An 85,154-nucleotide genomic window follows, 5' to 3' on the forward strand; every position below is an offset into this window, starting at 1 on the left:
GAGCGACCTCAACACGTCGCCAATTGCATCCAACAGCATGTCCGAGTTCTCGCGGGAGAAGACGAGGGGTGGCCGGATTTTTAGAACATTGGCATTGGGGCCGGAGGCGCTGATGAGGATGCGGCGCTCTCGCAGACCATTGACGATCCGGGTCGTCAGCGCGGCATCGGGGCTCTTGGCGGCAGGATCGGCGACGATCTCGACGCCGATGAAGAGACCGGAACCGCGCACGTCCCCGATGGCGTTGTAGCGATCGGAAAGGTTCTTGAGGCCGTCCATCAGGTAACAACCGACCTCCAGCGCATTTTGCTGCAGGCCTTCAATGCGGATCGTGTCGAGCACTGCCTTGCCGGCCGCGGCGGCGACCGGATTGCCGCCGAACGTGTTGAAATAGCGCGCCTTTGGGCCGAACTCGGCGATCACCTCGGGGCGCAGCACAATGCCCGCCATCGGATAGCCGTTGCCCATAGGCTTGCCGATCGTCACCATGTCGGGTGCAACGCCGTGGCGCTCGAAACCCCACATGGTGTCGCCCGTGCGGCCGAAGCCGGGCTGCACCTCGTCGGCGACGAAGAGGCCGCCAGCCTCGTGGATCGCGTCCACCGCCGGCTTGAGAAAACCTTTCGGGCCTTCGAAGATGCCGTCGCTGGAAAAGATGGTATCGGTGATCAGCATGGCCGGCTTGATGCCGTGACGCTTGAGATCGGCGATTGCGGCGCGCACGTCGCGGCCGAATTTTTCCATTATCTCGTCGGGCGAGTGACGGTAGCTGTCCGGCGCCGGCACAGTGCGCACATGCGGGCCGAGCGCCACGGTTTCGCCGAGCGAGGGCGAGAATTCGGCAACCGCGCTCGTCAGGCCGTGATAGGCAAGGTCCGTCGCGATGATGCCTGTGCCCCCAGTGACGAAGCGGGCAATGCGCACGGCGAGATCGTTCGCCTCGCTGCCAGTGCAGGTGAACATGGCTTGGCTGAGCGCCTCAGGGAAGGTGGCCGTCAGCGTTTCGGCATAGTCGACGATGCCTTCGTGCAGGTAGCGTGTGTGGGTGTTGAGCACGGCCGTCTGCTTCGTGATCGCCTCCACCACGCGCGGATGGCAATGGCCGAGCGAGGCGACGTTGTTGTAGGCGTCGAGGTAGCGCTCGCCGGTCGCGTCGTAGAGAAAAACGCCTTCGCCGCGCACAAGATGCAGCGGCTTTTCGTAAAACAGGCGGTAGGCGGGACCGAGCACTTTTTCTCGGCGGGCGATAAGCGCCCGTTCGCTCTCGCCGAGCCGCTCGAAATCTGCATGCGAAAAAGCATTCACCATCGACATGATCAAGCCTCGGAAAGGTTGGGCGCGAGCCGTTTCAGCCCGGCCGGAGTGAGATCGACTATGTTCTGCAGGCCGCGGCATGCAGTAGCGTGGTTGCGCATGATATAGGTCCGGTTCTCAGGAAAACGTGCGGAACGCCACTCCGCGATGATGATGGACATGGCGAGGCGGGAACGGGCGAGAAGCGGTAGCAGCTCGATTTCGGCCGGCTCCAGCGCGCGCGCCGACAGGAAGCCTTCGAGGAAGGCACCGGTGCGGGCGGCCCAGTTGTCGGTCGCAAGGTGATAGGAGAGGGCGACGGCAAGGTCATTGATCAACGGCGCATGCACCATGTCGCCGAAGTCGATGATGCCAACGACCTTCGTCGGCTCTGCCGGATCGAGCAGGATGTTGTGCGGGTTGAAATCGTTATGGATGATCTGCCGGCGCTTGATCGTGGCGATCGCCGGCAGCGACCGCTCGAACTCGGCGAGAATGGCTTCCACCTGCGCTCGGCGCTCCATGCCGACATGTTTGACTAAGGCGACCAGATCGAGCGTATGGGAAATGTCCCACATCAACTTCCCGGCGGGCGGCCGGCCATCGTAGTCCTCGAGACCTAGTCCAAGTTCCGCGAGCGCCCGGCCGACGTTGCGGCTCTGCGTCTCTGAGGCCGAGGTGCGGTATTGCAGTTCGCCGCCGAGGAAGGTGAGCAGGCGCATGATGCGCGGGCCGTCGGCGCTGGAAAGCGTGTGGTTCGGCTCGCCGCCGAGCGTCCGAACGACTCGCGGGACGGGCACGGCGGGAGCGGTGGCTTCGAGATGTAGCAGGGCTCCGTCCTGGAATTTGAGCGCTGCCGGATCTTCGGCGGGGTTGGCGATCTTGAGGATGAATTGCGCACCGTCAGTGCGCGTAAAGAGAAAGGTCTCGTCGCGCTCGCTGGAAAGACGCTTCACCGCGCCGGCGAAACCATAGACGACCGCGACGGCGGACTCGGCTTCATCGGGCGACGTCACGCTCCACGTCGCCGACATGGAGTCCGGTTTCTCGGCGGCGGGCGACTGCTCCGTCATACTTGCTCCGTTGGCGCGGTTTTCCGCATTTCCTTCGATTGTCGTTGCCGCTTGCTGACCACGGCACCGACTGCATGCCCGGCAAGCCGTTTGGCGAATGATGCCCGAGACACGTCATACTTGAAACACAGTGAAAAAGATGCATCAAGTATCTTATTATTCCATTTTGCGGACCAGTTCCATGCCTCAATTCTCGTCACTGGATCATGAGAACCTCAGCAGCGCCGTTTACAGTGCGTTGTGCGATGCCCTTATCCAGGGACGGTTCCAGCCCGGCGACCGGCTGAAGATCCGTGATCTGGCGGAACAATTCGGCACGAGCGTCACACCGATCCGCGACGCCATCCTTCGGCTTGCTAATGACGAGGCGATCACCTTCCGCTCGCCGCGCGACATCCGCATCCCGGGTTTGAGCGAAAACCGCTACCGCGAGATCCGCGCGATACGGGTGCGCCTGGAGGGACTGGCGGCGGAAACTGCCGCCCAAGTGGCGACGAGCGCGGATATCGAGGCGCTGGAACGGATCTTGCGCGAAAACGAACAAGCAATCGAGGCTGGCGACCGGCTGAGGGGCACCCAACTCAACCAGGCCTTCCACTTCCTGCTGCCGCAGATCGCCGGGCTCCCGGTGCTGAACGGTATCCTGCGGCGGCTCTGGCTGCAGATGGGACCGCACATTTCCGATGCTTATATAGAGGGCGGACGTGCGATGATCGACCATCACTACCCGGTTGTCGAAGCCCTGAAACGGCACGATTCCGCCGCCGCCTCGATGGCGATCGTCGACGACATCCTGCTCGGTGGCAAGCCGATCCTCGAGCGCATCGAACGGGGCAGTGAGCGGGAGGCGCGCCCGGCCTGACACCGCTTGGAAGAGGAGGCTTGCAATTCATGGGCGGCCCATTACGATGTATCAAGCATCAAGAGGGAACGCTCGCATGACCGAAGAATGCCGCTACATGTTGTTGACGGGAGCGAGCCGCGGGATCGGGCATGCGACGGTCAAGCTCTTCCAATCGAAGGGCTGGCGCATTCTCACCGTATCCCGCCAGTCCTTTTCCGAGGAATGCGCCTGGCCGTCCGCCCGCGAGAGCCATATCCAGGCGGACCTTGCGGATCTCACGCAGATTGACCGCCTGGCAGCGACCGTGCGCGAGCGCCTGCCGAACGGTCGGCTTCACGCGCTCGTCAACAATGCCGGCATTTCTCCGAAGGGGCCGGGCAAGAGCCGCCTCGGTGTGCTGGATACGGATGCCGATGTCTGGACGCAGGTGCTTAACGTCAATCTTGTCTCGACCGCTTTGATCGCCCGCGCGCTCATGCCGGAACTGGAAGCGGCGAAGGGCTCGATCGTCAATGTTACGTCCATCGCCGGCTCTCGCGTTCACCCTTTCGCAGGCGTTGCCTATGCGGCGTCCAAGGCGGCGCTTGCCTCACTGACCCGCGAAATGGCGCACGAATTCGGCCAACGCGGCGTCAGGGCGAATGCCATCGCGCCGGGCGAGATCGAAACGTCGATCCTGTCGCCCGGAACGGATGAACTGGTGGCAGCGGAAGTGCCTATGCGAAGACTGGGCGAACCGCGCGAAGTTGCGGAGACCATCTATTTCCTCTGCACCGAGCCATCGTCCTACATCAACGGCGCGGAAATCCACATCAACGGAGGGCAGCACGTCTGACAACGGTCAAAACCGGGAGAACCCCGTTGACCGGCAATGACCAGAATGCATCCATCGGTCGAAACGCCCAGGGGAGAAAGGGCGCGAAGGCCGGTGAGGCCGCAGCCACCGCCGCAAACAGGCGGGGTCAACGGTCTGCATGGGATCGTCAACGGAGCCGCACAGGCTCGTTCATAAACGAAGAAAAGGGGAATGCCATGAAGACAATCTTTAGGTCAGGTGTCCTGGCGGCGGCGGCCGTCGTTCTGTCGGCGGGTCTTGTTGCGCCGGTTTTCGCGCGAGATCTGACAGTCGTTTCATGGGGCGGAAACTATCAGGATGCCCAGCGCAACATCTACTTCAAACCGTTTTCCGAAAAGATCGGCAAGCCGGTACTCGACGAAGCCTGGGACGGCGGGATCGGCGTCATCCAGTCGAAGGTGAAGGCCGGCGCACCGAATTGGGATGCCGTACAGGTGGAGGCCGAAGAACTGGCGCTCGGCTGTGCTGACGGCCTCTATGAAAAGATCGACTGGGACAAGATGGGCGGGAAGGACAAATACCTAGATTCCGCCGTTAATGACTGCGGTGTCGGCGCCATTGTCTGGTCCACGGCCATCGCCTATGACGGCGATAAGCTGAAGGAAGGCCCGACTTCCTGGGCGGACTTCTGGAACGTCGAAAAGTTCCCCGGCAAGCGCTCGCTGCGCAAAGGCCCAAAATACACGCTGGAATTCGCGCTGCTCGCCGATGGCGTCTCCAAGGATGAGATCTATGACGTTCTCGGCACGGAGGAGGGGGTTGCCCGCGCCTTCAAGAAGCTCGACGAATTGAAGCCGAACATCGTCTGGTGGGAATCCGGCGCACAGCCGTTGCAGTTTCTCGCATCGGGTGAAGTCGCCATGACTTCGGCCTATAACGGCCGCATCACCGGCATCAATCGGTCGGAAGGCAAGAACTTCAAGGTTGTCTTCCCCGGCAGCATTTATGCCGTCGATAGTTGGGTCGTGTTGAAGGATGCGGAGAACAAGGATGCTGCGCAGGACTTCATCGCTTTTGCGAGCCTGCCCGAAAACCAGGCGAAGCTGCCAGAATTCGTGGCATACGGTCTGCCGAACAAGGAGGCTGCGTCCAAAGTGCCGGCGGAATTCTCCAAGGACCTGCCAACCGATCCTGCCAACATGACGGATGCCATCCCGCTCAATGTTGACTTCTGGATCGACAATGCCGAAACGCTGACGCAGCGTTTCAACGCCTGGCTCGCCCAGTAAGAACATCCGTGGTGAGGGGCGCTCCGGCGGGGCGCCCTTTCCTGCATGGCCGGGTGCGTTTCTTAAGGACGCATCCTTCGCCTTTAGCGATGGAGTCTTCCGTGGCCGAATTCATTCGATTTGACCGCATCACGAAATTCTACGGCCCGCTCTGCGTGGTCGAAAATCTCGATCTCGGCATCGAGAAGGGTGAGTTCGTCAGCCTGCTCGGCCCGTCCGGCTCGGGCAAGACGACGCTTCTGATGATGCTCGCTGGCTTCGAGCAGCCTACCGCGGGCGAAATCCTGCTCGACGGAACTGCCATCAATGCGGTGCCCACCTACAAGCGGGACATGGGTGTTGTCTTCCAGAGCTATGCGCTCTTCCCGCATATGTCAGTCGGCGACAACATCGCTTTTCCCCTCCAGATGCGGGGCATTGGCAAGGCGGGGATCGACGAGCGCGTCAAGCGCGCACTCGACATGGTGCAGCTTTCGACCCTTTCCGACCGACGGCCCTCGCAGCTCTCGGGTGGTCAGCAGCAGCGCGTGGCGCTTGCCCGGGCGCTCGTCTTCGAACCGCGTGTCGTGCTGATGGACGAGCCTCTCGGCGCGCTTGACAAGCAGCTGCGCGAGCAGATGCAGCTGGACATTCGCGATCTGCACCGCCGCCTCGGCCTAACAATCGTTTTCGTTACGCATGACCAGTCCGAAGCGCTTACGATGTCGGATCGCGTCGCCGTCTTCAACAAGGGCAAGATTGAACAGATCGGTACACCACGCCAGGTCTACGACGAACCGGCGACGCGCTTCGTCGCCGAATTCATCGGCGAGACCAATCTTGTCGAAGGTGTCGTGGAAACCGTGCAAGGCGCGGAAGCAACTGTACGTCTTCCTTCCGGGGCGCAAATCGTGTCGGCGGTTTCCGGCAGCATCGCTTCCGGCCAATCCGTCTTTCTCTCCATCCGTCCGGAACGGGTTGATCTCAGCGAGACGCGGAGTGAGGGGCGAAACGTCTTGGAAACGGAAGTTACGGATTCCGTTTATCAGGGCGATCATTTGCGCGTGCAGTTGCAGAACGCTACACACCCACTGATCGCCAAACTCGGCAGAAGGTCGCGCGAGTTTCCGCCGGGCACCAAAGTCTTTGCGGCGTTTTCGGCCGGTGATTGCCGGGTCATTGCGCCATGAGTGGAGTCTTCTCTCGCACTGGACGATCGCTGCTTCTTCTGGCGCCGTTGCTTTTCTTCCTCATCGGCTTCTTCGTCTGGCCGCTCTTCAGCATGATGGCGCAGTCCGTATCGGACCCGGCCGTGCTGCGGCTGCTGCCACGCAGCTCGGAAGTTCTGTCCGATTGGGACCGTAAGTCTCCACCCACCATACCCATGCAGATGGCGCTGATGGAGGACCTGAAAGCCGTCAACGACGATCAGGCACTTGGTGACATGGTGCGGCGCCTCAACAGCGCCCGCTCGGGTTTTCGCACGCTGATGGGGAAGACGACGAGTGCATTGAAGGAAACGGCCAACCCGCCCGTCGACCTCGTTTCCATCGACAAACGCTGGGAAAAGCCGGAATTCTGGCTGACAATCGCAGATGCACTCTCGCCCTATACCGACCGCAACCTGCTCGCCGCCGTCGATCTGGGCCGCAATGCGGCTGGTGATATCGAGCATCTGCCGCCCGACCAATCCGTCAACGGCGTGATCCTCATGCGCACCTTCTGGATCGCCGCGCTCGTCACCTTCGCCTGCGTTTGTATAGGCTTTCCCTATGCCCTCATCGCCGCCTCGCTCGACGGTTGGAAGCGTGATTTGATGCTTGGCGCCGTACTTTTGCCGCTGTGGACGTCGCTTCTGGTGCGCACCGCGGCCTGGTTCATCCTGTTGCAGGAGCAGGGTCTCATCAACGATCTATTGCGCGCCATCGGCCTCATCGATGCGCCGCTGGCGCTGATCTTCAACCGCACCGGCGTCATCATCGCCATGACCCATGTGCTATTGCCTTTCATGGTGCTGCCGATCTATTCCGTGCTCATCACCATACCGAATAACCTTATGCCGGCCGCCGCCTCACTCGGCGCGCACCCGCTGCGCGCTTTCCTGCGTGTGCTGCTGCCGCTGAGCCTCAGGGGTGTGGCATCCGGCGCTCTGCTGGTCTTCATCTCTGCGATCGGCTACTACATAACGCCGGCGCTGATCGGCGGACCGGGCGACCAGATGATATCCTCGATCATCGCCTTTTACGCTACGGGCTCGGCAAATTGGGGCATGGCTGGTGCGCTAGGGGTCGTACTGCTGATCGCAACACTACTGCTCTACAGCGTCTACGCGCGCCTCTCCAGCGACGAAGTTGGGGGGCGCTGACCATGCCGATGAAAGTAGCCAAAGCCACCTTCGCCACGCTGACGATCCTCTTCCTCGTCGCGCCGCTCATTGCCATCCTGCCGCTCGCCTTCACCTCGAGCGTGATCCTCACCTATCCAATCCCGTCGTGGTCCCTGCGCTGGTTCGAGGAACTCTTCTTCGCGGACGCCTGGCGACGGGCGATTTTCAACAGCCTGATCATCGGCACGGGCACGACGTTGCTCGCAACCGCGCTTGGCACGGCCGCGTCGCTGGGCCTGCGCAACCGCCTCCTTTTCTTTCGCGGCTCAATGCGCACACTCTTCCTGCTGCCCATGGTGGTGCCGGCCGTCGTGCTGGGTGTCGGCATGCAAGTGCTGCTGGCGGGCTTTGGCCTCACCAACAGTTACATCGGCGTGATCATCGCCCACACAGTCGTGGCGGTGCCCTTTGTGGTGGTGAGCGTCACCGGTGCGCTGGCCGGCATCGACGAACGCGTCGAGCTTGCGGCCCAGAGTCTCGGAGCTTCGCCGACCACGGTATTCCGTCGTGTCACCCTGCCGCTCGCCATGCCGGGCGTACTCTCTGGCGCTGTGCTCGCCTTTGCGACGTCGTTGGACGAAGTCGTCCTCACGCTGTTCGTCGCAGGCCCGAACCAACGGACGTTGGCGCGGCAGATGTTTTCCAGCATCCGTGAAAACATCAGCCCAGCGATCGCGGCAGCGGCCTTTCTCTTCATCGCAGGGACGGCCTTGATCGGCCTCGTTGTCGTTGTGTCGCGCTTGATGATTGCGAAGCGGCGCTAAGCGACGGGGAGCACAGCGCCGGCGGCTCCTAACATCACGCCGCAGCCGGCGGCGAACATCTGCAGGATTGCCGCTGCTGCAAGTGAGATCATTGATCCTGTCGTGAAGCCACAATTAAACTTACCCCTCAAGCATCCCACTAACTTGCCCGCAACACGTAAAACGCGCCGTTGGCGCCGCGCACCAGCGACCACAAGCTGTCTGGACCGTTCGCGAAAGTCGATCGGATGACTGCCAGGAACACCTTTGCGATCCTAGTGACCTCAGCGCGCGCGCATGATCACGTTGCCAATGACCAACTCGATCATCGCTTCCCCAGTAGGTCGCGACTACTCGCAAGGCGCCACAACTTGCGACAAGATCGATGCGTCCCTGGCTTCCTCGTACTCTGTTTTCATTGTTCTTATCTCACCGCTCTTCGCGGTGGAGGGTCTGATGTCCAACAATGAATTTTTTGCGCTGCAACTCATCGAAAATATACCAAGTCACGTTTGGTCGACGGATCCCGGCGGTCGCTTCACCTATGTGAATCCGAGTATGCAGGTTCGGATTAGCGATCCTGAGTGTGCTCAGGGGCACCTGAACTCGAGCGCGGCTCATATGTCAGGTGAGGTTTCGCCTGCGGAGCGCGGATGGCATGTCGTTCTCGGTCCGATCCGTCCGTGGGCTGCAGCATCTTGCGAAATTCATCCCGTTTCTCGTGAATGGATGCAATCACCACGCCCATCGGGATGCCGATGCCAACGAGTACTGCCTGTGAGAGCTGGAGGCTGGCTTCGATGGTCTCCGGCACTGCGTCGGTGACTTTCAGCTCGTACAATTCCGTTGCATGCACTGCGTCGCGCGCGCGGGCGACAATGGTAAGATCCGACCGCTCCGATCGCGCCGCGCGGACGATAGATTCAACCGCGTCGGGTTTGTCCAAGGTCACCACAAGCGCGCGGGCGCTCTGGATGCCACAACGTCGAAGCAACTCGATCCGGGTGGCATCGCCATAGTAGACTGTGGGACCGCGGGCTCGCTCATTGGCGACTAGCACGGGATCGGCATCGATTGCCAGGAACCTAAGCTCGTGCCGTGAAAGCATCTCGGCAACCAATTGTCCGACACGCCCGTATCCGACAACGATCACGCGCTCCAGACCGTCGTCATGTTGGGGTGTCAATCCTGCGAACGCAGCTTCATCGATATCGGCATTCCCTCTGGCACCGCCCAGTAGCCGGATCAGAAGGGGGATACCAACCATCGTCAACGTCGCCGCGACCGTGGCAGTGGCGCTGGCTTCGTCAGGGACGACGTTGCCCGCCACAGCTGCGCCGATGAGGATCAATGCGAACTCGCCGCCGGGGCCCAGTACAACTGCCAACTCGCCCGCCCCCCGGTTCGGCAGGCCCATTTGGCGCGCGATGGGGAACATGATCACTGCCTTTAGGGCGAATAGACCGATCGCGACGCCCACTGTAACGAACGGGTTGGCAATGATCTCCGACAGATCAAGACGGGCTCCAACCGAAACGAAGAAGAGGCCGAGAAGCAGACCCTGGAAGGGCTGGATCGTGACCTCGATCTGTCGGCGATACTCGGTTTCAGCCAGCAGGAGCCCGGCGACGAAGGCGCCCAGAGCCATGGACTGACCACTGAGCTCGGTGACAAGACCAGCGCCAATGACCACCAATAAGCAGGCAGCGACGAACAATTCGCTACTCTTTGTTGTGGCGACCAGCTTGAAAAGGGGCCTAAGAATTAGGCGACCCAGCCCGGCCATCGCAAACAACACAACTGCGGCAGGCGCTAGCGCATACAACAAGCCGGCGCCGAGTCCCGTTCCTTCACGTGCACCCAACACCGTTACCATGAACAGCAGAGGCGCCACCGCAAGGTCCTGGAAGAGCAACACGGCGAAACTTGCTCGTCCAACCGTGGTGTTAAGCAGTTTGCGTTCGACAAGCGACGGCAGAATGATAGCCGTCGATGACATCGCGAGCGCGCTTCCAAGCACCACCGCTGAAGCTGGAGTTTGACCTAGCAAGCCAGCGACGGCCGCAAGGACAGCTGTCGAGGCGAGAACCTGCAAGCCGCCTAGGCCGAAGACGAGTTTGCGCATCAGCAGAAGGCGATTCCACGACAGCTCGAGCGCAATCATGAAGAGAAGGAATGCCACGCCGAATTCAGCCAGATACGCGATCTGCCCAACATCTGTTATGGAGATTGCGGAGAGCCACGGCAAATCTCGCGCGAGAGCTCCGAGACCGAAGGGGCCAAGCATCATGCCGGCGGCGAGGAATCCAAAGACCGGACTCAATTTCAAGCGCCCAAACAGAGGCACAATTATGCCGGCCGTCGCCAGAAACAGTAGAAGCTCCTTATAGTTTTCTGGTCCTGGCGTCATTGACAACTCCGACCGGAGCGCAAAACGCGCGCCGGGTTGCTACTCCGAACCGATGCCGTCCCCTCTCACGGACTACTCCCATTTCAGATGATAGTGTCTCCGGTGAGATAACATCAAGGACGAGGAGTCTCGACCTGCTGGCTCTGGCCGACCCGTTCAAGGCGACTCGGTCCGCCTGGCGTTGGGAAGTCCCATCTCGCGATTGCGCTTGGAAGAGAGGTCCGTCAAAACTACACGGTGTTGTTCACAACGGCGCAGGCATTGGTCGCAACGCTCGTGAGAGCACATGGCGAAGGACGCTTGGAAGAACGACTTGGGTTTCTCGCCAAGACCAAGCTGCTCATCATCGACGTGCTTGGCTATCTTCCGCCTGAGCCCAATGCAGCCAATTTATTTTTCCAGCTCGTATCGAGGCGCTATGAGCGGGGTGCAATGCTCGTCACCTCCAACCGCAATGTCGGAGAATGGGGAACAGTGTTCGGCGACTCCGTCGTGGCAACTGCTATCTTTGATCGGTTGCTGCACCACAGCCACGTCATCACAATCCGTGGCGGCAGCTACAGGCTACGAGAAAAGCGCCGTAGCGGGCTTCTACAGAAGTCCACTACGGCAGCCGGTATGGAGAGTAACTAACACCCTTGGCGGACCAGCGTGTCGCCCAAGGACCAGTTCACGATGACGCTTGATAAGATCATTCGGAACACCGAACGCGCAAGCCATTCTCCGTTCGGAAATCCGAACATTGTCCAACGGCTCGGCAAACCGGAACGTTTGACTTCAATGACTTAGCGGCACGGCTCGGGCCTGCTCGAGTTGGCACGCGTGTTGCTCTCTTCAGGTGACACTCGCTCGGCAGCGGGTGGATGGAGAGGAGTAAAACGCCCGATGACTGTTGCCTTAAGCCGTACAGAGCATGACCTGCTCGGGAACCGTGAGGTTCCCACGGACGCCTACTATGGCGTTCACACCCTGCGTGCCGTCGAGAACTTTGCGGTGACCGGCATTCCGATTTCACACTATCCGGATCTGATCCGCGCGCTCGCGCAGATCAAGATGGCGGCGGCGCGGGCGAACATGGAGCTGGGACAGCTCGATGCCGAGAGGGCCGAGGCGATTGTTGCCGCCTGCCGCGAAATCGAGGCCGGTGCGCTCAACGATCAGTTCGTGGTGGACGTGATCCAGGGAGGAGCCGGTACGTCCACCAACATGAATGCCAACGAGGTCATCGCCAACCGGGCGCTCGAGGTCCTGGGCCACGCCCGCGGCGACTACCGGCGACTGCACCCGAACGAACATGTCAATCTCGGCCAGTCAACCAACGACGTCTATCCGACGGCGCTGAAGCTTGCGACCTACAGCGGGATCTTCCGCCTGATCGATGCAATGGCCTATCTCCGCGCAGCCTTCGAACGCAAGGCAGACGAATTCCACGACATCCTAAAGATGGGGCGGACCCAACTGCAGGATGCAGTGCCGATGACGCTGGGGCAGGAGTTCTCCACCTATGCGGTGATGCTGGGCGAGGACGAGCAGCGGCTGCGCGAGGCCGCACTGCTGATCCGCGAGATCAATCTCGGCGCGACTGCCATCGGCACGGGCATCACTGCCCATCCCGATTATGCGGCTCTGGTTTGCCAGTTGCTCGCGGAGGATAGCGGCGTGCCCGTGATCACTGCGCCCAATCTCATCGAAGCCACGCAGGATTGCGGTAGCTTCGTTCAGCTTTCGGGCGTCTTGAAGCGCGCCGCGGTCAAGCTTTCCAAAGTCTGCAACGATCTTCGCCTGCTCTCCAGCGGACCGCGGGCGGGCTTCGGGGAGATCAACCTGCCGCCGCGCCAGGCTGGCTCCTCAATCATGCCCGGCAAGGTCAATCCGGTCATCCCTGAACTCGTCAACCAGATCGCCTACGAGGTGATCGGCAACGACCTGACGGTGACCTTTGCGGCCGAGGCAGGCCAGCTCCAGCTTAACGCCTTCGAGCCAATCATCGCCCACAGCCTGTTCAAGAGCATCGGCCACCTCAGTCGGGGATGCCTGATCCTCGCCGACAAGTGCGTCGACGGCATCACCGCGAACCGCGAGCGCCTGGAGGCGAGCGTGCTGGGTTCGATCGGCATCGTCACCGCGCTCAACCCCATCATCGGCTACGCCAATGCGACCGAAGTCGCGGCGGAGGCGCACCGAACCGGAAAGGGCGTCGCCGAACTCGTGGAGGCGCGCGGGCTGATGACCGCCGAAGCGCTCGCCGAAGTCCTGCGCCCCGAGGCGCTGACCCAACCGCGCCCGATCACGGCGTGCAGCTGAACCATCCATCTGTTGACTGAAAAACCGTCCGGATGAACCGGGCGGGGGAGGAAGGAGATTATCATGAAGATAAACAAGCAGACGACCTGGATCGTCATCGCAATGATACTGGGCGTTTTCGTCGGCTACGGCTGCAACGTGCTTTCGGGCAGCCCGGCCGTGGCAAAGGATATCGCCGGCTATTTCGCGATGGTGACCGACATTTTCTTGCGGCTGATCAAGATGATCATAGCGCCGCTGATTTTCACGACCCTCGTCGCCGGCATGGCTGGCATGGGCGATGCCCGGACCGTCGGCCGTATCGGCGGCAAGGCGCTCGGCTGGTTCCTGATGGCGTCGCTCGCGTCGCTGGCAATCGGCCTCGTCTTCGCCAATCTTTTCCAGCCCGGCGCCAATGTTGGCGTGCCGTTGCCCGATGTCTCGGCCTCGGCCGATCTGAAGACTTCCTCGCTCAATCTCAAGGACTTCATCACCCACGTCTTTCCCCGCAATATCTTCGAGGCGATGGCGAATAACGAGATCCTACAGATTCTCGTCTTCTCGGTATTCTTCGGTCTCGCCCTCGGCAGTTTGAAGGACACGAAGGCTCGCGCCCTGATCGAGGTCATCGAAGGCGCCGTCCCGGTCATGCTGAAGGTGACGGATTATGTGATGCGTTTCGCACCGGTCGGCGTCTTTGCCGCCGTCGCCAACGTGGTCACCGTCCAGGGCCTCGGCATCCTGATGGTCTACGGCAAGTTCGTCGGCAGCTTCTACGCAACGCTCGTCGTGCTTTGGGCCGTGCTGATCGGCGCAGGCTTCCTGGTGCTCGGCGCAAACGTGTTCCGACTAGTCAGGGAAGTGCGCCAGCCGATGCTTGTCGGTTTTTCCACCGCTTCCAGCGAAGCGGCCTACCCGCGCGTTATGGAGAAGCTGGAAGACTTCGGCGTGAAGGAGCGTGTCATCGGCTTCGTTCTGCCGCTTGGCTATTCGTTCAACCTTGACGGCTCGATGATCTATACGGCCTTTGCCGCTCTGTTCATTTCGCAGGCCTACGGCCTGCCGCTCACCATGGAGCAGCAGATCGTCATGCTGCTGGTCCTCATGGTTTCGAGCAAGGGCATCGCCGGTGTGCCGCGCTCCGCGCTGGTTGTTGTCGCCGCCGTTCTACCGATGTTCAACCTGCCGGAGGCGGGCGTGCTGTTGATCATGGGTATCGACCATTTCCTCGACATGGGGCGCACCGCCACCAACGTGCTCGGAAATGCGATTGCCACCACGGTCGTCGCCAAGTGGGAAAACGCGCTCGACATTCCTGAAGACGCGAAAGAGCGCACACGCGAAAGACTGGTCGCGGCTGAATAGGCGGATGCCCGAAAACAAACTGCCCGCTTTCACTTAAGAAGGCGGGCAGTTTCCCGCCCGCCCGCTCGCTCGGTCTCATCGGATGTGGTAGGGAGCCGGATCAACAACACTACGGCGTGCGCATCCGTTTCCATTCGTTCCCATGTCGATCGCCTCTTTCATTCGCAAATACGGTTTGTTGCTGCCCGGCCTTGTCGCTGTAGCGCTCGCCGCCGGCATTGCCGGCTTTCGCGTCAGCGAGAACCTGGGGCTCGCTGAGTTGCAAAGAACGGGAACCCAACGCCTCGAAGTCTACGCCACCAGCCTGAACAGGCAGATCGACAAATACGCCTACTTCCCGGCGACGCTTGGCCTGGAGCGGGACGTAATCGACCTGGTCGCGCGCGGAAAACCGCTCACCGACACTGTCAACCGCTACCTCGAGCAGCTCAACCACCGGGCGGGCACGCTGTCTATCTATCTGCTCGACCGGCAAGGGCATGTGGTAGCTGCCAGCAACTGGAACCGATCTGACAGCTTTATCGGAGAGGACCTGTCCTACCGCTCCTACTTCACAGATGGCATGCGGGGCCGGCCCGGCCGGCTCTTTGGCATCGGCATCACCCGCGGCGAGCCGGGCTACTATCTCTCTTCGCCTTTGCTCGCGAATGGCGAGGTTGTAGGCGTTGCCGTGGTCAAAGTCAGTCTTGAACAATTGGAGCAGTCCTGGGCGACCGTCGAAGTGCCCGTCATCGTCACTGATCAGAACGGTGTTGTCATCCTCGCGTCCGTGTCATCCTGGAAATTCACGACGCTGCGCCCGTTGCCGGATCAAGAAAGGCGGCGGCTGGAGCGCAGCCTGCAATATAACGCCCGCCCGCTTCCCTCGCTCGGCCTGACGCGTGAGGAGGCTTTCGATGAAAATGCTGTCCTCGTGCGCCTTGCTCCGCCGGCGGACGTCGACGGCGGCTCCAAGTTGTCCGGCAATTTTCTGGCGCAGACTGCTCCCATGGGCGACACTGGCTGGTCGCTGACCGTGCTCTCGCCCGCCGGCGAGGTCAGGGCTATCGCCTGGACGCGCGCCGCGCTGGCGGCGATCGCCAGTGCCTTCGTCGGCATCGTGCTGGTGCTGCTCGACCAGCGGCGCCGGCATCTGCGCGACCGGCTACGGGCGCGAGAGGCGTTGCAGCGCGCCCATGACGAACTGGAGCGCAAGGTGGAGGAGCGGACACGGACGTTGCGCGCGGCGCAGGACGAGCTTGTCCATGCTGCCAAGCTGGCAACGATCGGCCAGATTTCCGCAGGCCTTGCCCATGAAATAAATCAGCCTCTCGCAGCGTTGCGCACGCTTTCCGGCAATGCGGTCAAGTTCCTCCGTCGCGGCGACCTAGCGACCGCCGAGCACAATCTGGACCGGATCGGCAGCATCGTCGATGGTATGGGCACGCTGACCAACCAGCTCAAGTCCTTCGCCCGCAAATCCTCCGGCATGCCGGGCCCGGTCGACGTCCGACGCGCCGTCGACAACGCGCTGTTCCTGCTCGACCAGCGCTGGCGCCGCGCAAACGTGACCGTAACCACCGAGATGGGGGCGGACGAAATGACGGCGCTCTGCGACGCCAACCGCCTGGAGCAGGTCATGGTCAACCTGATTGCCAATGCGCTGGATGCGATCGAGGGCATTGCGACACCCATGCTGCGCCTTCGCGGCCGGCGCGAAGCGACGCGCGTGATCGTGGAGGTCCATGACAATGGGCCGGGTCTGCCGGAAGACGTGCGCGAGCACCTCTTCGAGCCATTCTTCACGACCAAGGAAAGCAACAGGGGATTGGGGCTCGGCTTGGCCATTTCATTGGAAATCGTGCACCATTTCAGTGGAACGCTGTCGGGGGCGAACCATCCCGAGGGCGGCGCGGTTTTCACCGTCGCTCTTCCCGCAGCCGATATCGGAGAAACGCCATGGGCGACAACCTCAAGGTCCTGATCGTCGAGGACGAACCGAACGTCCGGCTCGGGTGCCAGCAGACGCTGGAGCTCGAAGGCATGGAGGTCGAGGCGGTCGAAAGCGCCGAAAAGGCACGGCAGCTCGTTGCTGCGGATTTTCCGGGTGTCGTCGTTACCGACATCCGCCTGCCGGGCGATGACGGCATGGCCCTGATGCATGACCTGCTACGGCAGGATCGCGACCTGCCGGTGGTCCTGATGACTGGTCATGGTGATGTTTCTCTGGCGGTCCAGGCAATGAAGGACGGAGCGCACGACTTCATTGAGAAGCCGTTCTCGCCCGATTATTTCGTCGAGATCGTGCGGCGGGCGCTGGAAAAACGCACGCTGACGCTGGAGGTGCGCGAACTGCGCGCGCGACTTGAGAACAGGCAATCGACCGCCAGCCGCATCATCGGGGATTCTGCTGCCATCGAGCGCGTACGCCATCTCATCGGCGAGCTTGGAAATAGCGCAGCCGACGTGCTGATTCAGGGCGAGACCGGGACCGGAAAGGAGCTCGTCGCGCGCTGCCTACATGATGCGAGCCCAAGGCGTAGCGGCAATTTCGTCGCCATCAATTGCGGCGGCGTGCCTGAGAACCTGTTCGACAGCGAAATCTTCGGCCATGAGCCTGGAGCCTTCACCGGCGCCGCCAAGCGCCGGATCGGCAAGATCGAGCACGCCAATGGCGGCACGCTGTTTCTCGACGAGATCGAAAGCATGCCAATGGCCATGCAGGTCAAGCTGCTCAGGGTGCTGCAGGAGCGCACGCTCGAGCGCCTCGGGTCAAACACCCCGATCCTCGTCAACTGCCGTGTCATCGCGGCGACCAAAGTCGATCTGGCAGTGCTTGCCGAAAAAGGTGAATTCCGTGCTGATCTCTATTATCGCCTGAACGTCGCGACACTGCCCCTGCCGCCCCTGCGCGAAAGGCGCGAGGACGTCGGTCTCCTGTTCGAGCATTTTGCTCTACAGGCTGCATCACGCCACGAGCGCCCCGTGCTCGCGCCTGACGCCGAACGCACGCGACGTCTGCTCGCTTACAACTGGCCCGGCAACGTGCGCGAGTTGCGCAATGTCGCCGAGCGCTGCGTGCTGGGGATCGCAGCCGGCTTCCCGCCCTTTGGTGGGGCTACAGGCACCGCTCCTCGGCCGCTGGCGCGAACCGTCGAAGCCTTTGAGCGTGCCCTCATCGCCGAAGCCCTCTCCCGTAACAGCAACAGCCTGGCCCGCGTCAGCGAGGAATTGCTGGTGCCGAAGGCGACCCTGCACGACAAGATCCGTAAATATGGCTTGTCGTGATGCTGGTCCATCGGTGTTGGGTTTCGGTGTGGCTATATCGTTCTCGCTTCAAATAGACTCCGCCGGCATGCCGCCGGGAGGTGCTGCGTCTTGACTACGGCGATGCGGAAGATCGCGTTTGCCGCGCCATAGCCGCGGTAGCTGTCGCGATGCACGATTTCGAAGAAGAAGCCTTCGCCCCGCAGGGGGCGACGCCGATATTATCCCCTTGCCCTACGCGGAGAGCGACTCGGATGCTTCCGTTCTGGCTAAAAAAAGCGAAACGTTCGGTCCGCGCCGCTGCTTTACGGCTTCAACAGCGCGCACACCACCGAGGTCTAGATATTGTCGATCCGGTACTCGGGCAGGGCACCCAACTCGAACCTTTGGGCCTGATGAGCTTACCCACTTGGGGGATGGACTATTCGCCGGTACTCGTCCGAGAGAAAGAGCGCCTGATGCGGTCGGCGAAAGGTCTGTCAGTCATTGCTGCCTTGCGCCAGAAATTGTACGAGCGCCGAAACAAGGGCTTCTGCGCTGTAGTAATCCAAAGGGACTTCGATGTTCGCGCCCGTGAATGAGGTCAGTTCAAGTGTCCCAAGAAGCGGCTCCCGTGAGACGATACTGATTTCGAAACCCTGAAACTCCGCGGTTATTGTGGTTCGATCGTCTTCCATCTCTATCCCCTCCAGGCAAATACGCTGGCAATAGAGCGCTGAAAGGTTGGCACATCTCACCGCACTCCCTCGTATATAAGCTATACGTAATATAACTCACCTTCAAGGCCGACGAAAGCCGTCCCCCCCCAGGCCAGAAGAGCCGCGTCTCATTAAAGGCGGAGATTGCGGGTGCGATTGTGGGGGTCGACGTCCGTTCTGACGATCTCAAGACGCTGGTTCTGGACGAAAACCTGTCAGGCAGCCGATCGCCGCTCGCCTATGCGCAGCCGATGACGTTGGCCCCACAACGGCAGCGGGACTAACGGGTGCGCCCTTGACCCGTTGGGAACTCACAACCTGGCAGCGGCGATTTCCCAACCTTCCAGATTGGCAACTGCACGATTTTCGCCGGACCGGACAGGCTTTTTCAATGAAGCGAGGCTACGATTCTTCGGCGGTTCAGTCCTGCAGGCAAACCATGCATTCAAATGGCTATTGTCGCGCTGGTTTCGCCGTTTAGCAGTCGCCTCAGGTGGAAGCTCGCAAGCCGATCATCGGAGTTTCGACCAACGAGGGCTGCAAATGACGCGATCGCATGGGGATTACCCGCCTCCAACTCTTCGAAAGCTTGCAAATACGCCTGCGTGTCTGGACTGGCGTATTGCGCCGGCTCAAGCGGCTCGAAAGCGTGGATCGGCTCGATTCTGCCTCGAAGTAACAAGTTGCCAACCGGGCGACCACAGAACGCCTGCACCCGTGCAGCCAGGCTGCTGCTGACGCAGATACGTGTGCCGATCGTTTTGTTGGCCGCCTCCAATCGCGCGGCGACATTGATGGTGTCGCCATAAGCACTATAGTCGAAAAACCGCCCTCCGCCGAAGTTGCCGACGACAGCGGTGCCCGCGTGTGCACCGATCCGAGTATAACCAAGCGCTATTCCCTTTCTGCGCCATTGCTCGCGGAAGGACGACGCGAACACATCGAGATCGAGACAACAGGCGACGGCGCGACCGGCGTGGTCCGGCTGATCGGCCGGCGCTCCGAAAAGCACGTGCAACGCATCGCCGATGATCTTGGCTACCGTACCGTCGTGGGCGAACACGATGTCGGTCATACCGACGATGTAGTCGTTGAGTAGTTGTCCCAGCACGTCCGGCTCGATTGTTTCCACCAGCGCTGTGAAGCCGGTTAGGTCGGTAAAGAGCGAAGCGACCTCTCGACGTGCGCCGCCGAGGTCAAGTGTCTCAGAGCAGTTTGCGAGGCGCTCGGCGAGGTTGGGCGAGAAGTAGCGGGAAAGCGACGCATGCGCCCGTTCGGCCGCGCTCTGCCGACGCTGTGCTTCGCGCAGCGTTTCCACATGGTGGATCGTCTTGCCAATCGTCGCCTCCAGATCGGCAAAATCGATCGGCTTCGTTACGAAGTCGTAGGCGCCGCGGTTCATCGCGGTGCGGATATTGGCCATGTCGCTGTAGGCGGAAACGATTATCGTCGATAGATCCTCGTCCCTCTGCTGAAGCTTCGCCAGCAGCGACAGGCCATCCATACGCGGCATGTTGATGTCGCTCAGCACAATATCCACGTCGTGGTTGGCAGCAAGTACGGCCAAGGCTTCAACTCCGTCGTGGGCGAACAGGAAACGCAGTGACCCGTCACGGATCTGCTTCCTGAATTTCTGGACAAGAAGCATCTCCAGGTCCGGCTCGTCGTCCACAACGAGTATGCTTGTATTCATGTGGCGCGCCCAACTCGACTGTTGATTTCTTCTCGCAACGCGATGAAGTCGATCGGCTTGGTCAGCAACGCTTCTGCGCCACATTCCATGGCTCTTCGCCTCGTGTCCGGATCGCCATAGGCAGTGACCACTATCACCGGCACGTCGGGCCTCATGCTCCTCGCCTTTGGCACCAGTTCAAGCCCGCTCATCCCCGGCATGTTGACGTCGGACAGGATGAGAATGAGCGTAACGTCGCCTGCATCGGCGATCCGCTTGAGTGCGGCTGAAGCTGATCGCGCGAACTCCATGCCGAAGCGGCCAGCGCGCAGGTCATGGCGGAACTGTTGTTTGAAAAGCAACTCGACATCGGGCTCGTCATCGACCACCAGAATGAGGAGGCTCATGATCTGCCCTCCGGCGCTGACATCGCCGGGGTGTTCCGCGGCAGTCGGATGCGAAACTCGGTGTAACGACCAGGTTCTGTATCAACCTCGATGGAACCTGCATGCTGCTTGACGATGATGTCATGGCTGAGCGACAGGCCGAGGCCAGTCCCCTCGCCAGCAGGCTTGGTTGTGAAGAAAGGATTGAACATCTTCTCCCGCACCTCTGGCGGGATTCCGACGCCATTATCGCGGATAGTGATCTCAACGCTGTCTCCGAGGTTCCTGGTCACCGCCGCGAGCGTCGGCTCATAACTGTCGCCGGGCCCTGATGCCGTGCGTTTACTCGTCGCATAGAAGCCGTTCGAGATAAGGTTGAGAAGCGCGCGTGTGATCTCCTGCGGGTACAGGTCGACCTCTCCGGCCAGCGGGTCGAACGATTTCTCCAGCGTGATCGTGAACCCTTGCTTCTCGGCCCGAGCTCCATGATATGCGAGATTCAGGCTCTCCTCGACGATGACGTTGATATTGGTTCGCCTGCGCTCGCCCGCCCCCTGACGCGAATGCATAAGCATGTTCTTGACGATTGAATCGGCGCGTTTGCCATGCTGTATGATCTTTTCAAGATTACCCTTTATCGTCTCGGCGAGCGTGTCGATTTCGCAGCGCCTTGCACCGTCGGCTACCGCGCCGTCGAGCGCCTCCTGTAGTTCTTCGAGCAACTCGACCGACAGCGCCGAGAAATTATTCACGAAGTTCAACGGGTTCTTGATCTCGTGCGCAATTCCGGCAGTCAGTTGTCCGAGCGAGGCAAGCTTTTCCGTCTGGATCAATCGGTCCTGCGTAGCCTTTAGTTCTTCGAGGGAGTGCGACAGTTCCTCGGTTCTTGCTCGCACTTCCTGAAAAAGACGCACATTCTCGATGGCAATCACGGCCTGGTCGGCAAAGGTAGATGCCAACTCGATCTGCTTGTCCGTGAATGGCCGCACCGTGGAACGTGTCAATGCGAGCACGCCGATCGGGCTTCCCTCGCGCAGGAGCGGCACGCCAAGTACGGTACGAAACCCTCCAAGTCTTTGCGCTTCCGGCATGGCGTAATCGGGATCGTCGAGGACGTCGGCCACCTGAACCGGCCGGATCTCAAGCAGGGTTCGCCCGACTATGCTTCCGCGCCCCGGCTCCAGCGGGAGCGCTCGGAAGTATTGGTCGAATTCCTGCGAGAAGCCATAGCTGGAGACTGGATAATGCGCGTCACCCATTGGCCGGGTCATCGTCGCCATGTCCGCCTCGCAAAGACGGGTAGCGGAGGCCACCAGAGTATCCAAAACCGATTGCAGGTCGAACGCGGAGCGGCTGATGACCTTCAGGACGTTAGCCGTCGCGGTTTGCTGTTCTAGCGCCTCGGCCAGTTCGGCCGTCCGCGCCTTCACCTCGTCGAAAAGCCGCACGTTCTCAATCGCTATGACCGCTTGGTCGGCAAAGGTCTGGAGAAGGTCGATCTGCTTTTCGGAAAATGGCTTGACTTCAGCTCGGCGTATGACGAGCCCACCAATAGCTTCCTGCTGTCGCAACAAGGGCGCGGCTAAAATCGTGCGATGCCCCATCCGCACCGCCATGCTCTGGCCTTCCGGGTATTCATCGGCGTCAGCCGTCAGGTCAGGCACGTGAACAGGTTTTCTGTCAACGACGGCCCGTCCGGTCACCCAGCCCCGTGACACTGGCCAGCCGACGAAATCGATCGGAATTGGCCCGTGATGCGCCCTCAAGTAGAGAGTGTCTCCATCCTTTAGGAAGATGGCCGCATCATAGGCCTCGCAAAGCCGCACGGCCGATTCGACAAGCGTATCAAGTACCGTCTGGAGATCGAAGGCGGACCGACTGATGACCTTCAGAACATCGGCTGTCGCAGTTTGTTGCTGCAGCGCCTCCTTGAGGTCGAGATTCCGTTCTTCCAAATCGGAAAACAGTCGAACATTCTCGATTGCTATTCCGGCCTGATCGGCGAAGGTCTTGAGAACTTCGACCTGGCGATCAGGGAACAATCCTGGTTCGCTTCGTGCCACAACAATGGTTCCGATCGGCACGCCGCTGCGTATTATGGGCACCGCCACCAGGCTTCTGTAGTTCGAGGATTGACTGCCGATGACGGTGTAGGCCGTGTATTCCGGATCAGCGCGCCAATCTTCTATCTGCTCTACTGATCGGCTGAGGATCGAACGGCCGGCCGCACTGCCTCGACCGGGCGGGGCTGGAAGCACCGCACCTTCGGGTTCCAGCCGGTGGCGCGCCACGAAATGCAACAGTTCGCCATCATAGCGAAACACGTGGCAGAACTGCGCACCGCAAAGACTGGCTGCGCGCTGCGCGATCGTGTCGAACACGGGCTGCGCGTCGGTAGGTGAGGTCGAAATGACGCGAAGTATTTCACTTGTCGCCGTCTGCTGTTGGAGCGCCTCGCCAATCTCTCGGTTGTGCGCTTGCGCCTCCTCGAAAAGACGAACGTTCTCGATGGCGATCACTGCCTGATCAGCGAATGTTCGCAGCAGCTCAACCTGTCGCTCTGGAAAGAAACCGATCGCACGCCGAGTGACGGCGATCGATCCAATCGGACGCCCCTTTCTTAATAGCGGCACGCCCATGGCGCTACGGTACGACACAATCTTCGCCAGCTGTAGCATCTGATAATCTGGGTCGGAAAAGACGTCGGGGATCTGCTCGATGACACCGCTGATAAAAGCTCTGCCCGTGACGTTGCCTTTACTTGGTCGCTGCGGAAACCGGGCCCGTACCGCTTCAATGCCTTCGCGCGATATGCCGTGATAGGCAACTGGGTGTAGGAACTCTCCGTCGAACTGAAATACGAAACAAAATTCCGCCGCGCATAGCCTTGCTACGCTTTTCGCTATCGCATCGAAGACGGGCTGCGCTGAACTGGTCGAGATCGGGATGACTCGCAGTATTTCGCTGGTCGCCGTCTGTTGCTTAACGGTCTCGTCAAGCTCCCGCTTCAGTAGTTTGACCTGTTGCCTGAGACTGACGCTTGAGTCATCCGCCTCGCGCCCCTCCACTGCAGTGTCCCCCATGCAATCAGCTTGCGTCGAGTGCTACCGTCCCCACCACGGGGTACGCCACGGCCGGTACGGCTGCGAGGATGCATAGAATACTCTATCTGATCGGTGGTGACGAGGTTACTGCCATGCTCTTTCGAAAATGCGATACTCACCGCTTTTGCTCTCGAACACCTCGATCTCGACGCTTGAGCCGGAGCAATTCCTGGAGCCGAGGGTCTGTGCCATATCTCGGCCTTCGCGGCCAGTTAAAGCCGACGAAACGAGACCGCCCATAGGGCGGGCTAGCTGACAGGGTGGAGCAATCGCACATGATCAAGCTCGAGAAGATGCGCGACCTCAACATAGATGCGAGCACCCGTTCGCGCTGCTCACACTTAAGCGCCGCAAGCGGGCTCGAATGCGTTGATGCGGCGCTATACGTGATCGCGGATGATGATCTGCACCTCGGTGTGTTTCCTGCTCGCGGATCAGGACCGGGTCACTTGATCCGGTTGTTTGACGGCGATTTGCCCGATGCGACTGTCGATCGAAAGGCAATGAAGCCGGACCTGGAGGCACTGATCCACGTTCCTCCGTCCCGCGGGTTTTCGTTTGGAGCTCTCTTTGCAATTGGCTCAGGATCTCGGCCGAACCGCAAGCGAGGTGTCTTGCTGGATCTGCGCTCGCGGCGGCATAGCCACTCCTCCGAAAAGCGTCGATCTGTCGTTTATTCTTGATCCGATCGCGGCAGAGTTTGGTCAGCTCAATATCGAAGGCGCAGTCGCGGTTGGACGGGAGCTGCGATTGTTTCAGCGGGGTAATAAACGGCACAACGACAATGCCATCGTTCGCTACCCGCTGCCTCCGGTCCTGGACGCGCTTGAGAAGGGACGAGGTGAGGGGTTGACACCCGTCGGGATCGAACGTTTCGATCTCGGCGCCATCCGAGGAACTCCGTTCGGCTTCACCGATGCCGCGGCGCTGCCCAATGGAGATATGATTTTCAGCGCCGTCGCGGAGAATACAGACGATGCGTACCTCGACGGTCCATGTCTCGGTGCAGGCATTGGAATTATCGACGACCTGGCAATCTCGTTTCGTTTGACCATCTAGAATACCCGCACAAGATCGAGGGCATTCACGCATGCCGAGAAGGCGAGACCGTGGAGTTGCTGTTGGTGACTGATGCCGACAATCCCGATATCCCCGCGGGGCTGTTTTCTGCGCGGATCGTCCCGTAGGGCATCCGCGGATCCGACCTCGTGGCGTCTGTTACCTCGAGCGGGGCCGCCCGAAGGTCCGGTCTACGAAATTCTTGAGTGCACGATCCGAGACGGCGAGCTTCTCGCTGCGCTCGCGGCTAACTTCGTGCGTCATTTGCCGTGCGATCAATCAGAGCAACAAATGACGCACTGTTCCCGGGCGTATCGATGCAATGGGTCTCGGCCGCGGGATTTAGCCCCGGTTTCAGGCGGCCATCAGCGCTGAACGGCCAAGCTTTGGCGAGACACGTACGTGGATCAGTTCGCTAACGAGCTCGACGAGCGTCTGCGTTATTATGATTGCGGGAAGCATGGGGGAACGGCAAGGCTAGCGGCCCTGGTAAGCAGGTATCGCCGTCGGTCTCCCAGCCGAGACTGCGCTTTTGGGAGGCAGACGGTTGGCCGCGCCTCGGCTCTCGCCAGCACCGGCGCATTTACCCGGTCGCAGCTGCGCCAGCAGGTGCCAGCCCGTACCGCACAACTGCTGCAGCGCTTGAGTGGTCTGGCGGCTTTGGTGAAGGGGCATCGCTGCCGGACAGCCGCGGCAAAGCTCCGACTGCGGACAGAAGTAAGCACTCGGCGAGGGATTGAGCGCACAAGGGATTGACGCAACGCCCGTTAAAGAAGATCGCATAATGTATCGCCGGGAACCACGATGGCGATATTGTAAGGGTCGCCTCTGCTGTGGAGACGGCTGAAGTCCATTCGCGCGGTTTGGCGGGCGACCGGTGAGACCCTATGCTGCTTCGGTTTCGGCTTCGTAGTGCGCGAGGATTTCCGCGCCGGTGGCGATCCAGACGTCGTCACGCGCGGCGATCTCGCTGAGGAAATCCCGCAGTATCCGCCACCGCATCGGCCGGCCGGAAACCTGCGGATGCAGGACAAGCGTGCTCACGCCGCCCCACTCGTGGGTTCCGACAAACTCCTCGCGCCAGATGGGTAGGATAGCGTCCCGCCCGAAGAGCGGGCGCGCATCCAGCCGACCGGTGATGCCGAAATTCCAGTCGTCGAAGGCGTAGTTGACCGGAATTTCCACCGGGCCCGGGCGGCCGTCCGCCAGACGGTGACGATAGGGGCGGATATCGTCGCGGAACGATGAGGAATAGCGCAGGCCCCGTTCGCAAAGATAGGCGAGAAGCTCGGGAAAATTCTCGCCGGATGGCGCACGATAGCCGACGGGTGTGATGCCGAGCCGGGATTTCAGCGCTTCGAGGCCGCGGTCGATCTCCTCCTTTGCTTCGTCCAGCTTGTTGCGATCCGGGCATTTGTGCAGGTAGCCGTGATGGGCGATCTCGTGTCCGGCAGCGACAATCGGTTCACACGCGGCTGTATGGGCCTCGACCGTCCAGCCGGGAATAAAGAAGGTCGCCTTGAGGTGCAGCGTATCCAGCAGTTCGAGGATCTTTGTGATTCCGACCCGGGCGTCGTAGCCGCCGAGTGAGGTCGTCACCATCCGGTCGACATTGGCGTGGTTGTTGCCGATCCAGGCAGTCTCGGCATCGACATCGAAACCGATAAAGAGGGCGCTCTTCTTGCCGTAGGGCCAGTCAAAAACCGGGGCTGGTGACGCCGGGTTGAGTGGGCGAGGGCTGAGATCGTAGGTCATGAAACTTCCTTCTCAAATGAAGACCGGCGCTTCGGGTTCGTCCGCGACCAGCAGGTCAGAAAGGCCCCGGCAGTCCGCGCGTTCCTCCAGCACGCCCACGAAATCGGCGAGTTCCGCGATACGAGCCGCAGGCAATGCCATCGACGCGAGGCTGTCGAATTTGGCACGGATGGCGGTGTCCCTCATCGGCCGCTCGCTGGAGCCGGTGGCGCGGGGCACCATCGCCGTCCTGCTTTCGCCATCAGCGAAGATGACGGTCACCTCCGGCTCGGCCATCTGCGGCATCTGCGCATCGGGATGAAAGCGGAAGCGGCCGAGAACATCGGCGATGCGCGAATCGCCGCGGGCGGCGGCGGAATACTGTTCGAGGTCGACGCGGCCGAAGACCAGGAGCGCCGCCAGCGCATAGCCGAGGCTCATTTGTGCGCCCGCTAGTGTTTCCAGCCGCGCCCGGCCGCACATGTCCATCAGGAAGGAGCTGAGGCGGACGTCAACCCGCGCGATATCCGCGGCAGTGCGGCCGGTCTCGGCAAGGATGTCGCCGACAGCGTCGATGGCGGAATGCGCGCCGCGGCAAGCAGCGTAGGGCTTGAGCGAGGCCCGTTCAATCTTCCAGTTCGTGCCCAGCCCGGCGGAGAGTTCGGCGGCATGCCCGACATCCCGGACATAGGTGCGGAAGTAACCGCCCCAGACATCGTCGAACACCTGCGAGGGACCGGAAAAGCCGGCGCCGGCGAGATCGGCGGCGAGAAGTCCGCCTTCAGCCGCCCGGCCCGCGTGGACCTTCTTCGCTTGGCTGCCATCATGATTGAAGGCCCACAGGCCAGAGGAAAAGCTGGTGGCCAGCGTCAGGGCGTGGCGAAAGACGGCGCTGTCATAGCCGCGCAGCCGGGCGACCGCTGCCGCGGCCGCGAGCGTGCCACAGGTGCCGGTGGAGTGCCAACCGGCACCATTGTGCACGCCGTAGCCGCCGGATGCATCCAGCACCCGGCGGCCGACCTCGTAACCCGCCGTCAGCGCGCAAATGAGATCGCCGCCGGAAATCGGGGCCTCGCAGGACGGAAGAGCTGCCAGTAGCGCGGGCAGAACGACGGCGCCTGTATGATCGCAGCCGCCGGAATCGTCGAGTTCAAAGACATGGGTGGCCACCCCGTTGGCGAGGGCCGCGTCGCGCGGCCCGGTTCGCTGTGGCGAGGCCAGAAGCGGTGTTGTTCCCCCTGGTGCGACGAGCGCACGTACCTTGCGGAATTCGATGGAGCGAGTGCCAGCGAGTGCTGCGCCGAGCGTATCCAGAAAATGGGATTTGGTACGGGCGGCGATCCGGGCCGGTAGATCGGCAGGTGCAAGTCGGGCGCAGAAATCGGAAAGCGCCTCGACATGTGTCAACGCTTGCACGCCGCTTCGGGCTACATCGGGCATCATGGTATCCTCGTTCGGGCAGGCGAGGGGAGCGGCCCGGCAGACCCGCCGGGCCGTCCCGTGATTATTTTGCGGCTTCGCCGTTGATCATCACGCCGTCGAGCGTGCTGGCGGCGAGACCATATTTTTCGAAGATCGCCTTGTATTCGCCGGAGGCCATGAGGGCTTTCAGGGCGCCGGCAATCGCGTCACGCAGCTCGGGCGTCTGCTTGGAGAAGCCGATGCCCTGGTAGACTTCCGTAAAGGGCTCGCCGACGATGGTGTAGGTGTCCTTTTCAAGCTGCAACAGGTAGGGCAGGGTTTCCGAGCCCTGGACCGCGCCGTCAAGGCGGCCCTGCTTCAACTGGGCGCGGGCGTCGGCCGAGCCTTCCGTACCAACGATAACAAGCGCCGGCTTGCCGTTGGCTTCGCAATTGGCGGCGCTCCACTTCTTGGCCTCATCCGGGAAGGAGGTGCGACGGCTCATGCCCACTGTCTTGCCACAGAAGTCGGTGAGTTCTTTGAATTCTTTGCGTTTGGCCGAGGTATAAAACTGCGCGCCGGAGCTCATATAGTCGACGAAGTCCATGGTCTCGCGCCGTTTGGGCAGGTCGCTCATGCCGCTCAAAACAAGGTCGGCGCGGCCGGTGTTCAGCGAAGACACCATTTGCTCGAAACCGATCTCGGACCATTCGATCTCGGTGCCGAGCTGCTTGGCCAGCGCCTTGCCAAGCTCGATGTCGACGCCCATCAGTTCGTTCGTCGCCGGGTCGCGATATTCCATCGGCGGATAATTCGGCGTGTTGGCCACTACAAGCTTGCCCGCGGATTTGTATTTCTCCGGCAGATCCTGTGCGTGGGCGGTAAAGGCGAGCAGGCACGCCGAAGCGGCCAGAGTTGCTTTTTTCATCGTAGTTCCCATCCTGTCGGTTTTTTACGGTTATCGTTGCACAGCCTTGAGAAAATCGGCGGTGCGGGGGTTGTCGGGTTGGGTCAGGACCCGCGCCGAAGGGCCGTGCTCAATCAGCCGCCCGCCGTCCATGAAGGCGACGGTGTTGCTGACGTTGCGGGCAAAGCCCATTTCGTGGGTGACGACGATCATCGTCATGCCGGAGGCGGCGAGATCGTTCATCACATCGAGCACCTCGGCCACCAGTTCGGGGTCGAGTGCGGAGGTCGGCTCGTCGAACAGGATGAGCGAGGGACGCATGCCCATCGCTCGGGCGATGGCGACGCGCTGCTGCTGGCCGCCAGAAAGCTCCGAGGGATAGTTGCCGGCCTTGTCGGCAAGGCCGACGCGTTTCAGGAGTTCCATCGCGTGTTCGCGGGCGGCCTTCGGGCTTTCGCCCAAAACCTGTACCGGCCCTTCGATCACGTTTTCCAACGAAGTCTTGTGCGGGAACAAGTTGAAGCGCTGGAAGACCATGCCGATGCCCCGGCGCTGGCGGGCGATTTCCACGTCGCTCAGCTCATAGAGCCTGTTGCCGTCGCGGCGGTAGCCGATCAGTTCGCCATTGGCCCAGATCGCGCCGGAGTCGATGCGTTCCAGAAGGTTGATGCAGCGCAGGAACGTGCTCTTGCCAGAGCCCGAGGGGCCGATGATGCAGCTCACCTCCCCCTTACGCACTTCCAGACCCACCTCATTGAGCGCCTTGAATGTGCCGAAGCTCTTGCAGACGTCAACGGCCTTGACCAGGATTTCGCTTGTCATGTGCTCCCCCTTCAGATCGTCGTGCGCCCGCGGGTGCCGCGGGCGTAGTAGCGTTCGATCCGGGATTGGATCAGGGAGAGGACGGTGACGATCGCGAGATACCAGAAGCTTGCGACCATCAGCAGCTCCAGCACGCGGGTATTGGCGTAGTAGATCACCTGCGCATTGTGCAGGATCTCCGAATACTGGATCACCGAGGCGAGCGAGGTGAGCTTGACCATGCTGATCACCTCGTTCCCAACAGGCGGAACCATGACGCGCATGGCTTGCGGCAACACGATGCGGCGCAGCGTCTGCATTCCCGTCATGCCGATCGTCCGAGCGGCTTCGTACTGGCCGGCGTCCACGGACAGGAGGCCGCTTCGCACGACTTCCGAGGTATAGGCGCCCTGCTGGATGCCCAGGCCGAGCATGGCGGCGACGAAGGGCGTCATCACCTCGACGGTGTTGAATTCGAACAGGCCGGGAATGCCCATCGTCGGGAAGATCAGCGCGAGGTTGAACCAGAGCAGCAGTTGCAGTAGCGCCGGCGCGCCACGGAAGATCCAGACATAGACGAGCGCGATGTATTCGAGCACCGGATTGCCGGAAATGCGCATGATCGCGATGAGGACGCCGAGTGCGATGCCGAGCGACATCGCCGCGACCGTCATCAGCAGCGTGTTCCAGATGCCCTGGATGATCACGGGGGCGAACAGGAATTGGCCGACGACCGGCCATTCGATCTGGCCGACGACGAAGGCGCGGATCAGGAGCGCCACCAGCAGCAGCACGATGGCGGCGAAGACCTTGCGCCCCACATGCCTGCGCGGGACGAGTTCAAGATGGGCGATGTCATGGGCATCGCGGCTGGATTGCGGAAGGGGCGTGTCGGTCATGCTTCCTCTCCCGTTAAGGGGACAAGGGCAACACCCGAGAGATCCAGTTCGGCCCAGGCACGCTGCTCTTTGCAGGTGTCGGCAAAGGCCGCGATCTGCTCGCGCACGCGGGCGGGAGCGGTTCCCCCCTGGCCGAAACGTTCCGCGAGCGCCCGGGCTGGGTCGATCACCTTAAGCACATCCGGGGTCAATGCATCATCGATGTTCGGCAGGTCGGTCTCGGTCAGCCCGTCAAGGTCCATGCCGCGCTCTTCGCAGTAACGTACGGTGGCGCCTGAGATCTCATGCGCGTGCGAGAAAGGAATGCCCTGCCGCACCAGCCAGTCCGCCACCTCGGTTGCCAACGTGAAGCCGCGTGGTGCGTCGGCGGCCATGCGTTTGGTGTCGAAGGACAACGTCGCGACCATGCCGGCGAAGGCAGGCAGGATCAGGTCGAGAAGATCGATCGTCTCAAAAAGCGCGCGCTTGTCCTCGGCGAGATCGCGGTTGTAGGCGAGCGGCATCGCCTTAAGAGTGGCGAGCATGCCCGCAAGATTACCAATCATGGTGCCCGACATGCCACGCGTCAGTTCGGCGATGTCGGGATTCTTCTTCTGCGGCATGATCGACGAGCCGGTCGAGTAGGAATCGTGCAGCTTCACCCAGGCGAACTGGCGCGACGCCCAGATGCAAATCTCCTCCGACAGACGCGAGAGGTTCACGCCCAGCATCGCGGTCACGAACAGGAATTCCGAGACCACGTCACGGCTCGCGACGGCATCAATTGAATTCTCGCAGGGACGGGCGTAGCCGAGATCACGCGAAGAGCTTTCGGTGTCGCGGGCGAAAGCCGAGCCGGCCAGCGCGGCGGCGCCGAGCGGCGAGCGGTCGAAGCGGCGGTCCCAGTCGATGAAGCGCTCGACGTCGCGGCTGAGCGACTGTGCGTGCGCCATCAGGTGATGGCCGAGCGATATCGGCTGAGCGGGCTGAAGGTGGGTGAAGCCCGGCATGACCGTCTCGATATGCTCATTCGCCTGGGTGGCGAGTGCGTCCTGCACCGCAAGGACCAGCTTCACCAGTCGCCTCGCCGTGCGGCGAAGGTAGAGGCGGGTGTTGTTGGCGGTCTGGTCGTTGCGCGAGCGGCCGGCACGCAGCTTGCCGCCGAGGGCACCCAGCCGCTCGATCAGCAGGCGCTCGTGGAAGGTGTGAAGATCCTCATCCGAGGCTTTCGGCTTTTCGCGGCCGGCCGCGACATCGGCCGCGATCGTATCGAGCGTTTGTAGCATCCGCGGCAGTTCGTCCTCGCTCAGTACGCCAGCGCGCGCAAGTTCGCGCGCATGGGCGCGAGACCCAGCGATGTCTTCGGGGGACAGGCGGAAAAAGCTTGGACTGCTTCGCGAGAGCGCCGCGAGTTCCGGAGAGGGACCGCTTGAAAATCGGCCTCCCCAAAGCGATGTCGCTTGTTCTGTCATGACAGTCTCCCATTTCGGTAATTATGTTCCCGAGATGAGGTTGCCTTTTAGGGAACGCTTGCACAAACGCGAAAAAGCGATACCGTTATGACGAAACCGACTAGCCCATTGCCAGAGAATGCCCTTGGTTCATACCTCCATACCACTGCCTTCCATGACTGCCCTTCGCGTGATGCTGGCGATTGCGGAGCGAGGCTCGACGACGGCGGCTGCGGAAAGCATCAACCTGTCGCAAAGCGCCGTCAGCAAGCAGTTGCTGACCCTCGAAAACCTTCTCGGCGCGCAGATGTTCACGCGAAAGCCGTCGGGCATGGTGCCGACAGACCTCGGCCACATCTATTTGGAACAAGCGCAGGTGGCGATCAAGGCGATGGAGGAGGCCGCTTTCCGCGCGGCAAGCCTGCAGCCCGATTCCCATACGCTTCGGCTGAAGGTGTTGCCCATCCTCGGCGACCGCTGGCTCCTGCCGCGCTTTTCCGACTTCAATCAGAAACACCCGGATATCGACGTCCAGTACACCACCTTCGCGACTGACAACCCGGCGGCTCAGCCGGACGCAGTGTTCCGCTTCGGCCGTGGGCCATTCGCGAACGAACACTCGGTCTACCTCTTCGGCGAGGATGTCCGGCTCGTTTGCGCACCCGCTTATCTCGCGCGGCTCGGCATTTGTGAGACCCTGGAGGATGCGGCGCGCGGCGTCATCATCGAGCATCCGGGAACTCCGCTGCGCTGGATCGACATGGTGGGGGAGCATGGGAGACCGGACCTCGAGCCACAGGGCGTCATGCGCTTCGACTATTATACTCTGGTCCTTCGCGCCGCGATCTCCGGGCAGGGCATGGCCCTCGTTCCACCACAGCTGGTCGAGGAGGAACTGAGGGCCGGAAGCCTCGTCAATCCCGGGGGGATTGGCTACGCATCCAAGGTCGCCTACTGGTTCACCACCCCAACGGACCGCAAGCCTTCATCGGCGCTCAAGGCGTTCCAACGTTGGCTAATGACGCAGGTGGAATAGGGGAGCGGGCGATGGAAAAGGTGACGATACGGCAAGCAGCCCCGGCCGACGCGGATGCAATCGCGGATTTCCACGTGCGGGTCTGGCGACAAACCTATCGCGACCTTGCTCCACCCGAGATTTGCACCGCGCTCGATGAAACCCGTCGCCGCAGCACCTGGCGCGAAAGGCTCACAGCGAACGATCCCGACCAGATCGTGCTTCTGGCCGAATTGGAGGGAAGGCCGGTCGCGATCGGCGCCGCCGGCGCGCCCTCAGCCGGGATCTTTGGCGATCTCGGCGAGATCAAAAACCTCTACGTCGATCCGGATGTCAAACGCCAAGGCATCGGCCGCCTATTGTTCTCCAGGCTTGCTTTGCATTTGCGGGAGAGAGGATTTCCCGGAGTTGGGCTGGGCGTGGTCGACGGCAACGAACCTGCGATCGCTTTCTACCACGCGCTCGGCGGCAAGCGGGCCGGGGAATACATGGATGCCGGGCCGATCTGGCGCTCGCGAAATATCGTCTTTGTGTGGGCTGACAGTTTGGTGCTCTGAACGTCTCTGGCAGTCAACAGCTCGCTTCCAAAGGCGGGGGATGTGTCTCGGATTCCGGTCCAAAGCGGACCTTCAGCCTCACAACATCCGCCAACCTATTCCTAGCGCGGCTGACAAGGCATGTTCATCCAAAAATCCGGCGTCTAATCCTGGCCGGGAGGCGGTGCGGTTCTATCTGATCATGCAGGTGCCGAAGAGACCGAAGGACCACCACTGATCGTATCAGACCGACCAGCCAGTTCGACGAAGCCCCAGCAGGGAGTTTTCGATGCCTCTGTTCATTGTGCGCCATCGGCACTCACCCGAAACCTGTCCCGCACGCGATCCGGCCAAGGGCGCGATGCTGTTGAGTCATTTGAGCCGGCCGAGCGCTGCCCGCCACGGTGTGCTGATCAAGGGGGAAGCTGTTGCGCAGGGCTCACATTCACTGTTCCTCATTGCCGAGGCAGCGGATGAGACAGTGCTTCAGGCTTTTTTGACGCCTCTCCGTCAAGCCGGCGAGGTCGAAGTGACGGCAGCGATGACCTGCGCTGCGATGGTTTCGAGCGGCGGCTGTGATGGGCGCCCGGTGGACGTGTCTGCAGAGGTGGTCAACCCCGCAGATGCGTGCCAGGATGCCATCGAGGCTGGCCTTCTCATTCACAGCGTTAATCCGTTGAATGGCGAGACCTCGGTGCCGGACCTTGCAGGCGGTGCCGTGATGCCGAACGGTCGCTTCTACTTGCGTAACCACTTCGATATTCCCAACCTTGGCGGTGATAACTACCGGCTGTCGATCGGCGGGCTGGTCGAACGGCCACTGAAACTGAGCATGAGGGAGCTTCACAACCTTCATGCGGAGAGCCTCGTGGTGACACTGGAATGCGCCGGCAACGGCCGCAGCCTATTCGATCCGGCCGTACCCGGCGAAGCCTGGGGTCTGGGCGCCGTCAGCACCGCCGAGTGGACCGGGGTTCGCCTGATGGAAGTGCTTGAGCGCGCGGGCCTGCGACCCGGGGCGACGGAACTCACCTTCCGCGGTGCCGACAGCGGGGTCGTCGACGGGCACGGCGCGCCGGTTCGTTTCGAACGTGGCTTAAGCTTGGGCCAGATCGGTGAAACGGATGCGCTTCTTGCCTACGAGATGAACGGCGAGCCACTGTCACCACCTCATGGCTATCCATTGCGGCTGATCGTGCCCGGTTGGTATGCGGTGGCGTCCGTCAAGTGGCTGACCGAGATCGTCGTTACCGACAAGCCTTGCGAAGCGTACTATCAAGCGGAGAAGTACTGGTACCATTGGGTGCGCAACGGGTATGACGAGCGCGCGCCGGTGAAGCTGATGAATGTGCGAGCGCTGGTATCTTCGCCTGATAAGGGGGAGACCCTGCCGCGCGGCGAGACCGCGATCCGGGGTGTCGCATGGTCGGGCGTCGGGAGCATATCCAGGGTCGATGTAAGCCTGAACGACGGACCTTGGTGCGAGGCACGGCTCGTTGGCGAACGACGACGGGCTGCCTGGCAATGGTGGGAGTTGATCACACGACTTGAGGAGACGGGGCCACTCACCGTGCGGGCACGCGCCACCGACACGGCGGGCCGGACTCAACCTGAGCACGCGGATTGGAATCGTCTGGGCTATGGCAACAACTCGATCCACTCTGTAACAGCACAGATAATCTGAAGCGGGAAAGCAGGTGTTTTCAAACCAGAGTCGTTACATGTGCGGTGCAAAGGCTCTTTTGATTTCAGCGATGACCGCCCGGGGCGCGCCATCGCCGCCACCTTCGAGCGGCGCGAGATTGGCTGTTCAGCGTAATTGGCCTCGTGGAGCGGTCGAACAATTCGGCCCGCACCTCGGATTCCAGCGCTTGAATCTGTTGGCTGACCGCGTTGTTTCCAGTCGAGGTACGCATGGAACTCGAGCATTCCCTGGCGACTTCATCAAGAAAGCTGTCAGCGTCGTCGGCCAGGCCGCGAAGTCGCCCATCGGCCAGGCGATCGGGGGCGTGCTGACCCAGGGGTCAAGGTTCTGGGCGTCGCGCTCACCGATGATGAGAGCTGGGTTGTTTCCGCTGAAGGACCAGCTTATTGGCGTTTTTCCCGATTGCGGACGGCGGAGCCGAAATCGGCATGGTTGGCTCACCCGCAGCCTTCAGGATCTGCCGGTTCAGGGCAAGGCTTTCACAGTGAAGCTACCGACGAAAGCAAATCCTTTGCCGAGCTCCAAAATGAGAGAGCGTAGGTGCTCAAGCCGGCCTTGCTCGAGTTCGCGCGCGGACATCGCCGGGCCGAGAGCGAGAAAATCGAAGCTGCAGGGGTCTCAACTCCTGCGCCAAGTCGGGCTGAGGTGCCGGCAATGTCCGACCAAAGTTGGCCAGCGCCTTTCCCTGTCGCTAATACAGACCACTCATCGATCTGATGCACGAGAACGTTGCGGCTCCACCCATGTTCTACGGCTCGGCGCGCATACCATGGCCTCTCTTCCTCGCTTTTCAGGGCTTCGACGAGCTTGACGTTATGACCCCAAGGCAATCGTGCAACAAGTTGTTGCACGATTTGTTCGTCAGGGAACAGAAAAGGCGCGCATATATTTGAGGTTTCGTGGCGAAAGTCCCGTCATCTCAGGGAAATCGCGCCGAAGATCCACGGCGAGCCAATCGATGACCCCGTGCCCCATCCCTCGACGTTTGACGCGCCATGCGTGAGTCTTTAGCAGACCGGGATCGCAAAGCTCTACTGATCACAATTGCGAGGCGCACCACTTTTCATGTGACGACAGCAGGCGCGGGGCATCGGTTCGGTTCCGTAGAAGGCGAAGAAGCTGGTCCGACATCGTGCTCATGCCAACTGCGGTCCACGCTCAACGACGGCTTTGCGCCGTCGCGCTCATTCTGGAATGGTCGGTGGGGTCAGTTCCCAAGAGCATGTGTTCCCCGAAGCGAGTTTCCCGACCCACGCTACTCGCCTTTGCTGGAAAGCAATTCGTCGAGCTGCTCCAGCTGTTCCGGCAATGCGGCCGCCGAGCCCTGTAGTGCTTCCTCAAGCGCCTCCTTGGACGGATAAATTTCGTGGAAAGTCAGCAGCGTCTTCCCGCCCTGGTCCTCGAAGGTTACGGTCGTGACCGCGCCCGCTTCGCCCTCGTCGTTGGTCCAGACGATGCGCTCGTTCGGCACCACCTCAAGATACTTGCCGTAGAAGGCCATGGTGTCCGAACCGCCGACGCCGAATTCCAGCCGATATTTGCCGCCGGTACGGACGTCCATATCGCACGATACGAGCGACAAGCCGGATGCCGATCTTGGCACCCACCAGCGCTGGAACAGCTCGGGCTGGCTCCACGCCCTGTAAACCGTGCTCGGCGGAGCATTGAATGTCCGCGTTACGACAAGTTCGCGATCCCCTCTGCGCTCGACTGACATGCGGCTCTTCTCACCACCTGGGTTAACTTGCTGATTCATCGCTTCCCTCCTTTTTCATTTCGCTGATGATTTCGTCCAATGCTTCGAAGCGGCCTCGAAGAGCTTGCGATGCGCTTCGATCCACTCGGCCTCTGCCTTGAGGCCGCGTTTCCCAAGCTTGCAGGTTCTCACCCGTCCGACCTTCTGCGTGACGACGAGTCCCGCCCGCTCGAGAACCTGGATGTGCTTCTTCATGCCGGTCAGTGTCATCTGAAACTTATCCACGAGACTGGTGATCGACGCGTCCCCTCGCCCAAGCTGATCGATTATCCCGCGGCGGGTCGCATCGGACAGCGCCGCAAATGAGAGATCGAGGGGAGGAATGTCAGCTTTCAGCGCCTGCTCCCCGAACGTAGTCGGCCTGCTAACAGCCCCCACTTCCAACAAGCCAAGTTCAAGCGACGCCCGATAGGGGAATTGGAACAACAGGTCGTTGGTTCGACCCCCTTCAAGGCAAGGCAAGGCAATTGTCGATCGTGGGGCATTCAGGTTTCAACTGGATCATAGACAAGTGGGTAGCTGTTTCCTCCCCCCAAAGAGGCCTCAAGCGTAGCGAGGCCGGGGCGATCCAACCACGTCGTGTGTGTGTCCCCATGGAACCTTTTGGCATCAGATCTGATTTTATAGTCACTTCACGGATGGAGCGAATTAATGGCGAGACCCCAAGTGCAGTGATGCATCGACGAGTGCTACAGCTGCTGTTCCGTCTGTTTCTGGACCCAGTGCACAGACGGCGGGCGCTTGGCCGACATGAGCGCTTATGTCGAGGCTTGCCGCAGTTGCATGGAAGTCCGTCGCTAGCGTTGGACAGATGGTCATTGAGGTAAATACGCCTGCGAAAGGTGTGCGATGGTTGGCGATTACGGTGATCTGCGCCTGCTGTGCTACCTGTACGACCACGCAAGCGCCCAACACGAACCGCAGCAGAGCATATATCTCCGAAAAGGTACACGGAGTGAAAGCTAACCCGTTGGTCGCCCACCGCAAGAATGTCGCCAAGGGCGATGGCCGCTATGTGGTTGGCAAGCCCTATGTAGTGAAAGGCAAGAGCTATTTTCCGAAGGAGGACCCGAACTACGACAGGAAGGGGGTAGCTTCCTGGTACGGCTCAGCTTTTCAGGGGAGGCGGACCGCAAACGGCGAAGATTATGACCCGAAACACCTGTCCGCCGCACATCCGACCCTTCCCTTGCCCAGCTATGTGCGGGTGACCAATCTTGAAAACGGTTCTTCGCTCATCCTGCGCGTCAACGATCGCGGTCCTTACCGAAAGGGTCGCATCATCGACGTTTCCAGCAAAGCAGCAGACATGCTGGACCTGAAGCACCGTGGCACGGCATCCGTTCGCGTGCAGTATGTGGGGCGCGCCAGCTTGGGTGGGGACGACATGCCCTACCTCCTAGCCTCCTACATCAAGAAGAGTGATCGATTCCCAGCCGTCAATCCGGAGCCTCAAATCGCAACCGGCGTGATGGTGGCCTCGGATCAGTCGATTGGCAACCAGTTGCGAAGCAGAAGTCAGTCATTCTCTCCGACCCGGGCGAACCTTGCCGGAAAAAAGCCGAGCGGCTCCTACGAGACTGGGACCAACTCTGCGGTCGCGTCACACACATCCAACCAACTCTGGATGTTGCCTGATTGGCTGTCCGAATACACACCATGGATGTCACGAAGCGCCAAGATCGCACCACAGACTCACGAATTAGCCTCCCTGACGACGCCTGGTGTCAAATATTGCTTGGACGAGGACGGCGATGAGGGTCTGCGCGACATGTGTGGAGTTCGAGTTCTCCCTCTGGCGGCCAGCAGCGGCATCAAGCGTCTTACCGGGGTAATCTCCATAAGGCGACGCCGCTCTTGCCAAGGCGGCTGCCGCTGGCGAGGCACAACATTAGGTCTTACCTAGCGTCGCAAAGGTTCATCACCGAACATGCCCGGCACATTGGGCGTTAGTAAACGAAATGAGGGTTCAGAAGTCCGATCGGGCCGAGGATTGACGTTCGTGCCGAGACACCTATTCACGGGCATTCAACCTCCGACGTCCCCCTTGGGTAGAATCCGGATTGTCACACTCGGCTTGTTAGGCGATCGGGAGACGCAGGATGGGATGGGTTTTGGTGCGCGAGCGCGAGCTCAATCGGTTGTGGGAGTTCATTGACGGTTGTCATCGCCCGGCGCGGCTCGATGGAAAGCCTTCCATTGACCTTCGTGGCAAGCTCCGTTCATCGGATGCTATAGTCGGCTGAGCAACTCCGACTTCGTGGCCTCGAATTCCTGATCCGTGAGAATGCCTTTCGCATGAAGTGCCGCGAGGCGCTCGATCTTGTCGAAGATGTCCCCATCTGACCGAACCGCCTCCGGCGCTGGATGTGCCCCTTGTTGTGGCTCGGCGGATTCCGGTGCGGACGGTGCGAATATTGACGGCGCAGCCTTGGCGGCGGATGCTTCGGTAGCCGGTGTGTCTGCCGGTTCCTTGCCGCCCTGCCGTATCACATCCAGTTCCGAAATTTTCACCAGCCCATACTGAGAGGTAAAGCTCAGCGACTGGTCGTCGCTTTGCTGTTGCGAGAACCCGCCAATGCGATGGTCCTTCGTGTCATAGACCATAACCCGGCCGCCAAAAAGGCATAACGCAGGTCATTCTGCGCCCCGGTCGAGGCAGGATGCCCGAGATCCTCGGGCCACCAGTTCCCAGCCGAAAGCGCGCCCGGCACGAACAGGCTGACGCCGCCGCCCTGGGACTGGTGCGACGTCTGCGGGCGCAGCAAATCCATGCCGCGCACCAAGGCCGCAAGCTCGGAACAAACTCCGGCCACGTTCGCCTTCAGCGCATTGTTGAACATGTCGCCGACCATGATCATGCCGCCCTGCGACCATTGCCCCATTCCACCTAGATCGGGATGGTTGAACTGGGCCTGTGTCGCCTGCCCGGCGATAATCAAGATGTTGCAGGCGGAAATCCTCAATCTGCTGGAAATGCAGATGAATTCCGAAAATATGAACTCCAATGGTGCTCTAGATGAGCGTCAGGGGCGAAACCTGAGACAAAAACGGAGCCGAAGCGCGAGCCGATAAAGGCGTTCCCATTGGGAATGGTGCTACAGGCTTGCCCGGAAATCAGGATGTACGGGCCAGGCGGCGTAGTTACCAGCTGGCGGGATCTAATGACGGCGGCCGTCGTCGTTCGTTCAATGCTTGGGGTGAGCCCCAGCGCCTACCAAGATGCCTGCGAAGTGATGAGGCCCGAGCATGCCGCGGCGACGATCGCTTGCATCCTCGAAAGGGCAGGGCACATCAACTCCGCCGGCGGCTATCTCCGGGATCTGACGGCGAAGGCGCAGCAAGGGGAGTTTTCGCTCGGGCCGATGCTGATGGCGCAGATGCGGGCGAACCCTGGTGCGGGTAGGAAAGCCGGATAGTACCGTCGCGAAGCGACTGTTAAGCTATGCCGATTTTGCAGATCAGAGCCCCGAGGAAATTCCGGAAGGAGGGATCGTGGATATCAGCGCCAGTGACCGTGAACTTATCACGGTGATGCGACAGTATTTTGCGGCGAAGAGCGAGCTGGAGGGTTTGAAAAAACACTTAGAGGCGGCACGACAGGCAGCCGGCGAGGCGATCGGGGTGTTCTACGATCCTCGCCAGAACGTCGAGCACGCCGCTGACTTGCAACGTTCCCATCGCTTGAAGGGAGAGATGGCGTCGTTGATGAAGCGCGCTGAAGCCTGGGGGAGGACAGCATCGGCCGATGACCGATATGATAGATCGGAGGCGGAACCGGAAGAATGGCAGTCGTTTGAGAAGCGAGCCGATTCATTCTTCGGCACGTAGCCACGATTAGATGATCAGCCGCGCGGCTCGTCGGAGGGACGGCGAAGCCTAGGTCATCCTTTCTTGCCAACCTTTGGGTAGGAAGCATGGAAAACCGCGGTACGCTGAGATCTCTTCGCGGTATCAAGGCCTGTCCAGCCGCTTAAACCTTCATAGGCGCTGAAGCCACATCGACCTTTCGGAAATCGGAGCAACATTTATGACCCGCCAACTTTCTCTCCCACGCGACCGAATTTCCGTGCTTCTGCTGGAAGGCATTAGCCAGACCGCGGTGGACTACTTTTCGTCGTCTGGCTACACCAACCTCATTCATTTGCCGAAGGCGCTCGACGACAAGGATCTTAAGAGCCACATTGCCGACGCTCATATCATCGGCATTCGTTCGCGCACGCAGCTGACGGACGAGGTTTTGGAATCCGCCAAGAAATTGATCGCCGTTGGCTGTTTTTCCGTCGGTACGAACCAAGTCGATCTGGATGCAGCGCGGCGGCGCGGCATTCCGGTGTTCAATGCACCTTATTCAAACACGCGATCGGTGGCCGAGCTTGTGATCGGCGAGATTATCATGCTGACACGGCAGATCTTTCCGCGCTCGGCTTCCGCGCATCAAGGTGGGTGGGAGAAGTCCGCTGTCGGCAGCCGGGAGGTCCGCGGCAAAACGCTCGGCATTGTCGGCTACGGCAATATCGGATCGCAGCTCAGCGCGCTTGCCGAAAGCATGGGCATGGTGGTGCGCTACTTCGATCTTTCCGATCGGCTGCGCCGGGGCAATTCGGAGTCGATGGCTTCGCTCGGCGACCTTCTCGAAATCTCTGACTATGTGACAATGCACGTTCCCGAAACACCCTCGACGCATAACATGATCACCGAAACCGAATTGCGCCGCATGAAGAGGGGCGCCATCTTCATCAACAATTCTCGCGGCACGGTGGTCGATCTCGATGCGCTTGCGAAAGTCCTGAAAGATGGGCATCTAGCGGGTGCCGCCGTGGACGTGTTCCCCAAGGAGCCGGCATCGAACAACGAGCGTTTTGAGACGCCGTTGCAAGGCTTGAGCAATGTCATTCTGACGCCGCATATCGGCGGCTCCACGGAGGAAGCCCAAGAGCGCATCGGCGGGGAGGTTTCGAGGAAGCTGGTCGAGTATTCCGACATCGGCTCAACCATGGGCGCCGTCAACTTTCCGCAGGTACAGCTGCCCGAGCGCCCGAACGGCACGCGTTTCATTCACGTGCATGAAAACCGCCCCGGCATGCTCATCCAGCTCAACGAGATCTTCTCGTTGCGCGGGCTGAACATCGTCGCTGAGTTCCTTCAGACGCATGGCGACACGGGCTATGTGGTGGTCGAGGCCGAAGAAATTTCCGCAAGTGCCGACGAGATTCTTCAGGCCCTACGCGAAATTCCTGGAACGATAAGAACGCGATTAGTCTACTGACAGCTGCTCGTTGGCCGCATTGTACGCACGCCGGTCATGGGTGAGCTGACCGCGATCCTCGACGCTGCGCAGCCGAAGCACTGACCTAAGTTTGGGTAGAAATTTTGGTCAGTTCACCCGGCAGTGCGGCGTCGGATCCATTAGGAGCCGGATGCCTCGTGGCGAGGGGGTGCGGAAAGAGGCCCAGTCGGCCTGAAAGATTTCGGCAAATTCGCCGCCTGAGCAGCGGCGCGAAAATGTGCGTTGAAAACTCAGGCGCGAAATTCCAACATTTGTTGGGACTATCGCGAATTCAGCCCTTCGTTATGAGTTCACGTCCAATACGCTTGGCGGGCTCGCTGCGCAGAACGACCGCTGTGGTGACAGAACCATAGCGGGCAACGGCATCGACGATGCTTTCCAGCTCGGCTGGTGAGGGGACGATCACCTTCAGGTGGAAGCAGTCCTCTCCTGTCAGTCTCAGGACCTCGATGACCTGCGGCATCTCCGAAAACTGCTTCAGGCACGTTTTGATGTATTCATGCGTAGTGCGCAGGCGGATGATCGCCATCATTCCAAGCCCTATTGCGGCAGGATCGATGACAGCTCGGTAGCCGCTGATGATGCCACGTTCCTCAAGCCGCCTTAGACGTTCCGACGCTGCCGGCTGAGAAAGCCCGACCCTTCTTCCGAGTTCGGAAACACTTATGCGTCCGTTTTCCTGCAAGGTTTCGATCATGGAAATGTCCGTCGGATCGAGTTCAGTACGTGGATCAAAATATTTCACCATCGACCTTGATTCCATCGGTTTTCGGGGGCCTTTTCCGATGAATACGTATTTCTCCTGTTGTCGTAAATGGCCATAACGGCAGGAGAGCAACGAAGAGACGAAGCATGACTGAAATCATCCATCTGCCGGGTATAGGGAATTCCGGCAAGCGCCATTGGCACTCCCTTTGGGAGGACGCCGATTCCGCCATACGTCGTTTTACCCCGACGAGTTGGGACGAGCCTGATCTTTCCGACTGGGTCGCGGCGCTAGAGGAAGCCGTATGTGCCGCACAAACGCCACCCATTCTGGTGGCACATAGCCTAGCCTGTCTGCTCGTCGCACATTGGCATCAAGTTTCTGATCTGCCAATCGGAGGGGCGATGTTGGTTGCCGTGCCTGATCCGGAATCTCCGGCGTTTCCCTCACAAGCGGTAAGCTTTGCAGATACACCGCAGAGGAAATTCCGATTTCCTTCTCTTATCGTGGCAAGTACCGATGATCCCTATGGTTCACTGCCTTATGTCCAGACGCAAGCCGAACAATGGGGTTCCAATTTGAAAGTCATCGGCGCAGCTGGCCACATCAACGGCCAAAGCGAACTCGGCGGCTGGCCAGAAGGTCTGACGCTTCTGAGAGACTTCGTGAGCCGTGTGTAGTCTGCGGCGCATTTGGTCCGCGACTGTAGAAATCTTGCGACAAGCTGAATGATGGCCAACCTCAAAAAAGGTCTTTCATAAGTGCTTCTCGATCCCACTTTAACAGGCGCGTATATCGTTCTAGCGGCAGCCTCGGCATTTTCGCCGGGGCCGGATGTAATGTTCGTAGTTGCAAATGGGATGCGGCACAGAAGTTACGACGGCCGGAAGCATGGGTCGAATGGTCATCACCATCCTCGGCATGGTAGCCGACATGGAACTCGAGTTCATTAAAGACAGGCAACGAGCGGGTATCGACGCGGCGAAAGCTAACGGCATCTACAAGGGCAGGAAAAAGAATGTCGATGACGCCGAAATCCGCAGGCGGATCACTGCTGGCGCGACCAAAGCCGCCGTTGCCCGCGACCTGAACATTTCCAGGATGACTGTCTGCCGCGCCTTGGAAGATCAAGGCGCGCCGTCAGATTCTATTTGATCCCGAGTTCGCGATCTGTTCTTTGAGTTGGCCAAAATCGCAGCTTCGGGCCGACTGGGCCAAAGAGCGGCGTCGCCATAGCCCTGCCGTTTCGTACGCCAGGTCGTTCCGACCGCCTGGCGTTGTGGCGCATTGGCTCATCATTCGTCCGCGGTCCCCAACAGGTCTGGCTTTGTGTGTGGTGCGGGTGTCGCAGAAGTCACACCACCGCTGCGCCGCTCTAACTTGATATCGAAGAGGATCGGCACTATGTTGGACGAAATTACATTTTGTCAGACACGAGGTCGTCATGGGAAAGCACAGTGGAATGGGAGAACGGCCAGCAGCAAAAGAGCCGTTGCTTGCAAAGGCCGTGCGCAATGCGAAGGTCGGCAAATTTACTTCTAGCAGCAAGGCGCGGATTGATGCGGTCATGAAAGCGGCTGAGCATTCCGGCCTGCTGGGCGAAAAGAGTAAAAGGATCGGCGGTAGGATCAGCCCCGCTCTTATCGAACAAGCCAAAAAGCACACGGGCATCGAAACCGATACTGATTTGATCGAGTTCGCTTTGGCCGCCGTCGCACTGGACGACGATTTTGGATCGGCTTTTCGCAAGACTCGCGGGACGGTCGACCCTGACCTGAAACTCGGCTTCTGACTTGTCGGATTTTGATTTCGACGCCGCGGTTCGCTGGGGAAGGCCCGATCCCGGGCGGACCCTTTCAAGGCGCAGCGACAAAGAACTGCCCTTCCTCGACGAGCCCGCTGAAGCCGGGCTCGAACTGCTACTCGATACGTGCGTCTACATCGATGGCTTGCAAGGGCGAGCCCCAGAGCTTGTGGCGGACTTGCTTGATATCCGCCACAGCAATCACTCTACAATTGCCATCCAGGAGTTGATGCATACCGTCGGCGTGCTCGACCCGGCGCACAAAGGAACGAAAACAGCTATTCAACAAATCAGAGCCACGGTTAAGGCGATGCCGGCCCATCGCGTGTTCACGCCTGATGCGGACGTTCTGGGCCGGGCCGCTTTGCTGTCCGGCATGTTGTGTCGGCTGCAGGGCTACCACCGCGACGCTCGGCTGCGAGCTCTTCACGACTGCGTCTTGTTTCTCCAGGCGCAAAAACTGGGCCTTGCCGTTCTTACCGCCAACGTCAGCAACTTCGATTACCTACTGCAACTGATGCCGACTGGCCGGGTTCTGTTCTACCGCTCGACTATTTGAAGAGTGCGCTGCTGATCTTCAATTGCTCAAGTCTGGCAGGCCTTCCGGCCAAGAGGCCACCTCAAGGTTATCGTTCAGCAGAAATCGAGCGACCGTGGGGCACGCCGTCCTCGGTCGAACCTGTGCGGTCACTGGATTAACACCTGCTCAAAGGGGCATCAAATGACCAACCGCGCCGCGCGGCCCTGATTTCGCTCCGTATCGTTATAGTAGCGCGCCGCCTGGGTCACCGATTTGTGCAATGACTGCTGCATGGCTTCCGGCAGCGGAATGCCGCGGTTGGCAGCCTCGGTGAGATAGCCTGACCGCAGTCCATGCGCCGAAAACAGAATCGGGTCGAGCCCCGCCTGTTTGCAACGGCCCTTCAGGATGAGGTTGACGGATTGCGGTGTCAGGGCTCGCCGGTTGATGTTTCCCCACTGATCGATGCGCCGAAATACGGGGCCATCCTTGATATCGGCTACCTCGAGCCAGCGTCGCAACGCCACCACCGGCCGGCCGATCAACAGCACATGTTCGTCGTCGTCACTTGTCGTCGTCTTGGTGCGGCCGAGTCGGATCGACAGGCAGGGGAGGGGAGGGGAGTTAGGATCCGCCGGATCCGCCTGCACGGTGTCCTCATCGGTCAGGTCCTCGACTCGCAAGGCTGCCACTTCCGATCGGCGACGGCCGCCGGAGGCAAAAGCGGCCAGAAGCAGCGCGCGATCGCGCAGGTCGACCAAGCGTTCACCGGCACAGGCCCGCAGCAGCTTGGCCAGGACATCGCCGGTCACCGCCTTTTTGCTCTTTCGTTGCCGCGGACGCGCGCTGGCACGAACGGCGAGACGCAGGGCCGATTTGAGCGAAGGGCGGTTGAATGATCCACTGAGGCCGCGCCAGCGGGTAAGGATCGACCAACTCGTCAGCCGGCGCCGCACGGTCTCGGGGGCATGCGGTCCGTCGGCGCGCAACAGACGTTGGGAACGCAGGCCAGTTTCCACCTTCACCGGCATGCCATGGCTTGGATCTTCCACGCGCTTGGCCGGGTCCCAGAGATGGTGGGCGACGAATTTCAGCAGTAGGCTTTCTTGCGCCGGCCAGGCGAGGGGGCTGCCCGTGGCGAGCTGGCACCAGGCCTCCAGATAGCCGAGGTCGGAGGCCAGTGCCCGCAGGGTGTTGTCGCCCATGCCTTCGCTGGCAAGATGCTTGAGCGTGGCGACGTCGTCGTCAGTGAGGAGGGCAGCGAGTTGATCGCGCCGATCAAAAGGCAGGATGGCATCGAGCGCGTCGAGTTGCTCGGCTCGATGCAGTATCGAGTCGGCTGTAACGTCGATAGATTTGCGGCGTCCGACCACCTTACCTGTCCTGCCACGGATTTATGATCACCAAACCGACGTCCTCGAAATCCGGAACATTCCGAGTTGCCAGTGCGGCGCCACGGGAAAGGGCGATGGAGGCGATCTGTGCGTCGAACTGACTGATCGGGCGACCCGCCTTGCGCCGCTCCGTTGCAATTGTCCCATAAACGTCTGCGGCCTCCCGATCGAATGGCAGGACGCGACCGGCGAGGTCTTGCGCAAAGATCGGCAAGATTGCCGCTTCAAGGTCACGCCGGCGGCGACCATCGGGAAGCAGGCGTAGACCATATAGGATTTCGGCTTCGGTGATCGTGGTTGTGAAGATGGCGGCGGGAGGTTGTTCCGCAAGCCAATCGACAACCGCCGGCTTCGGAGCCGGCAACAGCAGTTCGGATATGATGTTTGTGTCGAGAACAATCATATTGCGGAGAAGTCCGGAGCGTCACGGATCGGTTCGCGCGCGGGAATTTCCAGTTCGACGCCGCCAAGCGGCTGCAGGCGCGCGCGGATTGCGCCAGCGAGGTTTCCCGCCGTTGTCTCCTGCTGCGCCAACACCATTTTCAAAATGTCGCGCGCCTCGTCTTCCATCGAACGGCCGTGGGTCGCCGCGCGGACCCGCAGCCTCTGTTTCAGTCGATCATCGATGTTGCGAATGGTCATGCTAGCCATGCAGGTCGCCTCCAGTCATCATTGATTGCATATACTGCAATGACGGCAATCTTTCAATTGGAGCCACAGTAGCCGGAAAGGGAAAACGTCGAGCGAAACATGGCCGTTGTCCGGCCCTCGCGACAGGGTTGGGTACAGATTTACCTGATTTCCGACGCTAGATCCATCACTACCGATACCTGAAAACTATCGATAGTGATGAAATCGATGTCCGGATGACGGAAGTATTCCCGCTCTCAAGTGGCGCGTGGCAAGCTCCGAACCTCACACCATGCGAACAGAAAACAACTTGTGAGACAAACGCCTTGATCTTCATTTATCACGAAAGAGCTTCGATCGGCGGCGGCGCCCAGCGCCCGTCCAGCGCCTCTGCCCTGGGCAGATAGAGCCTCATGACCGCATAGAAGATTTCGGTCGGGGCGGGAAGCCAGTTCGATTCCAGCTCCGGTCCTGGGCTTTCGTGCTGCAAGTGGAGGACGATCTCGCCCTTGTCGCTCTTCTTGAGTCCGGCAAGCATCGGCGAGTTGATCAGGTAACGGTTGATGGGGTTGTCGACAAGGAACTGCTTGGGCCTGTCATACATGGTCAGCGACCAAAAGGCATCAACCGGTGGAAGCGTCTCGGGGGTGAAGGTCAGAGTGTATCTTCCTGTCTTACCGTCAAGTGGCGCCTTCTGTTCATCGAAGGCATAGATGACATAGAGCGCCTCCTGCACGGAGTTTCCGTAGATGCCTCCTTGCGCCGCCGCGGCGCGGACCATGAAGCGGCCTTTCATGAATTCGGGCGTCCCGAATATCTTGGAAGAATCCGTCAGCCGGGCAGCCTCGTCACGAATCTCCTTTTCCGTCGTGATCACCACCTCTTTCATCAGCGCCACAGTATCGGACGAAAGATCCGCTTCCGGCCACATCGCTCTTTCGCGTATACCGAGTTTGTCGAGATTTTTCCGCTGTACCTCATCACCCGGATAAGGGGGAGCGAACTGAAGCAGAAAGGCAGCAAGCGGCCAGTAATTCGTAACCATCAGCTCGTCCGAGACAGGCATCCAGTCGACGGACGCAGGAGCGGCCGGAGTCGGCATTCCCGCATAGGCCGAAAGGAGCGCGGCCTTGTAGGTTGTCTGGATCTCCTTCACCTTGTCGAGATCAGCTGGCGAGAACAGCTGCGTCCTGACGATGCCCATGGCAAGCGTGGTCGGCATTTCGATCACGCGCTTGATGCCTTTCGGCACGTCGCCCTTCCAGCCAGGACCGGTGATGAGAAAATCTCCACCGCCATTACCGTCGACCCGCGTTCCCGGATAATCGACATTGTTGGTGTAGAGATCGATGAGCTGGAGCGAGTAATAGCGGTTCTCCTCGATCGGCGGCATCGTGACCACGACGGGTTCCGCCCTCAGATCAAACACGATGAAGGAATAGGGCGTGTCTGAGTTTGGTGTAATAATCGCCGTATCATCAGGCGTGTAGACCCTGGCAATGCTGACCAGAGTGTTGAGCGGCCCCTTATATTGGCTGCCGTCCGGTTCCAGCGCGTATTGGTACATCGTGAGGTAGTTCTTCACCATCGGATAGGTGTAGATATACGCCTCACGGGCGACCGCCCTGATGTCATCCTGCGCGAAAGCCGGAAGTGACGGCAGCAGCACCAATGCGGTGGTGCCTTGCAAAAAAGTACGACGCTTCATTTCACTTCCTCCGCACCGGGGAATTTCCAGTTTCCATCGAGAATCTGCACCTCGGGCCGATACAGGCGGACCATGTAGTTCCAGCCTTCGGGCGTCGGCAGGCAGTTGACGATCTTGCCGTCGCATCCTCCGAACTGGATCGTGATCGACCCATCCGCGCTTTTCCGTGCGGTCACGTTGTTCAGGGAGTACCCGTTAAATGTGTTGGGCGTGAAGAAGCCGTCTTTATTGTAGACCGTGACCGACCAGAAATCCTTTACGGGAACATCCTTCACGGTCAGCCGATAGATGCTCTTGCCATCGTTCTTTTCCGGCGTCACGTTGAGATAGAGCGCTTCCTTGTCCGGGTTTCCTCCCCATCCAAGTGCTGCTCCAATCAGATGCCGGACCGGATCTACTTCTTCGCGCGATCCGAACATCTTCGCGGTGTCCGGGAGCAACGCACCCAGATCCAGGAGCGCGCGGCGGGTCTTGTCCCGGCTTTTGCCGTCCCACTCGGGAATCTCGAAACTGCCCCTTGCTGGCTGCTTGACCGTAACCGCATCCTGAAGCGCATGAACCTTCTTCATGTCTTCCGAGTTGTTGGGATCAGCAAAGAAACGGAAGGCAGCCACCACATAGCGGGTACCGATGTCCTTGCGCGTCAAGGTGTATGAACCAGCCCCATAGTATACGCCATGTGCGTAGTGGTCCTCGTCAATTACAAGAAGGGACACGAAGCGGCTACCGGTATCCGGCACGGTGATCGTAACCGGTCCCGCATCCAGATCGAACACGGCGGAAGAATAAAGAGTGTCCCGGTTCAGGCGAATGATTGTCTGCTTGTCGAGCGGCGCCATTTCCCGTGTATGGTCGAACTTAGCAAAGCCACCGTTCGCGGCGATGCCGGAGAAGTAAAGGTCGCTCTCGGCTCGCACAAAGTTGTCGCTGTTGACCACGACCGGTTCGGCTGCAGCCGAATGACCGGCGAGCAACGCCGCGATGGTGATCGCTGAAACACCCAATCTAGCAAGAAACATGGAGGCTCTCCAAAGTTGAACTATAAAAGACGCAGGCTGGCCGACGAATGGTCAGAAGCGCAGGATCAGGCCGAGGATCGGCCCCTGCTGCACCACGTCGAAGACAAAACCGTCGTTGCTGTAGTCGACGCCGAGTGCGCGATAGCCGGCCACGGCCGAGATCTTATGGTTGAACTCGTAGCCGACGCCGGCGGCGAGATCCCAGTCGAGGTCCGCCTGTCCGGCCCCGACCAGGCCCCAGGCGCTGAGATAGAGGCTGTCCGTCAGGAAATGCCGTCCGCGAACCCCCGCGATGGCGTCCACCCATGTGGCGCCGTCGCTGCCCGAAACTCCGTCCAGAAGGCCGCCTGAAAAGGAGAATTCTGTGCTAGCGTGCCAGAGGCGCGCGCCGGCCACGACGTCGATGGTGCTGCGGCCATCCTGGAAGACGGCATATCCCGCGCCGACAAGTCCCGCGAATGTCTCCGACGTGGCGTCGACCCGTCCCGCGACAATGCCCAGCGGTGTGGCCGCCTCCGACGACACCTTGGTGTAGATGATGTCGCCGAAGACGCTGAACCGACCGTGACGCGCTTCGCCAACCGCCATGAACCCGAAGTCGAGATCCTTCAGAATGTCGCCGAAATCGGAGTCAAGATGAATTGCGGGTAGACCGAACTGCCCGACATCGCCGGAGATGCCGGCGCCCCAGAAATAAGGGCTCGCCGCAAAGGTCCAGCCATCACTCGAAGCCGGTTTGGCTTCGGGGACAATGAATGGCTGCTTAAGGTCCGCAGCGTTCGCGGGCGAATCCGCCACAACACTGATCAACACCGCCACCGCCAATATATGGGCTTTCATCAACTGGTCCTTGCCATCAAATATAAATCTCGATCCGGTTCGGGCAAAATTGAAGAGTTTCAACCTGGGTAACCACCGTTGCCAATCATCACCGATGGGACGACTTTGCATAGGCGGCGGCACCAGATTGTCCGAATCCGGACAATCTGTGAAATTTTAGGTTAGTATGTCATCAATCTAGGATCTCCGGTTGCTGTTTTTGCAACCGTGACAGGAGCGTGCATGCGTGACCGCATTGTATTCGATTGGCGAACGACGTTCTGTCCGGATTTTGACAATGTGGAGGAACCATGTTGGATTTGACGCGAGAAAAGGCTGTAGAGGTCATGAGTCAAGGCCCTTGGCTCGCGAATATGACCGAGCCCTTCCGGACGGAACTGCTGCGTCACGCGCATTTGCAGAGGTTCGCTCCCGATCAGATCATCTACCGATATGGTGATGCGGTCGGCGGAATGTATGGGCTTGTCGCGGGCTCCCTTACCATCAATTCGGCGCCGCCCGACGCGGCCTCCCGCTTGATCCACCTTGGTATGCCAGGAGCATGGACCGGCGAAGGTCCGTTCTTGACCGGCCAACCACGTAGGGTTGAATTGAGGGCCCTTGGTGGCGCCTGGATGATGCATGTGCCGATCGATGCCCTGGAGCGGATGGCGGCACGTGACCCTGGCGTATCGCGTGCGATCGCACTGAACACCGTCTTCACCGTAGACGTTCTTCTCCGGATTATTCACGATCTGCAGATACGCGACGTCGGACGCAGAATCGCGTCCGTGCTTCAACGGGCGAGCTGGCTCGGCGATGTGCCTATCCCGTTATCTCAAACAGACCTTGGTATCATGGCGAATGCGTCACGGCAGCAGGTCAACATGGCAATGCAGCGTTTCGTTGCAGCCGGTTGGGTGAACTACACTTATCGGTCTATCACCGTTACCAACCCGCAGGCGCTAAGACAGTTCTCCGAAGGGGACGGTTCGGAATGACAAAACAAGAGAAAGCGTCGGGGGCAGGTTTGGACCTTGAATCCCCGACATCCAGGACACAATTGGCGGTTTTCACCACCGGGCAATCCTTTCTTCTTGTCGTCCTTCCGCCAATGGGCCGGCGCCTGGGTTTCTCGGACATCCATATCGCCGGCATCCTCAGCCTCGCGGCTCTGCTGATGATGGTATCGGCACCCGCGTGGGTGATCATGGAAGACCTCGACAATCCGGCTTGTAAGCCGGACATCGACCTGGCGGCCGATCAGGCTGTCAATCGGCACTGAACTTTGACTCCACATTGGTATCCAATATTGACCCCCCCCTATAATCGCCTGCAGGGTCGGGAATAAATCATCCATCTGAAGTGTCCATGAGTAGTAATCGCTTTGGTCGCGAGCACCGCTGCCCAGGCGAGGGAACCAGAGGAGGGACATCACGTGCGCATAGCCCTGACACTTGCCATGCTTGCCCTTGCGTTGCCCGCCTATGCTGCCGGTCACGCCGTCCAAATCAAGGGCATGAAATTTAGTCCGGCGAGGTTGGCAGTCGCCACCGGCGACACGATCACCTTCACCAATGGCGATTCCAAACGCCATACCGCCACGGCGCTGGACGGCTCCTTCGACACCGGGCGGCTTGCCGCGGGCAAGAGTGCCACCGTGAGGGTCACCGCCGCTGGTAAGCATGATTTCAAATGGCCAAGAACTTCGCCTGCGTCAAGCCGTCGCTTCTGGCCACGCATTGCGGATCAGCACTTGGCCAGCCCGGCGCTGGCCGGGGTTGCAGAGGGTAGGCCAAGTGCGGGTGATGATCGTCTTCGGCTTTAGCTTTGAGAGCGGTTCTTGAAGCGCCAGGACTCGTTTCCGGTCTCAACGATCTCGCAATGATGGGTCAGGCGATCGAGCAGCGCCGTCGTCATCTTGGCATCGCCAAATCCCTTTCAAGCCTTGCATTGGGCGACGCCAATGACGGACAGTAAGCCAACATGATGGGAGCACTTATTTTCGATGGCATTGCTGCGAATAGGTCAGTGTGCTTGGAACCTGGTACTTGCCTGCATCAGAAGGCCTTTCGTGCGGCATGTGCATTTGCACCAAAACACGCAAGCCCAATGCTCATCACGCCCGGCCAGACGATCGACGCGGTGCAACCGGGTCCCAAATAACAGCCCGCCTCGATCCACACATGAGGAGGCGGGCGAAGCGCGAGGATTGCGAATCCCATCGCCGCCAGCCACAGCTGAACCAGCAGGGTTTTTGTCGCACGATCCGGCTCGGCTGGCCACATCAGTCGGGAGGCACGGCGGATGTGCGCAGTGGTGAAGTCGACGAAGCGGCCGCTTGTCAGTGCAATTCCGATCGCCGTGAGAAGAAAAATCCAGGTCAGTAGCGACGGGACGGAAACGGGCAATTGTTCAGTGTCGGGGCAAACCAAAGTTAGAGCGATCAGTCCGTGGCGTGCCGCTGAAAAGACCATAAGCGTCGCAACTGTAGCAGCGACGAACTGTGTGCACGCGGCAACCAGACCGGCCAAGACTAGCTGAATAATTGATCCCACCCTCATCGAGTATCGGTCCGCATGCTGGTGTGTTCCATTAGCGCAAGCAATCCCTTCAGAATATCGATCGGCGGTGGTGGGCAACCCGGAATATGTAGATCGACGGGCACGACCTCCGAGACTCCACCCACAACGGCGTAGCTACCGGCAAAGCAGCCACCGTCGCGCCCGCAATTGCCCACCGAGACGACCCATTTGGGATCGGGCGTGGCGTCGTATGTCCGCTGCAATGCCTCACGCATATTCCGCGTTACCGGGCCGGTGACAAGCAGGACATCGGCGTGCCGTGGCGACGCCACAAAACGAATGCCAAAGCGTTCTATGTCGTAAAACGCATTGTTGAGCGCGTGGATCTCCAGTTCGCAGCCATTGCAGGAGCCGGCGTCGACGGCGCGGATCGACAGGCTGCGACCAAGACGCCGGCGGGCCGCAGTGTCGATGGCAACACCAAATTCGTCCATCGCTGCGTCCGGCCGCAGGACCCGTTCGGTCAGCGGCGCTCGGACCAGGCTTTCGAAGAGCAGCTTGCGCATGATGGCTCACCTTTAGAGATCGTGGCCGGAATAGGAGCAATTGAACGATTTGTTGCAGAGCGGGAAGTCGGCGACGATGTTGCCCTCGATCGCCGCCTCCAGCAGCGGCCATTGGAACCAGGACGGATCGCGCAGGTGACAGCGGTCGATCTTGCCGTTTTCGGCAAGACGGAGCCAGACAAGCACATCGCCGCGAAAGCCTTCGACAAGAGCCAGCCCCTCTCGGGGTTCATCGAGGTCAGGAACTTCGTTGCGCACCGGGCCATCGGGCAGTTGATCGAGAATCTGTTCGACCAGTGCCAGGCTCTGTTCGACCTCGCGAATGCGAATCCAGACGCGGGCGTTGACATCGCCCTCGGTCAAGACCGGGACTTCAAACGTGAGACTATCATAAGGCGGATAGCGAAGCGCCTGCCGGGCATCGAAAGCGCGCCCGGAGGCCCGCCCGACATAACCGCCGGCGCCGTACTGGCGGGCAAGCCGCGGCTTGAGCGTGCCGGTACCGACCGTTCGATCCTGAAGCGATGCGGTGTTGTCATAGAGTTCGATCAATGCCGGAAACGTCTGGCGAAGCTCGGCGATCAAGCCCCGCAACGCGGTGACCCCCTCGGGGCTGAGATTGTGGGTGACACCGCCGGGCACGATGCAGTCGCGCATTAGGCGGTGGCCGAAAGCGACGTCGGTAGCGCGCAGCACACGCTCGCGCAGCACGCCGCAGTGCGCATGCATGAGGGAGAAGGCGGCATCGTTGCAGATCGCGCCGATATCACCGAGATGATTGGCGAGCCGTTCTATCTCGGCCATGAGCGCGCGCAGCCAGGCAGCGCGCGGCGGGATGCTGAGCTCGGCCGCAGCCTCGACCGCGCGCGAAAATGCATAGGCGTAAGCGACCGTGCTGTCGCCGGACGTCCGGCCGGCAAGTTGCGCCGCCCGCTCGAGGCTCGCTCCGACCATCAGCGCCTCGATTCCCTTGTGGACATAGCCGAGCCGCTCTTCGAGGCGGACAATCGTCTCGCCATTGGCGGTGAAGCGGAAATGCCCGGGCTCGATGATGCCGGCATGCACCGGGCCGACGGGAATTTGGTGCAAGCCCTCGCCTTCGGCTCGCAAGAACTCATAGGGAGCGGCCTTGGGCTCCGGTGCAACGCGGGCTCCCATGGGGAACCGTAAGTCCCAGCGCCCATGGTCGAGCCAGGGGCGGCTATCGGGCCGATCCTTCGCTTCGAGTCCGAAGAGATCATGGATCGCGCGTTCCGGCCGCGACGCCGGCGCATGGTCTCCCGCAACCGAAGGATAGCTGCCTTCGAGCCCTTCCAGACTCATGATGCCGATCGCTCCCACCGGCTCATCCAGGAGCGCCATGTGAACGGCGCTCGCCTCGCCCCAAAGGCCAAGCAGCGTCCAGCTTCCCTCCGAAAGCCCTTGGGCCGCGGCCGACCAGACCGCCGGCTCGACAATGACACGCTGGCAAGGGCGATGGTGCCGAACCAGTTGGCCGTCACGGAGGAGATCGGTTATCGTTGGCAATGGCTCCTCCCTTTCATCCAAGAAGGCTGGCGATATGCTGGAACCAGGCGACCAGCGGTGGTGGCAGGTAGATGCCGGCGCAAAGCACCAGCGCGAGGTGGGAATACATCGGCATATAGGATGCCTCGACCGGGGCGATGCTGCCGCGCGGTTGGCCAAAGGCAACTCCGGTCAGCCGTAGCAGCAAAGCGCCAAAGGCTATTAGAAGTCCGAGGACAAGCGGTATGGCAAGCAAGGGCTGCCTCGCAAAGGTTGAACTTACGACCAGGAATTCGCTCATGAAGATCCCGAGTGGCGGCAGGCCGGCGATGGCGACAACGCCGATCACCAGGCCCCAACCGAGCCCCGGATGGGTTTCGGTGAGACCGCGGATGCTGGAAAGCCGCTGCGTTCCCTTGATCTGGGCGATGTGGCCGACCGCGTAGAATATCGCCGATTTGGTCAGCGAGTGCATCACCATATGCAGCAGTCCGGCAAAATTGGCGATCGGTCCGCCCATGCCAAAGGCAAAGACGATGATGCCCATATGCTCGATCGAGGAATAGGCGAACAGGCGTTTGATGTCGCGGCGGCGGTAGAGCATGAAGGCGGCGAAGAGGAGTGAAGTGAGCCCCATCGTCACCATCAGGGGCCCGGGCGCGATCGCATCGGGGCTTGCGGCGAGCAGGATCTTGAAACGCAGCACGGCGTAGAGCGCTACATTCAGGAGAAGCCCCGAGAGGACGGCAGAAATCGGTGTAGGCCCTTCGGCGTGTGCGTCGGGGAGCCAGGCATGCAAGGGGGCGAGACCGACCTTGGTGCCATAGCCGAGCAACAGAAACACGAAGGCCACATTGAGAATCCCTGGGTCGAAGGTGGCGGCATGCGTGATCAAGAGGGTCCAGACCATGGCGTCGTAGCCTTCGCCGACGACCGGCTGCGCTGCCATATAGACGAGGATGGTGCCGAAGAGTGCGAAGGCGATGCCGACGCTTCCCAGAATGAAATATTTCCAGGCGGCTTCGAGCGCCTCGTGCGTGCGATAGATGCCGACCATCAACACGGTGGTGAGTGTGGCAAGCTCGACCGCGACCCACATCAGGCCGATGTTGTTCGACACGAACGCCAGGTTCATGCCGAACATCATGATCTGGTACATGGCATGATAGAAACGCAGGTTCGCGGGGGTCAGCCGGCCGATCTCGAGTTCATGCGCGATATAGTTCGCGCTGAAGACGCTGGTGGTGAAGCCGACGAAGGTGTTGAGGATGATGAAGACGATGTTGAGATCGTCGACGAGCAGGTATAGCCCCGGCGCCGGTGGCTCGGTCACGAACAAGGAAAGTGCAGCCAGCAGGGTCAAGAAGCTTGCGAGCACGTTGAGCCGCGCCGTCAACCGATAGCCGGGCAAGAGCGCCAGAAGCGCCGCGGCGACGATCGGTATCAAGAGGACGAGGGCCACCGGATCGAGGGGCAAGTTCATTTTCGCCGCCTCCCCTTGAAATCGTCGAGCGCGCGCACGTCGACCGTGTCGAACCGTTCGCGGATACGAAACAGAAAGACACCGATCACGATGAAGGCGATCAGAACCGAGAAGGCGACGCTGATCTCGACGACCAGCGGCATGCCTTTGGCACCGGTGGCGGCAAGCACGAGCCCGTTCTCGAGCGACATGAAGCCGACGATCTGGCTGACGGCATTGCGTCGGGTGACCATGATCAACAGGCCGAGCAGCAGGACCGATAGCGCGAAGGCGAGATCCTCGCGCGCCAACGGGTCTGCCTCAGGCGTCACGCGCAGCATCACGACCATCGCGAGGGCGACAAGGCCGATGCCGACGATCATGGTCAAACCGGTGCCGACGACGGTCTCGATCTCGCGGTGGATGCCGAGTTGCCGGATCATGCGGTGGAGCGCCACGGGAATGATGATGGCCTTGAAGACGAGCGCGATCCCCGCCGTCACGTAGAGATGCGGGGCATCCTGGACGAAGGCCTGCCAGGCCACCGATAAGGTCAGCACCAGCGAGTGCAGCGCGAAGACATTCAAAAGCGCATAAAGACGGTCCTGGTAGAGCATCATCATGCTGACAAGGACGAGGCCACCGGCGAGCAGATGAGCGATATCGAAGACGAGAGTTTTCGTCATCAGAGGCTCCTGGAGACGAATAGCAGAAGGGTGGCGAGCAGCCCAAGCATGAGGGCTGCGCCCAGGAATTCGGGTACGCGGAACACCCTCATCTTGGCGGTTTGGGTTTCGAACAGGGCGAGGAAGGCGGCGCCGACCGCAAGTTTCACGATATAGGCGAGCATGCCGGTGAGATAGGCATCCGGACCGGCTCCCGGCGTCGCCAGTTTCCACGGTACGAACATGCAGGCGATCAGCGAGATGTAGAGCAGCAGCTTGAGGGATGCGGCCAGTTCGATCATTGCGAGATGACGGCCCGAATATTCGAGCACCATGGCCTCGTGCACCATTGTGAGCTCGAGATGGGTGGCAGGGTTGTCGACGGGAATGCGGGCATTCTCGGCGATAGCCACCATAGTGAGCGCAATCAGTGCGATGCCGAGCGAAACGCGCAATCCCACCTGTGGGGAGGTCATGAACGCAGCGATCGTGGAGAGCTGAGTCGAGCCGGCGACGAGCGCCAGCGTGAAGATGATCATCAGCATCGCCGGTTCGGCGAGCGTTGCGATCATCACCTCGCGGCTCGAGCCGATACCGCCGAAGCTGGTGCCGACATCCATGCCGGCAAGCGCCAGAAAGAAACGCGCGCTGCCAAGCAGGGCAATGATGGCGATCAGGTCCGCGGACCAACTGAACATGAGCCCGGTGGCGAATGTGGGGACGAGCGCTGCCGATACCCACGTCATCGCGAAGATCAGGTAGGGGACGACCCGGAACAACCAGGATGCGTTCTCCGCCAGCACCACGTCCTTTCGCAGAAGCCGCAGGAGGTCGCGGTAGGGTTGGAACACGGAGGGGCCCCGGCGACGCAGCAATCGCGCCTTGGCCTTGCGGATGAAGCCGGTCAAGAGCGGCGCCAGCAGCACGACGACCACCATCTGCACAGCCTGGACGAGAAGCGCGGAGATCAGGACCATAGCGCCAGCACCAGGAGCAGGACGATGAGAGCGAGGAAGACCAGGCCGAGATAGCGCCGGATGGTCAGGAACTGCAGGTGATTGAGCTTCTGGGCGGCAAATCCGACGGCGCCCACGATCGGTATGTAAAGCCGGTCCCAGATCAGATCGTGCGTCTCGACGACAAGCCGTGCTGGCCGGAGATCGCCCGGAGCCGGCATGTCCACCCGCTCGCGCGCCCGGAAGGCGAGCGTCCCGAAGACCCGCCTGATCGGTTGGGCAAAACTGTCGGCCGTATATTGCGTCGCCGGATCGGCCAGCAGGAAGCCGCAGTCCCAGGCCGGGGCCCGGCGCAAGGCCCGCGAGGCAAAACGATGGACGAGGTAAGCCGTAAACGACGCCGAGAAGACGGTGAACAGGAAGACGAGCATTCCGTTATACGAACTGCGGCTCTCGGCGATCGGCACGATCGACAGCCATGGCTCGCTCGCCTGCACCGGCATCTTGCCGCCGACCAGCGACAGTGTCACCGGCGCGAGACTGTCGATGACGAAACCGGGGAGGATGCCGGCCAGGAGGCAGAATGCGGCGAGCACGTACATCGCGGTAAGCGAGAAGCGGTCGACCTCTTGCGCATGATCGGCCACGGGCGTGCGCGGGCGGCCAAGGAACGTCACGCCGAACACCTTGACGAAGCATGCGGCGGCAAGTGCTGCTGAGAGTGCCAGCAAACCGCCCACCGCCGGCACCATGATCTTGAGTCCCCATTGCGGCAGGTCCGGGCTTTGCAGGATCGCCTGGAAGGCCAGCCATTCCGAGGCAAAGCCATTCAGCGGCGGCAGCGCCGAGATCGCTACGCAGCCGACAAGGAACGCGAAACTGGTAAAGGGCATGCGATGGATGAGACCGCCGAGCTTCTCCATGTCGCGCTCGCCGGTTGCAGTTAGGACAGCGCCCGCGCCGAAGAACAAGAGGCCCTTGAAGAACGAGTGGTTGAGGACGTGGAACAGCGCCGCCGTCAACGCCAATGCGGCCGCCAGACCCATGCCGTTCGCGGCGAAGGCGAGCGCAAGTCCGAGGCTGACGAATATGACACCAATATTCTCGATCGTGCTGTAGGCGAGCAGTCGCTTGAGATCCTTCTCCATCAAAGCGTGCAGTATGCCCATCACTGCTGTGCCGGCGCCGAATGTGAGCACGATCATGCTCGACCACCATGTCGGCCCGCCGAGCAGGTCGAAGATGACCCGGATGAATCCATAGACCGCGACCTTGGTCATGACACCGCTCATGAGCGCCGAGACATGGCTCGGTGCCGCCGGATGCGCCAGTGGCAGCCAGACATGCAGCGGAACGAGCCCGGCCTTGGAGCCGGCGCCGAGCAGCAGGAGGACGAGCGTGATCGCGGCCGCGGGCGGGCTGTGTCCGGCGGCACGGATCGCGGCGAAATCGTAGCTGCCGGCGGGGCCTGCAAGGAGGCCGAAGGCCAGCAGCAGGCTCAGCGTGCCAAAGCTCGCCATGACGATGTAGAGATAGCCCGCCCTCCGGTTGTCGGCTTCGCGGTGGTGCGTCATCACCAACGCCCAGGAGGCCAGCGACATGAATTCCCAGGAGAGCAGGAAGGTGAAGGCGTCGTCCGCCAGGACGACGAGATTCATGCCGGCGAGAAAGATCGGGAAAAATGGCAGCACCCTCTGCGGTGCGTGCTCGTGCCGGCCGTATCCGAGGCCGTAGAGACTGGCAAGAACACCGCCGAGATCGACGACCGTAAGGAAGAATGCGGCCAGCGCATCGATCCGGAAATGGGTACCGAGCCACGGCAAGCCGAGGGGAAGGACGAACACCGGCGGATCGGCAGGCAAGGCTGATGCGAAAAGTTCAGTGAGCGCTGTCGCAAAGGCGATCGCCGAGACGGCGAGGCTCATGCCGTAAATGATCGAGGTCGACCGGTTCGCTCGCGCCATAAAGATCGCCAGGACCGCCGTTGCCAGAAAAGCCAGCACACACAGCAGCATGGCGAGAACCGGCGTCATGGGCGAACCCTCGGCCCCCGTGCTGTTCCGGTGGGCTTGGAGGTCTTGTGCTGGAAGGGCATGGCGTTGGCGGATGCCTTCAATCGCACCCCGCGACCACCGTCTCTGCTGGTCGCCCCCTCGTTGATCAGCTCGATGCCAGCGGTATCCAGTGCGGCCAGCAGCCGCATCAGCGAGTCCACGTTGCCGCGGATAACATCGGTGCTTGCCTCCATGCGCTGGACGGTCGGGACCGAGATCCCGGCCAGTTCAGCCAACTGGCGCTGGTCGATCCCGAGAAGGGCCCTGGCGGCCCGCAATTGAGCAACCATCGCTTTGCTCTGGCCCTGATATTCGAAATCTAGCACCTCATTATTGATGCTTCAAAACAATATTCTGACGTATAGGCATTTTTAATTCGGGAGCGGATCGATACCGACCTTATCCGATCACCTTCGCCGCGATGCTCGTGGCGAAGGCGCCGACCGAAACGTAAGCATTCGTTTCTCGCCAATGGCAACTATCATCGGGCTCCTCGTCCGCCAGGCACATCATTCGACGAATGCTTGCTCGAGAGGCCGCGCGAGGCAACCGGCGCCAGCGTTTCGGCGCCGGCACGCAGGTGCTATCCTTTCAATTTCGCTTGTGATCCACGGCAGCCACAAAAGTGACCTGGGAGGCAGCCTATGTCACAGGAAAGTTCCGCAGACGTGTCCGAGGCCGAGATCGCGGTCCACTGGCAGAAAGAGGATTGCGTCAAACCATCGGAGAAATTCATTGCGCAGCGAACCTGACAGCGGGGCCATTCGCGCGTGGAATATTCTGTGATCCGAGAGATCGGGCCGATTGCTCGGCCGCGCCCTGTCGTGATCGTCCCCGACATGCCGAAGACCCGTTCGGGAAAGAGCATGCGGCGCGTACTCAAGGCGATCTCGAACAGTGAGGATGCCGGGGACATTTCGACACTGGCCAATCCCGAGGTTGTTGACGAGATTCGAAAGATAAAGATCTAGCCACTAAGTCGTGGAATGTCGTTCGGGCAGGAGCCAGGTGCCCCAGTGGCCAGGGCTGATACCGCGAAGACGAGGTGAGGAGCCCAACAAAATGGTCGAACGTATCCAATCATTGCTGGCAAAGTTCCCAGAGGATGAAGAGACCGTCCGCCGACTGGCGGCGACAGACGCGCGCTTCAATGCGCTTTGTGACGAGTACCGCAAGATCATCGATCTCCTCGCTACCTGCGCCTCGCAGGTCAGACGGCTGAGGGAGCACAGGGCCTTGCTGGAAGATGAACTGTTGACGCGCATTGAGGGACATCAGCCGCTGTAACGCAAAGCAAGCGATCAATGCTATCCACTGTAGCTTACGCCCATTCGACCTCTCGACCGCCATCACGCGCGTGAGACCTCAGCATGGTGGGCACGATGGTTGACCCATTCACTGATCCTGTTCGGCGATCCGGTTCGCTTCGTTGCTCGCCAGCGTGGCCAATGAGATCGGCCGTCGAAAGAACCACGCTGCGCATTCCTGCCCGTTTCGCGGTAGGGTCTCGATCATAGGGCTGGAGCGGTTCAGCTTTGAGGGATAGTCGAAGTCACCCTCGTAGCGTGAATAGGCTCTAGTTTTCGACGAGTGCCGACGCATCCCGCGCTCGGCGCAACGTCAATGCCCGCTCTGTTGAGGTGGAACGCCAGCAGTGTCGAGGTGGGGCAAATTTGCCTGATGCAACTTAACGCAGTTGCATCGCCGCATTTGGTTCTTCGTGTGGGTCCCGTCGGAAGCTTGGCTCAACTTAGTGACAGTATTTCCGGTATGCTAGCCGAAGGGAATCTAGCGAGCGGTTCAGATGGACATTCTCGCCGACTACCCAATTACCGCCCCGAACAACGATGTGCCGATCAGGGAGGCGGTGTTACTCCAGTCATAGGTGAGCCACGTCGCAATGCTGCGCGATAATCCTTGGCAAACTACGCATAGAGTGTCCTAAAGGTGGCGATCAGTTCTCCCCAACTTGGGCAGCTAAAGGTCAAAACAGCCGTCGAGTGGCGGCGCAACTACCTCCGGCGCCTATGCTTAGGCTAAGGCTGCTTCCACAATCACGTCATAGAGGCTGAAAACAAGGGCGTCTACTTCCTCGTCTATTCTTGGATCATCTCGTGCTTCCGAATTGCTATATCCAAGCGCTGAAAGCGCTGCCTCGCCGAGGACGATGTGTGCGGCCTTGATGTGCTCACGATCATCTTCATCGTCGGCATAGCCGTCATCGTCAGACGCGTCGCCACACGTCCATTCGAGGAGCGCCCGCAACACAGAATATTGTTCGTCCGTCAAAGTGATCGTCTTCATCGGCTGTTTCCTCGGAAGCGCCGGAACGCCGTTTTAAAAGGCCCATCGCGTTCCGTGCTTGGGCCGTTTCGGCTAAGGCCTTTCAAGTCGATGCAAAAAGGGGGGGCATTCCCGCATTGGTGGTATTCTACTGCATCCCTGGATTTTTGAAAACTCGCCAGAGTGGCCTGACTAGTCGCTAACGGCTTGACGCAGGAAGTGCGCTATTTCGCGGTGGCAGTGCCTGTCATCGAGGGGCGAAACATACATCTTAAATCGTACTTGCCACCGGCGGCGATCTTCACGGTGGTGCTCTCGCCCATGGCAAGCCGCCTTGTGTATGGCGTCTGAAGTCGCCGTTGGTGAAGGTGATAGGTCGCCGACGGCGACATTCTTGGCTGGGTTGAATTTCATGCCCTTGACTTGGACGGCGTGACCGGCTGCATATGCGGACAGCGCAAGGGCAAGCATTGCAAGTGTCAGGGCAATGCGCACGTGATGTTCCTTCCTCTGGTTGCTTGCCGCGTGGGCAGTGGCGCTTTATTCCCGACCGTGCAGGCGATTAGGGGGGCTCAGTGGCTTCCGAGCTGCCACAAATACCACCGCCCCGGCCATGCGCTGCGAGGCAGCGCTTTTCAAAGCGCGGATTTCGATCTGCATTTTGCAACACGCCTCTCGTTCTCTATGCACTCATCAACCCAGGTTGCCGAACCTCACAGCGTTTGGGTCCGCGAACATCCTGAGGAGGAGAAATGGCAGGCTTTCCTGCGCCGGTCCAATCCACTCGAACCCTTGCATGGTGGGTGCGCAACAAGCGTTCGACTTCCACCGGCGCTGAACTGCGGTTTGATTTCGCGCGGCAACGGGGATACAGGCACCTATGAGTTTAGCAGCCGATGCCGAAAACATCTCGGTGATCCGATAAGACAAATTGGGTACTAGAGCGGAGTGAACATGAGTGACCAGAGCGATGACTACACTTACGACGAGGCGACCGGCGAATGGCGGCCGGCCTCGGAAATCGCCGCGGAAGCTGCGAAGGTCGCGGAGGTTCGCGATGCCTCCGGTAATCTTCTTGCCGACGGAGACTCCGTGGTCCTGATCAAAGACTTAAAGGTGAAGGGTGCCGGCCAAACCCTAAAGCAGGGCACAGTCATCAGGTCGATTCGGCTCACCGATAACCCGGAAGAGATCGATTGCCGCCACGACGCGATCAAGGGCTTGGTCCTGCGCACCGAGTTCGTTCGCAAGCGGTAACCAAGAACATCAGCGCCGCCATCATCATCATCAGGCGGACCGCTAGGCAGGGGCAGAGCGAACGGCGGACCGATCTCGCCAGCAGATCCCTGGAGCACTCACCTGCCTTGGGGGTGAAGCCGACAGTCGTCCAACTTCGGGGCGACGATCGGCCTTACCTCGCTTTGCTACTCTTTTGCTGCGCCCAGCACATTTGCCTCTCGAACGACGTTGATCGGCCCACAACGAAGGCGTCATTCTCGAATTTGATAGACCGTCCCATCCCGATCTTCCCGTGCGAAGCTGCCCGCAGGAAATTGTCACATCGATTGATGCTGACTCCGGTTGGGGAGTGGCGATCGAGCCGTCTAGGGGACGACCGCCTTGCTCCCAACATAGCGCCTCGTCATCGGCGGTGAACGGGCGAGGAGTTGCCACCGTGAAGCGCGATTGGCGATGCAAGGATCGGACGGCTTAGGGAGGAAGAGTCGATAGCAGTCCGAGAGCAAGGAAGTTGGGGATCATGTCGACAGTGAGCGCGATGCTGCCTTTGCGATCTTACGATCTATCCAAGCAGACAGGCCGTTCCAGAGCTCTTGGTGTTGGCCGACTTGGCAAGCTATTCCAATAATCTGCTGGTAAGAGAGGGGCGGAGTCCACCAGGCCTCGCTTGGCCGCAAGTCGACGCACTGGCCGTCGGCTCAAAGGCCGCGCTCGTCATCGAGTGCAAGTTCACCGAACCCGGAGGGCAATGTAGTCAGACGGCGGTATCGCCGTGAGGCGAACGCCAATGCGACGGACGCTACGCCGACCAAGTCAACCCGCGTAACGGCGTCCGTGCGCGCCCAAAGGTCTTCACCCTCGATCCCGACGTTGACCATACGCCCTGCCCTTTTAAGGGAGACGCCTACCAGTGGATGCGCAATGCCGTGCTGGCGGAAGCCATAGGCAAGCACCGCAACCCTTCAGGAAGCCGCCTTGGCAGCCCTTGCCGATCACCCATGCTTCCCGACGGCGCGTAAACGTAGGCCGGGGTTCTCCCAGAAGCCGATCAGTATCCATCCACTCGAGAGTTATTGCCCATGGACCGCCCGACGCCACCCCAAAACGCTCGGCGATGGCGTCTAAGATGCGGTCGCGACCACTGCTCGTCTTGAGTGTGCCGAACACGTCGATTGCGATGGCTTGCGAATGATTCCGCAATTGGCTTGTGAAGCCAAGGCCCCGGTATGATGCGCTCATTGCTGCGCTTTTCCTCCCAGCGTGATTTGTTTTTCTCCCGCCACGGTTGTTTTCTCATCGTGGCTAGGAACTGCTCAATGGCCATGCCGATCAGGAGGCCGATAAACAGCGCAGCGATCAGCAGTTCAGGCTTTTCGAAATCTGCGACGGTTTACTGCCGGCTACCAAGACGACGCGCTGCGGGGCGGGGCGCAGTTCGACGACCCGATCCACGAGGAGACGAGCGATGGGCGCAACGACGCCGTTGGGTGACTTGCGCTTGAGCAATTCGACAAGCCACGGTGAAGCGTTTGTACGGTCGTGCGGTCGCCACGGCGAGAACCAACGCGTCGATCGTGACAGGCTTCATTCAGCCCTTGCACCGGGGAGGGAAAATCCATGTCTCTGGGCGGTTGTTTGTAACAGCCTGTAGCGCTCTTCGGCGAGCGGAGGAGATATAAGGGCTCTCAATCCCAATCCTCGCAATTCGTCGACAAATGACAAGACGCCCGGATCGTCAGGAGGCCTGCCCAATCTTGCAGAAATCTCCCTACAGAGACCGATTGCATGCGTGGAAAGGACCGATCGAAGTTCGGGATCATCGCCGAGTTCGAGCAGGATCGACAGGAAAAAGCGCATTCGTTCCTGCTCGAAGAAAAGAGCCGCCAGCATTTCCTCCAGCGGAACATTTCTCCCACTGCCCTTCCTTTCAGCCCGCTCGTGGGACGCATCAAGCAACGCGATGTAAAGGTCTGCCTTGCGTGGAAAATAATAGGTCAGGTGCGATTGGCGGAGCCCGGAGATTTTGGCGATCTTCGGCTGCGTCAACGCCCTTATGCCCTCCGCCTCGATAATGTCCAAGGCAGTATCGAGGATGAGCTGGCGCTTGTTCGTCTGTTGTGTGGCCAAGATGAGCGACTCCCTTTTCCCTTTCTTTTATCGCATTGCTGACGACGACGCAGGAGGCTCACGGCAGACGCAGGAGAACGCCGTGTTCCCGCAGCGCGGGAGCTAGCCTGTCGATTGAGAGGATCTGGTCAATGTGCCACACGCCGGCGCGGATTTCCGTTTGTGCAAGATGCTTTACCGTCAGTGCCGCAACGAGAGCGGTAATGTCGGCCTCCCTTCTTCCTTCCAGCACCGCCCGGCAAATTTCTGTCCGCGCATCGACTTCGCCTCGCACCTCGACTGCAAGAGCGGCCCGGTCCGAGCCGATCCGCATATAAGGCATTGTCTTTCCCATAAGGCGCGTGAGCCAGGGCTTTGCGCGAATAAAGCCGAGAAGTGCAAATACCAGGCGAGCCATCATCGGTGGATCGAAGGCGAGCAAGGTGCTGGCATCTGATAGACCAAGCGTCCGGCGCACGACATGCTGATCCGCGAAATCGAAGGGGATTGCCGGATAGCCGTGCGGAGGAATGCCGAACGGAATGGTCTCGATCTCGCCTCTCGGCGACCGCAATTGGTTGAGAGTCCAGTCGATCGCGGCTGGACCATGTGCATCACCAAGTCCGAGCATTATGCCGATGCGCGCACTTTTCGCATGGTCCAGCTTCTCGGTGCATGCCTTCACGAGCAGGTTGGTCAAGCCGGGCGCGAGGCCAATAGAAAGAACCGCTCGGCCACCGCTTTCATGTGCGAGGCCGCCGAGCGTTTCCACCTGCCGGAAGAAAGAATCCGTCGCGGTGATGTCGATATAGGTCAACCCCGTTGCGAGTACATGGGCGGGGAACGACGTGTCCTTCTGATCCATGCAGACCAGGACGATGTCCGTGCCCGCGATAGCGCCGTCCCATGTCTCGGCGCGGTCGAGATCGATATAGCGGGCTTCGCAGCCAAGGCGCGAGGCCATTGCCCTTGCCTTTTCAAGACTGCGGCCTGCCAGACATACCGGGGCGATGCCGTCTTTCAGGAGCCGCTCGGCGATGCGGCTGCCGACATGACCGTATCCGCCAACAATCAGAATACCATTAATGGCAGTCATCTCCTCTGCCTCCGTTGGGCGCGAAGGCCGAGAAAACCAAAAGCCTGAAAGAACGGCTCGATTGCTGAAAACCCTGCTTCTGCCAGCAACTGGCTGACACGCTCCGGCGATGGCCGATGCCACTGCGAATTCATACGCTTAAGCACCGCGTTCGCGGTTTCTTCGTCGTGCCCCTGTTGCTGCAGCCAGAAGCCGAGGGCGTTGTCCGTCGCATTGCTCCAAACCGCATCGAAAAGCAGGAGGGGAGCGTTGTCGACAAGACGTCGAGCGATTTCGGCAAGCAAGGCCGCCTTGGCCCCGTCGTCTGGCAGGAAGTGCAGGACAAGGGAAAGCGTTGCGGCATCATGCTGATCATCCGGCAAGTCGTCTATCATGCCCTGGATGAACGTGACGCGATCTTCCATTCTCGCCAGGGCAAGTTTGCGGCGGGCAACCTCCAGCATGCCGGGCGAAGGTTCGACTGCCGTGAAGCGCGCGTACGGGAGCAGGCTCGCGAGCGCCAGCACTTCCGCCCCTGTTCCACATCCGGGGACAAGAATACGGCATGGGCCGTTAAAACGAGTGGCCAGCATACAGGCCATCAGGTCGAGCGACAGCGGATAGCCCGGGACGAGCCGGACAATCCGGTCGTCGTAGTCCAGCGCGGCGTGATTGGGAAAGATTGTCATGATTGCTGGCTCCTCCTGGCCATCGATGTGAGGAGACCGCATTCGCCGCTAGGGAGTAATGACCCCGGCCGCTGGCGATCCGTGCGAGACGATGCAGCATTGCACCAGTGATCGGCCCTGCAGTCATACCAGTGGCAGCCTACCATGCGCGATTTGGGTAAAATCCAGACCCTGACCATACATGCCCGTCGCGGAGTTATTGGTACGCTACCAACCAAGACAAATAACACTTGGGACCCAGGGGCGCAATAGTGGATCAGAAGGAGATGTCACGTTATCGAGCTGTGATCGAACTACCCCTGCTGCCCCCTGAGATCAGGCAGCCGCGCTCGTCACGGCTTTCCAATATGCGATTGCGCGGACGCGTTGAATGTGAGTGGCCAGGGCGGATCGTTTGTGATGCCGGGTGACGAAGAGATTTCGGAGTGCCGAGAAGACCGAGATGAACCGCTGCAAGCTGCCGGGCTGATGCGTTCCCGTTTTCGCAGCGGCAGATGAGAAATTTCCGCTCGATTGTTGAGACCCTTGTGGGACCTGAGACGCTTACATTTTGGCGCCATGCCCGGATGCAGCGTCTAGAACGTTTTCAACCTCAAGCCTGCAAGAAGTTTGATCGTCAGCGCATTGAGGTGCCGTTGCTCCGCCATCGTTAGTCCTGCCAGTGCTAGGCGTTCGTTTTCGACATGTTTCGCGAGCATCGCGTCGATCAACGAGGTCCCCTTCGGCGTCAGCGCCACCAGTATGCCGCGTCGGTCGGTGGGATGACTTCGCCGCGCCACCAAACCCTCACGTTCAAGTCGATCGATGCGAGCCGTCATCCCACCTGATGAGAGCATCGCCGTTTCGTAAAGCTGGGTGGGCGTGAGTTCGTACGGCGCGCCTGAGCGCCGCAGCGTTGCCAGGACGTCAAACTCCCCGCTTTGTAAGCCATGCTCCGCAAAAAATGGGGTGAGACGATCACGCATAATGATCAGCGTGATCTCTCCCAGGCGGCCGAGCAACTCCATCGGAAACGGATCAATGTCCGGACGCTCTCTCCGCCACTGCGCTGCTGCTGCCGCTGCGGGATCCAAATTGTCGATAGGCTGCCTCATATTACGTATCTCGACTTTAAGAATCTTAGCCGCAAGACACTAACATAGGGCTATCGTTGTGCACGAGCAGGTTTCAGGCCCAGCGTTCGCATGCCTGGCTTCATATTGGGGGGGCATTGTCCCTGGAACGTTGCTTCGACTATTGAAGAGATTTTGTCATCTTTACCATCCACTCCCGTGAATGAAGCGACGAACGTATACCGGTAGCGCGATTGGAAGTCCGTCGTACGTCACGATGAGCGTTGTTTCGCCGATCGTGGCAGAGCTGCAAGTCGAGATCAGCTGCCCGGTTGAGCGATCGGTCACACTACTGGTTATCTCGCACTCGTGCTCAAAGTCGCTCCAGACATCAGTGCTTATGAAGTTGGTGTTTGTATCATCAACGCACAAAGTCCCTTTAACAAAGGGATTATCCGGAGAGTCGAACGCCCAGAGACCTGATTGGCGCTTTGGCAGATCTGCAGCGTTCGCCGCCGCGAAGGGGCAGAACATAGCCAGGACGCAGCAAGGAAGGATACTCAAAAGCATGTCGATTTGGTCCGTTATTTTTTGGATGCTCCGAAAAGAGGTGAGGGGTCTCCGCTCCTAGCCGGGCGCTGTGTAAAAAATTGTTGATGCTTTCAATCACATCATATATCTCGACGTCAAGATTCTTACTGGCAAGAGATACATATAATGCGCCGGCTCCAAAATATGCAACGTGCAAGCTACCAAGCAGCCTCCGCTTCGAGCGCACTTCCGATCATAGCAGTCGTTGTCGTTGCCTTGAATCTACGCCCAGCTCTCGCTGCGATCGGTCCGGTGCTCGATCGCATCGAAGCAGCCTCAGGCCTCACATCCACTGGCGCTGGCGCACTCACGACCCTCCCAGTTTTTTTAATGGGGCTGGGCGCGCTCGCCGGCTCATCCCTCCAGCGGTGCATAGGGGAGCGACGCGGCATTGCCCTCGGAACGGCGATCATCGCCCTCGCCTGCATTGCGCGACTCTTCTGGTTTTCCAGGGTTGGGCTTCTCGCCAGCGCCGCGGCATGCGGCCTCGGCATTGCCGCCGTTCAAGCGCTGATGCCGGGGTTCATCAAACGGCATTTCCTACTCGATGCTGGTCGTATCATGGGCTTGTACTCAACTGGCATCATGGGCGGCGCCACGCTGGCGGCCGCGACGTCAGCCGGTCTGTCCCTTCTATTGGGTTGGGAAACGATGCTGGGATTGTGGGGAGTGCCTGCGCTCCTTGCGCTTGTTCTGTGGCATACGTCATCCGCTTCGGAAGCGCACGGGCACGGGGTGGTCTCCGGCAGCGTTAATGCGCCGCCTCTTTGGCGCAGTGTCAGGGCGTGGCTTCTGCTCTTCTTCTTTGGAGTCGGCACAGGTGCCTACACGCTCGTGCTTGCGTGGCTACCGCCTTTCTATGTTGAGCTAGGCTGCAGTGAGGATGCCGCAGGCTATCTACTCGCGGGGCTCACGCTGATGGAGGTGGTGGCCGGCCTCGCGGTGTCGGCGGTCGTTGATCGGTTTCCCGATCGGCGTGGACCGCTTGCTGCCGCTCTCTTTTCCATTCTCGCAGGCTTGGTCTGTCTCGTCGCGATGCCCCTGGTCCTTGCCTTTCCGGCAATGCTCCTGCTTGGGCTGGGTATCGGCGCACTGTTTCCGCTTTCGTTGATCGTTACGCTCGATCACGCGGACGAACCGGCCAGTGCCGGCCGCCTCACCGCCTTCGTGCAGGGCGGCGGGTACATCATCGCCAGCATTATGCCCTTTGCCGCTGGTTGGCTGCGAAACCATTCAGACGACTTGATGCAGGCCTGGGTCGCGATGGCTGTCGGCATCGTGCTGCTCCTATTGCTCGCGCTGCGTTTCTCTCCGGGAAAGCGCGTCATTTGACGGTATTTCGCGACTAGCAAGGTCGTGGTCATTGTGACTTCGTACGTTGCAAACGCCCGCGTTTCATCTGATTTGGGGACCGCAAGTTCTCGAGTACCGCATAGCTACATTGACGACCATAAATTGCTGAGAGCGCAGATGAGGCACGACAAACAACAACTCAACTACGTCCTGTTCCTCATCGCGGGGTCAGGACTCGTGACCATCGCGCGCGCAACGACGCTCTCGTTCCTTGCCATAAAATTGCAGCAGTCATTCGGGCTCGGTCCGGCCATGATTGGTGCGCTTCTGGGGATAGGCCCCTTGGTAGGCGCTGTCACAGCTCCCTTCGCCGGCTCCCTGTCGGACAGAGTGGGGCGCAAGACCGTGATGACGTTTACCCTGCTCTCCATGGCCCTTGCGTTAATCGGTATGGGTTTGGCCGAAACCGTGTTGGCATTTTGCATTGCTCAGATCGTCGCCGCCGTGGCACTCGCGATCTATGAGCCGATTTCACGTGCACTGATGAGCGACGTCTGCCCAGAGCCGCTGCGCCTCAAGTATTTTTCCTGGCGTTATACGGCGACGAATGTCGGTTGGGCCGTCGGACCGCTGATTGGAATCGCCGCTGGCGCGACGTCCACCACGCTTTTCGTCATTGCAGGCGTTGTCTACGCGATGTTCGCGCTTGTCCTGCACATGTTGAACGTTCCGATTTACCAATACGACGATATTTCCAAAGCACCCGCTTCCACGCCATTGCTTGAAAGCTTGAAGGCGGCGATCCGCGATCCACGGTTGGCTTTCTTTCTCGGTGGCGGCACACTGTTGATTGCGGTTTATGGTCAATGGTCAGCGACACTCGCCCCGTATCTCACGGGAAATGTCGCCGGGGGCATGGAAATCTACGCCTACCTCGTTTCGATCAACGGTGTGGCTGTCCTGATCGGGAATCCTTTTGCCCGCAGGTTCATCCAAGGCGCAGGCGCGCTCAACGGCCTTGTCATCGGCTGCATGCTGTTTGTCTTCGGTGAAATCGGTTTCCTGAGCGCCGCCGGCTTTTGGGGGCTGGCGGCCTCGATGGTTGTATTTACCCTGGGCGAAATTCTGGTCGTGCCTTGCGAGTACATGCTGGTCGACGATATCTCGAACGAACGGAACAGAGGCAGCTACTTCGGTGCTCACTCGTTCTCAACGATCGGGAACTTCATAGGACCGACGCTCGGCGGTGCGATGCTTAGTGCTTTTGGCGGACCTGGTATGTTCCTGCTCTTTGCCGGATTTGCAGCCATCAGCGCAATTTTGTTCGCCATCGGTACGCGCATGCCACCGCCGATAGCAGCAGCACGGCAATCCTCGACAGGTACATCCCTGCCACCCGCTCAACCGGCCCGTTTTGACCTACCCGGCACATTATGAGAGCTCCCGTGTCCAGAGCACGACTTCATGTCGCAAGCCGTGGCAGTGCACGGCTTCAGGGGGATGTGCGGTGTTTGTTCCCTTATGTGCCTTTCGGATCGCATAAAGTTTCGTCGAGAACCGCATGGGCCGGACCCAAGCCGCCTCGGGTCTCAGCTCGCTCAAGTGCCTCTGCCCGCCGGTTCTGCCGTGCAATCCGCAATCGTCGAAGGTTCGGGGCGACCAGCTACCACCACTGTGAAGTGGAGCGCAGCGCGGGAAGCATCGTTCCGACGTTTAGAAGCCGTGGCGCCCTCAACAGCCTCCGCATCTTCCAGTTCTTGCACCTCCCAGTCGCATCAGCCGTTCAGCGCGTCCTTGAGAGCTTTGGCCGGCGCGAAGGACAACTTCTTCGCAGCGGGAACCTTGATGGTCGCACCGGTTGCCGGATTGCGCGCCTCGCGCTCAGGCGTGTCCTTGACCTTGAACTTGCCAAAGCCCGGGATCGATGTTTCGGCGCCGGATGTGGCGGCAGCGGTGACGGCGGCGAAGACTGCCTCGACAACCGCCTTGCTCTGGACTTTGGTCAAGCCATGTTCGGTCGCGATCTTTTCTGCAATCTCATTGGTTGTTGTCATTGTTTTCCCTTCATGATGACGCGGGAATTCTCGCCTAACGGGATCCCTCTTGTCATCTGGCGTCCCAGCGAGCAGGGCCTAAATCCGGGCGATTTCCACAGCGCAATCGTGGCATTTCGTCGAAATTGTTCATGCGGCCCTGGGGCTGTGCCGGTTCGCTGGAGGCAGGGACCATTCAAAGGTGTCTGGTCATCCGGTGCAGCGGGGTATCGCCCGCCAATTCGAATGACGAGCGTTGAGCAAAGTCGAATTCCCATCCACCTCGAGCCACAGCTCGCGCCCAAGGCGCGGACCGTGAGCGGTTTCCGTCCCTCCTAGCTGCCTTTCGCCGCCGCCAACATATGGCGGTTCGCATTGGCGATGCCTCTTTCGCGCGCACGCGCGTTGACCAACTGCTTAAGCGGAATAAGAAGGTTTGCTTCGCAAAGATCGAAGTAAAGCGAAGGATCAACCGGAAGCCGCTCGAGCGCTGCGGTGACTTCCTGCTTCAACTCAATCTCCCCAACGGCGCCGTCAGGCCGGAGAATTAGATACCTTAGCGACGTTTCTTCAGCTTTCATGCAGTGCCTCTGGGAGATTTGGTGATGCCTGGCTCTACAGCGATGGGTACTTCGCCTCCGATCCACGGTTTGTGCTTCCTGGAAGCGGCACGCCAATCGGCATCGGGACCGCGCTCCCCTCTGGGTTGCGGGTACCTACGCCGAAACGCACTGTCGGGCGCTGCGGCAGATAAGATCCGACGTTTGTGGGGCTGGTTCGAGATGGAACTCAACTTCGCGCCAATGTGTTTTGCTTGCTGCACGGTCAACCTGAATTGCAGCGACGACACATCTGTTCCGCCCGGGTCGACGCTGAATTCGATCCTCAAGAACACGTCACCACTCCCGTCTGCGGTGACAGCCTCGGCCTTCCAATCGATGACGGCTGATGCTCGAATATTGCCGCGTCCGTCTGTGTCCAATCGTTCATGTGCAAGCTGACCCCCTCTCGCTGCGCAGTTGCCGGCAGAAACACCCCCCTGTGCGCGCCTAGCTCTGGCTCTCGTCCCGGACCACGCGCTGAGCGAATTGGTGGTGCATTAAAATTTGCAAAACCAGCGCATCAACAAAACATGAAATTCCCTCCGGCCTTTTCGATGACGAAGCCAATGTCGTTGCCATGAAGCGCTGATTTGTTTTCACATCCCTGGCGCCCAACGACCGGTAGTCGTTGGTAAAACTGCCGAGGAGAGTGTTGGTCTATCAGCCCCCGGCATCAATCGTTCTCCTCCGTGCGGGCTAATCACTGGGTAGGTTTTTTCGTTTCGTCCTGTGGATGTTCTGGCCCCGTTCGGAACCGATCGTTGATCGCCAAGAAACTTTGCCACTCCTTACACGATGGATGACTCACGGCTTGCTCGCATTGCCGCTTTCGGCCGGCGCAGCTCTACACGAAAAAAGGAGTATCGGTTCCCGTTCCAGACTGGTGACTGCGATAGGACATCTGAAAACCGGTGGCCGGATGAACCCGTAGAGCAGAGTGCCCGACAAGACGCCGACCCTGGCGCTGAATGCTGGTTTCGACTCCAGCCATAACTAACTGGGCTCTCCGCGTGAGCCATAAAGCTGCCGTTCAATGGTCAGCAAATTGCCCCGCTGCCGCCGCACCGAGCCCTTCCCAGCGTTTCATCGTCACTGACGCGTTCGGTATCCAGCCGACGTGAGGGGCGATCGAAAGGCAGCGTCGCTGCCGATCACGTCATGTACATCATAGAGGAATGAATATGATCACTCGTTACACGCCCATTGCATCGCTGACGGCTGCAGCCCTCAGTTTCATGATCTTCAGTCCGGCATCTGCCTTAGAAATTGCTCAGGCGCAAGAGACGCAGCCGACGCAGGGGCAGGCCGAAGACAAGGGTGCGGAGGCAGTCATCAGCGAACAAAAGATCGAAGCCTTTGCGGTTGCCTATCTTCAGGTCGACAAGGTCAGGCAGGAATACTCGGCAAAGATAGAAGCAACGCCGGACACGGCGGCGAAGAAGCAGCTGGAGACCGAAGGCAGCAAGAAAATGGTCGAGGCCGTCAAAGCCTCGCCGTCCATTTCGGTCGAAGAATATTCAGCAATCCTTACGGAGGCGCAGAGCAACCCGGCCATCGCCAAGAAGGTTCAGGCAGAACTTCAAAAAGCGGCCCCGGCACAGCAGTAGGTGGCCTCGCCAGCAATCGGATTGCCGACACTACGGAAGCCTGCGAACCCCATTTGCGGGCTCCCGGTGCTGAGTGCTGAATGCCCAATTGACCGAGGGGCACGAGCTCTGCTGGGCTGGAGCCAAGCAGAGCGCGCAAAAGCAGCTAACGTGTCTCGCCAGACTGTTGCCGATTTTGTAAGGGGAGCTCACGTGCCTATCCGCAACAATCTAGCGAGCATCGTCTCCGCATTTGATAAGGCAGGGATAGAGTTTATTCCGGAAAATGGTGGCGGGTGTCCGTTTCCAAGGAGTAGCTCGGACCATGTCGCACGAGCAGGCGCACCGGGCATCAACTTTTGCCCACAATCGTGTGACCGGGCTATCAATTTCCGAAGTCTCTGTCATCAATACCCGCGTCTGTGAAGTCGAACGCTCAGACGCCGGGCCTCTCCTCTTTGCGTGAGCAAGGGAGGGGCTTTTCGATTCTAGAGTGCTTTACTGGCAACCTGCGCAGCGACGGTAACGACCAGGGCGGCAAGCGTGACGCCGCACTGTAGCGTGCGGCCTTCATTCGGCGCTCTCGTGCGCCCGTCGAGTCATATCCCATCAGTCGCCTCCCTGCAGCCTGCCTGTCCATAATCTTCACTACCACTCTTGCGTGACCGCAAGCCGCAGACACACAACGGGATCAAACAACCAGAAACGCCGATGAAACCCAGTAGTTGTGCCGGGTCTCTATTATTTCAGTTGTGATAGTTTGCCCCACTTATGCGACACCGGGGAGGGGAGATGCGCAACACGTTTTCTATGACCGACATGGACGCGATCAGGCGGCAGCATGAGAAATGGTGTCGCGCGAATGACGTCGACCCAAACGGCCCTACGGGAATTGAGATGGCTATCAAATTGCTAGCGTCCTACAAGCCCGAACGAAAGCAAGCACGTCAAGAAAAAGATTCCATTGTCTAGACTAGCGGTCAATTCACATGAAAGACCGATGCGCCGTCTGAGGCTTTCCAAGTTTCACGATCATTCCGGCAGTCCGGCCTTCCGATAGCCTTCGATAAAGCGCTGGAGCGTCTCCATATTGCGGGCGGGTTGTGCCGCGGCCCAGTGCGTAATCGTGAACTTTGGGGTCATCGCCATGAAAAGAGCTGCCTCACGCATCGCCTCGTCCCTGCGTCCGAGTTGGGCAAGGCTGGCCGCCAGTATGCGGCGCGAAGGGCTGCGGTAGATCGCCTCCGTGCGCAAAATCTTGATGGCTTCTTCATATTGGCAGGCCGCGTAATGCGCGAGCCCAAGCTGCCAATAATACCACCCGGCTGGGTGCGGATTTAGGCGAAGCGCCCTTTGGATCAGTTCGATCGCTTCCGATGCGCGACCTGCGAACGCCGCAAACTCCGAACAGATGGCTAGGGCATCCGCATTGTTTGGTTCTAGCGTGAAGGCGGCTGCAAACTCTTCATCGGACTCAGGCCAGCGTTTTTCATAGGCCAGCAAATATCCGATAAACCAATGACCGGCAGCGTCGTTCTTGTCCAATGCCAATGCCTTGCGGGCCAGTTCAAGGGCTCGCGATCGGTTCTCTTCCGTGGGTTCGATACTCTGCGCCCACAATTGCCAGTAAACAAAAGCCAGCCAGCGAAATGCCTCCGCATATTCGCAATCGATGGAGACTGCCTGGTTCAAGAGTATCTCGGCTTCGCGAAGCGCTTCTGGGGAACTGTTGAACGCCGAGATCAGACTTCGTCCACGGACACAAAGATCATAAGCTTCCAGGCTCTTTGGACGATTACGCGCCGGTGATTCCGCCAAACGTCCAACAAGGGCCTCGACGATCTTGTCCGTGACTTCGTCCTGTACGCCGAAAATGTCTTCGAGATTTCGGTCGAAGCGTTCGGCCCAGAGATGATCTCCGCCAACGGCGTCGATGAGCTGGACGTTGATCCGCACGCGACCGGCGGCGCGGCGTGCACTTCCCTCCACGAGGTAGCGGACGCCCAGCTCGCGCGCAATCAATCGAACATCGACCGACTTCCCCTTGTAGGCGAAGATGGAATGGCGCGCGATAACAAACAGGCCGGCATTCCTTGAAAGGTCGGTAATGAGGTCTTCTGTCAATCCGTCTGCGAAAACGTCATATTCGGCTTCCCCGCTCAGATTGGTGAACGGCAACACGGCGATGGACGGCCTGGCAGGCAGCGGCAGATCCGGTTTTTCCGCGTGATCCTTCGTGGCCTCGGCCTCGGAAAGTACGCGATAGACGTGAACCTCTTCGGCGATGTTTTTCAGGGATTTCGGCCCGAGATCATCGTAGCCAAGTGCGAGCTTTCGTTTGACTTGATCATGGATGCCCGCCGAGACATAGATGGCTCCCGGCTCGGCAAGACTTTGCAGCCGTGCGGCGATGTTGACGCCGTCGCCATAGAGGTCACTGCCTTCCACGACAACATCGCCGAGGTTGATCCCGATGCGCAGGACTATACGTTGCGCCTCTGGCAGCGAAGCATTTGCATCCGCCATCCGCCGCTGTAGTTCGATCGCTGCTGAGAGGGCGTTGACAGCACTCGTGAACTCAACGAGAACCCCATCACCCATCACTTTGACAATGCGGCCGCCATGTGCGCGCACGACAGGCTGGAGAATTGTCGCCCGGCGCTCCTTCAGTACGGCCAGCGTCGCAACCTCGTCCATCTCCATCAAGCGCGAATAACCAACCACGTCCGCGACGACGATAGCGGCAAGACGGCGCTTGACGTGTTCTTCGGCCATTTGGGCATCTACCCGAAGGTGGCAATGACTCTATGATATTTGCGCCCTGGGTCGAAGTCCAACGGGCCGATTCCGAATGGAGTTCCGACGATCATATGAGCGCATATCCCACGCCTTTTCGAAGACGTGATTTCGATCTCCGTGTGCGTCGACGCGGCATGTGTTGCAGTCATTTCCGATGGAAGTTTTGTTCTGAACACAGATCGGAGAAAAGTGTATCCGGCAGCGTTATCTGGATTGCGTATCGCACCAGTTCCTTCGCAATCCTGCGAGAACAACTTAAATGTTCGCTATCTGTGTGGCTAGGATCACATAATGTATCGACTGGAACTGCCGCGGCGGCTCGGTGCGCACCGACGCTGTTGCTGCGCAGCAAGTCCCCTTGATGGGCAACCATAGCGCCGCCGGAGTTATGGCGTATGGCGACCCTGCGCGCCGCAGCGGGGTCATCGCGGGCGTTGCGCGAACGGTCCGCGCGTCTGGGTCACGAGCTTGACGGTGTTGTCCATGCGGGCACGTCGACTTCACACTGCCTACAGCTTGTAGCCGATTTTTCGCAGCAGGTCTTTCCGCCACGTAATGTCTGCGTCGGTTTCGACACCCAGCGGTGAGGCGCCATCCACCACGCCGAGCACGCCGCGGCCTAGCTCCGTTTGCGCGACGATCACCTGCGTCGGATTGGCCGTCGCGCAATAGATGCGGCAGACCTCTGGCACCGCACGCACCGCAGCCAGCACATTGACGGGAAAGAATCCGTCGCCCAGGAAGATCAGGAAAGTGTGGCCGGCGCCAATGGCCAATGCGTTGTCACGTGCGAGGGTGAGCATGGCTTCTTCATTACCCGACCAGCGCACCAGCCGCTTACCGGAGGCCTCGCAGAAGGCCAGCCCGAAGCGGATGCCAGGAACCGCGCCCACCAGCGCCTCGTGGAGGTCTTCCACAGTCTTGATGAAATGCGACTGGCCAAAGATGAAGTTGGCGGCGTCCGGCTTGACGATGGGCACCACGGTGAGTTCCATGGCTGCGCTCCTTCAAGGTAGGCAACGCAATGGTAGGTAGGTCCAAGGAAGGCGATTTCAAGCCGCCATATGCGACCGCTTTGCCCCCAAGCGCTGCCACCTTCACTTCTTCGCGGACCGACCAACACAAGGGCAGGCGCAGGCAGCGATGAATCTCTAAGCGTGAGGTCAGTTTTTCGAATGGGAACAGCTGGGGGTCGTCGTTTTATGGGTAAATTCGGTATCCGATATCGGAAATATTCGACGGCTCCCTCTCCGCCAGACGGGGCCTGTTGGCCGCAATCAGTGAATTTCCAGCCATCCCGTGGGATTCAAGCATTCGATGCCTCGGCCGCAGGCGACCACGAAACGTCTGTCGAGGGCGATGCGGCGCCGTCTCGGCCACCATGCCGGCAACGGCCGGGACCTGGGTGACATTTGAAATCCAGAGCGGACGAAGCTGGTTGCGTAGGAAAAGAAGAAAGCAGGTGAGGCCGTAGAGCACCCAGGAAAGCCCCGCGCTGCGAACTGCGGGATCGATCATCACCAGCCCCAGGTGGAGAACGTCGACGGATTTGCCGGAGAGAGAGACCTGGATGACCGGGCAGGCGTTGAAGGCGTCCGGCTCACCGTCGGGAACCCGATAGACGACCGTCACGATCGTCCCGGCGGGGGCATCTTCACGCTCGGAGAAGACGCCGTAGTCCAGCTCTCCATCGGGAACCGATCGCTGCGCGACCTTTCGCAGATCGTGCCGCAGTCTGGCGACTTCCCGCTCGCTCATCCATAGCCCGGGACTTCCACGATCCTCGCGCGGAAATCTGGCGATGTCTTGAATGGGAGGTCGAGGCGCTTCTTCAGCACGACCGATATCAGATTGTACAATGGCCCGGCCCGGCAGCTTCAATTCTAGAATGGAGGTTTGTGCAAGCTTGGGTCGCATCTTCGCGGGAGAGAGCAGACATTTGGTTTAATTTTGGGCCGAGAGCAAGCGCCAACGTTTTGGCGTCAGGCAATAATGGCGTGGCCGCCCTTGCCGGCGCCTCTTTTTCTCACAAGAAGCGCAGATCGTCATGAACGCACAAAAGTACGCTCCAGCACTTTGATTCTAGAGCATCTTTTCGCTTCGAGTGATTCCACTTGAAAGCGGGATGCTCTAGTCGAGCATGACCATATGAGCGGTCAGTTGTTCCTCGAAGAATTTCGAGAACGTCGCGATGCGCGGCGGTAGGGCCTGGTAGGGCGGATAGTAGAGTGTCAACCAAAGGTCTGGTGGCGACCAGCCATGCAGAACATGGATGAGCCGTCCGCTGCGAATATGCTCGGCGATATGAAATCCCGGCAACATCGCTACGCCCGCGCCGTCTGCAGCCATGTCGGCCAGGACCTCGCCATTGTTGGCGCTGAATGCTCTTCCGGCGACGATGGTGATGCTTGAGCCTCCGTCCGAAAGCAGCCAGTTCTCCCGCCGGCTTTCGCCGCTGTATGCGAGACAATCGTCCGGGGTCAGCTCGCTCGGGTGTTGCATCTCAGCGAACCTGCTGCCTGGCGCGGCCACCAATATCCTCGGGACCACCTTGATCTTGCGCCATATTGTGAATTTGTCCGACGGGGCCGACGAAATGCGGATCGCGAGATCGTAATCGTCGTCAACGATATCGACCAAGCCGTCCGACAGCGAGATCTCGAAGCACATTTTCGGGTAGAGCTCCCGGAAGCCGGAGAGGATCGGCGGCAGCACCGTCTTGCCGAGCCAGGTCGGCGCGCTGATCCGCAGACGTCCCTGGTCAGCCTTGTGTGCATTCTTGACGTCGCGCCGCGCGTTTTCGAGCGTTTCGACCGCCGGCTGGATCTGGGCGGCAAAAACGGCGCCGTCCGTCGTCAGCGATACCTGGCGGGTCGTGCGAACAAACAACTGGACGCCGAGATCATCTTCAAGCGCGGCAATGGCCCGCGTGACGGCAGCGGGGGTCATATCGAGCTCGCGGGCAACCTGAGCGAAGTTGCGCTTCTCGGTGGCCATCAGGAAAATTTTCAGGGCTTTATGATCGTTCATCTCTATTGTTTCAAAAATCGCAACTCACTCGAAAGAAATATTGCAATTCCGCGAGGTAATCAACCCGAGTACATCTCTACGCATCGACGAACACTGTCAACGAAGAAAGGCACGGGCCATGATCAAGGATATCAAGGGACTGCATCACGTCACCTCCATGGCGTCGGATGCGCAGCAGAACAACAGATTTTTCACCGACACACTCGGCCTTCGCCGCGTGAAGAAGACGGTCAATTTCGATGATCCGAGTGTGTATCACCTTTATTATGGCGATGAGAACGGTACGCCTGGTACCGTCATGACGTACTTTCCGTTCCCGCACATGATGATCGGGCGGCCGGGCGTCGGCGAAGTCGGCGAGACCCAGTTCTCCATTCCAAAGGGGGCGCTGGCCTTCTGGAAGGACCGCCTCATTGCGCAAGGTGTGGGTGGTATTCAGACCGACACGGTCTTTGGCGCCAATAGCCTGCGTTTCACGGGCCCCGATGGTGATGGCCTCGCCCTGGTCGAAGCAGCCGACGATGCCCGCGCCCCCTGGCTTGCCGAGGGAATTTCCGAGGCCAATGCCATTCGCGGCTTCAGCGGTGCGCGCTTCAACCTTCACGACACGGCGGCGACCGAAGAACTCCTCCGTTTCATGGGCTATGAGCGTTCTGAAGTCGAAGGAGACGTCACGCGGTTCATCATTCCAGGCGGCAACGGTGCAGACACGATCGACCTCGCTGCGCTCCCGAAGACACCGTTTGCGCGTCAGGGAGCGGGTTCGGTGCACCACATCGCCTTTGCCGTCGAGAACCGTGAAAAACAGCTCGAAGTGCGCAAGGCGCTGATGGACACCGGCTACCAGGTAACTCCCGTCATCGATCGCGACTATTTCTGGGCGATCTACTTCCGGACACCGGGCGGGATCCTGTTCGAGATCGCAACGAACGAACCCGGCTTCGACCGCGACGAGGACACCGCCCATCTCGGCGAGGCGCTGAAGCTGCCGCATCGATACGAATCTTTCCGCGACAAGATCGAGGCAAATCTGGTTCCGCTTGCTGCATAGGACCGGCGCCTGATCGGTGCCATTCGCAAGCAGCGCGTCCACCCTGGAAAACGCATCGGCCCGAACCCGGCTAAGCGATGCGATAGGCAAAGCCACTCTGGGTCAAACCACTCGGAGTGGCAGCCACCACAATCAAGGATCACCGTCATGAAACTCTATCTCCTGTCACTCGGCGCCGGACTTCTCGTCGGCATTGTCTACAGCCTCCTCAATGTCCGCTCGCCGGCACCGCCGGTCATCGCGCTGGTCGGCCTTCTTGGAATTCTCGTCGGCGAACAGATCGTTCCTTTTGCCAAAACTCTGTGGGGCAAGGAGCCGGCGGTGATTTCCTGGATCAACCAGATCAAGCCCCACATGTTCGGTCACATGCCGAAGGGAGAAAACCGGAGCGATGTCGCTGCAGCCCAGCGGGTTCGGATCACGTCTGATAGCTGAGCCCGCGCCGAAAGCCTTTCCGCGTCCAGCACGAGCCCAATCGAAATGGTAGGGCCGGAACGGCAAGTTCTGAAGCCCCTTCGATACCGAGAGATTGCAACCTCGCTGCCAAACGGCGAAACATGGGCCGATCCGTCAGGCCCTGTCGACCTCTGGAGAACGATCATGAGCGGAACCAGGCTTTTCTCGCCCTTCGAAATGGGATCGCTTAATCTGCGAAACCGCATCGTCATCGCGCCAATGTGCCAATATTCGGCCACGGACGGGCAGATGACCGACTGGCATCTTATCCATCTCGGTAATCTGGCCCTGTCGGGTGCGGCTGTGCTCACCATCGAGGCGACCGCGGTCCTGCCGGAGGGCCGTATTTCCTATGGCGATGTCGGGCTTTATTCGGATGCCTGCGAGCGCGCGATGGGCCGAGCTCTGGACGGGGTGCGACGGTGGTCCGACATGCCCATCGCCATCCAGCTCGGCCATGCCGGACGGAAAGCTTCCAGCCAAGTCCCATGGAAAGGCGGCCGCCAGATCAACCCGAAGGACGAAGGCGGCTGGCAAACCGTCGCACCGAGTCCTGTCCCTTTCCACGATGACTATGACCATCCGGTGGCGCTCGATCGCGGCGGCCTTGCGCAGGTCTGCTCGGCCTTCGCCGATGCCGCCAGGCGCGCCGCCGCTCTCGGGCTGGACGCTGTCCAAATTCATGGAGCCCACGGCTATCTCCTGCATCAGTTCCTGTCGCCCCTCTCCAACCGTCGCACGGACGACTATGGTGGAACGCTGGAAAACCGCATGCGCTTCCCCCTTGAAGTCTTCGAGGCCGTTCGCGCGGCATTTCCGGCGGACCGGCCGGTGACGATGCGGGTCTCGGCGACCGACTGGGCGCAGAACGGCTGGGATATCGAGCAAACCATCACCTTTTGCCAGGCGCTTGAAGCACGTGGCTGCTCGGCCATTCATGTCACGTCGGGCGGCCTTGTGTCCCACCAACAAATCGCGATCGGCCCAAGCTATCAGGTCCCCTTTGCGCGCGCCGTCAAAGAGAATGTGGCGATACCGGTCATCGCCGTCGGCCTCATTACCGAGTTCGAACAGGCCGAAGCAATCCTGACCACGGGCGATGCCGACCTCATCGCGATTGCCCGCGCCATTCTCTACGACCCCCGCTGGCCCTGGCATGCCGCCGCGCATTTCGGCGAGCGGGTGTGGGCGCCCGATCAGTATCTGCGATCGCAACCCCGACAGCTCCGTCATCTCTTCGACCGCTAGGCAGACGTAAGAACCGGCGCGCCCGCCATACCGATGTCGGATCGCGCCCTGTTTCTTTTCGAGGCTGACCGCAACGCAGAAAGAAGACCGTCTCCTGCGGCAGGAGACGGTCTCAGCGGGCCGGGGCGGCCCGAGGCTTCGGGGAGGGGATACCGAAGCCGGGACTGGAAGATGCTGTCTGCCCCCTTGGAAACGAGGAGATGGTTGAAAGGTAGACCTGCGCGGTGTGCCACGTAACTACACTTAGGTATCGGTGCGCCTGGACAAGAAGCTTGTTTTGTCCGGCGAAAACGGCGGGAGCGCAAACGGATCGTCGCCTCCTATCCATCAGTTTCTGCAACAGGCCGTTTGAAGCCCGGCCGGAGAAGGGAAAGTGTCCCATGAACCAATCCGAAAACAATGTGGTTATCGAGCGCCCGGAGCTGCGCCGCTTCGAACTGGCGGTCGACGGGGGCATCGCCGCCGTCTACTACCGCCAGGAGGATGGGCGTCTAGTGTTGATCCATACGGAGGTTCCTGAGGAATTGTCCGGCCGCGGGATCGGGTCGCGGCTGGTGACCGGCGTTTTCGACCTCGTGAGGGCGAGCCACCGGAAAGTCGTCATCCGTTGCCCGTTCGTGGCCGCCTGGTACGCTCGCCATCTGGACTATGGCGACGTCGTCGACGGTTGACCGGCGCGACCGACCGTCAAAGCTTGGCGTCACCGCGCGCCGCATCAAGACCGACGGGTCCGCCGCCTGCGGCAGCGAGATAGAGGAACACGAAACAGAAGATGATGGCGGCCGTACCGCCGTTCTGAGCCGGATAAAAGCCCTGCGGCGCATGGCGCAGGAAATAGGCCGACGCCATGACGCCCGAGAGAATGAAGGCCGAAAGCCGGCTTCTGAAGCCGACCAGCAGCGTGAAGCCGAGGACGAGTTCGAACAATCCGGCAATCCAGGGCAGGGAGCCGACGGGCGGTCCGCCGCCGTTACTTGCGGGAAAGCCGATGACCTTCTGCGTTCCGTAGCTGAAGAGGACGAGGGCCGAGACGATGCGCAAAAGGCTGAGTAGATAAGGGGCCAGCTGGTTGGATAAAGCGTGCATGCGTGTTTCCTTTGCAAGCGACCCGGGCAGGTCAATGTGGGCGTGATGTGAATCATTCACAATAATGACCGGCTTCTAGCGAAGCCGGTCATTATTGTGGTTCTGGGGTGTTGCGCGGTGGGCAGATCGCCCCGTTATTTTGCCGGGTTGGGGCCGATCGTCCTGCCGTGGCTGACGCGTTCGTCACCCTTGTGAACCATGGTGACGGCGTAATCGATGCCCATGCCGTAGGCGCCGGAATGCTCCTTCACCAGTGCGGTGACGGCATTGTAGGTTTCCTTGCGGGCCCAGTCGCGTTGCCATTCGAGCAGGACCTGCTGCCAGGTCACCGGGATAACGCCGGCCTGGACCATGCGGTCCATGGCGTATTTGTGCGCATCGGCCGAGGTGCCGCCGGAGGCGTCGGCAACCATGTAGATCTCGTAGTCGGTGTCATGCATGCACGACAGCGCGAAGGTGGTGTTGCAGACTTCGGTCCACAGCCCCGAGACGACGATTTTC

At 60.1% G+C, this 85,154-nt stretch carries 82 protein-coding genes and 9 pseudogenes (1 of these 91 only partly in view); 40 read left to right on the top strand and 51 right to left on the bottom strand.

From position 1 onward, the window contains the following. Positions 1-1,314 carry the 5' portion of an aspartate aminotransferase family protein gene (locus tag ACTJKM_RS25200; RefSeq protein ID WP_058327938.1) on the bottom strand. It extends 3 nt beyond the left edge of the window, so only the first 1,314 of its 1,317 coding nucleotides appear in the window; it begins with the start codon at positions 1,312-1,314; the stop codon falls past the left edge of the window. 2 nt (positions 1,315-1,316) lie between these two features. After that, the gene (locus ACTJKM_RS25205; RefSeq protein ID WP_058327937.1) at positions 1,317-2,366 is read right to left on the bottom strand and encodes a phosphotransferase; all 1,050 of its coding nucleotides are present in this window, start codon (positions 2,364-2,366) and stop codon (positions 1,317-1,319) included. A gap of 181 nt (positions 2,367-2,547) precedes the next feature. Here ACTJKM_RS25205 and ACTJKM_RS25210 point away from each other — a divergent pair, with 181 nt between their 5' ends. The 6 genes from ACTJKM_RS25210 to ACTJKM_RS25235 all read left to right on the top strand — a co-directional run bounded on the left by ACTJKM_RS25210 (position 2,548) and on the right by ACTJKM_RS25235 (position 8,424). Next, positions 2,548-3,228: a GntR family transcriptional regulator gene (locus ACTJKM_RS25210; protein ID WP_058327936.1), complete on the top strand. Its 681-nt coding sequence runs from the start codon at positions 2,548-2,550 to the stop codon at positions 3,226-3,228. A gap of 76 nt (positions 3,229-3,304) precedes the next feature. After that, entirely contained in the window at positions 3,305-4,045 is a 741-nt protein-coding gene (locus ACTJKM_RS25215; protein ID WP_053248532.1) for an SDR family NAD(P)-dependent oxidoreductase, read from the top strand. 197 nt (positions 4,046-4,242) lie between these two features. Beyond that, positions 4,243-5,295 carry an ABC transporter substrate-binding protein gene (locus ACTJKM_RS25220; RefSeq protein WP_082663576.1) on the top strand — a complete coding sequence of 351 codons (1,053 nt, stop codon included), beginning with the start codon at positions 4,243-4,245 and terminating at the stop codon, positions 5,293-5,295. An 89-nt stretch (positions 5,296-5,384) separates the two neighbouring features. Then, positions 5,385-6,464 carry an ABC transporter ATP-binding protein gene (locus ACTJKM_RS25225; RefSeq protein WP_058327935.1) on the top strand — a complete coding sequence of 360 codons (1,080 nt, stop codon included), beginning with the start codon at positions 5,385-5,387 and terminating at the stop codon, positions 6,462-6,464. Beyond that, on the top strand, positions 6,461-7,639 hold the full coding sequence (locus tag ACTJKM_RS25230) for an ABC transporter permease (RefSeq protein ID WP_440661187.1): 1,179 nt from the start codon (positions 6,461-6,463) through the stop codon (positions 7,637-7,639). Before ACTJKM_RS25225 ends, ACTJKM_RS25230 begins: the two co-directional genes overlap by 4 nt. Before the next feature lie 2 nt (positions 7,640-7,641). Continuing rightward, positions 7,642-8,424 carry an ABC transporter permease gene (locus tag ACTJKM_RS25235; RefSeq protein ID WP_058327933.1) on the top strand — a complete coding sequence of 261 codons (783 nt, stop codon included), beginning with the start codon at positions 7,642-7,644 and terminating at the stop codon, positions 8,422-8,424. A 550-nt stretch (positions 8,425-8,974) separates the two neighbouring features. Here the strand turns inward: ACTJKM_RS25235 and ACTJKM_RS25240 are convergent. Further along, on the bottom strand, positions 8,975-10,813 hold the full coding sequence (locus ACTJKM_RS25240) for a cation:proton antiporter domain-containing protein (protein WP_058327932.1): 1,839 nt from the start codon (positions 10,811-10,813) through the stop codon (positions 8,975-8,977). 165 nt (positions 10,814-10,978) lie between these two features. On the opposite strand from ACTJKM_RS25240, the pseudogene ACTJKM_RS25245 reads away from it, so the two are divergent. The 5 genes and pseudogenes from ACTJKM_RS25245 to ACTJKM_RS25265 all read left to right on the top strand — a co-directional run. Next, a pseudogene (locus ACTJKM_RS25245) lies at positions 10,979-11,446 on the top strand (ATP-binding protein); the annotation flags it as partial. A 252-nt stretch (positions 11,447-11,698) separates the two neighbouring features. Continuing rightward, entirely contained in the window at positions 11,699-13,117 is a 1,419-nt protein-coding gene (aspA, locus tag ACTJKM_RS25250) for an aspartate ammonia-lyase (RefSeq protein ID WP_058327930.1), read from the top strand. A gap of 63 nt (positions 13,118-13,180) precedes the next feature. Then, complete coding sequence (locus ACTJKM_RS25255) at positions 13,181-14,461, top strand: dicarboxylate/amino acid:cation symporter (protein ID WP_058327929.1); 1,281 nt, start codon at positions 13,181-13,183, stop codon at positions 14,459-14,461. A gap of 142 nt (positions 14,462-14,603) precedes the next feature. After that, entirely contained in the window at positions 14,604-16,424 is a 1,821-nt protein-coding gene (locus ACTJKM_RS25260) for a sensor histidine kinase (protein ID WP_440661189.1), read from the top strand. Then, entirely contained in the window at positions 16,400-17,728 is a 1,329-nt protein-coding gene (locus ACTJKM_RS25265) for a sigma-54-dependent transcriptional regulator (protein ID WP_440661191.1), read from the top strand. The genes ACTJKM_RS25260 and ACTJKM_RS25265 overlap by 25 nt, the downstream gene beginning before the upstream one ends. 458 nt (positions 17,729-18,186) lie before the next feature. On the opposite strand, the gene ACTJKM_RS25270 is transcribed toward ACTJKM_RS25265, so the two are convergent. The 4 genes from ACTJKM_RS25270 to ACTJKM_RS25285 form a co-directional block, all read right to left on the bottom strand. Then, positions 18,187-18,384, bottom strand: coding sequence for a hypothetical protein (locus ACTJKM_RS25270; protein ID WP_057255141.1), 198 nt, complete (start codon positions 18,382-18,384; stop codon positions 18,187-18,189). A gap of 466 nt (positions 18,385-18,850) precedes the next feature. Continuing rightward, on the bottom strand, positions 18,851-20,098 hold the full coding sequence (locus tag ACTJKM_RS25275) for an adenylate/guanylate cyclase domain-containing protein (RefSeq protein ID WP_440661192.1): 1,248 nt from the start codon (positions 20,096-20,098) through the stop codon (positions 18,851-18,853). Continuing rightward, complete coding sequence (locus tag ACTJKM_RS25280; protein WP_058327925.1) at positions 20,095-20,484, bottom strand: response regulator; 390 nt, start codon at positions 20,482-20,484, stop codon at positions 20,095-20,097. Before ACTJKM_RS25280 ends, ACTJKM_RS25275 begins: the two co-directional genes overlap by 4 nt. Beyond that, positions 20,481-23,531, bottom strand: a complete 3,051-nt coding sequence (locus ACTJKM_RS25285; protein ID WP_245296158.1) for a GAF domain-containing protein — start codon at positions 23,529-23,531, stop codon at positions 20,481-20,483. Before ACTJKM_RS25285 ends, ACTJKM_RS25280 begins: the two co-directional genes overlap by 4 nt. Positions 23,532-23,860: 329 nt before the next feature. Between ACTJKM_RS25285 and ACTJKM_RS25290 the strand changes: the two genes are divergently transcribed. After that, entirely contained in the window at positions 23,861-24,250 is a 390-nt protein-coding gene (locus ACTJKM_RS25290; RefSeq protein WP_440661240.1) for a DUF6929 family protein, read from the top strand. Continuing rightward, complete coding sequence (locus ACTJKM_RS25295; RefSeq protein WP_440661194.1) at positions 24,144-24,626, top strand: DUF6910 family protein; 483 nt, start codon at positions 24,144-24,146, stop codon at positions 24,624-24,626. Before ACTJKM_RS25290 ends, ACTJKM_RS25295 begins: the two co-directional genes overlap by 107 nt. Positions 24,627-25,511: 885 nt before the next feature. Here the strand turns inward: ACTJKM_RS25295 and ACTJKM_RS25300 are convergent. From ACTJKM_RS25300 to argH, 6 genes are all read right to left on the bottom strand, one after another. Continuing rightward, a complete protein-coding gene (locus ACTJKM_RS25300; RefSeq protein ID WP_058327923.1) occupies positions 25,512-26,381 on the bottom strand; it encodes a polysaccharide deacetylase family protein in 870 nt (289 codons plus the stop codon). 12 nt (positions 26,382-26,393) lie between these two features. After that, positions 26,394-27,800, bottom strand: coding sequence for an MmgE/PrpD family protein (locus ACTJKM_RS25305; RefSeq protein WP_440661195.1), 1,407 nt, complete (start codon positions 27,798-27,800; stop codon positions 26,394-26,396). Positions 27,801-27,864: 64 nt separating this feature from the next. Further along, entirely contained in the window at positions 27,865-28,689 is an 825-nt protein-coding gene (locus tag ACTJKM_RS25310) for an ABC transporter substrate-binding protein (RefSeq protein ID WP_058327921.1), read from the bottom strand. A 30-nt stretch (positions 28,690-28,719) separates the two neighbouring features. Further along, complete coding sequence (locus tag ACTJKM_RS25315; protein WP_058327920.1) at positions 28,720-29,490, bottom strand: amino acid ABC transporter ATP-binding protein; 771 nt, start codon at positions 29,488-29,490, stop codon at positions 28,720-28,722. Between the two features lie 11 nt (positions 29,491-29,501). After that, positions 29,502-30,368, bottom strand: a complete 867-nt coding sequence (locus ACTJKM_RS25320) for an amino acid ABC transporter permease (RefSeq protein ID WP_058327919.1) — start codon at positions 30,366-30,368, stop codon at positions 29,502-29,504. After that, complete coding sequence (argH, locus tag ACTJKM_RS25325; protein WP_058327918.1) at positions 30,365-31,819, bottom strand: argininosuccinate lyase; 1,455 nt, start codon at positions 31,817-31,819, stop codon at positions 30,365-30,367. Before argH ends, ACTJKM_RS25320 begins: the two co-directional genes overlap by 4 nt. 154 nt (positions 31,820-31,973) lie before the next feature. Here argH and ACTJKM_RS25330 point away from each other — a divergent pair, with 154 nt between their 5' ends. From ACTJKM_RS25330 to ACTJKM_RS25340, 3 genes are all read left to right on the top strand, one after another. Beyond that, a complete protein-coding gene (locus ACTJKM_RS25330; protein WP_440637650.1) occupies positions 31,974-32,834 on the top strand; it encodes a LysR substrate-binding domain-containing protein in 861 nt (286 codons plus the stop codon). An 11-nt stretch (positions 32,835-32,845) separates the two neighbouring features. Beyond that, the gene (locus tag ACTJKM_RS25335; RefSeq protein ID WP_113512543.1) at positions 32,846-33,370 is read left to right on the top strand and encodes a GNAT family N-acetyltransferase; all 525 of its coding nucleotides are present in this window, start codon (positions 32,846-32,848) and stop codon (positions 33,368-33,370) included. A gap of 268 nt (positions 33,371-33,638) precedes the next feature. Next, on the top strand, positions 33,639-35,033 hold the full coding sequence (locus tag ACTJKM_RS25340) for a sulfite oxidase (RefSeq protein WP_162764668.1): 1,395 nt from the start codon (positions 33,639-33,641) through the stop codon (positions 35,031-35,033). A 64-nt stretch (positions 35,034-35,097) separates the two neighbouring features. Here the strand turns inward: ACTJKM_RS25340 and ACTJKM_RS25345 are convergent, their stop codons facing one another. Then, positions 35,098-35,265: a LysR family transcriptional regulator gene (locus ACTJKM_RS25345; RefSeq protein WP_245296155.1), complete on the bottom strand. Its 168-nt coding sequence runs from the start codon at positions 35,263-35,265 to the stop codon at positions 35,098-35,100. Positions 35,266-35,381: 116 nt separating this feature from the next. Here ACTJKM_RS25345 and ACTJKM_RS25350 point away from each other — a divergent pair. Beyond that, positions 35,382-35,547, top strand: a pseudogene (locus ACTJKM_RS25350) (ISL3 family transposase); the annotation flags it as partial. Here the strand turns inward: ACTJKM_RS25350 and ACTJKM_RS25355 are convergent. The 4 genes and pseudogenes from ACTJKM_RS25355 to ACTJKM_RS25370 form a co-directional block, all read right to left on the bottom strand. Further along, the gene (locus ACTJKM_RS25355) at positions 35,520-35,633 is read right to left on the bottom strand and encodes a DUF1016 domain-containing protein (protein WP_245296154.1); all 114 of its coding nucleotides are present in this window, start codon (positions 35,631-35,633) and stop codon (positions 35,520-35,522) included. The pseudogene ACTJKM_RS25350 and the gene ACTJKM_RS25355 sit on opposite strands and share 28 nt — an antisense overlap. 185 nt (positions 35,634-35,818) lie before the next feature. Next, positions 35,819-35,905, bottom strand: a pseudogene (locus tag ACTJKM_RS25360) (hypothetical protein); the annotation flags it as partial. 404 nt (positions 35,906-36,309) lie between these two features. Beyond that, a complete protein-coding gene (locus ACTJKM_RS25365) occupies positions 36,310-36,810 on the bottom strand; it encodes an SRPBCC family protein (protein ID WP_058327915.1) in 501 nt (166 codons plus the stop codon). Further along, positions 36,794-37,146, bottom strand: a pseudogene (locus ACTJKM_RS25370) (ArsR/SmtB family transcription factor). The gene ACTJKM_RS25365 and the pseudogene ACTJKM_RS25370 overlap by 17 nt, the downstream one beginning before the upstream one ends. A 475-nt stretch (positions 37,147-37,621) precedes the next feature. Between ACTJKM_RS25370 and ACTJKM_RS25375 the strand changes: the two are divergent. After that, positions 37,622-38,716, top strand: coding sequence for a septal ring lytic transglycosylase RlpA family protein (locus tag ACTJKM_RS25375; protein WP_082663574.1), 1,095 nt, complete (start codon positions 37,622-37,624; stop codon positions 38,714-38,716). A 326-nt stretch (positions 38,717-39,042) separates the two neighbouring features. On the opposite strand, the gene ACTJKM_RS25380 is transcribed toward ACTJKM_RS25375, so the two are convergent. Beyond that, positions 39,043-39,417 (bottom strand): SHOCT domain-containing protein, encoded by a 375-nt coding sequence (locus ACTJKM_RS25380; protein WP_245296153.1) that lies wholly within the window; start codon positions 39,415-39,417, stop codon positions 39,043-39,045. After that, positions 39,348-39,671: a hypothetical protein gene (locus tag ACTJKM_RS25385; RefSeq protein ID WP_440661197.1), complete on the bottom strand. Its 324-nt coding sequence runs from the start codon at positions 39,669-39,671 to the stop codon at positions 39,348-39,350. The genes ACTJKM_RS25380 and ACTJKM_RS25385 overlap by 70 nt, the downstream gene beginning before the upstream one ends. 168 nt (positions 39,672-39,839) lie before the next feature. Here ACTJKM_RS25385 and repC point away from each other — a divergent pair. From repC to serA, 3 genes and pseudogenes are all read left to right on the top strand, one after another. Then, a pseudogene (gene repC, locus ACTJKM_RS25390) lies at positions 39,840-40,229 on the top strand (plasmid replication protein RepC); the annotation flags it as partial. 115 nt (positions 40,230-40,344) lie between these two features. Further along, positions 40,345-40,641 (top strand): hypothetical protein, encoded by a 297-nt coding sequence (locus ACTJKM_RS25395; RefSeq protein WP_440637723.1) that lies wholly within the window; start codon positions 40,345-40,347, stop codon positions 40,639-40,641. A 199-nt stretch (positions 40,642-40,840) separates the two neighbouring features. Then, positions 40,841-42,079, top strand: a complete 1,239-nt coding sequence (serA, locus tag ACTJKM_RS25400; RefSeq protein WP_058327913.1) for a phosphoglycerate dehydrogenase — start codon at positions 40,841-40,843, stop codon at positions 42,077-42,079. A 292-nt stretch (positions 42,080-42,371) separates the two neighbouring features. Here serA and ACTJKM_RS25405 read toward each other — a convergent pair whose 3' ends face one another. Continuing rightward, the gene (locus ACTJKM_RS25405) at positions 42,372-42,848 is read right to left on the bottom strand and encodes an Lrp/AsnC family transcriptional regulator (protein ID WP_058327956.1); all 477 of its coding nucleotides are present in this window, start codon (positions 42,846-42,848) and stop codon (positions 42,372-42,374) included. 104 nt (positions 42,849-42,952) lie between these two features. Between ACTJKM_RS25405 and ACTJKM_RS25410 the strand changes: the two genes are divergently transcribed. The 4 genes from ACTJKM_RS25410 to ACTJKM_RS25425 all read left to right on the top strand — a co-directional run bounded on the left by ACTJKM_RS25410 (position 42,953) and on the right by ACTJKM_RS25425 (position 45,169). Next, a complete protein-coding gene (locus ACTJKM_RS25410) occupies positions 42,953-43,486 on the top strand; it encodes an RBBP9/YdeN family alpha/beta hydrolase (RefSeq protein WP_440661199.1) in 534 nt (177 codons plus the stop codon). A gap of 220 nt (positions 43,487-43,706) precedes the next feature. Next, positions 43,707-43,961 (top strand): helix-turn-helix domain-containing protein, encoded by a 255-nt coding sequence (locus ACTJKM_RS25415; RefSeq protein WP_245296151.1) that lies wholly within the window; start codon positions 43,707-43,709, stop codon positions 43,959-43,961. 289 nt (positions 43,962-44,250) lie between these two features. Then, complete coding sequence (locus tag ACTJKM_RS25420) at positions 44,251-44,598, top strand: hypothetical protein (RefSeq protein WP_245296150.1); 348 nt, start codon at positions 44,251-44,253, stop codon at positions 44,596-44,598. Position 44,599: 1 nt separating this feature from the next. Beyond that, positions 44,600-45,169 carry a type II toxin-antitoxin system VapC family toxin gene (locus ACTJKM_RS25425; protein ID WP_058327911.1) on the top strand — a complete coding sequence of 190 codons (570 nt, stop codon included), beginning with the start codon at positions 44,600-44,602 and terminating at the stop codon, positions 45,167-45,169. 158 nt (positions 45,170-45,327) lie between these two features. On the opposite strand, the gene ACTJKM_RS25430 is transcribed toward ACTJKM_RS25425, so the two are convergent. The 6 genes from ACTJKM_RS25430 to ACTJKM_RS25455 form a co-directional block, all read right to left on the bottom strand. Then, complete coding sequence (locus ACTJKM_RS25430; RefSeq protein WP_440661201.1) at positions 45,328-46,503, bottom strand: tyrosine-type recombinase/integrase; 1,176 nt, start codon at positions 46,501-46,503, stop codon at positions 45,328-45,330. A gap of 1 nt (position 46,504) precedes the next feature. Next, positions 46,505-46,927, bottom strand: a complete 423-nt coding sequence (locus ACTJKM_RS25435; RefSeq protein WP_440637629.1) for a type II toxin-antitoxin system VapC family toxin — start codon at positions 46,925-46,927, stop codon at positions 46,505-46,507. Then, positions 46,924-47,175 (bottom strand): FitA-like ribbon-helix-helix domain-containing protein, encoded by a 252-nt coding sequence (locus ACTJKM_RS25440; protein ID WP_058324701.1) that lies wholly within the window; start codon positions 47,173-47,175, stop codon positions 46,924-46,926. The genes ACTJKM_RS25435 and ACTJKM_RS25440 overlap by 4 nt, the downstream gene beginning before the upstream one ends. A gap of 319 nt (positions 47,176-47,494) precedes the next feature. Continuing rightward, on the bottom strand, positions 47,495-48,862 hold the full coding sequence (locus tag ACTJKM_RS25445) for a DUF1254 domain-containing protein (RefSeq protein ID WP_440661203.1): 1,368 nt from the start codon (positions 48,860-48,862) through the stop codon (positions 47,495-47,497). After that, a complete protein-coding gene (locus tag ACTJKM_RS25450; protein ID WP_440661204.1) occupies positions 48,859-49,881 on the bottom strand; it encodes a DUF1214 domain-containing protein in 1,023 nt (340 codons plus the stop codon). The genes ACTJKM_RS25445 and ACTJKM_RS25450 overlap by 4 nt, the downstream gene beginning before the upstream one ends. Positions 49,882-49,932: 51 nt before the next feature. Further along, positions 49,933-50,721: a hypothetical protein gene (locus ACTJKM_RS25455; protein ID WP_440661205.1), complete on the bottom strand. Its 789-nt coding sequence runs from the start codon at positions 50,719-50,721 to the stop codon at positions 49,933-49,935. A 290-nt stretch (positions 50,722-51,011) separates the two neighbouring features. On the opposite strand from ACTJKM_RS25455, the gene ACTJKM_RS25460 reads away from it, so the two are divergent. From ACTJKM_RS25460 to ACTJKM_RS25470, 3 genes are all read left to right on the top strand, one after another. Continuing rightward, on the top strand, positions 51,012-51,701 hold the full coding sequence (locus tag ACTJKM_RS25460; protein WP_058327907.1) for a Crp/Fnr family transcriptional regulator: 690 nt from the start codon (positions 51,012-51,014) through the stop codon (positions 51,699-51,701). 29 nt (positions 51,702-51,730) lie between these two features. Next, positions 51,731-51,985, top strand: a complete 255-nt coding sequence (locus ACTJKM_RS25465; RefSeq protein WP_440661206.1) for a hypothetical protein — start codon at positions 51,731-51,733, stop codon at positions 51,983-51,985. 153 nt (positions 51,986-52,138) lie between these two features. Next, complete coding sequence (locus ACTJKM_RS25470; protein ID WP_440661207.1) at positions 52,139-52,528, top strand: cupredoxin domain-containing protein; 390 nt, start codon at positions 52,139-52,141, stop codon at positions 52,526-52,528. On the opposite strand, the pseudogene ACTJKM_RS25475 reads toward ACTJKM_RS25470, so the two are convergent. From ACTJKM_RS25475 to ACTJKM_RS25515, 9 genes and pseudogenes are all read right to left on the bottom strand, one after another. Next, positions 52,525-52,635, bottom strand: a pseudogene (locus ACTJKM_RS25475) (ATP-binding protein); the annotation flags it as partial. The gene ACTJKM_RS25470 and the pseudogene ACTJKM_RS25475 overlap by 4 nt on opposite strands. A gap of 125 nt (positions 52,636-52,760) precedes the next feature. Next, a complete protein-coding gene (locus tag ACTJKM_RS25480; protein WP_162764667.1) occupies positions 52,761-53,177 on the bottom strand; it encodes a hypothetical protein in 417 nt (138 codons plus the stop codon). Between the two features lie 83 nt (positions 53,178-53,260). After that, positions 53,261-53,791, bottom strand: coding sequence for an NADH-quinone oxidoreductase subunit B family protein (locus ACTJKM_RS25485; protein ID WP_113512531.1), 531 nt, complete (start codon positions 53,789-53,791; stop codon positions 53,261-53,263). Positions 53,792-53,803: 12 nt separating this feature from the next. Next, positions 53,804-55,318 carry a hydrogenase large subunit gene (locus tag ACTJKM_RS25490; RefSeq protein ID WP_440661209.1) on the bottom strand — a complete coding sequence of 505 codons (1,515 nt, stop codon included), beginning with the start codon at positions 55,316-55,318 and terminating at the stop codon, positions 53,804-53,806. A gap of 13 nt (positions 55,319-55,331) precedes the next feature. Continuing rightward, positions 55,332-56,780: a hydrogenase 4 subunit F gene (locus ACTJKM_RS25495; RefSeq protein ID WP_440661211.1), complete on the bottom strand. Its 1,449-nt coding sequence runs from the start codon at positions 56,778-56,780 to the stop codon at positions 55,332-55,334. Then, positions 56,777-57,445, bottom strand: a complete 669-nt coding sequence (locus ACTJKM_RS25500) for a hydrogenase-4 component E (RefSeq protein ID WP_440661213.1) — start codon at positions 57,443-57,445, stop codon at positions 56,777-56,779. Before ACTJKM_RS25500 ends, ACTJKM_RS25495 begins: the two co-directional genes overlap by 4 nt. Next, the gene (locus tag ACTJKM_RS25505; protein ID WP_440661214.1) at positions 57,445-58,401 is read right to left on the bottom strand and encodes a respiratory chain complex I subunit 1 family protein; all 957 of its coding nucleotides are present in this window, start codon (positions 58,399-58,401) and stop codon (positions 57,445-57,447) included. Before ACTJKM_RS25505 ends, ACTJKM_RS25500 begins: the two co-directional genes overlap by 1 nt. Then, positions 58,392-60,413, bottom strand: coding sequence for a hydrogenase 4 subunit B (gene hyfB, locus ACTJKM_RS25510; protein WP_440661215.1), 2,022 nt, complete (start codon positions 60,411-60,413; stop codon positions 58,392-58,394). The genes ACTJKM_RS25505 and hyfB overlap by 10 nt, the downstream gene beginning before the upstream one ends. Continuing rightward, entirely contained in the window at positions 60,410-60,724 is a 315-nt protein-coding gene (locus ACTJKM_RS25515) for a helix-turn-helix domain-containing protein (RefSeq protein WP_440661216.1), read from the bottom strand. Before ACTJKM_RS25515 ends, hyfB begins: the two co-directional genes overlap by 4 nt. Positions 60,725-61,216: 492 nt before the next feature. Here ACTJKM_RS25515 and ACTJKM_RS25520 point away from each other — a divergent pair, with 492 nt between their 5' ends. Both ACTJKM_RS25520 and ACTJKM_RS25525 read left to right on the top strand, forming a co-directional pair. After that, positions 61,217-61,405: an AMP-binding enzyme gene (locus tag ACTJKM_RS25520; protein ID WP_440661217.1), complete on the top strand. Its 189-nt coding sequence runs from the start codon at positions 61,217-61,219 to the stop codon at positions 61,403-61,405. 91 nt (positions 61,406-61,496) lie between these two features. Next, the gene (locus ACTJKM_RS25525) at positions 61,497-61,721 is read left to right on the top strand and encodes a hypothetical protein (protein ID WP_058327897.1); all 225 of its coding nucleotides are present in this window, start codon (positions 61,497-61,499) and stop codon (positions 61,719-61,721) included. Between the two features lie 744 nt (positions 61,722-62,465). On the opposite strand, the gene ACTJKM_RS25530 is transcribed toward ACTJKM_RS25525, so the two are convergent. Then, positions 62,466-62,738, bottom strand: coding sequence for a hypothetical protein (locus ACTJKM_RS25530; RefSeq protein WP_058327896.1), 273 nt, complete (start codon positions 62,736-62,738; stop codon positions 62,466-62,468). A gap of 933 nt (positions 62,739-63,671) precedes the next feature. Between ACTJKM_RS25530 and ACTJKM_RS25535 the strand changes: the two genes are divergently transcribed. Beyond that, a complete protein-coding gene (locus ACTJKM_RS25535) occupies positions 63,672-63,974 on the top strand; it encodes an alkylphosphonate utilization protein (RefSeq protein ID WP_440639322.1) in 303 nt (100 codons plus the stop codon). A gap of 656 nt (positions 63,975-64,630) precedes the next feature. Further along, positions 64,631-65,081 (top strand): annotated as a pseudogene (locus ACTJKM_RS25540) (hypothetical protein); the annotation flags it as partial. Positions 65,082-65,148: 67 nt separating this feature from the next. Here ACTJKM_RS25540 and ACTJKM_RS25545 read toward each other — a convergent pair. From ACTJKM_RS25545 to ACTJKM_RS25570, 6 genes and pseudogenes are all read right to left on the bottom strand, one after another. Further along, positions 65,149-65,346: pseudogene (locus tag ACTJKM_RS25545) on the bottom strand (DUF2726 domain-containing protein); the annotation flags it as partial. A 194-nt stretch (positions 65,347-65,540) separates the two neighbouring features. Then, a complete protein-coding gene (locus ACTJKM_RS25550) occupies positions 65,541-66,083 on the bottom strand; it encodes a TetR/AcrR family transcriptional regulator (RefSeq protein WP_058325840.1) in 543 nt (180 codons plus the stop codon). A gap of 58 nt (positions 66,084-66,141) precedes the next feature. Next, positions 66,142-67,158, bottom strand: coding sequence for an NAD(P)H-binding protein (locus ACTJKM_RS25555; RefSeq protein WP_058325839.1), 1,017 nt, complete (start codon positions 67,156-67,158; stop codon positions 66,142-66,144). Then, the gene (locus tag ACTJKM_RS25560) at positions 67,155-67,826 is read right to left on the bottom strand and encodes a class I SAM-dependent methyltransferase (RefSeq protein ID WP_440661219.1); all 672 of its coding nucleotides are present in this window, start codon (positions 67,824-67,826) and stop codon (positions 67,155-67,157) included. Before ACTJKM_RS25560 ends, ACTJKM_RS25555 begins: the two co-directional genes overlap by 4 nt. Positions 67,827-68,141: 315 nt before the next feature. Next, positions 68,142-68,362, bottom strand: a pseudogene (locus ACTJKM_RS25565) (IS6 family transposase); the annotation flags it as partial. Positions 68,363-68,401: 39 nt separating this feature from the next. Then, a complete protein-coding gene (locus tag ACTJKM_RS25570; protein WP_113514874.1) occupies positions 68,402-68,920 on the bottom strand; it encodes a MarR family transcriptional regulator in 519 nt (172 codons plus the stop codon). Between the two features lie 675 nt (positions 68,921-69,595). On the opposite strand from ACTJKM_RS25570, the gene ACTJKM_RS25575 reads away from it, so the two are divergent. Together ACTJKM_RS25575 and ACTJKM_RS25580 are read left to right on the top strand one after the other, a co-directional pair. Next, positions 69,596-70,801, top strand: coding sequence for an MFS transporter (locus ACTJKM_RS25575; RefSeq protein ID WP_440661221.1), 1,206 nt, complete (start codon positions 69,596-69,598; stop codon positions 70,799-70,801). 138 nt (positions 70,802-70,939) lie between these two features. Then, positions 70,940-72,199 (top strand): MFS transporter, encoded by a 1,260-nt coding sequence (locus tag ACTJKM_RS25580; RefSeq protein ID WP_440661223.1) that lies wholly within the window; start codon positions 70,940-70,942, stop codon positions 72,197-72,199. Between the two features lie 338 nt (positions 72,200-72,537). Here ACTJKM_RS25580 and ACTJKM_RS25585 read toward each other — a convergent pair whose 3' ends face one another. Continuing rightward, positions 72,538-72,891 (bottom strand): HU family DNA-binding protein, encoded by a 354-nt coding sequence (locus ACTJKM_RS25585; RefSeq protein ID WP_440661242.1) that lies wholly within the window; start codon positions 72,889-72,891, stop codon positions 72,538-72,540. A gap of 239 nt (positions 72,892-73,130) precedes the next feature. Next, positions 73,131-73,376 (bottom strand): hypothetical protein, encoded by a 246-nt coding sequence (locus ACTJKM_RS25590; RefSeq protein ID WP_440661224.1) that lies wholly within the window; start codon positions 73,374-73,376, stop codon positions 73,131-73,133. 1,202 nt (positions 73,377-74,578) lie between these two features. Here ACTJKM_RS25590 and ACTJKM_RS25595 point away from each other — a divergent pair. Then, complete coding sequence (locus ACTJKM_RS25595; protein WP_113514866.1) at positions 74,579-75,004, top strand: DUF4168 domain-containing protein; 426 nt, start codon at positions 74,579-74,581, stop codon at positions 75,002-75,004. A gap of 66 nt (positions 75,005-75,070) precedes the next feature. Then, the gene (locus ACTJKM_RS25600) at positions 75,071-75,409 is read left to right on the top strand and encodes a helix-turn-helix transcriptional regulator (RefSeq protein WP_440661226.1); all 339 of its coding nucleotides are present in this window, start codon (positions 75,071-75,073) and stop codon (positions 75,407-75,409) included. 606 nt (positions 75,410-76,015) lie between these two features. Here ACTJKM_RS25600 and ACTJKM_RS25605 read toward each other — a convergent pair. The 4 genes from ACTJKM_RS25605 to ACTJKM_RS25620 all read right to left on the bottom strand — a co-directional run bounded on the left by ACTJKM_RS25605 (position 76,016) and on the right by ACTJKM_RS25620 (position 80,812). Next, the gene (locus tag ACTJKM_RS25605; RefSeq protein ID WP_440661227.1) at positions 76,016-77,758 is read right to left on the bottom strand and encodes an adenylate/guanylate cyclase domain-containing protein; all 1,743 of its coding nucleotides are present in this window, start codon (positions 77,756-77,758) and stop codon (positions 76,016-76,018) included. Between the two features lie 533 nt (positions 77,759-78,291). Then, positions 78,292-78,777, bottom strand: a complete 486-nt coding sequence (locus ACTJKM_RS25610; protein WP_058330212.1) for an adenosine-specific kinase — start codon at positions 78,775-78,777, stop codon at positions 78,292-78,294. 205 nt (positions 78,778-78,982) lie between these two features. Further along, positions 78,983-79,699, bottom strand: coding sequence for a hypothetical protein (locus ACTJKM_RS25615; RefSeq protein WP_440661228.1), 717 nt, complete (start codon positions 79,697-79,699; stop codon positions 78,983-78,985). Positions 79,700-79,912: 213 nt separating this feature from the next. Next, a complete protein-coding gene (locus tag ACTJKM_RS25620) occupies positions 79,913-80,812 on the bottom strand; it encodes a LysR family transcriptional regulator (RefSeq protein ID WP_058330210.1) in 900 nt (299 codons plus the stop codon). 118 nt (positions 80,813-80,930) lie between these two features. Between ACTJKM_RS25620 and ACTJKM_RS25625 the strand changes: the two genes are divergently transcribed. The 4 genes from ACTJKM_RS25625 to ACTJKM_RS25640 all read left to right on the top strand — a co-directional run bounded on the left by ACTJKM_RS25625 (position 80,931) and on the right by ACTJKM_RS25640 (position 84,238). Further along, positions 80,931-81,863, top strand: a complete 933-nt coding sequence (locus ACTJKM_RS25625; RefSeq protein ID WP_058330209.1) for a VOC family protein — start codon at positions 80,931-80,933, stop codon at positions 81,861-81,863. A 147-nt stretch (positions 81,864-82,010) separates the two neighbouring features. Further along, positions 82,011-82,298, top strand: a complete 288-nt coding sequence (locus tag ACTJKM_RS25630; protein WP_058330208.1) for a XapX domain-containing protein — start codon at positions 82,011-82,013, stop codon at positions 82,296-82,298. A 165-nt stretch (positions 82,299-82,463) separates the two neighbouring features. Further along, a complete protein-coding gene (locus ACTJKM_RS25635; protein ID WP_440661229.1) occupies positions 82,464-83,567 on the top strand; it encodes an NADH:flavin oxidoreductase/NADH oxidase in 1,104 nt (367 codons plus the stop codon). Between the two features lie 380 nt (positions 83,568-83,947). Further along, on the top strand, positions 83,948-84,238 hold the full coding sequence (locus tag ACTJKM_RS25640) for a GNAT family N-acetyltransferase (protein ID WP_058330206.1): 291 nt from the start codon (positions 83,948-83,950) through the stop codon (positions 84,236-84,238). 16 nt (positions 84,239-84,254) lie between these two features. Here ACTJKM_RS25640 and ACTJKM_RS25645 read toward each other — a convergent pair whose 3' ends face one another. Together ACTJKM_RS25645 and ACTJKM_RS25650 are read right to left on the bottom strand one after the other, a co-directional pair. Next, a complete protein-coding gene (locus ACTJKM_RS25645; RefSeq protein WP_440661230.1) occupies positions 84,255-84,653 on the bottom strand; it encodes a DoxX family protein in 399 nt (132 codons plus the stop codon). A gap of 134 nt (positions 84,654-84,787) precedes the next feature. Then, positions 84,788-85,154: isochorismatase family protein (locus ACTJKM_RS25650; RefSeq protein WP_440661232.1), on the bottom strand; the 367-nt coding region annotated here is incomplete at its 5' end.

The organism is Ensifer sp. 22460, assembly GCF_052044935.1.
GTDB lineage: Bacteria > Pseudomonadota > Alphaproteobacteria > Rhizobiales > Rhizobiaceae > Ensifer.

What these genes read in the sequence shown, in the direction of transcription:
- ACTJKM_RS25205 (WP_058327937.1), bottom strand. Translation starts at nt 2,366, where the DNA reads ATGACGGAGCAGTCGCCCGCCGCCGAGAAACCGGACTCCATGTCGGCG.
- ACTJKM_RS25210 (WP_058327936.1), top strand. Translation starts at nt 2,548, where the DNA reads ATGCCTCAATTCTCGTCACTGGATCATGAGAACCTCAGCAGCGCCGTT.
- ACTJKM_RS25215 (WP_053248532.1), top strand. Translation starts at nt 3,305, where the DNA reads ATGACCGAAGAATGCCGCTACATGTTGTTGACGGGAGCGAGCCGCGGG.
- ACTJKM_RS25220 (WP_082663576.1), top strand. Translation starts at nt 4,243, where the DNA reads ATGAAGACAATCTTTAGGTCAGGTGTCCTGGCGGCGGCGGCCGTCGTT.
- ACTJKM_RS25225 (WP_058327935.1), top strand. Translation starts at nt 5,385, where the DNA reads ATGGAGTCTTCCGTGGCCGAATTCATTCGATTTGACCGCATCACGAAA.
- ACTJKM_RS25230 (WP_440661187.1), top strand. Translation starts at nt 6,461, where the DNA reads ATGAGTGGAGTCTTCTCTCGCACTGGACGATCGCTGCTTCTTCTGGCG.
- ACTJKM_RS25235 (WP_058327933.1), top strand. Translation starts at nt 7,642, where the DNA reads ATGCCGATGAAAGTAGCCAAAGCCACCTTCGCCACGCTGACGATCCTC.
- ACTJKM_RS25240 (WP_058327932.1), bottom strand. Translation starts at nt 10,813, where the DNA reads ATGACGCCAGGACCAGAAAACTATAAGGAGCTTCTACTGTTTCTGGCG.
- aspA (WP_058327930.1), top strand. Translation starts at nt 11,699, where the DNA reads ATGACTGTTGCCTTAAGCCGTACAGAGCATGACCTGCTCGGGAACCGT.
- ACTJKM_RS25255 (WP_058327929.1), top strand. Translation starts at nt 13,181, where the DNA reads ATGAAGATAAACAAGCAGACGACCTGGATCGTCATCGCAATGATACTG.
- ACTJKM_RS25260 (WP_440661189.1), top strand. Translation starts at nt 14,604, where the DNA reads ATGTCGATCGCCTCTTTCATTCGCAAATACGGTTTGTTGCTGCCCGGC.
- ACTJKM_RS25265 (WP_440661191.1), top strand. Translation starts at nt 16,400, where the DNA reads ATGGGCGACAACCTCAAGGTCCTGATCGTCGAGGACGAACCGAACGTC.
- ACTJKM_RS25270 (WP_057255141.1), bottom strand. Translation starts at nt 18,384, where the DNA reads ATGGAAGACGATCGAACCACAATAACCGCGGAGTTTCAGGGTTTCGAA.
- ACTJKM_RS25275 (WP_440661192.1), bottom strand. Translation starts at nt 20,098, where the DNA reads ATGAATACAAGCATACTCGTTGTGGACGACGAGCCGGACCTGGAGATG.
- ACTJKM_RS25280 (WP_058327925.1), bottom strand. Translation starts at nt 20,484, where the DNA reads ATGAGCCTCCTCATTCTGGTGGTCGATGACGAGCCCGATGTCGAGTTG.
- ACTJKM_RS25290 (WP_440661240.1), top strand. Translation starts at nt 23,861, where the DNA reads ATGCGCGACCTCAACATAGATGCGAGCACCCGTTCGCGCTGCTCACAC.
- ACTJKM_RS25300 (WP_058327923.1), bottom strand. Translation starts at nt 26,381, where the DNA reads ATGACCTACGATCTCAGCCCTCGCCCACTCAACCCGGCGTCACCAGCC.
- ACTJKM_RS25305 (WP_440661195.1), bottom strand. Translation starts at nt 27,800, where the DNA reads ATGCCCGATGTAGCCCGAAGCGGCGTGCAAGCGTTGACACATGTCGAG.
- ACTJKM_RS25310 (WP_058327921.1), bottom strand. Translation starts at nt 28,689, where the DNA reads ATGAAAAAAGCAACTCTGGCCGCTTCGGCGTGCCTGCTCGCCTTTACC.
- ACTJKM_RS25315 (WP_058327920.1), bottom strand. Translation starts at nt 29,490, where the DNA reads ATGACAAGCGAAATCCTGGTCAAGGCCGTTGACGTCTGCAAGAGCTTC.
- ACTJKM_RS25320 (WP_058327919.1), bottom strand. Translation starts at nt 30,368, where the DNA reads ATGACCGACACGCCCCTTCCGCAATCCAGCCGCGATGCCCATGACATC.
- argH (WP_058327918.1), bottom strand. Translation starts at nt 31,819, where the DNA reads ATGACAGAACAAGCGACATCGCTTTGGGGAGGCCGATTTTCAAGCGGT.
- ACTJKM_RS25330 (WP_440637650.1), top strand. Translation starts at nt 31,974, where the DNA reads ATGACTGCCCTTCGCGTGATGCTGGCGATTGCGGAGCGAGGCTCGACG.
- ACTJKM_RS25335 (WP_113512543.1), top strand. Translation starts at nt 32,846, where the DNA reads ATGGAAAAGGTGACGATACGGCAAGCAGCCCCGGCCGACGCGGATGCA.
- ACTJKM_RS25340 (WP_162764668.1), top strand. Translation starts at nt 33,639, where the DNA reads ATGCCTCTGTTCATTGTGCGCCATCGGCACTCACCCGAAACCTGTCCC.
- ACTJKM_RS25345 (WP_245296155.1), bottom strand. Translation starts at nt 35,265, where the DNA reads ATGCGTACCTCGACTGGAAACAACGCGGTCAGCCAACAGATTCAAGCG.
- ACTJKM_RS25355 (WP_245296154.1), bottom strand. Translation starts at nt 35,633, where the DNA reads ATGTCCGCGCGCGAACTCGAGCAAGGCCGGCTTGAGCACCTACGCTCT.
- ACTJKM_RS25365 (WP_058327915.1), bottom strand. Translation starts at nt 36,810, where the DNA reads ATGAATCAGCAAGTTAACCCAGGTGGTGAGAAGAGCCGCATGTCAGTC.
- ACTJKM_RS25375 (WP_082663574.1), top strand. Translation starts at nt 37,622, where the DNA reads ATGGTCATTGAGGTAAATACGCCTGCGAAAGGTGTGCGATGGTTGGCG.
- ACTJKM_RS25380 (WP_245296153.1), bottom strand. Translation starts at nt 39,417, where the DNA reads ATGGTCTATGACACGAAGGACCATCGCATTGGCGGGTTCTCGCAACAG.
- ACTJKM_RS25385 (WP_440661197.1), bottom strand. Translation starts at nt 39,671, where the DNA reads ATGATCATGGTCGGCGACATGTTCAACAATGCGCTGAAGGCGAACGTG.
- ACTJKM_RS25395 (WP_440637723.1), top strand. Translation starts at nt 40,345, where the DNA reads ATGCGACAGTATTTTGCGGCGAAGAGCGAGCTGGAGGGTTTGAAAAAA.
- serA (WP_058327913.1), top strand. Translation starts at nt 40,841, where the DNA reads ATGACCCGCCAACTTTCTCTCCCACGCGACCGAATTTCCGTGCTTCTG.
- ACTJKM_RS25405 (WP_058327956.1), bottom strand. Translation starts at nt 42,848, where the DNA reads ATGGTGAAATATTTTGATCCACGTACTGAACTCGATCCGACGGACATT.
- ACTJKM_RS25410 (WP_440661199.1), top strand. Translation starts at nt 42,953, where the DNA reads ATGACTGAAATCATCCATCTGCCGGGTATAGGGAATTCCGGCAAGCGC.
- ACTJKM_RS25415 (WP_245296151.1), top strand. Translation starts at nt 43,707, where the DNA reads ATGGTCATCACCATCCTCGGCATGGTAGCCGACATGGAACTCGAGTTC.
- ACTJKM_RS25420 (WP_245296150.1), top strand. Translation starts at nt 44,251, where the DNA reads ATGGGAAAGCACAGTGGAATGGGAGAACGGCCAGCAGCAAAAGAGCCG.
- ACTJKM_RS25435 (WP_440637629.1), bottom strand. Translation starts at nt 46,927, where the DNA reads ATGATTGTTCTCGACACAAACATCATATCCGAACTGCTGTTGCCGGCT.
- ACTJKM_RS25440 (WP_058324701.1), bottom strand. Translation starts at nt 47,175, where the DNA reads ATGGCTAGCATGACCATTCGCAACATCGATGATCGACTGAAACAGAGG.
- ACTJKM_RS25445 (WP_440661203.1), bottom strand. Translation starts at nt 48,862, where the DNA reads ATGAAGCGTCGTACTTTTTTGCAAGGCACCACCGCATTGGTGCTGCTG.
- ACTJKM_RS25450 (WP_440661204.1), bottom strand. Translation starts at nt 49,881, where the DNA reads ATGTTTCTTGCTAGATTGGGTGTTTCAGCGATCACCATCGCGGCGTTG.
- ACTJKM_RS25455 (WP_440661205.1), bottom strand. Translation starts at nt 50,721, where the DNA reads ATGAAAGCCCATATATTGGCGGTGGCGGTGTTGATCAGTGTTGTGGCG.
- ACTJKM_RS25460 (WP_058327907.1), top strand. Translation starts at nt 51,012, where the DNA reads ATGTTGGATTTGACGCGAGAAAAGGCTGTAGAGGTCATGAGTCAAGGC.
- ACTJKM_RS25480 (WP_162764667.1), bottom strand. Translation starts at nt 53,177, where the DNA reads ATGGTCTTTTCAGCGGCACGCCACGGACTGATCGCTCTAACTTTGGTT.
- ACTJKM_RS25485 (WP_113512531.1), bottom strand. Translation starts at nt 53,791, where the DNA reads ATGCGCAAGCTGCTCTTCGAAAGCCTGGTCCGAGCGCCGCTGACCGAA.
- ACTJKM_RS25495 (WP_440661211.1), bottom strand. Translation starts at nt 56,780, where the DNA reads ATGAACTTGCCCCTCGATCCGGTGGCCCTCGTCCTCTTGATACCGATC.
- ACTJKM_RS25500 (WP_440661213.1), bottom strand. Translation starts at nt 57,445, where the DNA reads ATGACGAAAACTCTCGTCTTCGATATCGCTCATCTGCTCGCCGGTGGC.
- ACTJKM_RS25505 (WP_440661214.1), bottom strand. Translation starts at nt 58,401, where the DNA reads ATGGTCCTGATCTCCGCGCTTCTCGTCCAGGCTGTGCAGATGGTGGTC.
- hyfB (WP_440661215.1), bottom strand. Translation starts at nt 60,413, where the DNA reads ATGACGCCGGTTCTCGCCATGCTGCTGTGTGTGCTGGCTTTTCTGGCA.
- ACTJKM_RS25515 (WP_440661216.1), bottom strand. Translation starts at nt 60,724, where the DNA reads ATGGTTGCTCAATTGCGGGCCGCCAGGGCCCTTCTCGGGATCGACCAG.
- ACTJKM_RS25525 (WP_058327897.1), top strand. Translation starts at nt 61,497, where the DNA reads ATGGTCGAACGTATCCAATCATTGCTGGCAAAGTTCCCAGAGGATGAA.
- ACTJKM_RS25530 (WP_058327896.1), bottom strand. Translation starts at nt 62,738, where the DNA reads ATGAAGACGATCACTTTGACGGACGAACAATATTCTGTGTTGCGGGCG.
- ACTJKM_RS25535 (WP_440639322.1), top strand. Translation starts at nt 63,672, where the DNA reads ATGAGTGACCAGAGCGATGACTACACTTACGACGAGGCGACCGGCGAA.
- ACTJKM_RS25555 (WP_058325839.1), bottom strand. Translation starts at nt 67,158, where the DNA reads ATGACTGCCATTAATGGTATTCTGATTGTTGGCGGATACGGTCATGTC.
- ACTJKM_RS25560 (WP_440661219.1), bottom strand. Translation starts at nt 67,826, where the DNA reads ATGACAATCTTTCCCAATCACGCCGCGCTGGACTACGACGACCGGATT.
- ACTJKM_RS25570 (WP_113514874.1), bottom strand. Translation starts at nt 68,920, where the DNA reads ATGAGGCAGCCTATCGACAATTTGGATCCCGCAGCGGCAGCAGCAGCG.
- ACTJKM_RS25575 (WP_440661221.1), top strand. Translation starts at nt 69,596, where the DNA reads ATGCGCCGGCTCCAAAATATGCAACGTGCAAGCTACCAAGCAGCCTCC.
- ACTJKM_RS25580 (WP_440661223.1), top strand. Translation starts at nt 70,940, where the DNA reads ATGAGGCACGACAAACAACAACTCAACTACGTCCTGTTCCTCATCGCG.
- ACTJKM_RS25590 (WP_440661224.1), bottom strand. Translation starts at nt 73,376, where the DNA reads ATGAAAGCTGAAGAAACGTCGCTAAGGTATCTAATTCTCCGGCCTGAC.
- ACTJKM_RS25595 (WP_113514866.1), top strand. Translation starts at nt 74,579, where the DNA reads ATGATCACTCGTTACACGCCCATTGCATCGCTGACGGCTGCAGCCCTC.
- ACTJKM_RS25605 (WP_440661227.1), bottom strand. Translation starts at nt 77,758, where the DNA reads ATGGCCGAAGAACACGTCAAGCGCCGTCTTGCCGCTATCGTCGTCGCG.
- ACTJKM_RS25610 (WP_058330212.1), bottom strand. Translation starts at nt 78,777, where the DNA reads ATGGAACTCACCGTGGTGCCCATCGTCAAGCCGGACGCCGCCAACTTC.
- ACTJKM_RS25615 (WP_440661228.1), bottom strand. Translation starts at nt 79,699, where the DNA reads ATGCGACCCAAGCTTGCACAAACCTCCATTCTAGAATTGAAGCTGCCG.
- ACTJKM_RS25620 (WP_058330210.1), bottom strand. Translation starts at nt 80,812, where the DNA reads ATGAACGATCATAAAGCCCTGAAAATTTTCCTGATGGCCACCGAGAAG.
- ACTJKM_RS25625 (WP_058330209.1), top strand. Translation starts at nt 80,931, where the DNA reads ATGATCAAGGATATCAAGGGACTGCATCACGTCACCTCCATGGCGTCG.
- ACTJKM_RS25630 (WP_058330208.1), top strand. Translation starts at nt 82,011, where the DNA reads ATGAAACTCTATCTCCTGTCACTCGGCGCCGGACTTCTCGTCGGCATT.
- ACTJKM_RS25635 (WP_440661229.1), top strand. Translation starts at nt 82,464, where the DNA reads ATGAGCGGAACCAGGCTTTTCTCGCCCTTCGAAATGGGATCGCTTAAT.
- ACTJKM_RS25640 (WP_058330206.1), top strand. Translation starts at nt 83,948, where the DNA reads ATGAACCAATCCGAAAACAATGTGGTTATCGAGCGCCCGGAGCTGCGC.
- ACTJKM_RS25645 (WP_440661230.1), bottom strand. Translation starts at nt 84,653, where the DNA reads ATGCACGCTTTATCCAACCAGCTGGCCCCTTATCTACTCAGCCTTTTG.